General features: G+C 74.4%; 109 protein-coding genes (2 of these 109 only partly in view). 18 read left to right on the forward strand and 91 right to left on the reverse strand.

Going from position 1 to position 110,399, the window contains the following annotated elements; all coding sequences use genetic code 11:
* The 9 genes from BDZ31_RS21070 to BDZ31_RS21110 all read right to left on the reverse strand — a co-directional run.
* A protein-coding gene (locus BDZ31_RS21070; RefSeq protein ID WP_343075668.1) for a ribonuclease III family protein crosses the window boundary here: on the reverse strand, positions 1-123 show its 5' end (the start). It extends 555 nt beyond the left edge of the window; the window shows 123 of its 678 coding nt (coding positions 1-123); its start codon is at positions 121-123; its stop codon lies beyond the left edge, outside the window.
* On the reverse strand, positions 120-383 hold the full coding sequence (locus BDZ31_RS21075) for an acyl carrier protein (protein WP_183344835.1): 264 nt from the start codon (positions 381-383) through the stop codon (positions 120-122). The genes BDZ31_RS21070 and BDZ31_RS21075 overlap by 4 nt, the downstream gene beginning before the upstream one ends.
* Entirely contained in the window at positions 380-1,393 is a 1,014-nt protein-coding gene (plsX, locus tag BDZ31_RS21080; protein WP_343075657.1) for a phosphate acyltransferase PlsX, read from the reverse strand. Before plsX ends, BDZ31_RS21075 begins: the two co-directional genes overlap by 4 nt.
* A gap of 35 nt (positions 1,394-1,428) precedes the next feature.
* Positions 1,429-1,623, reverse strand: coding sequence for a 50S ribosomal protein L32 (rpmF, locus tag BDZ31_RS21085; protein WP_183344838.1), 195 nt, complete (start codon positions 1,621-1,623; stop codon positions 1,429-1,431).
* Positions 1,624-1,668: 45 nt separating this feature from the next.
* Positions 1,669-2,193 carry a YceD family protein gene (locus BDZ31_RS21090; RefSeq protein ID WP_183344840.1) on the reverse strand — a complete coding sequence of 175 codons (525 nt, stop codon included), beginning with the start codon at positions 2,191-2,193 and terminating at the stop codon, positions 1,669-1,671.
* Positions 2,194-2,368: 175 nt separating this feature from the next.
* On the reverse strand, positions 2,369-3,955 hold the full coding sequence (locus BDZ31_RS21095) for an acyl-CoA synthetase (RefSeq protein WP_343075658.1): 1,587 nt from the start codon (positions 3,953-3,955) through the stop codon (positions 2,369-2,371).
* A 108-nt stretch (positions 3,956-4,063) separates the two neighbouring features.
* Entirely contained in the window at positions 4,064-5,014 is a 951-nt protein-coding gene (locus BDZ31_RS21100; RefSeq protein ID WP_183344844.1) for a hypothetical protein, read from the reverse strand.
* Between the two features lie 151 nt (positions 5,015-5,165).
* Positions 5,166-6,521: a hypothetical protein gene (locus BDZ31_RS21105; protein ID WP_183344846.1), complete on the reverse strand. Its 1,356-nt coding sequence runs from the start codon at positions 6,519-6,521 to the stop codon at positions 5,166-5,168.
* Positions 6,514-7,770, reverse strand: coding sequence for a DNA recombination protein RmuC (locus BDZ31_RS21110; protein WP_183344848.1), 1,257 nt, complete (start codon positions 7,768-7,770; stop codon positions 6,514-6,516). The genes BDZ31_RS21105 and BDZ31_RS21110 overlap by 8 nt, the downstream gene beginning before the upstream one ends.
* A gap of 135 nt (positions 7,771-7,905) precedes the next feature.
* Between BDZ31_RS21110 and BDZ31_RS21115 the strand changes: the two genes are divergently transcribed.
* Positions 7,906-8,184 (forward strand): acylphosphatase, encoded by a 279-nt coding sequence (locus BDZ31_RS21115; protein WP_183344850.1) that lies wholly within the window; start codon positions 7,906-7,908, stop codon positions 8,182-8,184.
* Positions 8,185-8,232: 48 nt separating this feature from the next.
* On the opposite strand, the gene BDZ31_RS21120 is transcribed toward BDZ31_RS21115, so the two are convergent.
* Genes BDZ31_RS21120 through recG form a run of 4 tightly spaced genes read right to left on the reverse strand, consistent with a single transcriptional unit; the run spans position 8,233 to position 11,866 of the window.
* Positions 8,233-8,697, reverse strand: a complete 465-nt coding sequence (locus BDZ31_RS21120; protein WP_183344852.1) for an ATPase — start codon at positions 8,695-8,697, stop codon at positions 8,233-8,235.
* 16 nt (positions 8,698-8,713) lie between these two features.
* Positions 8,714-9,211, reverse strand: a complete 498-nt coding sequence (gene coaD, locus BDZ31_RS21125) for a pantetheine-phosphate adenylyltransferase (protein WP_183344854.1) — start codon at positions 9,209-9,211, stop codon at positions 8,714-8,716.
* Entirely contained in the window at positions 9,198-9,740 is a 543-nt protein-coding gene (gene rsmD / locus BDZ31_RS21130) for a 16S rRNA (guanine(966)-N(2))-methyltransferase RsmD (RefSeq protein WP_183344856.1), read from the reverse strand. The genes coaD and rsmD overlap by 14 nt, the downstream gene beginning before the upstream one ends.
* Before the next feature lie 2 nt (positions 9,741-9,742).
* Positions 9,743-11,866, reverse strand: coding sequence for an ATP-dependent DNA helicase RecG (gene recG, locus BDZ31_RS21135; protein WP_183344859.1), 2,124 nt, complete (start codon positions 11,864-11,866; stop codon positions 9,743-9,745).
* A 91-nt stretch (positions 11,867-11,957) separates the two neighbouring features.
* Here recG and BDZ31_RS21140 point away from each other — a divergent pair, with 91 nt between their 5' ends.
* Positions 11,958-12,329, forward strand: coding sequence for a hypothetical protein (locus tag BDZ31_RS21140; RefSeq protein ID WP_183344861.1), 372 nt, complete (start codon positions 11,958-11,960; stop codon positions 12,327-12,329).
* Between the two features lies 1 nt (position 12,330).
* On the opposite strand, the gene BDZ31_RS21145 is transcribed toward BDZ31_RS21140, so the two are convergent.
* The 7 genes from BDZ31_RS21145 to BDZ31_RS21175 all read right to left on the reverse strand — a co-directional run bounded on the left by BDZ31_RS21145 (position 12,331) and on the right by BDZ31_RS21175 (position 19,556).
* Positions 12,331-14,010 carry a DAK2 domain-containing protein gene (locus BDZ31_RS21145; RefSeq protein ID WP_183344863.1) on the reverse strand — a complete coding sequence of 560 codons (1,680 nt, stop codon included), beginning with the start codon at positions 14,008-14,010 and terminating at the stop codon, positions 12,331-12,333.
* A gap of 26 nt (positions 14,011-14,036) precedes the next feature.
* Positions 14,037-14,225 (reverse strand): 50S ribosomal protein L28, encoded by a 189-nt coding sequence (gene rpmB / locus BDZ31_RS21150; protein WP_183344865.1) that lies wholly within the window; start codon positions 14,223-14,225, stop codon positions 14,037-14,039.
* A gap of 85 nt (positions 14,226-14,310) precedes the next feature.
* Positions 14,311-14,784, reverse strand: a complete 474-nt coding sequence (gene ribH, locus BDZ31_RS21155) for a 6,7-dimethyl-8-ribityllumazine synthase (protein WP_183344867.1) — start codon at positions 14,782-14,784, stop codon at positions 14,311-14,313.
* On the reverse strand, positions 14,774-16,075 hold the full coding sequence (locus tag BDZ31_RS21160; protein WP_183344870.1) for a bifunctional 3,4-dihydroxy-2-butanone-4-phosphate synthase/GTP cyclohydrolase II: 1,302 nt from the start codon (positions 16,073-16,075) through the stop codon (positions 14,774-14,776). Before BDZ31_RS21160 ends, ribH begins: the two co-directional genes overlap by 11 nt.
* Positions 16,072-16,662, reverse strand: a complete 591-nt coding sequence (locus BDZ31_RS21165) for a riboflavin synthase (protein ID WP_183344872.1) — start codon at positions 16,660-16,662, stop codon at positions 16,072-16,074. Before BDZ31_RS21165 ends, BDZ31_RS21160 begins: the two co-directional genes overlap by 4 nt.
* Before the next feature lie 8 nt (positions 16,663-16,670).
* Positions 16,671-17,792 (reverse strand): bifunctional diaminohydroxyphosphoribosylaminopyrimidine deaminase/5-amino-6-(5-phosphoribosylamino)uracil reductase RibD, encoded by a 1,122-nt coding sequence (gene ribD / locus BDZ31_RS21170; protein WP_183344875.1) that lies wholly within the window; start codon positions 17,790-17,792, stop codon positions 16,671-16,673.
* Between the two features lie 21 nt (positions 17,793-17,813).
* Complete coding sequence (locus BDZ31_RS21175) at positions 17,814-19,556, reverse strand: glycosyltransferase family 39 protein (protein ID WP_183344878.1); 1,743 nt, start codon at positions 19,554-19,556, stop codon at positions 17,814-17,816.
* 136 nt (positions 19,557-19,692) lie between these two features.
* Between BDZ31_RS21175 and BDZ31_RS21180 the strand changes: the two genes are divergently transcribed.
* The 3 genes from BDZ31_RS21180 (at position 19,693) to BDZ31_RS21190 (ending at position 22,783) form a co-directional block, all read left to right on the forward strand.
* The gene (locus BDZ31_RS21180) at positions 19,693-20,730 is read left to right on the forward strand and encodes a glycosyltransferase family 2 protein (RefSeq protein ID WP_183344881.1); all 1,038 of its coding nucleotides are present in this window, start codon (positions 19,693-19,695) and stop codon (positions 20,728-20,730) included.
* Positions 20,727-21,356 carry a class I SAM-dependent methyltransferase gene (locus tag BDZ31_RS21185; protein WP_183344883.1) on the forward strand — a complete coding sequence of 210 codons (630 nt, stop codon included), beginning with the start codon at positions 20,727-20,729 and terminating at the stop codon, positions 21,354-21,356. The genes BDZ31_RS21180 and BDZ31_RS21185 overlap by 4 nt, the downstream gene beginning before the upstream one ends.
* A 98-nt stretch (positions 21,357-21,454) precedes the next feature.
* The gene (locus BDZ31_RS21190) at positions 21,455-22,783 is read left to right on the forward strand and encodes a lipopolysaccharide biosynthesis protein (protein ID WP_183344885.1); all 1,329 of its coding nucleotides are present in this window, start codon (positions 21,455-21,457) and stop codon (positions 22,781-22,783) included.
* Positions 22,784-22,789: 6 nt separating this feature from the next.
* Here the strand turns inward: BDZ31_RS21190 and BDZ31_RS21195 are convergent, their stop codons facing one another.
* From BDZ31_RS21195 to rsmB, 10 genes are all read right to left on the reverse strand, one after another.
* Positions 22,790-23,188 (reverse strand): PIN domain-containing protein, encoded by a 399-nt coding sequence (locus tag BDZ31_RS21195; RefSeq protein WP_183344888.1) that lies wholly within the window; start codon positions 23,186-23,188, stop codon positions 22,790-22,792.
* A complete protein-coding gene (locus BDZ31_RS21200) occupies positions 23,185-23,418 on the reverse strand; it encodes a FitA-like ribbon-helix-helix domain-containing protein (protein WP_183344889.1) in 234 nt (77 codons plus the stop codon). Before BDZ31_RS21200 ends, BDZ31_RS21195 begins: the two co-directional genes overlap by 4 nt.
* 64 nt (positions 23,419-23,482) lie before the next feature.
* Positions 23,483-26,053, reverse strand: a complete 2,571-nt coding sequence (locus tag BDZ31_RS21205) for an ABC transporter permease (protein WP_183344891.1) — start codon at positions 26,051-26,053, stop codon at positions 23,483-23,485.
* Positions 26,053-26,781 (reverse strand): ATP-binding cassette domain-containing protein, encoded by a 729-nt coding sequence (locus BDZ31_RS21210; protein ID WP_183344893.1) that lies wholly within the window; start codon positions 26,779-26,781, stop codon positions 26,053-26,055. The genes BDZ31_RS21205 and BDZ31_RS21210 overlap by 1 nt, the downstream gene beginning before the upstream one ends.
* A 187-nt stretch (positions 26,782-26,968) precedes the next feature.
* Positions 26,969-27,619: a response regulator transcription factor gene (locus BDZ31_RS21215; protein ID WP_183344895.1), complete on the reverse strand. Its 651-nt coding sequence runs from the start codon at positions 27,617-27,619 to the stop codon at positions 26,969-26,971.
* A gap of 35 nt (positions 27,620-27,654) precedes the next feature.
* Positions 27,655-29,436, reverse strand: a complete 1,782-nt coding sequence (locus tag BDZ31_RS21220) for a sensor histidine kinase (RefSeq protein ID WP_183344897.1) — start codon at positions 29,434-29,436, stop codon at positions 27,655-27,657.
* Positions 29,433-29,786 carry a response regulator gene (locus tag BDZ31_RS21225; protein ID WP_183344899.1) on the reverse strand — a complete coding sequence of 118 codons (354 nt, stop codon included), beginning with the start codon at positions 29,784-29,786 and terminating at the stop codon, positions 29,433-29,435. Before BDZ31_RS21225 ends, BDZ31_RS21220 begins: the two co-directional genes overlap by 4 nt.
* Positions 29,787-29,909: 123 nt before the next feature.
* Entirely contained in the window at positions 29,910-30,602 is a 693-nt protein-coding gene (gene rpe, locus BDZ31_RS21230) for a ribulose-phosphate 3-epimerase (protein WP_183344901.1), read from the reverse strand.
* 59 nt (positions 30,603-30,661) lie between these two features.
* Positions 30,662-30,889 (reverse strand): YfgJ family double zinc ribbon protein, encoded by a 228-nt coding sequence (locus BDZ31_RS21235; protein WP_183344903.1) that lies wholly within the window; start codon positions 30,887-30,889, stop codon positions 30,662-30,664.
* 79 nt (positions 30,890-30,968) lie between these two features.
* On the reverse strand, positions 30,969-32,417 hold the full coding sequence (rsmB, locus tag BDZ31_RS21240) for a 16S rRNA (cytosine(967)-C(5))-methyltransferase RsmB (protein WP_183344905.1): 1,449 nt from the start codon (positions 32,415-32,417) through the stop codon (positions 30,969-30,971).
* A gap of 126 nt (positions 32,418-32,543) precedes the next feature.
* Here rsmB and BDZ31_RS21245 point away from each other — a divergent pair, with 126 nt between their 5' ends.
* Together BDZ31_RS21245 and BDZ31_RS21250 are read left to right on the forward strand one after the other, a co-directional pair.
* A complete protein-coding gene (locus BDZ31_RS21245) occupies positions 32,544-33,992 on the forward strand; it encodes a cytochrome ubiquinol oxidase subunit I (RefSeq protein WP_343075660.1) in 1,449 nt (482 codons plus the stop codon).
* Between the two features lie 9 nt (positions 33,993-34,001).
* On the forward strand, positions 34,002-35,267 hold the full coding sequence (locus BDZ31_RS21250; RefSeq protein WP_183344907.1) for a cytochrome d ubiquinol oxidase subunit II: 1,266 nt from the start codon (positions 34,002-34,004) through the stop codon (positions 35,265-35,267).
* A gap of 15 nt (positions 35,268-35,282) precedes the next feature.
* Here the strand turns inward: BDZ31_RS21250 and BDZ31_RS26115 are convergent, their stop codons facing one another.
* From BDZ31_RS26115 to BDZ31_RS21270, 4 genes are read right to left on the reverse strand one after another with little or no spacing between them, the layout of a single operon-like run.
* Positions 35,283-36,218 carry a formyltransferase family protein gene (locus tag BDZ31_RS26115; protein ID WP_183344910.1) on the reverse strand — a complete coding sequence of 312 codons (936 nt, stop codon included), beginning with the start codon at positions 36,216-36,218 and terminating at the stop codon, positions 35,283-35,285.
* A gap of 40 nt (positions 36,219-36,258) precedes the next feature.
* Positions 36,259-36,852, reverse strand: a complete 594-nt coding sequence (def, locus tag BDZ31_RS21260) for a peptide deformylase (RefSeq protein ID WP_246345698.1) — start codon at positions 36,850-36,852, stop codon at positions 36,259-36,261.
* Positions 36,853-36,875: 23 nt separating this feature from the next.
* Positions 36,876-39,098 carry a replication restart helicase PriA gene (gene priA, locus BDZ31_RS21265; protein WP_183344912.1) on the reverse strand — a complete coding sequence of 741 codons (2,223 nt, stop codon included), beginning with the start codon at positions 39,096-39,098 and terminating at the stop codon, positions 36,876-36,878.
* The gene (locus BDZ31_RS21270; RefSeq protein WP_183344914.1) at positions 39,095-39,736 is read right to left on the reverse strand and encodes a GNAT family N-acetyltransferase; all 642 of its coding nucleotides are present in this window, start codon (positions 39,734-39,736) and stop codon (positions 39,095-39,097) included. Before BDZ31_RS21270 ends, priA begins: the two co-directional genes overlap by 4 nt.
* A 74-nt stretch (positions 39,737-39,810) precedes the next feature.
* Between BDZ31_RS21270 and BDZ31_RS21275 the strand changes: the two genes are divergently transcribed.
* Positions 39,811-40,350, forward strand: coding sequence for a PH domain-containing protein (locus tag BDZ31_RS21275; protein WP_183344916.1), 540 nt, complete (start codon positions 39,811-39,813; stop codon positions 40,348-40,350).
* 9 nt (positions 40,351-40,359) lie between these two features.
* On the opposite strand, the gene BDZ31_RS21280 is transcribed toward BDZ31_RS21275, so the two are convergent.
* The 16 genes from BDZ31_RS21280 to BDZ31_RS21355 all read right to left on the reverse strand — a co-directional run bounded on the left by BDZ31_RS21280 (position 40,360) and on the right by BDZ31_RS21355 (position 56,861).
* The gene (locus BDZ31_RS21280; RefSeq protein ID WP_183344918.1) at positions 40,360-41,535 is read right to left on the reverse strand and encodes a Fic family protein; all 1,176 of its coding nucleotides are present in this window, start codon (positions 41,533-41,535) and stop codon (positions 40,360-40,362) included.
* A gap of 125 nt (positions 41,536-41,660) precedes the next feature.
* Complete coding sequence (gene metK, locus BDZ31_RS21285; RefSeq protein ID WP_183344919.1) at positions 41,661-42,887, reverse strand: methionine adenosyltransferase; 1,227 nt, start codon at positions 42,885-42,887, stop codon at positions 41,661-41,663.
* The gene (locus BDZ31_RS21290; RefSeq protein WP_183344921.1) at positions 42,884-44,500 is read right to left on the reverse strand and encodes a DUF3352 domain-containing protein; all 1,617 of its coding nucleotides are present in this window, start codon (positions 44,498-44,500) and stop codon (positions 42,884-42,886) included. The genes metK and BDZ31_RS21290 overlap by 4 nt, the downstream gene beginning before the upstream one ends.
* Positions 44,501-44,516: 16 nt before the next feature.
* Positions 44,517-45,953 (reverse strand): ribosome biogenesis GTPase Der, encoded by a 1,437-nt coding sequence (gene der, locus BDZ31_RS21295; protein WP_183344923.1) that lies wholly within the window; start codon positions 45,951-45,953, stop codon positions 44,517-44,519.
* Complete coding sequence (locus BDZ31_RS21300; protein WP_183344925.1) at positions 45,950-46,339, reverse strand: PIN domain-containing protein; 390 nt, start codon at positions 46,337-46,339, stop codon at positions 45,950-45,952. Before BDZ31_RS21300 ends, der begins: the two co-directional genes overlap by 4 nt.
* Complete coding sequence (locus BDZ31_RS21305; RefSeq protein WP_183344927.1) at positions 46,336-46,608, reverse strand: AbrB/MazE/SpoVT family DNA-binding domain-containing protein; 273 nt, start codon at positions 46,606-46,608, stop codon at positions 46,336-46,338. The genes BDZ31_RS21300 and BDZ31_RS21305 overlap by 4 nt, the downstream gene beginning before the upstream one ends.
* A gap of 44 nt (positions 46,609-46,652) precedes the next feature.
* Positions 46,653-47,270: a (d)CMP kinase gene (cmk, locus tag BDZ31_RS21310; RefSeq protein WP_183344929.1), complete on the reverse strand. Its 618-nt coding sequence runs from the start codon at positions 47,268-47,270 to the stop codon at positions 46,653-46,655.
* Between the two features lie 10 nt (positions 47,271-47,280).
* On the reverse strand, positions 47,281-48,606 hold the full coding sequence (gene aroA / locus BDZ31_RS21315; protein WP_183344931.1) for a 3-phosphoshikimate 1-carboxyvinyltransferase: 1,326 nt from the start codon (positions 48,604-48,606) through the stop codon (positions 47,281-47,283).
* 82 nt (positions 48,607-48,688) lie between these two features.
* Positions 48,689-49,759 carry a prephenate dehydrogenase/arogenate dehydrogenase family protein gene (locus BDZ31_RS21320; RefSeq protein ID WP_183344934.1) on the reverse strand — a complete coding sequence of 357 codons (1,071 nt, stop codon included), beginning with the start codon at positions 49,757-49,759 and terminating at the stop codon, positions 48,689-48,691.
* Positions 49,760-49,787: 28 nt separating this feature from the next.
* The gene (gene aroF, locus BDZ31_RS21325) at positions 49,788-50,843 is read right to left on the reverse strand and encodes a 3-deoxy-7-phosphoheptulonate synthase (protein ID WP_183344935.1); all 1,056 of its coding nucleotides are present in this window, start codon (positions 50,841-50,843) and stop codon (positions 49,788-49,790) included.
* 244 nt (positions 50,844-51,087) lie between these two features.
* On the reverse strand, positions 51,088-51,402 hold the full coding sequence (locus BDZ31_RS21330) for a glutathione S-transferase N-terminal domain-containing protein (protein ID WP_183344936.1): 315 nt from the start codon (positions 51,400-51,402) through the stop codon (positions 51,088-51,090).
* A 107-nt stretch (positions 51,403-51,509) separates the two neighbouring features.
* Positions 51,510-52,586 (reverse strand): histidinol-phosphate transaminase, encoded by a 1,077-nt coding sequence (gene hisC, locus BDZ31_RS21335; protein WP_183344937.1) that lies wholly within the window; start codon positions 52,584-52,586, stop codon positions 51,510-51,512.
* Between the two features lie 122 nt (positions 52,587-52,708).
* Complete coding sequence (locus tag BDZ31_RS21340; protein ID WP_343075661.1) at positions 52,709-54,979, reverse strand: RecQ family ATP-dependent DNA helicase; 2,271 nt, start codon at positions 54,977-54,979, stop codon at positions 52,709-52,711.
* An 84-nt stretch (positions 54,980-55,063) separates the two neighbouring features.
* Positions 55,064-55,429, reverse strand: coding sequence for a chorismate mutase (gene aroH, locus BDZ31_RS21345; protein ID WP_183344938.1), 366 nt, complete (start codon positions 55,427-55,429; stop codon positions 55,064-55,066).
* Between the two features lie 14 nt (positions 55,430-55,443).
* On the reverse strand, positions 55,444-56,136 hold the full coding sequence (locus tag BDZ31_RS21350) for a haloacid dehalogenase-like hydrolase (RefSeq protein WP_183344939.1): 693 nt from the start codon (positions 56,134-56,136) through the stop codon (positions 55,444-55,446).
* A gap of 5 nt (positions 56,137-56,141) precedes the next feature.
* Entirely contained in the window at positions 56,142-56,861 is a 720-nt protein-coding gene (locus BDZ31_RS21355) for a pseudouridine synthase (protein WP_183344940.1), read from the reverse strand.
* A gap of 24 nt (positions 56,862-56,885) precedes the next feature.
* Between BDZ31_RS21355 and rlmN the strand changes: the two genes are divergently transcribed.
* Positions 56,886-57,875 carry a dual-specificity RNA methyltransferase RlmN gene (gene rlmN / locus BDZ31_RS21360; RefSeq protein WP_183344941.1) on the forward strand — a complete coding sequence of 330 codons (990 nt, stop codon included), beginning with the start codon at positions 56,886-56,888 and terminating at the stop codon, positions 57,873-57,875.
* Here the strand turns inward: rlmN and scpB are convergent.
* The 6 genes from scpB to BDZ31_RS21390 all read right to left on the reverse strand — a co-directional run bounded on the left by scpB (position 57,856) and on the right by BDZ31_RS21390 (position 62,845).
* The gene (gene scpB / locus BDZ31_RS21365) at positions 57,856-58,563 is read right to left on the reverse strand and encodes an SMC-Scp complex subunit ScpB (protein WP_246345699.1); all 708 of its coding nucleotides are present in this window, start codon (positions 58,561-58,563) and stop codon (positions 57,856-57,858) included. The two genes, rlmN and scpB, sit on opposite strands and share 20 nt — an antisense overlap.
* Positions 58,564-58,571: 8 nt before the next feature.
* The gene (locus tag BDZ31_RS21370) at positions 58,572-59,342 is read right to left on the reverse strand and encodes a segregation and condensation protein A (protein WP_343075662.1); all 771 of its coding nucleotides are present in this window, start codon (positions 59,340-59,342) and stop codon (positions 58,572-58,574) included.
* Positions 59,343-59,466: 124 nt separating this feature from the next.
* On the reverse strand, positions 59,467-60,405 hold the full coding sequence (locus tag BDZ31_RS21375; RefSeq protein WP_183344944.1) for a hypothetical protein: 939 nt from the start codon (positions 60,403-60,405) through the stop codon (positions 59,467-59,469).
* Positions 60,402-61,007, reverse strand: coding sequence for a sigma-70 family RNA polymerase sigma factor (locus tag BDZ31_RS21380; protein ID WP_183344946.1), 606 nt, complete (start codon positions 61,005-61,007; stop codon positions 60,402-60,404). The genes BDZ31_RS21375 and BDZ31_RS21380 overlap by 4 nt, the downstream gene beginning before the upstream one ends.
* A 111-nt stretch (positions 61,008-61,118) precedes the next feature.
* Positions 61,119-62,144 (reverse strand): tryptophan--tRNA ligase, encoded by a 1,026-nt coding sequence (gene trpS / locus BDZ31_RS21385; protein WP_183344948.1) that lies wholly within the window; start codon positions 62,142-62,144, stop codon positions 61,119-61,121.
* An 11-nt stretch (positions 62,145-62,155) separates the two neighbouring features.
* A complete protein-coding gene (locus BDZ31_RS21390; RefSeq protein WP_183344951.1) occupies positions 62,156-62,845 on the reverse strand; it encodes a TetR/AcrR family transcriptional regulator in 690 nt (229 codons plus the stop codon).
* Positions 62,846-62,907: 62 nt separating this feature from the next.
* Between BDZ31_RS21390 and BDZ31_RS21395 the strand changes: the two genes are divergently transcribed.
* The gene (locus tag BDZ31_RS21395) at positions 62,908-64,338 is read left to right on the forward strand and encodes a cytochrome P450 (RefSeq protein WP_183344953.1); all 1,431 of its coding nucleotides are present in this window, start codon (positions 62,908-62,910) and stop codon (positions 64,336-64,338) included.
* Positions 64,339-64,401: 63 nt separating this feature from the next.
* Here BDZ31_RS21395 and gcvH read toward each other — a convergent pair whose 3' ends face one another.
* The 7 genes from gcvH to BDZ31_RS21430 all read right to left on the reverse strand — a co-directional run bounded on the left by gcvH (position 64,402) and on the right by BDZ31_RS21430 (position 71,484).
* Positions 64,402-64,788, reverse strand: a complete 387-nt coding sequence (gene gcvH, locus BDZ31_RS21400) for a glycine cleavage system protein GcvH (RefSeq protein WP_183344955.1) — start codon at positions 64,786-64,788, stop codon at positions 64,402-64,404.
* A complete protein-coding gene (gene gcvT / locus BDZ31_RS21405; RefSeq protein ID WP_183344957.1) occupies positions 64,788-65,879 on the reverse strand; it encodes a glycine cleavage system aminomethyltransferase GcvT in 1,092 nt (363 codons plus the stop codon). The genes gcvH and gcvT overlap by 1 nt, the downstream gene beginning before the upstream one ends.
* Before the next feature lie 74 nt (positions 65,880-65,953).
* On the reverse strand, positions 65,954-67,045 hold the full coding sequence (gene ftsZ / locus BDZ31_RS21410; RefSeq protein WP_183344959.1) for a cell division protein FtsZ: 1,092 nt from the start codon (positions 67,043-67,045) through the stop codon (positions 65,954-65,956).
* A gap of 204 nt (positions 67,046-67,249) precedes the next feature.
* Entirely contained in the window at positions 67,250-68,227 is a 978-nt protein-coding gene (locus tag BDZ31_RS21415) for a cell division protein FtsQ/DivIB (protein ID WP_183344961.1), read from the reverse strand.
* 171 nt (positions 68,228-68,398) lie between these two features.
* A complete protein-coding gene (gene murC / locus BDZ31_RS21420) occupies positions 68,399-69,751 on the reverse strand; it encodes a UDP-N-acetylmuramate--L-alanine ligase (RefSeq protein ID WP_183344963.1) in 1,353 nt (450 codons plus the stop codon).
* A 30-nt stretch (positions 69,752-69,781) separates the two neighbouring features.
* Complete coding sequence (locus BDZ31_RS21425; RefSeq protein ID WP_183344965.1) at positions 69,782-70,444, reverse strand: response regulator transcription factor; 663 nt, start codon at positions 70,442-70,444, stop codon at positions 69,782-69,784.
* Positions 70,432-71,484, reverse strand: a complete 1,053-nt coding sequence (locus tag BDZ31_RS21430; RefSeq protein ID WP_246345701.1) for an ATP-binding protein — start codon at positions 71,482-71,484, stop codon at positions 70,432-70,434. The genes BDZ31_RS21425 and BDZ31_RS21430 overlap by 13 nt, the downstream gene beginning before the upstream one ends.
* A gap of 195 nt (positions 71,485-71,679) precedes the next feature.
* Between BDZ31_RS21430 and BDZ31_RS21435 the strand changes: the two genes are divergently transcribed.
* The 6 genes from BDZ31_RS21435 (at position 71,680) to BDZ31_RS21460 (ending at position 78,163) form a co-directional block, all read left to right on the forward strand.
* Complete coding sequence (locus tag BDZ31_RS21435) at positions 71,680-72,723, forward strand: fatty acid desaturase (RefSeq protein WP_183344969.1); 1,044 nt, start codon at positions 71,680-71,682, stop codon at positions 72,721-72,723.
* A 141-nt stretch (positions 72,724-72,864) separates the two neighbouring features.
* Positions 72,865-73,890, forward strand: a complete 1,026-nt coding sequence (locus tag BDZ31_RS21440; protein ID WP_183344972.1) for an ABC transporter ATP-binding protein — start codon at positions 72,865-72,867, stop codon at positions 73,888-73,890.
* Entirely contained in the window at positions 73,887-74,660 is a 774-nt protein-coding gene (locus BDZ31_RS21445; RefSeq protein ID WP_183344974.1) for an ABC transporter permease, read from the forward strand. The genes BDZ31_RS21440 and BDZ31_RS21445 overlap by 4 nt, the downstream gene beginning before the upstream one ends.
* A 3-nt stretch (positions 74,661-74,663) precedes the next feature.
* Positions 74,664-76,100, forward strand: a complete 1,437-nt coding sequence (locus tag BDZ31_RS21450) for a sensor histidine kinase (RefSeq protein ID WP_183344976.1) — start codon at positions 74,664-74,666, stop codon at positions 76,098-76,100.
* A complete protein-coding gene (locus BDZ31_RS21455) occupies positions 76,097-76,777 on the forward strand; it encodes a response regulator (protein WP_183344978.1) in 681 nt (226 codons plus the stop codon). The genes BDZ31_RS21450 and BDZ31_RS21455 overlap by 4 nt, the downstream gene beginning before the upstream one ends.
* Before the next feature lie 165 nt (positions 76,778-76,942).
* The gene (locus tag BDZ31_RS21460; RefSeq protein ID WP_183344980.1) at positions 76,943-78,163 is read left to right on the forward strand and encodes an SGNH/GDSL hydrolase family protein; all 1,221 of its coding nucleotides are present in this window, start codon (positions 76,943-76,945) and stop codon (positions 78,161-78,163) included.
* Positions 78,164-78,316: 153 nt separating this feature from the next.
* Here the strand turns inward: BDZ31_RS21460 and murG are convergent, their stop codons facing one another.
* The 14 genes from murG to BDZ31_RS21530 form a co-directional block, all read right to left on the reverse strand.
* Positions 78,317-79,399, reverse strand: a complete 1,083-nt coding sequence (murG, locus tag BDZ31_RS21465) for an undecaprenyldiphospho-muramoylpentapeptide beta-N-acetylglucosaminyltransferase (RefSeq protein ID WP_183344982.1) — start codon at positions 79,397-79,399, stop codon at positions 78,317-78,319.
* Positions 79,308-80,519: a putative lipid II flippase FtsW gene (gene ftsW, locus BDZ31_RS21470; protein ID WP_183344984.1), complete on the reverse strand. Its 1,212-nt coding sequence runs from the start codon at positions 80,517-80,519 to the stop codon at positions 79,308-79,310. The genes murG and ftsW overlap by 92 nt, the downstream gene beginning before the upstream one ends.
* Positions 80,520-80,600: 81 nt before the next feature.
* On the reverse strand, positions 80,601-81,926 hold the full coding sequence (murD, locus tag BDZ31_RS21475; protein WP_183344986.1) for a UDP-N-acetylmuramoyl-L-alanine--D-glutamate ligase: 1,326 nt from the start codon (positions 81,924-81,926) through the stop codon (positions 80,601-80,603).
* Positions 81,923-82,891 carry a phospho-N-acetylmuramoyl-pentapeptide-transferase gene (gene mraY / locus BDZ31_RS21480; protein WP_183344990.1) on the reverse strand — a complete coding sequence of 323 codons (969 nt, stop codon included), beginning with the start codon at positions 82,889-82,891 and terminating at the stop codon, positions 81,923-81,925. The genes murD and mraY overlap by 4 nt, the downstream gene beginning before the upstream one ends.
* Positions 82,892-82,895: 4 nt before the next feature.
* Positions 82,896-84,416 (reverse strand): UDP-N-acetylmuramoyl-L-alanyl-D-glutamate--2,6-diaminopimelate ligase, encoded by a 1,521-nt coding sequence (locus tag BDZ31_RS21485; protein ID WP_183344992.1) that lies wholly within the window; start codon positions 84,414-84,416, stop codon positions 82,896-82,898.
* Between the two features lie 50 nt (positions 84,417-84,466).
* Positions 84,467-86,131, reverse strand: a complete 1,665-nt coding sequence (locus BDZ31_RS21490; RefSeq protein ID WP_183344994.1) for a peptidoglycan D,D-transpeptidase FtsI family protein — start codon at positions 86,129-86,131, stop codon at positions 84,467-84,469.
* 8 nt (positions 86,132-86,139) lie between these two features.
* Positions 86,140-87,591, reverse strand: a complete 1,452-nt coding sequence (locus BDZ31_RS21495; RefSeq protein WP_183344996.1) for an FtsB/FtsL family cell division protein — start codon at positions 87,589-87,591, stop codon at positions 86,140-86,142.
* Positions 87,588-88,532, reverse strand: coding sequence for a 16S rRNA (cytosine(1402)-N(4))-methyltransferase RsmH (rsmH, locus tag BDZ31_RS21500; protein WP_183344998.1), 945 nt, complete (start codon positions 88,530-88,532; stop codon positions 87,588-87,590). The genes BDZ31_RS21495 and rsmH overlap by 4 nt, the downstream gene beginning before the upstream one ends.
* Before the next feature lie 43 nt (positions 88,533-88,575).
* Positions 88,576-89,013 (reverse strand): division/cell wall cluster transcriptional repressor MraZ, encoded by a 438-nt coding sequence (mraZ, locus tag BDZ31_RS21505; RefSeq protein WP_183345001.1) that lies wholly within the window; start codon positions 89,011-89,013, stop codon positions 88,576-88,578.
* A 331-nt stretch (positions 89,014-89,344) separates the two neighbouring features.
* Positions 89,345-90,406 (reverse strand): nitronate monooxygenase, encoded by a 1,062-nt coding sequence (locus tag BDZ31_RS21510; RefSeq protein WP_183345003.1) that lies wholly within the window; start codon positions 90,404-90,406, stop codon positions 89,345-89,347.
* A 76-nt stretch (positions 90,407-90,482) separates the two neighbouring features.
* The gene (locus BDZ31_RS26120) at positions 90,483-91,361 is read right to left on the reverse strand and encodes a type II secretion system F family protein (protein ID WP_183345004.1); all 879 of its coding nucleotides are present in this window, start codon (positions 91,359-91,361) and stop codon (positions 90,483-90,485) included.
* The gene (locus BDZ31_RS21520) at positions 91,358-92,203 is read right to left on the reverse strand and encodes a type II secretion system F family protein (RefSeq protein WP_183345006.1); all 846 of its coding nucleotides are present in this window, start codon (positions 92,201-92,203) and stop codon (positions 91,358-91,360) included. Before BDZ31_RS21520 ends, BDZ31_RS26120 begins: the two co-directional genes overlap by 4 nt.
* 169 nt (positions 92,204-92,372) lie before the next feature.
* Positions 92,373-93,599, reverse strand: a complete 1,227-nt coding sequence (locus tag BDZ31_RS21525; RefSeq protein WP_183345007.1) for an ATPase, T2SS/T4P/T4SS family — start codon at positions 93,597-93,599, stop codon at positions 92,373-92,375.
* A gap of 39 nt (positions 93,600-93,638) precedes the next feature.
* A complete protein-coding gene (locus tag BDZ31_RS21530) occupies positions 93,639-93,857 on the reverse strand; it encodes a cysteine-rich CWC family protein (RefSeq protein WP_183345008.1) in 219 nt (72 codons plus the stop codon).
* Positions 93,858-93,926: 69 nt separating this feature from the next.
* On the opposite strand from BDZ31_RS21530, the gene BDZ31_RS21535 reads away from it, so the two are divergent.
* On the forward strand, positions 93,927-95,234 hold the full coding sequence (locus tag BDZ31_RS21535; protein WP_183345009.1) for an EAL and HDOD domain-containing protein: 1,308 nt from the start codon (positions 93,927-93,929) through the stop codon (positions 95,232-95,234).
* On the opposite strand, the gene BDZ31_RS21540 is transcribed toward BDZ31_RS21535, so the two are convergent.
* The 7 genes from BDZ31_RS21540 to BDZ31_RS21570 form a co-directional block, all read right to left on the reverse strand.
* Positions 95,177-96,550 carry an HD-GYP domain-containing protein gene (locus tag BDZ31_RS21540; RefSeq protein ID WP_183345010.1) on the reverse strand — a complete coding sequence of 458 codons (1,374 nt, stop codon included), beginning with the start codon at positions 96,548-96,550 and terminating at the stop codon, positions 95,177-95,179. The two genes, BDZ31_RS21535 and BDZ31_RS21540, sit on opposite strands and share 58 nt — an antisense overlap.
* 176 nt (positions 96,551-96,726) lie before the next feature.
* Positions 96,727-97,425, reverse strand: a complete 699-nt coding sequence (locus tag BDZ31_RS21545) for a CpaB family protein (protein ID WP_183345011.1) — start codon at positions 97,423-97,425, stop codon at positions 96,727-96,729.
* Positions 97,422-98,141: an ATP-binding protein gene (locus BDZ31_RS21550; protein WP_183345012.1), complete on the reverse strand. Its 720-nt coding sequence runs from the start codon at positions 98,139-98,141 to the stop codon at positions 97,422-97,424. The genes BDZ31_RS21545 and BDZ31_RS21550 overlap by 4 nt, the downstream gene beginning before the upstream one ends.
* Positions 98,138-98,983, reverse strand: a complete 846-nt coding sequence (locus BDZ31_RS21555; protein ID WP_183345013.1) for a response regulator transcription factor — start codon at positions 98,981-98,983, stop codon at positions 98,138-98,140. Before BDZ31_RS21555 ends, BDZ31_RS21550 begins: the two co-directional genes overlap by 4 nt.
* Before the next feature lie 148 nt (positions 98,984-99,131).
* Entirely contained in the window at positions 99,132-99,986 is an 855-nt protein-coding gene (locus BDZ31_RS21560) for a hypothetical protein (RefSeq protein ID WP_183345015.1), read from the reverse strand.
* Positions 99,987-99,992: 6 nt separating this feature from the next.
* Positions 99,993-100,880 (reverse strand): hypothetical protein, encoded by an 888-nt coding sequence (locus BDZ31_RS21565; RefSeq protein WP_183345017.1) that lies wholly within the window; start codon positions 100,878-100,880, stop codon positions 99,993-99,995.
* Between the two features lie 185 nt (positions 100,881-101,065).
* Positions 101,066-101,713 (reverse strand): MOSC domain-containing protein, encoded by a 648-nt coding sequence (locus tag BDZ31_RS21570; RefSeq protein ID WP_221243242.1) that lies wholly within the window; start codon positions 101,711-101,713, stop codon positions 101,066-101,068.
* Between the two features lie 149 nt (positions 101,714-101,862).
* Between BDZ31_RS21570 and BDZ31_RS21575 the strand changes: the two genes are divergently transcribed.
* Positions 101,863-102,327 carry a hypothetical protein gene (locus tag BDZ31_RS21575; RefSeq protein ID WP_246345703.1) on the forward strand — a complete coding sequence of 155 codons (465 nt, stop codon included), beginning with the start codon at positions 101,863-101,865 and terminating at the stop codon, positions 102,325-102,327.
* A 55-nt stretch (positions 102,328-102,382) separates the two neighbouring features.
* Here the strand turns inward: BDZ31_RS21575 and BDZ31_RS21580 are convergent, their stop codons facing one another.
* The 7 genes from BDZ31_RS21580 to BDZ31_RS21610 all read right to left on the reverse strand — a co-directional run.
* Positions 102,383-103,612 carry a Rho termination factor N-terminal domain-containing protein gene (locus BDZ31_RS21580; protein WP_343075663.1) on the reverse strand — a complete coding sequence of 410 codons (1,230 nt, stop codon included), beginning with the start codon at positions 103,610-103,612 and terminating at the stop codon, positions 102,383-102,385.
* Between the two features lie 86 nt (positions 103,613-103,698).
* Positions 103,699-104,328: a transaldolase family protein gene (locus tag BDZ31_RS21585; protein ID WP_183345026.1), complete on the reverse strand. Its 630-nt coding sequence runs from the start codon at positions 104,326-104,328 to the stop codon at positions 103,699-103,701.
* A 55-nt stretch (positions 104,329-104,383) separates the two neighbouring features.
* Positions 104,384-105,295, reverse strand: a complete 912-nt coding sequence (gene folP, locus BDZ31_RS21590; protein ID WP_183345028.1) for a dihydropteroate synthase — start codon at positions 105,293-105,295, stop codon at positions 104,384-104,386.
* Positions 105,292-107,349 carry a hypothetical protein gene (locus BDZ31_RS21595; protein WP_183345030.1) on the reverse strand — a complete coding sequence of 686 codons (2,058 nt, stop codon included), beginning with the start codon at positions 107,347-107,349 and terminating at the stop codon, positions 105,292-105,294. Before BDZ31_RS21595 ends, folP begins: the two co-directional genes overlap by 4 nt.
* Before the next feature lie 429 nt (positions 107,350-107,778).
* Positions 107,779-109,212 carry an NAD(P)(+) transhydrogenase (Re/Si-specific) subunit beta gene (locus BDZ31_RS21600; RefSeq protein ID WP_183345032.1) on the reverse strand — a complete coding sequence of 478 codons (1,434 nt, stop codon included), beginning with the start codon at positions 109,210-109,212 and terminating at the stop codon, positions 107,779-107,781.
* Positions 109,209-109,517 (reverse strand): NAD(P) transhydrogenase subunit alpha part 2, encoded by a 309-nt coding sequence (locus BDZ31_RS21605; protein ID WP_183345034.1) that lies wholly within the window; start codon positions 109,515-109,517, stop codon positions 109,209-109,211. Before BDZ31_RS21605 ends, BDZ31_RS21600 begins: the two co-directional genes overlap by 4 nt.
* Positions 109,518-109,534: 17 nt before the next feature.
* Positions 109,535-110,399, reverse strand: partial view of a Re/Si-specific NAD(P)(+) transhydrogenase subunit alpha gene (locus tag BDZ31_RS21610; protein ID WP_183345036.1) — the 3' portion only. 272 nt of this gene lie beyond the right edge of the window; the window shows 865 of its 1,137 coding nt (coding positions 273-1,137); its start codon lies beyond the right edge, outside the window; the stop codon is at positions 109,535-109,537.

The following is a 110,399-nucleotide window of genomic DNA, read 5'->3' on the forward strand; positions in this document are numbered from 1 at the left end:
GAGGAACGCCAGCCGCTCGTAGGACTCCGAGCGGCGGTCGGTCCAGGAGGAATGCGTGAAGACCTGCTGGGCGAGATCGTCCGGCAGGGCGTCGAGCAGGTCGGCGAGCTTGCGCAGGGTCAGCTCCCGGAGTCGCGGCTCGCGACCCCAGAGGCCAGCACGAAGTCGACCGCCTGGCCGACCGTCAGGATTCTCGCGGCCTGCTCGTCGGACATCTTCACGCCGTAGGTGTCCTCGAGCTCCTGCACGAGCGTGTAGAGGTCCAGCGAATCGGCCTCCAGGTCCTCCCGGAAGCGGGTGCCCTCCTCGATCCGACCGGGCTCGATCGCGAGCTCGTCGGAGAGGTGGTTGCGGATGAGGGTGAGAATCTCCTCGCGGGTCATGTCGACTGGACGCTAGCCGGGGCATCGGACGATGGAGCCTGACGGAGCGCGCCGGCCGCGTCGAGCGCCGCCAGCGTGCGGCCGACGACGTCCTCTCTGACCGCCCGCTCTGCGACCTCGATCGCGCGCGCGAAGCCGGTGCGGGTGAAGCGGCCGTGCGCGACGACGCCGGTCCGCCTGAGGCCGAGCATGTACGCGCCGCCGGCCAGCTCCGGGTCGATCGTCTCGCGCAGCGACTTGAGCGGCCGCCGCAGCAGCAGCCCGCCGAGCCGGCCGCGCGGGCTCTTCACGGCGGTCTCTCTGATCGACCGCATCAGCTTGCTGGAGACGCCCTCGATCAGCTTCAGCGTGACGTTGCCGGTGAAGCCGTCCATCACGACGACGTCGGCGACCCCCTCGGTCACCTGGTTGCCCTCGACGTTGCCGATGAAGTTGATTCTGCCGCCGGTCTCGACGAGGCGGGCGTGGGCGCTGATCACGTCGGGCGTGCCCTTGCCCGGCTCGGCGCCGTTGGACATCAGGCCGACGCGGGGCGCGGCGACGCCGAGCACGGCCTGTGCGAAGGCGGCGCCCATGAAGGCGAACTGGACGAGGTGCTCGGGGCGGACCTCGGGGCTGGCGCCGACGTCGAGCAGCAGCACGGGCGCGCCGGGGACCGGCATCGGCAGCGCGAGCGCCGGCCGGTAGATGCCGCGGGCGCGGCGGATGTTGAAGAGGCCGGCGGCGAGCGCGGCGCCGGTCGAGCCGCCGGAGACGAGCGCGTCGGCGCGTCCCTCGGCGACCGCCTTGGTCGCGAGCACGATCGAGGCGTCCGGGGTCCCGCGTACGGCCAGCGCGGGATCGGGTGCCTTCGCGATCGAGAGCGGAGCGTCGACGACCTCGACGCCGTCGGGCGTCGAGCCGATCTGCTCAGCGGGGCCGAACAGCAGCACGCGCGTGCCGCGTTCGGCTGCGATGGCTGCACCGGCGGCGACCTCGGCAGGCCCGAGGTCGGCACCGTTCGCGTCCACGGCGACCGTGATCGGCGGCACGGTTGGCGAGCTGCTCAGGCGGCGTCGTCGCCGCTGGTGGCCGTGACCACCTCACGCCCGGCGTACGTGCCGCAGACCGGGCAGACGCGGTGCGGCCGCCGGGGGCTGTGGCACTGCGGGCACGCCTGCGTCGAGGGCGCCGAGATCTTGTGCTGGGAGCGGCGCTTGTTCGTGCGCGCGTGAGATTGCTTCTGCTTCGGGACGGCCATAGAGCGGTGGAATGTACCAGGGATCGGGGCGGTGGCGCGCCGTCGTCATTCCTGCGGGAGCTGCAGCTCCCGCAGCTTCGCCCAGCGCGGATCGGGCGCCGCCTCGTGGGCGTGATCGGGCGACTCGTTGAGGTTCGCGCCGCACTCGGCGCAGAGGCCGGCGCAGTCGGCTCTGCACAGCAGCTGCGGCGGCAGCGTCAGCGACAGGGCGTCGTTGACCCATCTGGCGACGTCGACGACCTCCTCCTCGACATAGGGGCTGTCCAGCTCCTCGTCGGCCGCCCCCGGCTGGTCGACCTCGCGCGCGTCGACGGCGAAGGTCGAGCGCGACGGCTCCAGGCAGCGCATGCACGGCCCGGCGAGCGTCGCCTCGAAGCGCAGTCGCAGCGCGTAGCCGTTCGCGGTCGTGCGCGAGACGTCGAGCCGCACCGGGACGACCGAGGGCTCGACCGGGTAGGTCTGGCCGCTGAGGTCGAACGGCTCGATCGCGACCTCGAGCTCGGCGGTGTGACCCTGGCCGGAGCTGAGCCGCAGCGGAGCGAGATCGATGGTGTCGGCGCGCGTGGACATACCGTCGAGAGTAGCGAGCGCAGGCGGTCGACCGCCTGCGCCGCGTGGAATCGATTCTGAGGTGCAGATCGTCGTGGCTGGCAAGGACGCAGCGAGCGCTGCGGGCGCCGGTCCGCGAGCGCGCGAGGAGGCCGTGGGCACCGCGGACGAGGTCCGCGGTGCGGCGAGATGCGCCTCAGCGCAGTTCGCGCTTGAGGACCTTGCCGGTGGCGTTGCGCGGCAGCTCGTCGACGAAGACGACCTCGCGCGGCACCTTGTAGCCGGCGAGGTTCGCGCGCACGAACGCCTTCAGCTCGTCCTCGCCGCACGCGGCGCCGGGGTTGAGCGCGACGACGGCCTTCAGCCGCTGGCCCCACTCCTCGTCGTCGACGCCGACGACGGCGACCTCGCGCACGTGCTCGTGGCCGGCGAGCAGGTCCTCGACCTCCGACGGGAAGACGTTCTCGCCGCCGCTTATGATCATGTCGTCGTCGCGGCCGTCGACGAACAGGCGTCCGGCGGCGTCGAAGTGGCCGACGTCGCCGGAGGACATCAGGCCGTCGATGATCTCCTTGCTGCCGCCGCCGGTGTAGCCCTCGAACGGCAGCTCGTTGCCGACGAAGATGCGACCCGGCTGGCCCTGCGGGACCTCGCGGCCGTCGTCGTCGAGCAGGCGCACGCGCGTGCCGACCGGCGGGCGGCCCGCGGTGCCGGGCGCGGCGCGCATGTCCTCGGGGGTCGCGATCGTCGCCCACGCCACCTCGGTCGAGCCGTAGGTGTTGTAGAGGACGTCGCCGAAGCGGTCCATCACCTGACCCGAGAGCGGCCCGGGCAGCGCCGAGCCGCTGGCGGCGATCACCCGCAGCGACGAGGTGTCGTGCTTGGCGAAGACCTCGTCGGGCAGCTCGAGGATCCGCTGCAGCATCACCGGCACGACGACCAGCGCCTTCGCTCTGTGACGGGCGACGGTCTCCAGCGTCCCCTCCGGGTCGAAGCGGCGGCGCAGCACGATCGTCGAGGCGAGCGGCACGCCGAGCGTGAAGTGGGCCAGGCCCCAGGTGTGGAACAGCGGCGCGGCGATCAGCGTCGTCCCGCGCGCCTTCAGCGGCATCTTCGACAGCAGCGCCGCGGCGGCGCCGAGCGTCGCCGCGCTGCGACGAGCGCCCTTCGGCGTGCCGGTCGTGCCGGAGGTCAGGATGATCACGCGGCCCGGCTCCTTCGGGACCGGGACGCCGGCCGGGTCGCCCGCGGCGATCATCTCCTCGATCCGACGGTCGCCGTCGGCGGCCTTCCCCTCGTGCCAGGCGACGAAGCTCTTGCGGCCGGCCCGCACCGGCTCGACGAGGTTCGCGAACTCCTCGTCGTAGATGATCGCGGCCGCTCTCTCGCGCTCGACGACGGCCTGCAGCTGCGGGCCGGCGAACGCGGTGTTGAGGTAGAGGACGTTCGCGCCCAGGCGCGAGATCGCGAGCGTCGCGTCGACGAAGCCGCGGTGGTTGCGGCACATCACCGCGACCGGGTCGCCCGGGCGGATCCCCTCGCCGGCGAGCGCGCTCGCGAGCGCGTTACCGCGGCGGTGCAGCTCGCCGTAGCTGATCGTTCCCAGCTCGTCGACGATCGCGGGCTGGTCGGGCCTTCTCGCGGCGGTGACGGCGATCGCTCCGGCCGAGGTGGTGCCCCACTTCTTGAGCGCGAGGCCGGCCTTCGCGAGGCGGTCGGGTCGGGTCGGGCCGAGCAGGCCTGAACCGAACAGGGTCTTGGCGACGAAGGCCTGATGTGACACTTGACTCAACACGTGGCGTATCCAACCACGATCGTTGGACGCGCGTGTCAGTTTGCCGGCGAGGGTGACAACGGACGCGGTCAGACCGGCCGCTCCGGGAACGGCGCGCTACGGCAGGTCGAGGCCGCGCGGGGCCTCGCCCCGCTCCACCAGCGCGTGGATGTCGGCCGCGCGTCTGGGGTTGAGGAAGACGTGGCGCTGGCCGACGCTCGGCTTCTCCAGCAGCAGGCCGGCGTCGAGCAGGCGCTCGCCGATCGCCAGCGCGAGCGCCCGGTCGTGACCGGCGAAGCCGCGCGCCAGGTGGCTGATCTCGGTGTGGTAGCCGCCCCACTTGCCCATCCCCATCAGCCGCTGCAGGATCCGCCGCGCGACCCGGCGGCCGCGGTCGGCGTCGTCGTGGGGCCGGGCGACGTCGGTCGTCGGGTCGAGCACCGCGATCACGTCCTCGTCGTGGGAGCGGACCGAGTCGGCGTCGGCCGGGTGGCCGCCGAACCGCGCGACGGCCTCGGCGATCCGCAGCGGGTGCAGCTCGCCGATCGGCGCGCGCAGGTCCTCGACGTCGGCGAGCACGTCACCGGGGACCCCGTAGGCGACCGCTCTCAGCCGGTCGACGTGCTCGAGCTGGTACGGGAACAGCTCGACCGCGTACTCGACGTGGTCGAACGGGTCGCCGGCCTCGAACGGGAACGACAGCGCCAGCCAGCTCCCCCACGTCCCGGCGACGAGCGCGAGATCCTCCGCGGCGGCGGCGGCCATCGCCTCGGCGCCGTCGACGAGCGTGCCGACGACCGCGGCGGTGAGGATCCACGCGCGCTCGACGACCGCGTCGGGGTCGGCGCGCAGGGCCGGCTCGACCGGGAGCGCCGCCACCAGGCTGCGCTCGTGCGCGGCGATCGCGACGGGGACCGGGTCGGCCGGCGGATAGCCGGAGCGGCTCTGCGCCAGCTCGTGGGCGCCGTCGGCGAGCGCGTCGAGCAGCTCGGAACGGAGCTGCGCCGCACGCTCGCGCGGCGCGCGGACACCCCCTGCATCCGCGATCACGCTGCCGAGTCTCGTCATCCGGCCGCGAACCCTAACGGTCGCGATCCGGCGGGCGGGGTGCGCCGCGGGCCGGGGAGGTGCCGGGCTCGCCAGGCAGGGCGCGCGGGCGGGAGCCGGGTCGGCCGGGCGGGCGCGCGCGGGGCAGGGCCGGCTTACCGGGCCGGAGGCCTCAGCCGGTGGCGGGCGGGGCCGACGGCTCGCCCGCGGGCGGGGCCGCCAGCGCCGCGCCGCAGACGCGCGCGTCGCCCGGCAGCTCCCTGATCCCGCGCGGCGTCAGCTCGAAGGCGCCGGGCGCCTTCGTCACGCGGACCGCTCTGCCGTTGGCGGTGATCCGCGCGGTCGCTACGCCGACGCGGATGGTCAGCTTGCGCTTGCGGGCCGTGTACGGGCCGGTGAGCATCCCCTCCCAGACCGTGGCGCCGGAGCCGTCCGCGATGCAGACGTACGACTCCTCGCTCGGCACGATCCGCAGCGTGACGGCTCTCGGCGACGGGCGGCTGGAAGGCGCGGTGGCCGGCGGCGCGGTCCCCCTGCCGCGCGTCGTGCTCGCGACGTGGGGCGTCGCGGTGGCGCGAGAAGGTCTGCGCGCGGGTGCGGCGGGGGTCGTCGCGGTCGGGCGCGCCTGTCTCCCGCCGGAGGCCGCGGGGCTCGTCGCGGTCGTGCGCGAAGGTCTGCGCGCGGGCGCGGCAGGGCTCGTCGCGGTCGTGCGAGCGGGTCTACGCGCGGGTGCGGCGGGGGTCGTCGCGGTCGTGCGCGATTGTCTCCCGTCGGAGGCCGCGGGGATCGTCGCGGTCGTGCGGGGCGGTCTCCCATCCGGGGACACGGTTGCGGTCGTGCGAGCCGGCGTCGTCGGGGCCGGCGCCGACGCGGTCGTGTCGGCGGCGGCGTGCGGCTCTGGCGGGAGCGCGCTCGCCGCGCGGTCGCCGTCGTCGGTCATGCCGCGCAGCGCGACCGCCAGCACGATCACGACCGCGAGCGCCGCGAGACCGGTCGCGCCCGCGGCCAGTCTGCGGTCTCTCGCGATCGGTGCGCTCGGCGCGAACCGCGCGGCGACGCGCTCGGCGGCCGGCCGCGGCCGATCGGGCGCCACGGGAGGCGACGTGGGCGCAGGCGAGTCGGCGCCGCGAGCGGCTGTCGACCTGTGCGAGCTGCCGCCGCCGGGATCAGCAGTGTCGGCGACGGCGGCCGGCCGCCCGCCGTCGTGCGCGGGCGGCGCGACGGCCTCGATGCGGCGGAGTTGGATGAACTGAGCCGGCTCGGCGTCGGTCAGCGGCGGGTCGGCGGCGATGCCGGCGGCGGCGAGCGCGACGGTCGCGCGGCGGCGCTCCTCAGCGCCGGTCCCGCCGAACGACGCGAGCAGCTCGGCGGCCGGCCGGCGGTAGCCGAACGGCGTCGCCGCCTCCCGCGCGAGCGCGGCGGCGGCCGCCGCGTCGGCGGGCGGGACGGCGGGAGCGGGTGGCGGTGGCGGCGCGCTCGGCGCTCCGCGGCCGAGGCGCGCGAGCAGGTCGCGCAGCAGGTCAGCCATCGCGCGCCTCCCGCAGCGGTCGTGGATCGGGGAAGGCCGCCGTGCCGGACGCGGCGGCGTCGTGCCGGTTCGCGCCGCCCGGGAGGGCCGCCGCTCCTTGCGCGGCGGCATCGTCGCGGCGGCCCGCGCCATCCAGGACGGCCGCTGTGCCGGACGCGGCGGCGTCGGGGGCGAACCGGCCCGGGCCGGGCTCCGCGGCGTCGCGGAGCGGCGCGCGCAGCTCGGGGGCGTGGAGCTCGCGGGCGGCGAGGTCGACCGGGGCGACGTCGGACAGCTCGCGCTCCGGGCCGACGACGCCGTGGCGGGCCAGCGAGCGGGCGCTCGGCAGGACGCGGCTGTCGAACGAGCCGACGGCGTCGTTGTAGGCGCCGACCGCCCCGCGCAACCGCGCGCCGACCCGGTCGAGATGGGCGCCGAAGGTGCTCAGGCGGTGGTGCAGCTCGCGCCCGAGCGCGGCGACCTGACGGGCGCTCTCGGCGACCCGCTCCTGCTGCCAGCCGTACGCGACGGCGCGCAGCAGCGCGATCAGCGTCGTCGGCGTCGCGATCAGGACGCCGTCGCGGACGCCGTCCTCCAGCAGCGACGGATCGGCCTCCAGCGCCGCCGAGTAGAAGTGCTCGCCCGGGAGGAAGAGGAAGACGAAGTCGGGTGCCGTCTCGAACTGGGCTGCGTAGCCCTTCGCCGACAGCCTGCGGACGTGCTCGCGCAGGAGGCGCGCATGCTGGGCCAGCTCGCGCGTGCGGGTCGTCTCGTCGCGCGCCTCGTAGGCGTTGAGGAAGGCGTGCAGCGGCGCCTTCGCGTCGACGACGACGTTGCGCCCGCCGGGCAGGTGGATCACCATGTCGGGCCGCAGCAGCCGCTCGTCGGCGGCGACGCTCGCCTGCTCGGCGAAGTCGACGTGGTCGAGCATCCCGGCCAGCTCGACGACCCGCCGCAGCTGCAGCTCGCCCCAGCGCCCGCGCGCCTGCGGCTGACGCAGCGCGGAGACGAGCGCGCCGGTCTCCCCGCGCAGCCGCTCCTGCGCCTCCACCAGCTGGCGGATCTGCTGCTCCAGCGCGCCGCGCTGGTGGGCGCGGTCGCGGTCGAGCGCGGCGAGCTGCTCGTCGACCCGTCTCAGCTGGGCGTGGATCGGCTCGACGAGCTGGTCGACCGACCGCGCCTTGCGCTCGGTCGCCGCGCGCGAGCGCAGCGCGAGCAGGACGGCGGCCGCGCCGAGCAGGAGGCCGATGAGGAGCCACAGTGCGGACATGGGTGCGTGAAGCGTCCCGCGCGATGCGGACGGAACCCGGCGGCGCGGAGGCGGCCCGACCGCGCCGCCGACCGGCGGCTCGGCGCGCGCCGCGACGAGCCGTCCTCCCGGTCATCGACCGGGAAGACTGCCGGCATGAGTCGAGAGGTCATCAGACGGCGCGTCCGCGTCCACGGACTGGTCCAGGGCGTCTTCTTCCGCGCCTCGACGCACGACGCGGCGCGGGAGGCCGGCGTCGCCGGCTGGGTCCGCAACCACCCCGACGGGTCGGTCGAGGCGGTCTTCGAAGGGGACGCCGAGCCGGTCGAGCGGATGGTCGCGTGGGTCGGCGAGGGTCCGCCCCACGCTGCCGTCGAGCGGGTCGAGGTGCTCGAGGAGGAGCCGGAGGGGCTGCGCGGCTTCGAGGTCCGCTGAGCGCGAGCGAGCGGGTGGCGCGGCGGCGAGCGGCGTCGCCGCCCGCGCCTAGCCGACCTCGGCCGGCTCGTCCTTGCCCTGCAGGCGCTCGCGCCCGCGCTGGACGGCCGCGATGAACTTCGAGAGGTTGACCTCGAGCGTGTTGAGGATCTCGTCGGCGTAGTCCTCGGCGCCGAGCCGGATCTCGCGCTCGCGGGCGCGGGCGTCCTCGATGATGTCCTCGGCGCCGCGCTCGGCCTGCTTGGTGACCTCCTCCTCGGAGATCAGGCGCTCCTGGCGCTCGCGCGCCTCTCTCAGGATCCGCTCCGCCTCCCGCTTGGCCTCGGCGAGCATCTCCTGACGCTCCTTGACGATCCAGCGGGCCTGCTTGATCTCCTCGGGGATCGTGGCGCGCATCTGATCGAGGAGGTCGTAGATCTCCTCCTTGTCCACGCGGACCTGATCGGTCAGCGGGACCGGCTTCGCGTTGTGGACGAGATCGTCCAGCTTGTCGATCAGGACCAGGACATCCATCAGAACCTCTGTTTCGTCAACGGCCGATTTCTTCCTTCAAGCGCGTTGCCACATAGTCGGGAACCAGATCTGTGATGTTCCCGCCGAACGTCGCGAGCTCCTTGACGCCGCTGGAACTCAAGAAACTGTACTGCGACGAGGCCATCAGATACACGGACTCGATGTCGGGCGCCTGGCGGCGGTTGAGCTGGTGCATCTCCAGCTCGTACTCGAAGTCCGAGATCGCGCGCAGACCCTTCACGATCGCCGTCGCGCCAAGCTCTCTGGCGAAGTCGACGAGCAGGTTGGAGAACGCCTCGGCGCGCACGTTCCCGAGATGCTCGGTCGCACGTGAGATGAAACTGATCCGCTCGTCGGTCGTGAAGAGCGTCTTGCCCTTGCGGATCGGCAGGTTGACGACGCCGACGACGACCTCGTCGAAGATCCTCGACGCGCGCGATATGACGTCGAGGTGCCCGTTCGTGACGGGGTCGTAGGAGCCCGGGCAGACGGCGATGCGGTTATTCGAGTTCATGGATGCGAATGAGTGTGTCGCCGTAACGGCGTTCGTCGGTCAAGGGCAGGTCGAGCACGAGCGGCGAACGACGGTCGCTCTCGCACACGATCCTGCCGTCCGCGGCGGTCAGCTCCGCGAGCGCCGGCGAGAGCTCGCGTCCCAGCCCGGGCGCGAGGCGGTATGGAGGGTCGAGAAGCACGAGATCGTATTCACGCCGGGCCGCCCGTGCCGCACGGGCGAATGCAAGCGCGTCCTGGCGCCGCAGCGCGTACGCCTCCCGCGGGACCCGCAGCGCCGCCAGGTTGGCCTCGATCGCCCGCGCCGCCGGCGCCGCCCGCTCGACGAAGGTGACGTGGCCGGCGCCGCGCGACAGCGCCTCCAGGCCCAGCGCGCCGGTGCCGGCGAAGAGGTCGAGCACGCGCTCGCCGTCGAGCGGGCCGAGGATCGAGAAGAGCGCCTCGCGCACGCGGTCGCTGGTGGGCCGCGTCGCCTCGCCGCTCGGCGCGACCAGGCGGCGACCGCCGTAGAGGCCCGCGACGATCCGCATCGTCAGGCCGCGATGGGGGCCATCGCGTCGGGGCCGAAGACGCGCGCGAGCGCGTCGCGCAGCAGCGCGTGCTCTGGCGCCTCCAGCTCGGGATCGGCCGCCAGCAGCGCCTCCGCGCGGGCGTGAGCCCGCTCCAACAGGTCGGCGTCGTCGGGGAGGATCGCGATCCGGTAGGCGGCCTCGCCGTGCTGGCGGACCCCGACGATCTCCCCCTCGCGCCGCAGCTCGAGGTCGATCCGCGCCAGCTCGAAGCCGTCGGAGTGGGCGGCGAGCGCCTTCAGCCGCGCCGAGTCGCTCGGCCCGAACAGCAGGCAGAGCGACTTGTGGGCGCCGCGGCCGATCCGCCCGCGCAGCTGGTGCAGCTGGGAGATCCCGTAGCGCTCGGCGTCCTCGACCAGCATCACGGTCGCGTTGGGGACGTCGATGCCGACCTCGATCACGGAGGTGGCGACCAGCACGTCGGCCTCTCCGGCGGCGAAGGAGGCCATCGCCTCCTGCTTCTCCCTCGGCTTCATCTGGCCGTGCATCAGCACGACGCGGAACTCCCTGAACTCGGTCGCCTTCAGCCGCTCGTACTCCTCGGTCGCGGCGCGCGCCTGCAGCGCCTCCGACTCGCCGACGAGCGGGCAGACGACGAACGCCTGGCGGCCGTCGCGCAGCTCCTCGCGGATCCGCTCGTAGGCCCGCTCGCGCGCCCGCTCGCCGCTGGCGACGAAGGTCTCGATCGGCTGCCGGCCGCGCGGCAGCTCGCGCAGCGCCGTGTGGTCGAGGTCGCCGTGCTCGACGAGCGCGAGCGTGCGCGGGATCGGCGTCGCGGTCATGTGCAGCACGTGCGGCTCGAGCCCGTCCGGGGCCTTCGCGTCGAGCGCCGCCCGCTGGCGGACGCCGAAGCGGTGCTGCTCGTCGACGACGACGGCCCCGAGGCGGGCGAAGACGACCGCGTCCTCGATCAGCGCATGGGTCCCGACGACGAGCGACAGCTCGCCGCTGGCCAGCTTGCCGAGCACGTCTCTGCGGCGGGCGGCCGGCGTCGAGCCGGTCAGCAGCGCGATCTGGAGCGTCTCGGAGGCGGTCAGCGCCTGGATCGTCGCGAAATGCTGCTCGGCGAGCGTCTCGGTCGGCGCCATCATCGCGCCCTGCCAGCCCTGCTCGACGGCGCGCAGCAGCGTGAACAGCGCGACGACCGTCTTGCCGGAGCCGACCTCGCCCATCAGCAGCCGCTGCATCGGGTGGTCGCGGCCGAGATCGGCGTCGATCGCCTCCATCGCGGCCGCCTGATCGCCGGTCGGCGCGAACGGCAGCCCCGCCTCCAGCCAGCGCGCGGTCAGCTCGCGCGGGCCGTCGAGCCGCGGGGCGCTGGAGGAGGCCTCGCGCCGCGCGCGGCGGCGCAGCAGGCCGAGCTGGAGCAGCAGCAGCTCGTCGTAGGCGAGCCGGCGGCGGCCGTCGACCGGATCGCGCGGCGCGGTCGGGAAGTGGACGCCGGTCAACGCCGAGCGCACGTCCGGCAGGCCGTCCTCGACGCGCACGCGCGCCGGCAGCGGCTCGGGCACGTCGTCGATCGCGTCGCGGTGCTCCTGCGCGAGCGCGAGCAGCTGCACCGAGCTGATCCCCTCGCTGGCCGGATACTGCGCGACCTGCTCGACGCCGGCGACCTGCTGCGTCGTCGGGGCGTGTGCGGAGACTCTGAAGTTGCGCTGGCCGAGGCGGCCGGTCAGCATCAGCCGCGTCCCCGGTCTGTAGCGCTCGACCAGCCACGGCTGGTTGAAGAAGACGACCTTCAGCGGGCCGGTCTGGTCGGCGACGACCGCCTCGACGATCGGCCGCATTCCGCGGCGGCGGACCGGCCGCGACGTGATCGAGCGGACCTCGACGAGGATCGTCGCGGTCTCCTCGTACTCGAGGCCGGCGACGGTGCGCGCCTCGCCGCGGGCGCGCGGCAGGTGGGCGAGCAGATCGCCGACGTCGTGGAGGCCGAGCGTCTCCAGCGCTCTCGCCGCTCTCGGACCGGGCGCGTCGAGCGGCTCGCGCAAGCGCGAGGGGCGTGGCAGGCGGACCGGCGCGGCGCGCAGCTGCGCGCCGTCGAGGGGCTCGGTGCTCCCGAACTGAGACGGCTGGAAGGACGACATGGCGGCTCGGACACTATGGCGTGCCGGCCGGTCGGCCGGCGGCCCGGGCGGCCCGCGGACGGCCCGCGGGCGGGGCCGCCATACTGCGGCGATGCTGCGTCTCGCCATCGCCGCCCTGCTCGCCGCCCTGGCGCCCGCCGCCGTCGCCGCGCCGTCGCAGGCGGCCCGCGCTCCGGTCCGCGTCGCGACCGAAACCGAGACGCACGAGCTGGCGATCGCGATCAAGCAGCCGCGCTGGAGCTGCTTCTCGGGCCGGATCGCCCGCGACGGGCGCTGGGCCTCGCTCCGGCGCCTCCCCCATGCCGGCTGTCCCGGCCTGCCCTACGCGATCGCGATCCGCGCCGACGCGAGGCTCGGCTGGAAGGAGGCGCGCCGCTTCGCCACGCGCCGCGGCGCGTGCGCGTCGAGACGACCGCGGATGAGCGCGCCGCTGAAGCGCGGGCTGTACGGCTGCCCGCGCTGAGCTACTCGGCCGACAGCAGCCACCAGTAGCTGGGCTGGCCGCCCGGGCTCAGCTCCAGCTCGACCCCGTCGCCGGCGAGCGCGGCGACCGCGGGGTCGTCGAGCGGCGCCTCGGCGCCGCGCAGGCAGGTGATCAGCTCGGCCTCCGGGGCGAGCGCGTCGAGCACCGCGCGCAGCGTCGCGGCCGGATCGCCCCACGCGACGATCTGCTCGGAGACGAACCCGACGGCCTCGCCGACCTTGAAGCGCCCGGCGGCGTCGTCGCGGGCGGCCGGCGCGACCGCGCCGGTGCGGACGTGCGCGAGCGCCCGCTCCATCGCCGCGGCGTTGGCGGCGGCGTCACGGGCGGGGTCGAGCGCGACGGCCGCGGCGAGCCCGCCCTGCTGGGTGCGCGAGCGGACGACGACGACCTGCTTCTCCGACAGCTCGGCCGCTCTCTCCGCCGCCATGAAGACGTTGGAGCTGTTCGGCAGCACGACGACCTGCTCGGCGGCGACGGCGTGGATGCCGGCCAGCAGGTCGTAGGTCGACGGGTTGAGCGTCGCGCCGCCGTCGAGCACGTGGACGCCAAGGCTCTCGTAGAGCTGCCTCAGCCCGTCGCCGGAGACCACCGCCAGCACCCCGCAGGTCGCGTTCGGCGCCGGCGCCGGCTGCTGGCCGTCGCCGTTGGCGGCGGCCGCGGCGGCGAGCCGCCCGGCCCGCTCCTCGACCTGCGCGTGCATGTCGGCGACGTCGAGGTGCGAGATCGCGCCGGCGTCGGCGAAGACGGCGGTGGCGGCGTCGGGGTCGTCGGTGTGGACGTGGACCTTGAGCGTCGCCGCGTCGCCGACGACGAGGACCGAGTCGCCGAGCTCCTCCAGCGCCCGCACGAAGCGGCGCGCGTCGAGCCCCGTGCCGGTGACGGCGAAGTTCGTGCAGTAGCGGTAGGTCGACGACTCGTGCTGCGGGCGCGTGACGCGGGCGGCGCGACGATGGGCCAGCTCCGGCGGCTCGCTGCCGCGCAGCGCCGCGACGACGCCGGCGAAGAGGACGGTGAGGCCGTAGCCGCCGGCGTCGACGACGCCGGCCTCGCGCAGCACCGGGAGCAGGTCGGGGCCCCGTTCGACCGACTGCTGGCCGGCCTCCAGCGCCCGCTCCAGCACGTCGGCGATCAGCGCGTCCTGGTGGTCGGCGGAGGCGTCGGGGTCGAGCCGCGTCTCCGGCATGTGCGCCAGCTCGGTCGCGATCCGGTGGGCCATCTCGCGCACGACGGTGAGGATCGTGCCCTCGGCCGGCTCGCGCACCGAGCCGTACGCCTGCTCGGCGGCGCGCGCCATCGCGGCGCCGATCAGGACCGGGTCGACCAGCTCGCCGGGGCGGCTGGCCAGCTCCTCGGCTGCGCCGCGGATCAGCTGGGAGAGGATGACGCCGCTGTTGCCGCGCGCGCCGAGCAGGGCGGCGCGTGCGACCGAAGCGACGATCTCGTCGCGTCCGATCTCATCTATCGTGCGGTTCTCGGCCGCCTCGGCGAGACGGTCGATCTCCTGCACCACGGCGCGCAGCGTGAGCGCCATGTTGTCGCCGGTGTCGCCGTCCGCTACGGGGAAGACGTTGAGGTCATTGACCTCGTCTCGCCGCGACTCGAGCTGGGCGAGCGCGGCCTCGACGACGGCGCGAAAGCGAAGGAGGCTTGGATCGGACACGACGTGGGGGTCGGCTCGGCCGACCCCTACGCCTTGACGACCTTGCCGGCCTTCAGGCAGCGCGTGCAGACGTAGACGCGCCGAGCGGTGCCGTCATCGTTGATGCGGATCCGCTGGAGATTCGGGTCGAAGCGCCGCTTGGTGGCCACTCTCGAGTGGCTTCGGCTGTTGCCGAAGGCGGGACCCTTGTTGCAGACATGACAGGTACGGGGCATGGGTTCGGGCAGTATAGGTGGTAGACGGACGGGATGAGGCGCCGGCCCGAGGGCGGGCCGGCGCGATCGTTCGGAGGCGGGTGCGTCAGGCCGGCGCGAAACCGGTGCTTCGGCGCTGCTGTCTGACCGACTCGCGGACCTGCAGCGAGGCGAGCACCGCCTCGGCGGCGTGGGCGCCGCTGTCGCGCTTGGCGCCGCCGCCGACGCGCGCCTGCGCCTGCTCCATCGTGTCGACGGTGAGGACGCCGAAGCCGACCGGGACGCCGGTCGCGAGCTGGACCTGCTGGATCCCGCGCGCGCACTCGCCGCAGACGTAGTCGTAGTGGTCGGTCTCGCCGCGGATGACGGCGCCGAGCGCGACGATCGCGTCGTAGCGGCCCGACTCGGCCGCGTACTTCGCCGCCAGCGGCAGCTCGAAGGCGCCCGGCACATCGTAGACGTCGACCGTCTCGGCGCCGTGCTCCTCCAGCGTAGCGCGCGCGCCGGCGACGAGCTTCTCGGCGAGCTCCTCGTAGAAGCGCCCGACGACGAGCGCGAACCTCTTCTTCTCAGCGCCCATCGGCGGACTCTCCCTTGTGGTGGTCGTGCTCGCGCTCCTCGAGGATCATCTCCTCGTCGAGCGGCATCCCCTGGTGGTGGAGGATGTGGCCCATGCGGTCGCGCTTGGCGCGCAGGTAGGCCTCGTTGTGCGGGTTGGGGGTCGGGATGATCGGCACCTGGTCGGTGACCGACAGCCCGTAGCCCTCCATCCCGATGATCTTCTTCGGGTTGTTGGTCAGGATCCGCATGCTCGTGAGGCCGAGGTCCTGGAGGATCTGCGCGCCGATGCCGTAGTCGCGCAGGTCGGCCGGGAGGCCGAGCTTGAGGTTGGCGTCGACGGTGTCGAAGCCCTCCTCCTGCAGCTTGTACGCCTTCAGCTTGTTGAGCAGGCCGATGCCGCGCCCCTCCTGCGCCAGGTAGAGCAGGACCCCCTGGCCGGCCTCCTCGATCATCGCGAGCGCCGACTCGAGCTGCTCGCCGCAGTCGCAGCGCAGCGAGTGGAAGACGTCGCCGGTGAGGCATTCGGAGTGGACGCGCACGAGCACGTCCTCCTTGCCCTGCACCTCGCCCTTGACCATCGCGACGTGGTGCTTGTCGTCGACGAGCGAGCGGTAGCCGATCACGTCGAAGTCGCCGAAGGCGGTCGGCAGTCTCGTGCCGACGACGCGCTCGACGAGCTTGTCGTGCTTGCGCCGATAGGCGACGAGGTCGGCGACGGTGACCATCTTCAGCCCGTGCTTGGCGCAGTACGGGATCAGGTCGCTGACGCGGGCCATCGTGCCGTCGTCGTTCATGATCTCGCAGATCACGCCGGAGGGGTTGAGGCCGGCGAGGCGGGCCAGGTCGACCGCCGCCTCGGTCTGGCCGATCCGCTCCAGGACGCCGCCCTCCTTCGCCTTCAGCGGGAAGACGTGGCCGGGCTGGACGAGGTCGCGCGGGCTCGCCTTCGGATCGATCGCGACCTGGATCGTGTGGGCGCGGTCGGCTGCCGAGATGCCGGTCGTGACGCCTTCGCGCGCCTCGATCGAGACGGTGAAGGCGGTCTCGAACGACGACTCGTTCTTCTGCGCCATCAAGTCGAGGCCCATCTCCTCGCAGCGCTCGCCGGTCATGGCGAGGCAGATCAGGCCGCGGCCCTCCTTCGCCATGAAGTTGATCGCCTCGGGCGTGACGAACTGGGCGGCCATCGTCAGGTCGCCCTCGTTCTCGCGGTCCTCGTCGTCGCAGACGACGACCATCTTGCCCTGGCGGATGTCCTCTATCGCCTCCTCGATGGTGGCGAAGGGGGCTCTCACGTCGGATTGGCTCATCGATGCGCTCCCACGAGCTTCTCGACGTACTTCGCGAGCACGTCGACTTCGAGGTTGACCGGCTTGCCGACCTCGGCGGCGCCGAGGATCGTCCGCTCCAGCGTCTCGGGGATCAGCGAGACGCTGAGCGAGTCGTCGTCGACCGCCGAGACGGTGAGGCTGACGCCGTCGATCGCGATCGAGCCCTTCTCGACGACGTAGCGCAGCAGCTCCGCCGGGGCGGCGATCGTGACGACGCGGGAGAAGCCGTCCTGCGCGATCTCCGAGATCGTCCCGACGCCGTCGACGTGTCCCTGCATGATGTGGCCGCCGAGGCGGTCGCCGGCGCGCATCGCCAGCTCGAGGTTGACCGCGCTGCCCGGACCGACGTCGGCGAGCGAGGAGCGCCGCAGCGTCTCGTTGATCGCGTCGGCCGAGAAGGCGCCGGCCGAAGGGTCGACCGCCGTCAGGCAGACGCCGTTGACCGCGATCGAGTCGCCCGGGGCGAGCTCCGCCGCGAGGTCGGTCTCGATCCGCAGCCGCGCCCCGTCGGCCGTCGGCTCGACCGCCGCGACCGTGCCGAGCCCCTGCACGAGTCCCGTGAACATCGCCCTTCTCACCACTCCTTCAGGCGTGCGGAGACGAGCAGGTCCTCCCCCACGCGATCGCAGTCCAAGGTCAGGGCACGCAGCGCCTCCGAGATCGTCTCGACCCCCTCGCCCTCGAGCGGGTCGCGCGCGGTGCGGCCGCCGAGCACGAGCGGGGCGAGGAACAGCCGCAGCTCGTCGATCTCGCCGGCGTCGAGGAAGGCGCCGGCCAGCCGCGGGCCGCCCTCCAGCAGGATCGCGCCGACGCCGGCGGCGCCGAGCTGGTCGAGCGCAGAGACGACGCGGGCCGGCTCGTTGGCGCCGGTCGCGACGAACACCTCGGCGCCGTGCGTCTCGAGCGCGTCGGTCGCGGTGCGCGGCGCGGCGCGCGAGACGATCACGGTCAGCGGGACCTCGGAGGCGGCCTGGACCAGCTGCGAGTCGAGCGGCAGGCGGGCGAGCGAGTCGAAGACGACGCGGCGCGGTTGGCGCGCGACGCCCGGAATGCGGGCGGTCAGCTGCGGGTCGTCGGCGAGCGCGGTGCCGATCCCGACCGCGACCGCGTCGCACTCGGCCCGCCAGTGGTGGGCGAGCTCGCGGCTGTCGGTCGAGGAGATCCACTTCGAGTCGCCGGCGCGGGTGGCGACCTTGCCGTCGAGCGTCATCGCCGACTTGAACAGCACCCACGGCCGGCCGGTCCGCGCCCGCTTGCGGAACGACTGGTTGAGCAGCCGCGCGCGGGCGGCCAGCTCGCCGTCGGCGACGACGACCTCGACGCCCTCGTCGCGCAGGATGCCCAGTCCCCTTCCCGCCGCCTTCTCGGTCGGGTCGTCGGAGGCGACCACGACGCGTCTGATGCCGGCCGCGAGGATCGCGTCGGTGCAGGGCGGCTGCTTGCCGGTGTGGCAGCAGGGCTCCAGCGAGACGTAGATCGTCGCGTCGGCGAGGTCCTGGTCGCCGGCCGCGCGGATCGCCTCGACCTCGGCGTGCGGCTCGCCGTAGGCGGTGTGCCAGCCCTCCGCGAGCACCTCGCCGTCGCGGGCGATCACCGCCCCCACCAGCGGGTTGGGACTGACCCTGCCGCGGCCCCGCTGCGCAAGCTCCAGCGTGCGCGCGAGATGCAGGCGGTCAGTGTCGGTCGTCGGCGGCATGGTTGGAGGATACGCAGCCGATCACGAACAGCCCCCGCCCGACAGCCGGTAGATCACGATCTCCGGGCCGGGGCGCTCGTACGCCAGCGGGTAGTAGTCGAACGCCCAGTCGAAGTTGAATCTCGGCGGCGTGGCGCCGGCCTTGTAGGGGCTGAAGCGCGCCACCTCCCGCCCCCGCCGCGCCAGCTCGTCGTAGTAGGCGATCGCCTGCGGGACCACCTTGGGCTCGACGAGCGCGCGGTCGCGCTGGTGGGAGCCGATCACGACCCAGCAGAAGCCCTGCTGCTCGTAGCGGTCGATCAGCTCCGGGCGCAGCGTGCGCTCGTACTTGTCGACCTTGACGTAGCGCGTTCTCCCGCCCGGCACCGGTCTGCCGAAGTCGTCGACGTCGGCGCGGGCGGTGTCCCACAGCTGCCAGCGCTTGCCGGTCGGCGTCGCCGGGTCGGCGCGATTCGGGTCCTCGGTCCAGCGGGCCGGGACGATCGGCTCCAGCATCACCTTCGTGCCCGGCGGGATCTGCTCGACCATCCAGTCGTGCGCCAGCCCGCGCGTGTCGTCGCGCGACAGCACGCGGTCGTTGTGGACGGCGTGGACGGCGCTCTGGGCCAGCAGCGCGACGACGAGCGCGACGGTCGCGGGCAGCGCCAGCCGCGCCCGGCGGCGGCCGACCTCGTCGGCCAGCCACAGCGCGCCGTAGGCGGCGAGCACGATCACGATCGGGAAGAGCGGCAGCGCCCAGCGGCCGAAGTAGCGGTCCTGCGTGCCCATGTAGAGCAGGTAGACGACGATCGTCGGCAGCAGCGTCAGCGCCACCGCCCGCTCCCTGACGAGCAGCCGTCCCGCGCCGACGAGCGCCAGCAGCGCCGGGATCCAGCCGATTCCCCACGTGAACGTCCAGAGGTAGTAGACGATCCCGTTGTCCTGCGTCAGGCCGAGCTTCGCCAGCTCGTCGCCGCCGGCCAGCTCGCGCTGCCTCAGGACCCCGGTGCGGAACTCCGAGAAGCTCAGCAACGCATGCGGGTTGGCGACGAGGAAGCCGACGCCCGCCGCGAGGCAGGCGAGCGCGGCGGCCGCGAGCAGGTGGGCGGCGCCGGCGCGCTCCTCGCGCGTGCGAAGCGCGATCGCCGTCAGCAGCGGCAGCAGCACGATCCCGGCGGTGTACTTCGTGCCGGCGGCGAGGCCGACCGCGACGCCGCCGAGCAGCAGCCACCAGATCCCGCCGCCGCGGCCGCTCCCGCGCACGATCGCCGCCGCGCAGACGAGCGCGAGCGTCGCCGGCGCCATCGACGGCACGTCGTTGAGCGCGAGGTGGGAGTAGAAGACCGGCAGGAAGGCGACGGCCGCCAGCGCGGCGGCGAGCAGGCCGGCGCGGCGGTCGAAGAGGCGGCTGCCGAGCAGGTAGGTCAGCCAGACCGAGATCGTCCCCAGCAGCGCGACCGTGACGCGCGCGATCAGGAAGACCTTGCTCGGATCGTCGACGTACGCCCGTGCGACCGCCTCGCGGCCGCCGAACCAGACGGCGTAGATGACGTGGAGCAGCTCGGTGTAGCCCGGCGGGTTGAGGAAGTAGCGCGGGTTGAGGCCATGGCCGAAGAACCCGATCGCCACGGGTACGAAATGGCCTTCCTCGTCGATGTTGTAGGAGAACGGCAGGCCGTGCCCGATGCCCCACAGCCGCAGCCCGAGCGCGCCCGCAAGGACGGCGGCGAGGGCGAGCGCCGTGCGATCGAGCCGCGGCCGGGCGCGGCGTGCGTGGCGTTCCATCCGGTCCTTTGGGATACTGCGGCGCGAGTCTACGGCACCGGCCGACGGTCTACGGTGGTGCGACGAACTCCCGCCGACGTCGCCCGCCGGGCGGCGCAGAGAGCGGCCCCGCGCCCCGTTCGACCAGTCATCCCCCATGAAGCTGATCATCCAGATCCCCTGTTTCAACGAGGAGCAACAGCTCCCGGCGACGCTCAGAGACCTGCCCAGAGAGGTGCCGGGCTTCGACACCGTCGAGTGGCTGATAATCGACGACGGCTCCTCGGACCGCACGATCGAGGTCGCGCGCGAAGGCGGCGTGAACCACATCGTCAAGCTGACCAACAACAAGGGGCTGGCCGCCGGCTTCCAGGCCGGGCTCGACGCCGCCCTCAAGCTCGGCGCCGACGTGATCGTCAACACCGACGCCGACAACCAGTACTTCGGCGGCGACATCCCGAAGCTGGTCGAGCCGATCGTCTCCGGCCGGGCCGACATGGTGATCGGCGACCGCCAGGTCGAGTCGATCGCCCACTTCTCGCCGCTGAAGGTCTCGCTCCAGAAGCTCGGCTCGTGGGTCGTGCGGCAGGCCTCCTCGACGACCGTGCCGGACACCACCTCCGGCTTCCGCGCCTACAACCGCGAGGCGGCGCTGCAGCTCGTCGTCGTGTCGAAGTTCACCTACACGCTCGAGACGATCATCCAGGCCGGCAAGCAGCTGGTCGCGATCGACGACGTGAAGATCCGCACCAACGAGAAGACGCGCGAGTCGCGGCTCTTCCCGTCGATGGGCGCCTACGTGCGCCGCAACTCGATCTCGATCTTCCGCATCTACTCGCAGTACGAGCCGCTGCGGGTCTTCTGGAGCGCCGGCGCGCTGGTCGGGCTCGTCGCCGCCGCCGTCTGGATCCGCTTCCTCGTCTTCTGGTTCCAGGGCGAGGGCGCCGGCCACGTCCAGTCGCTGATCCTTGGCGCGATGCTCTTCACCGGCGCGATGCTGCTGTTCGCGCTCGGCGTGATCGGCGACCTGCTCGCCGCGCAGCGGACGCTGTCGCAACGCACCTTCGAGCGCGTGCGGCGGATCGAGCTGTCGCTCGGCATCCCGCCCTCCCACTACGAGCCCGGCGCTCCGGGCGCCGACGACGACGGCGGCTCCGGCGCGCCCGACGACCGAAAGAAGGCAGTCGAGGTATGAGCAGCACCAGCGCGGCGCAGGCCGTCGAGGAGGTCCCGACCGGCAACACGTACGACAAGTACGGCTCGACCAACCCGGTCGTGCGCCGGCTGATGTCGAACTTCGAGCGCACGCTCGGCGAGCTGTTCACGCAGGCCGCTCCCAGCTCGGTGCTCGACGTCGGCTGCGGCGAGGGCGTCCTGACGCACAAGTGGGCGCTGGCGCTCGGCGACAAGCGGATCGTCGGCATCGACCTCGACGACCCGAAGCTGCTGTCCGAGCAGGCGACCCGCCAGGCGCCGAACCTCGAGTACCGCGTGATGAAGGCCGAGAACATGCCGTTCGAGACCGACGAGTTCGGCATGGCGAGCGCGATCGAGGTGCTCGAGCACGTGCCCGATCCCGAGCACACCGTCGCCGAGATGGCGCGCGTCGCGAAGGACCATCTGCTCGTCTCGGTCCCGCGCGAGCCGCTGTGGCGCGGCCTCAACATGGCGCGCGGCGCCTATCTGAAGGACCTCGGCAACACGCCCGGCCACGTCAACCACTGGTCGAAGCGGTCGTTCGTGAAGCTGCTGTCGCAGCACGGCGAGGTCGTCGAGGCGCGCTCGCCGTTTCCGTGGACGATGCTGCTCGTCCGCCTCTGACTTGTCCTCGCCGCCCCTGGCCATGTCCTCGATCGCTCGTGTGCTGGCGCACACGTCGCTCTCTGCGTCCTCGCCAGGAACGACGATGACGGCGTCAGATGCCCGGATCCGGTAGGAGCTCGCGCAACCGCGGCCGTCTGCTGCTGACGGTCGGCATCGCGTCGACCGGCCTCCTCTCGTTCGCATATCTGGCGCTCGCCAGCCGCGAGCTGAGCGCGGTCGACTACGGCCACGTCTCGCTGCTGTGGTCGATCACGTTCGTGATCCTGTCGGTCCTCTACCGGCCGGTCGAGCAGCTGCTGAGCCGCACGATCTCCGACCGCCGCGCGCGCGGGCTGAAGGGCCATCCGCTGCGCACGCCGGCGCTGATCCAGGCCGGCTTCGCGCTCGTCTTCCTGGCGATCGCGCTGCCGCTGCGGACGACGATCGAGGACGAGCTGTTCGGCGGCTCCGCCGCGCTCTACTGGATCCTCGTCGTCTCCGTGCTCGCCTACGCGGGCAGCTACTTCGCCCGCGGCTGGCTGGCCGGCCACGAGCGCTTCGCCGGCTACGGCGGGCTCGTGCTGCTGGAGTCGACCTCGCGCTTCCTGTTCGCGGTCGCCGCGGCCGTCGGGATCACCTCGGGGCAGACGGCGATCGCGATCGGGATCGCGGTCGCCCCGTTCGTCTCGATGGTCGTCGTGCCGTTCGCGCTCGCGCGGCTGGCGCGCGGCGGCAGCGACCCGCTGCCGGCGGCCGGCGAGGTCGCGGTGATGGACGCCGCCGGCGAGGGCCCGGCCCACGCCGAGATCGAGGAGGCCTCGCAGGACCTGTCGCTCGGGCGCGGCTCCAGCTTCGCGGTCGCCGTCTTCCTGATCATGCTCGCCGAGCAGACGCTGATGAACGCGGCGGTGCTGATCGTCGAGCGCGACTCCGGGCCGGCGCTCGCCGGCTTCGTCTTCAACGTCCTGCTGATCGTGCGCGCGCCGCTGCAGCTGTTCCAGGCGGTGCAGACCTCGATCCTCCCCCACCTCACCGGCCTGGAGGCGAGAGAGGACGCCGGCCAGTTCGCCCGCGCGATCCGCGTCACCGTGCTCGCGATCGCCGCCTTCGCCGGCGCCTGCGCGCTCGGCCTGCTGGCGATCGGCCCGTGGGTGATGGAGACCGTGCTCGGCGACAAGGGCTTCACCTACGAGCGCGGCGGCCTCGCGCTGGTCGCCGTCGGCATGGGCTTCCACCTCGTCGCCGGCACGCTCAACCAGGCGGCGCTGGCCCGCGGTCGCGCACAGCTCGCCGCGGTCGCCTGGATCGTCTCCGCGCTGCTGTTCGTCGCCTGGGTCGCCTCCGACGTCGTCAGCGACGAGGTGCTGCGCGTCGAGACCGGCTACTGCGGCGCCGCCTTCATCCTCAGCTGCCTGCTGTACGGCCTCTACCGGCGGCCGGCGTAGGCGACGTCAGGTCAGTTCGACGACTTCGACGCCGGTCCGCTGGCGGGCGCCGGAGGCGAGACGGCGGTCCTTGGTGACCAGCGGCTCGCCGAGCTGCTCGGCGAGTGCGGCGAAGAGGGCGTCGCCGATCGTCATGTTGTCGCGCAGCTGCCAGGCCCGGACGCGCAGGGCGAGCGCCGGGAACAGCTCGATCGACAGGTCGTCGAGATCGGCGACCGCGCTCGCGGCCCGCTCGGCGCTCAGTCCACCGCGCTGGACCTGGCGGCGCAGGACCGCGAGCACCTCGAAGACGAGCACGTCGGGCGCAGCGGCCGGCCCTGCGTCGTTCAGCACCTGTCGCACCTGCTCGGCGGCGCCCCTGCCGAGCAGATAGTCGACGACCGCCGAGGTGTCGAGGACCGTCACTCGCCCTCGTCGCGCAGCCGGCGAACCGCGATCTCGCTCGGTTCGTCGAGCTCGACCGCGCCGCGCGCCGCGATCCGCTCGGCCAGCTCGTCCGGCGTCGGCCGCGAGACGTCGCGCTCCATCATCGTGCGGACGTACTCGGAGAGGGAGACGCCCTTCGCCGCCGCGCGCGACTTGAGCTTCCGATGGACGTCCTCAGGGACGTCGCGGATCTGGACGAGGGTTCCCATGCGCCGAGCGTAGCATCGCCGGCGCATGGGATCCATACGTCACGTATGTATCTGTGATCCTGCCCTACTCGTACGCGAGCGCTCTCAGGACGTCGAGCTTGGCCGCTCGGCGTGCGGGGAGGATCGCGGCGATCACGCCGGCGATCACGGCGAGCACCAGCAGGACGATCAGCGTGACGACCGGGATCGAGGTCGTGAAGCCCTCGTCCTGCAGCGGGATCGTCACGAGCACCGCGAAGATCGCGCCGAGCACGACGCCGAGGACGGCGCCGATCAGGGCGGTGATCACCGACTCGTAGCGGACGATCCGGCGGACCTGGGCGCGCGAGGTGCCGATCGCGCGCAGCATCCCCAGCTCGCGGGTGCGCTCATGGATCGAGAGCACGAGCGTGTTGACGATGCCGAACAGCGAGACGATCACCGACAGCGACAGGAGCACGTAGACGAGGCCGAGCAGCTGGTCGATCTGGCCGGCCTGCTCGTCCTTGAAGCCCTGCTTGGTCAGCACCTCGACCGTCGGGTAGGCGGCCGAGATCGTCTCGTCGGCGACGCTCTGGACCGCGTCGGGGCTCTCGCCCGCCGCCGTCGTCGCGAGCACGACCGCGTCTCTGGTGGCGTCGAAGTCGCGGGCCAGCAGCTCGTTGGAGAGCGTCATGTTGCCGAGCAGGCCGGCGTTGTCGTCGTAGATGCCGACGACCTCGAGTCTCACCTCTCTGCCGGTCGGGGTGCCGACCGCGAAGGTGCTGCCGACGCTGAGGTCGTGCTCGTCGGCGTATCTGTCGGAGAGCGCGACCTGGCTGCCGCCGAACGTTCTCAGCAGCCCCTGGTCGCCCTCCACCCAGTCGACCTGGATCACGTCGGCGGCCGTCGCGGGATCGACGCCGGCGATGCTGAGCGTCCCCGACTGACCCGGCACCTTGCCGCTGGCGAAGCGCAGCGGCGAGACCGTCTCGACGCCGGGCACCTCCGCGAGCGCTCTGGCGGCGCTGCTCGGCACCGGCTGGAAGGTCTCGGTCTGCACGACGAGGTCGGCCGCGACGCCTCTGTCGACCGCGTCGTCGACCGACGCCTTCAGGCCGGCGGCGAAGATCGCGATGAAGGCGACCAGCGCGACGCCGATCATCAGCGCCGCCGAGGTCGAAGCGGTACGGCGCGGCTGGCGGGTCGCGTTCTCGCGCGCCAGCCGGCCGCTGACGCCGCGCAGCCGCTCCAGCGGCAGGCCGACGAGCAGCGCCAGCGGTCTGACGAGGTGGGAGGCGAGCAGGCCGACGCCGACGAAGACGATCGCGCCGCCGCCGCCGATCAGGCCGGCCGCCTGGCCGGCGCTGCCGCCGCCGAACAGCCCACCGCACATCATCGCGACGCCGATCAGCGCGATCACGACGGCGACCGGCGTGCGCCACCGCGCGGTCTTCCCGCGCGTCATGCTCGCGACGTCCTGCAGCGCGGCGATCGGCGGCACGCGCGTCGCGCGCAGCGCCGGGCCGACCGCGGCGACGACCGTCACGACCGTGCCGATCAGCAGCGAGACGACGATCGTGCGCGTCTCGACGATCAGCCCCTCGGAGGGCAGCTCGGCGTCGAACAGCGTGAACAGCCCGCGCAGCGCCGGCGCGATCACCATGCCGAACAGCAGGCCGACGACCGACGCGGCGAGGCCGACGACGAGCGCCTCGCCGAGCACGGCGCGCAGCACCTGCCGGCGCGAGGCGCCGATCATCCGCAGCAGCGCGAACTCGCGCATCCGCTGGGCGACGGTGATCGAGTAGGTGTTGACGATCAGGAAGGCGCCGACGAACAGCGCGACGCCGGCGAACGCGAGCAGGAAGGTTCTGAGGAAGCCGAGCTGGTCCTGCAGGTCGGCCGCCTGTCTGCGGGCCTCCTGCTCGCCGGTGCGGACGTTGTACAGCTGCGCCGGCAGCTCGGCGGCGACCCGTCTCGACAGCTGCTCGGGCGTGACCCCGCCCTCGGCGACCGCGTCGATCGACGTGTACTCGCCTCTCATGTCGAGCAGGCGCTGGACGACCTCGGTCTGCAGGACCGCAAGTGCCGAGCCGGCGAGCGTGTCCTCCTCGCCGAACTTCGCGATGCCGACGACTCTGAACGCCTCGGCGGGGCCGTCGCCGGAGATTCTGACCGTGTCGCCGATCGCGAAGCCGCCCTTGTCGGCGGTGCCCTTCGTCAGCGCCGCCTCGTCGGGCGCCCGCGGCGCGTGGCCCTCGACGTAGTCGAGCGGGCTGAGGCGCTCGGAGGGATCGTTGACGACCAGCATCGGCGCGCCGCCTCTGACGAGCGGCTCGCTGCCGTCCTTCGTGTAGATGACGGCGGAGTCGTCGCCGCCGCCGGAGGAGGAGATCGAGCCGACCGCCTCCTCGACGCCGGGGACGGCCTGGACTCTGCGCAGCACCTCGGACGACATCGCGACCGTGCCGGCGTTGTCGAACTGCTCCTTCGGCGTGACGGTGACGTCGATCTTCTCGGTCGCGGTCGCGAAGACGTTGTCGAACGCCTTGTTCATCGAGTCCGTCAGCATGTAGGTGCCGGCGACGAAGCCGACGCCGAGCACGATCGCGAGCGCCGTCAGCGCCGTTCGCAGCTTGCGCGAGACGAGCCCGCGCAGGGAGAGCGCGACCATCAGGCGACCGTCCGCATCAGGTCGAGCACGTCGTCGGCCGAGCCGGCGTCGCCGTCGTGGACGATCTGGCCGTCGGCGAGCACGAGGATGCGGTCGGCGACCGCCGCCGCGTGCGCGTCGTGGGTGACCATCACGACCGTCTGGCCGAGCTCGTCGACCGAACGGCGCAGCAGGCCGAGCACCTCGGCGGAGGACTGCGAGTCGAGGTTGCCGGTCGGCTCGTCGGCGAAGACGACCGCCGGCTTGGAGATCAGCGCGCGGGCGACCGCGACGCGCTGCTGCTGACCGCCGGACAGCTCGGACGGGTGGTGGGTGCGGCGGGCGCCGAGGCCGACCGTCTCTATCAGCGTCTCCAGCCACTCGCGGTCGACCTTCGCGCCGGCGATTCTCAGCGGCAGGACGATGTTCTCCTCCGCCGTCAGGACCGGCAGCAGGTTGAACGACTGGAAGATGAAGCCGATCTTGTCGCGGCGCAGCTGCGTCAGCTTCTTGTCGTCGAGGTTCGCCAGCTCGACCCCGTCGACGACGACCGAGCCGGAGGTCGGCTGGTCGAGGCCGGCGAGGATGTGCATCAGCGTCGACTTGCCCGAGCCCGACGGCCCCATCACGGCGGTGAAGGCGCCCTGCGGCAGCTCCAGCGAGACGCCGTCGAGCGCGTCGACGGCGGCCTCGCCCTCGCCGAAGCGGCGGCGGAGGTCGACGGCGGTGACGATCGGGATGGCGTTCACTGAGGGTCCTTTCGGAGGTTCGTGCGGGCGGCTGGTCGTTCGATGCCCCGCGGGACGCGCCGGGGGAGCGCAGCATGAAGGCTGCCGGGGCGGCGTCCGTGCCGGAATCCGGATGCCCGGCGTCCGCCCCTACGGGTAGCACCACCCCGCGACGGTGCCCGCTGTCAGGTCGCCGGGCTGACGGCTATCAGCCGCGCGCGCCGAGGTAGCGCAGCACCGCCAGCACGCGGCGGTGGTCCTGCGCGGCCGGCGGCAGGTCGAGCTTGCCGAAGATGCTCGTGACGTGCTTCTCGACGGCGCGCTCGGTGACGACCAGCTCCTCGGCGATCGCGCTGTTGGAGCGGCCCTCGGCCATCAGCCCGAGCACCTCGCGCTCGCGCGGCGTCAGGCCCTCCAGCGGGTCGTCGCGGCGACGCCGTCCGAGCAGCTGCGCGACGACCTCGGGGTCGAGCGCCGAGCCGCCCTCCCCCACGCGCGCGACCGAGTCGACGAACCGCTCGACGTCGGCGACGCGGTCCTTCAGCAGATAGCCGACGCCGGCCGCTCCGCCCCCGATCAGCTCGTGCGCGTAGCCCTCCTCGACGTACTGCGACAGCACCAGCACCGCGACGTCGGGCGCCCGCTCGCGCAGCTCCAGCGCCGCTCTCAGCCCGTCGTCGGTGTTGGTCGGCGGCATCCGCACGTCGACGATCGCGATGTCGGGCCTGTGCGCCAGCACCTTGCGGACGAGATCCTCGGCGTCGCCGGCCTGGCCGACGACCTCGTGGCCCGCGTCCTGCAGCAGGCGGGCGATGCCCTCGCGCAGGAGGACGGAGTCTTCGGCGATCACGACGCGCATTCGGGTGGTCCGTTTTCGGGCGGTGGTCCGCGCGCTCAGCTCGCGCACGGGATCTCGGCACGGATGGTCGTGCCTCGACCGGACGGGCTGAAGACTGCCAGACGGCCGTCGAGCGCGGAGAGCCGGTCCTCCAGGCCGCGCAGCCCGCTGCCCGACGCGGGATCGGCGCCGCCGACGCCGTCGTCGCGGACCTCGACGACCGCGTGGCCGTTGAGGCGCTGCACGATCACCTCGGCGTGGCTGGCCTCGGCGTACTTGGCGACGTTCGCGAGCGCCTCGGCAACGACGAAGTAGGCGGCGCCCTCGACCGGCGGCGGCAGCCGCTCCTCCGGCACGTCGGCGAGCGCGACCGGCAGCGGCGCCCGGCTGGCGAGCGCCTCCAGCGCCGGCCGCAGGCCGCGGTCGGTGAGGATCGCCGGGTGGATGCCGCGCGCCAGCTCGCGCAGCTCCTCCAGCGCCAGCCGCGCCTCGTCGCGCGCCTCGCGGATCAGCGCCTTCGCCTGCTCGGGGTCGGCGCCGACCTGCTGCTCGGCGATCCCGAGCGTCAGCGCCAGCGCGACGAGCCGCTGCTGCGCGCCGTCGTGGAGGTCGCGCTCGATCCGCCGGCGCTCGCGCGTGACGACGTCGAGCAGACGCGCTCGCGACGCGCGCACCTCGGCGATCTGGACCCGCAGCTCGGCGTCGAGCCGCTCGTTCTCGAGCGCCAGCGCGGCGGCGGCGCCGGCCGCCTGCACCAGCTCGGGCTCCTCGTCGAGCGAGCCGTCGTGGACGATCGCGGCGACCTTGCGCCCCTCCCGCTCGACCTCGGTGAAGGAGCGGCCGCTGCCGGGACGGGGCAGCGCGACCGGCTGGCCGGCGGCGTCGACGTAGCGGCCCTCGCCGCCGGTCCCCGCCGGCATCCAGTACGCGATCGACAGCGAGCGGTCGTGGAGCGCGATCGCGAGCGCGTCGCGCAGCGAGGCGGCGCCGCGGCCGGCCTGCGCGGCGCCGAGCCGCGAGACGAGCCGCCCGACCGAGTGGCCACGCGAGAGGTTCTGCCGCACGATCCCGGTGACGAACGCGAGCGGGATCGAGCCGAACAGGAACAGCCCGATGAAGTCGAAGACGTTGAGCAGCCTGCCGGGCAGGTCCAGCATCTGGCCGGCGAGCGACAGCGCGAGCGCTCCGGTCGTCGCGACGCCCGACCACAGCACCGGCGCGAGCAGCCGCCGCTCGGGGATCGTCGCCCGCTGCCAGCGCAGCACGAGCAGCGCCACCGCGCCGATCGCCGCGGCGAGCGAGCCGCCGCGCAGGATCGCGTCGATCACGTCGCCGAGCCGCGCGTTCTCCTCCACCAGCAGGACGTTGCGCGGCAGGTCGGGGGCGGGCGCGGTGACGAGCAGCAGCGCCAGCGGGCCGACCGTGCAGAGCGCGTAGACGGCGCCGACGTAGGCGCGCTCGCCGCGCGAGCGCAGGCGGCCGGTCGGGAAGCCCAGCAGCGCGTGGATCATCACCGCCGAGGAGAGCGAGCCGACCAGCACGCCGAGCGTGAACAGCAGGTCGTCGTCGGAGGCCGAGAGCGCGGTCAGGAAGGTCGTCAGGCCGACGAGGCTCAGTTGGAGGCCGAACCACGAGTCGGGTCGGCGCGCCCAGGCGTACATGCCGGTCGCGGTGAAGGAGCCGCCGATCGTCAGCATCAGCGCCAGCACCAGCCACTTCGGCGAGGTGTGCTCGCTGGTCAGCACCGCGACGATCGTCCAGGCGGCGCCGAGCACCCCGGCGAAGCCGATCGCGGTGATCGCGGCGCGCTTGGCGGGCGTCAGCCCCGCCGGGCTCATGGCAGCAGCGCGGCGACCGCGTCGCCGGAGAGGTCGGCCTTCGCGACGAACCCGCAGGCGCCGCAGCCGGAGACCAGCGGGCCGAAGTCGCTCGGGTCGCGGCTCGAGACGATCACGACGTCGGGCGGGTCGGCGAGCCGCTTGATGCGGTCGGCGACGACGAAGCCGTCGGCGTCGGGCAGGCCGACGTCGAGCAGCACGACGTCGGGGCGCAGGTCGCGCGCGGCGGTGTAGCCGCTCGCTCCGTCGGGCGCCTCGCCGACGACCGTGAAGCCGCCGGCCTCGAGCACCCGCCGCGCGCTGGAGCGGAAGCTCGGGTGGTCGTCCACGATCAGGATCGTCCTCGCCATCGTCGCTCGATTGTGGCCGAGTCGTCGCGGGCGCGGCGTACGGCTAGCCGTAGGGCGGCGGGACGGGCCGCGCGGTGGCGGCGCCGGCCGTCGTCGTGGTCGCGCGGCGCCCGCCCGGTCGACTCAGACGGCGCCCGCGGCCTGCGCGAGCGCGGCGTAGGCGGCGGCGGGATCCTTGGCGCCGAAGATCGCCGAGCCGGCCACGAGCACCCCGGCGCCGTGCTCGGCGCACGGGCCCGCGGTCTTGGCGTCGACGCCGCCGTCGACCTCGATCGCCGTCGACGGCAGCAGGCCGCGCAGGCGGGCGAGCTTGTCGAGCGAGGCGGCGATGAACGGCTGTCCGCCCCAGCCCGGGTTGACCGACATGCACAGCGCCATGTCGAGCAGCGCTCCGACCTCCGCGAGCGCGCCGACCGGCGTGCCCGGGTTGACGGCCGCGGCGGCGGAGACGCCGGCGTCGCGGATCGCCGCGAGCGCGTAGTTGAGGTGCGGCGTCGCCTCGGCGTGGACGGTGATCGAGTCGGCGCCGGCCTTCGCGAACTCGGCGACCTGGCGCTCGGGGCGCTCGATCATCAGGTGGACGTCGAGGATCGCCCCGGCGGCGTGGACGCGGTCGGCGAGCGCGGAGACGACGATCGGCCCCATCGTGATCGGCGGCACGAAATGGCCGTCCATCACGTCGACGTGGATCACGCGGGCGCCGGCGGCGATCACCTCGTCGACCTGCGCGCCCAGGCGGGCGAAGTCGGCGGAGAGGATCGACGGCGCGATGCGCGTGGCGCGCAGCAGCTCGGTGGCGGTCTCGTTGGCAGGCATGCGACGGCGAAGTCTGGCGGATCGGGTGGCGGGGCGCGGTCGTGCCGCCCGGCCGGCGCTCAGACCGGCGTCAGCATGCTGCCCTTGCAGTGGTTGCAGATGACGATCGCCGTGCTCGACATGCGCACGATCGTCGAGTGCTCGCCGCAGTTCGGGCAGACCGAGACGAGCTCGTAGCGGTTGAGGCAGTAGACGCAGCGGTAGCGGCCCGGCATCGTCGTCGGGCGCAGCCACGGCTCGCCGCAGCCAGGGCACTCCGGGCCCAGTCTGGGCGGCTCGTCGCTCATGTCGCGGCGTCGATCGGCATCCCACCGTGATAGCGCATCGCTCGGATGGCCGTCACCACGAAGACAGTGTTCCGCGGTCTCATGAAGAACGTCTGAGACGCGCCAGGAAGAAGCCGTCGGTCCCGTCGCGGTGGGGCAGCAGCTGCAGCGTCCGCGGGGCGCGGCGGCTGCGCAGACGGGGCAGCTCGGCGCCGAGGTCGTCGAGCGCGAAGGCCGGATCGGCGTCGAGGAACGCCTCGATCACGCCCTCGTTCTCGTCGGGCGAGATCGTGCAGGTGACGTACAGCAGCGTGCCGCCCGGCGCGAGCGCCGCCGCGCCCGCCGCGAGGATCCGGCCCTGCAGGCGCGCCAGCTCCGCGACCGACTCCGCGGTGGCGCGCCAGCGCAGGTCGGGCCGCCCCTGGAGCGTGCCGAGCCCCGAGCAGGGCGGGTCGACGAGGACGCGGTCGAACGGCCCGTCGCGGCGCGGCTCGCTCGCGTCGCCGGTCTCGACCGCGACGGTCCAGTCGGCTCTGAGGCGCGCGCAGGTCCGCCGCAGCGCCTCCGCGCGGCCGGGGTGGCGCTCGACCGCGACGACCGCCCCCGACCCGCCCATCAGCGCGGCGAGGTGGGTCGTCTTGCCGCCCGGCGCGGCGCACAGGTCGAGCACACGCTCGCCCGGCTGCGGGTCGAGCAGCCGCGCCGCCGCCATCGCCGCGCGCGACTGCGCCAGCAGCGCGCCGTCGGCGAACAGCGGGTCGCCGCGCAGGTCGAAGGCGCCGTCGGCGACGAGCCCCTCCGGCAGCGACAGCACCGCCGCGGCGGCGCCGCCGGGCGCGCCACCGTAGCCGGGGACGCCTTCGCCGTCGGGGACGCCTTCGCCGCCCGGCAGGCGGCCGTCGAGCTGCGCCGGCCGCACCGCGACCTCGCGGCCGGCGAGCGCCGCCGCGACGGCGACCGGCTCGGCCGCCAGCGTGTTGACGCGCAGCGCGCTCTCGGCCGGTTGGTTGACCCGCGCCAGCAGCGCGCGCGCCTCGTCGGGTCCGAGCGACTCCCACCACATCCGCGCGATCCAGTCGGGCACCGAGTGGCGCAGCGCCGCGCCCTCCGGGGTGCGGTCGTCGAGCTGCTCGACGATCCGCCGCCCCTCCCGGGAGGCGCGGCGCAGCACCGCGTTGACCAGTCTGTAGCCGGGCCCGCCGGCCGCCTTCGCCAGCTCGACGCTCTGGTCGACGGCGGCATGCGCGGCGACGCCGTCGAGGAAGATCAGCTGCAGCAGCCCGAGCCGCAGCGCGTCGCGCACCGGCGGATCGAGCTGGCCCGGCGGCCGGCGCGTGAGCCGCGCGATCACGTGGTCGAGCGTGCGGCGGCGCTGCACGGCGCCGTAGGCGAGCGCCGTCGCGAAGGCGTGCTCGCGCCCGTCGAGGCCGGCGCGGGCGGCCTCCCCCGCGAGCGCGCGATCGGCGTAGGCGCCCTCGTCCTCGACGCGGCGCAGCACGGCGGCGGCGACCCGGCGGGCGGGCGAGACGGGCGAGGCGACGGACGGCATCGACCCATCGTGGCAGCTCGGAGGGTGCGCCGGGCGCCCGGGCGGGCATCCTCGCCGCAGCCGCTCGCTCCTGCGCGACCCGTCCGGGGTCGCAGGAGCGATCCGACCCGAGACGAAGATCCCACCGTGTTCCTGACCGATCTGCTTCCGCCGCTCGCCCAGCTGACGCCCGTGGAGCAGGACCACCTCGACCAGGCCCGGCAGATGCAGGCGATGTCGTTCGCCGTGCACATCCCGCTCGTCTGCTTCGGCGTCGCCTTCCCGGCGCTGGTCGTCTTCGTCGAGTGGCTGCACCTGCGCACCGGCGACCCGCTCTACCGCAGACTGGCGCGACGGTGGACGCGGGTGATGGCCGCGCTGTTCGCCGTCGGCGTCATCACCGGCACGATCCTCAGCTTCGAGCTCGGCCTGCTGTGGCCCCAGTTCATGGCGAGCTTCGGCGACGTCTTCGGGCTCGGCTTCGCGATCGAGGGCTTCTCCTTCTTCCTCGAGGCGATCTTCATCGGCATCTACGTCTACGGCTGGGACCGGCTGCCGCCGAAGTGGCACTTCGCCAGCGGCTTCCCGATCATCTTCACCGGCTTCCTCGGCTCGATGATGGTGATCGCCGTCAACGCCTGGATGAACAACCCCGGCGGCTTCCGGCTCGAGGACGGCGAGGCGGTCGACGTGCGGCCGTGGCAGGCGCTGTTCGGCAACGACTACCTCTGGCACGAGCTGGTGCACATGTACGTCGCCGCGTACATCGTCGTCGGCTTCGTGGTCGCCGGAGCGTACGCCTGGGGCAAGCTGCGCCACGGCAGATGGGGCCGCTACGAGCGCACGGCGCTCGCGATCCCGCTGACGGTCGCCGCCTTCGCGGCGCCGGTGCAGCTGCTCGTCGGCGACTGGGCGGCGCGCGAGGTCGCGACGCACCAGCCGGTGAAGCTGGCGACGCTGGAGGGGCTGCAGAGAACGACGGAGGGCGCCCCCGAGCACATCCTTGGCTGGTACGACAAGGAGACCGGCGAGATCAGATGGGGCATCGAGATACCGAAGCTGCTGTCGCTGCTCGCCTTCCACGACCCGAACGCGACCGTGCAGGGGCTCGACTCGGTGCCGCCCGACGACCGGCCCGGCCCGGTCAACACCGTCCGCTTCGCCTTCCAGACGATGGTCGGGATCGGCACCGCGCTGGCGCTGCTGGCCGTCGTCACGCTGTGGGTCCGCTGGAGACGCCGCGGCCTGCCGAGATCGCGCTGGTTCTACCGGGCGCTCGTCGTCGCCGGGCCGGCGTCGGTCGTCGCGCTGATCTGCGGCTGGGTGACGACCGAGGTCGGCCGCCAGCCGTGGGTCGTCTACGAGGTGATGCGAGTCGACGCGGCGGTCACCGGCGCCGGCGGCGTGCCGGTCGGCTACGCGCTGCTCGCGCTCGTCTACCTCGGCGTCGGGCTCGGCGTCTGGTGGGTGCTGAGACGGCTCGCCGCCGCGCCGCTCGGGGGCGCCGGCGACCCGATGGAGGTGGCGGCGGCGCGCGGCCCGGGCGGCGCGGACGCCGACGGCGAGACCGCCGGCGGCACGGCGGGCGGGAGCTGAGGCGGCGCGATGCACCTGTACGAGGTCCCGCTGCTGTTCTCGCTGATCGGGCTGGCGCTCTACGTCGTCCTCGGCGGCGCCGACTTCGGTGCCGGCTTCTGGCAGCTGTTCGCCGGCCGCGGCGAGCGCGCCGCGCGCGTGCGCGAGCACGCCCACCACTCGATGGCGCCGGTGTGGGAGGCCAACCACGTCTGGCTCATCTTCGTGCTCGTCGTGATGTGGACCAGCTATCCGGAGGCGTTCGCGTCGATCGCCTCGACGCTGTCGATCCCGCTGTTCCTCGCCGCCGTGGGGATCATCTTCCGCGGCGCCGCCTACGCGCTGCGCTCCGGGACGGCGAGCGGGCGCGAGCTGCGGCTGGTCGACACCGCCTTCTCGCTCGCCTCGATCCTGACGCCGTTCGCGCTCGGGACGGTCGTCGGCGGGATCGCCTCCGGCCGCGTCCCGGTCGGCAACGCGCAGGGCGACCCGTGGACGAGCTGGCTCAACGCGACGTCGCTGACCGTCGGCGTGCTGGCGGTCGCGCTGTCGGCATACATGGCCGCCGTCTACCTCGCCGCCGACGCCGTCCGCACCGGCGACGAGGAGCTGGAGCGGTCGTTCCGGGCGCGCGCGCTCGGCTCCGGGATCGCCGCGGGCGCCGTCGCCGCCGCCGGGCTGGTCGTGCTGCGCGACGACGTCCGCGAGCTGTTCGACGGGCTCGTCTCCGGCGGCGGGCTGGCCGCGCTGATCGTCTCGGCGGTCGGCGGCCTGGCGACGCTTTGGCTCGTCTCCGCGCGCCGCTACGAGCCGGCCCGCTACTCGGCCGGGGTCGCCGTCGCGGCGGTGATCGCCGGCTGGGCGATCGCCCAGGCGCCCGCGCTGCTGCCGGGCGAGCTGACGGTCGAGCAGGCGGCCGCCTCGCACGACACGCTCGTGGCGACGACGGTCGCCGTGCTCGCCGGGGCGGTCGTGCTGCTGCCGTCGCTGGCGCTGCTGTTCACGCTGACGCTGCGCGGCCGGCTCGGGGAGGAGCACGGCGCGGGCGGCGAGCCCTCGGCCGCGACCGCCGCGCTGCGCGCGCTCGTCCCCACCCGCACCAGCATGCTCGTGCGCCTGTCGATCGCGTTCGGGATCCTTGGCTTCGGCTTCCTCACGCTCGCCGATTCCGGCTGGGCGCACGCGATCGGCGTCCCCTGCCTGGTCCTCTTCGCGCTCTTCGGCTTTCGCGCGGCCGTCCCGCTCGAGGAGCCGGAGGAGCAAGGGATCTCCGCACCCGCCGAGCAGGAGCGGTAAGCGGAAGCGGACGCCTCAGGCGCCGGGCAGGCCGCGGCCGCGCAGGTAGTCGGCGGCCGGCATCGCCTTGCCGCCGGGCGGCTGGACCCGCTCCAGCTCCAGCACGGTGCCGCCGGCCGCGCCGAGCAGGAGGCGGTCGCCGGCGGCGGCGAGGGCGCCCGGCGCCGGCGCGGCGACGGCCAGCGCGGCGACCTCCTCGCCGTCGAGCGGCAGCGCGGCGGCGACGCCGAGGAAGGCCGGCGGGTCGCTCGCCGGCAGCGGCAGGCGGGCGCCGACGTGCGGCGTGAGGCCGCGGACGACGCGGTCGAGCGTCGCGGCGTCGTCGCGGACCGGGTCGAGCGTGCGGTCCTCCGGCCCGATCTTCTCCGCGTAGGTGACGCCCTCCTCAGGCTGCTCGGCGAACGGCGGCCGCTCGTCGAGCGCGCGCACGAGCAGGTCGCCGCCGATCCGCTCCAGCCGCGGCGCCAGCGTCCCGTAGGTCTCGCGCGGCGCGACCGGCGTCGGCTCGACGAGGCAGACCGGGCCGCTGTCGAGGCCGGCGGTCAGCCGCATGATCGCGACGCCGGTCTCCTCGTCGCCGGCCATCAGCGCCCGCTCGAGCGGCGCCGCGCCGCGCCAGCGCGGCAGCAGCGACGGGTGGACGTTGAGGATCTCGTGCTCGGACAGCAGCGGCTCCTTGATCAGCGCGCCGAAGGCGCAGACGATCACGGCGTCGGGGCGGGCGGCGGCGATCCGCGCGCGGGCCTCCTCGCCGTTGACGTCGGCCGGCTGGTCGAGCTCGATCCCCAGCTCGCGCGCGGCGTCGGCGACCGGCGGCGACTGGAGCTTGCGGCCGCGCCCCTTCGGGCGGTCGGGCCGCGTCACGACGAGCTGCGGGCGATGGGGGCTGTCGGCGAGCCGCCGCAGGATCGCGGCGGCGAAGTCGGAGGTGCCGAGGTAGACGGTGCGCACGGGCCGGCGGGCGGTGTCGGGCGGTCGGGCCGGCGGCCGCTCAGGCGGCCTCGTCGGCGGCGGCCTGCTCGCGCAGCGCCCGGATCGCCTGCTTGCGCTCGCCGCGCGAGGTGCGGTCGAGGATCAGGACGCCGTCGAGGTGATCCATCTCGTGCTGGATCACGCGCGCCTCCAGCCCGCTCGCCTCGACCGTCACCGGCGCGCCGGTCTCGTCCTGCGCTCTCACGCGCACGTTGACCGGGCGCTCGACCTCGACGAGCACGCCCTGGAGGCTGAGGCAGCCCTCCTCGGCCGACTCCCGCTCCTCCCCCGACCACTCCAGCTCGGGATTGACGAGCGCGATCACCGGCGAGTCCTGCTCGACGCGGTAGACGAGCACGCGGTTGAGCTTGCCGAGCTGGGTCGCCGCGAGGCCGATCCCGAAGGCGTCGTCCATGATCGCGCCCATCCCCTCGACCTGCTGGCGCAGATCGTCGTCGAAGCGCGTCACCGGCATCGCTCTGCTCTTCAGGACCGGGTCGCCCCACTGGCGCACCATCCGCATCGCCGCGGCGCGGCGGGCCGCGCGCTCGGGGTCGAGGCGGGGCGCCTCCTGCTCGTCGGTCTCGGTCTCGTGCTCGTCGTGCTCAGCCATCGCAGCGGAAAGGATAGAGACCGCTACTGCGGGTCGACGTCGGCCGACAGCGACGCCCGGCGGCCCTCCGGCGCTCTCGCGACGGCGTCGACCGCGGCGGCGACCGCCCGCACCGCGGCGCGGCGCTCGGTCGCCTTCACGACCAGCTGGCTGCGCTCCCTCCCGCGCAGCCTGAACAGGGGCGCGGGCCCGAGCACCTGCGCTCCGGGCACCTCCCCCAGCCGGCTCGCGACGGCGGCCGCGGCGGCATGCGCGTCGGTTGCCTCCTCGGCCGAGCAGACGACCCTGATCAGCGACGCGAACGGCGGGTAGCGCAGCAGCTCGCGACGGGCCAGCTCGCCGGCGAGGAAGCCGTCGCTGTCGTGCGCGGCGGCGGCGACGATCGACGGCGCGTCGACCGCGAGCGTCTGCACGAGCACCCGCCCCTCCCCGTGCGGCCCGCGGCCGGCGCGGCCGGCGAGCTGCGCGACGAGCGCGAAGGTCCGCTCCTCTGCGCGGAAGTCGGGGAAGCGCAGCGTCTGGTCGGCGTCGAGCACGACGGCGAGCGTCACGTCGGGGAAGTCGTGGCCCTTGGCGACGATCTGGGTGCCGACGAGCACGCCGGCCGGCGCCGCGTCGAACCGCTCCAGCGCGCGCACGATCCCGCCCTTCGTCGCGGTCGTGTCGGCGTCGAGGCGGAAGACCGGGAAGCGCTCGTCGCCGATCGCCTCCAGCAGCTCCTGCTCGATCCGCTCGGTGCCGGCGCCGTGGCGCGCGAGCGAGACCGAGCCGCAGTCGGGGCAGCGCGACGGGACCCGCTCGGCATGGCCGCAGTGGTGGCAGGAGACGGCGTGGCGGCCGCGGTGGAGCACGAGCGCGACGTCGCATTGCGGGCATTCCCAGACGCGGCCGCAGGAGCGGCAGGAGAGGAAGTTCGACCAGCCGCGCCGGTTGACGAGCACGATCGCCTTCTGGCCGGCGCGGCGGACGTCGCCGAGCGCCTCCCGCGTGACGGGATGGAGCGGATGCCGCGCGTCGCGCATGTCGAGGATCTCGACCGCCGGCATCGCGCGCCCGTCGACCCGTCTGCCGATCCGCAACCGCCGCAGCGCCCGCACCGACTCCGGCCGCGGCGTCGCGCTGCCGCTCAGCAGCACCGCGCCGGCGTCGGTCGCGCGGCGGGCGGCGACCCGGCGGGCGTCGTAGCGCGGATCGCCCTCGTGCTTGTAGGCCGGCTCGTGCTCCTCGTCGACGATCACGAGCCCGACGTCGGCGAGCGGCGCGAAGACGGCCGAGCGCGGCCCGACGCAGATGCGCGCCTCGCCGCGCCGCAGCCGCATCCACTCGTCGTAGCGCTCGCCCTGGCCGAGCTGCGAGTGCAGGACGGCGACCGTGTCGCCGAAGCGGGCCTGGAAGCGCGCGACCGTCTGCGGCGCGAGCGCGATCTCGGGCACGAGCACGATCACGTCGCGGCCGGCCTCCAGCGCCGCGGCGGCGGCCTGCAGGTAGACCTCGGTCTTGCCCGAGCCGGTCACGCCGTGGAGCAGGAAGCGGCGGTCGGCGTCCGACGGGGCGCCCGGCTCGCCGGGCCGCGGCGCGCCCAGCGCCGCGACGATCCGCTCCAGCGCCGCCTCCTGCTCGGCCGTGAGCGGCGGCGGGACGCCGTCGTGCCGGGCGCCGATCGCCGAATGGACCGGCCGGCGCCGCAGCTCGCGGCGCTCGACGACGAGCAGCCCGCGCTCGGCGAGCCGTCTCAGCGACCCGTGGTCGGTGCCGCTGTCGGCGGCCGGCAGCGGGCCCGCGGCGAGATTGCGCAGGACGGCGCGCTGCTTGGCGGTCACCCTCGCCTCCGGGTCGGCGAGCGCGGCGCGGCCGGCGTCGGTCAGCTCCGCGACGAGCGCTCTGCGCGTCCGCACGCGCGGCCGGATCGCGCGTCCGGCGCCGGGGGGCAGCACGAGCCCGAGCGCGCGCGCCGGGGTCGAGCAGTACTCGTCGGCGATCCATCCGGCGAGCGCGACCAGCGACGCGGGCACCCCGGGGCCGTCGACCCGCTCGCGCGGCTCGGCGAGCTTCTCGGCCGGCACGTCGGTCGTCTCGGCCAGCCCGGTGACGACGCCGAGCACGTCGCGACCGGCGAACGGGACGGCGATCAGCGTCCCGACCTCGACGGCGCCGAAGCCCTCAGGGATGCGGTAGTCGAACGGCCCGCGCAGCGCGCGCGCCGTCGTCAGCGGCTCGATGCGGGCGATCGGCGGCGACGCGCTCACGGGCGGCGGGGAAAGCGGGCGGTCGACGGAGCGCTCACGGGCGCGGCGGGCGTCGGGCGATCGGCGGACGGGAGGATCACGGCCCGGAGAGGTAACGCCGCGTCGCGGGCGAACACGGTGACGGCGACCTCGCCCTGCTTCGTCGTCGCCGTGTCGACGCCGACGCGGCGGTAGCCGGCCCGCACGGCGACCCGCTCGGAGGCGACGTTGCCCGCGATCACCTGCAGCTCCAGCCGGCGCAGCCCAAGGGCCCCGAACGCCCATCTCGTCAGCAGCTCGAGGCCGCCGCTCGCGACGCCGCGGCCGCGCGCGGCCGGCACGACCCAGTAGCCGGCCTCCCCGGCGCGGCCCGTCTGCCAGTCGGGTCTGCCGAAGCCGACGGCGCCGAGCACCGTCGCGGGGTCGTCGACGGCGACGACGGCGAGCGACGCCAGCGTCCCGTCAGTCCAGCCGGCGTCGCCCCTGGCGAGGAAGTCGCGCGCGTCCCGCTCCTCGTAGCCGGCCGGGACCAGCGTCCAGCGCTGGATCTCCGGATCGACGCAGGCGGCGGCGATCTGCGGCACGTCGGCGGGGCGCCAGCGGCGCAGCGCCAGCACCCCGTCGGTCGGCGGCGGGTCGAGTGGCGGCAGCGGGCGCATCGCTCCAAGGTAGTCGGCCGCGTCGCGCGGCGGAACCCTCAATCGACAGCCGCCCGGAGCAGTACGCTGCGCCCATGGCACTGGACCTGCATCCGAGCGAGCACGTCATCTTCGCCGGCCACCCGTCGTGGCGCGGCACGCTCAGCTTCTACCTGCGCGGCACGCTGGCAGCGCTCGGCGTCGCGGCGATCGCCGCCCTGGCGACCGTCATCGGCGGCGGCTTCGACCTCACCTGGGTGATCGTCGGGTTCGTCGTCGCGGTCGCCGTCGTGATCGTCGTCGGGTTCGTGTACCGCCTCTCGACGACGTACACGATCACCAACCAGCGCCTGACGATCGAGCGCGGGATCCTCTCCAAGCACATGCAGCAGACGCGCGTCGAGCGGGTCCAGAACGTCAACACCGACCAGACGCTCGTCGACCGCCTCATGCGCGTCGGCCAGGTCGACTTCGACACCGCCGGCAGCGACGACTCCGACTTCACCTTCCGCGGCGTCGCCAACCCGCAGCAGGTCGTCCGCGCCGTCGACAAGGCCCACCGCGAGCGCGAGCAGCGCGGTCTCCAGCACGGCGCGGACGAGGGCTTCGAGCCGACCCCGCCCGGCGGGCTCTGAGCCCGGCGCTCAGGCTTCGAGCACCCGCATCACCTCAGGGGCGCGATACATCTGCGCGCGGTTGAGCGTGACGCCCTCCCACGGCTCGATCACCCCGATCTCGACCAGCGCCCTGATCGCGTTGTGCGCGCCCTGTTTGGAGAGCCGGTAGGTCGATCGCACGAGCGGCACGCTCGGATACGGGTTGCCGACCAGGTCGGCGGCGATCTGCTCCGCGACGCCGCGTTTGCCCGCACGCTGCACCCGCTCGCGCAACTCGGCCTGCAACGCGACCAGACGTTCCACCTTCACCCGCGACTCGACAGCCGACGCCGCGACGCCAGCTGCGAAGAAGCCGACCCACGCGTCCCAATCGCCGTCGCAGCTCAACGCGAGCAGCGCGTCCTGGTAGCGCTCGCGGCGCGCCTCGAACCATGGTGAGACGACGAGCAGCGGCTCCCGGATCACGGCCCCACGCAGCAGCTGAACGATCACGAGCAGACGTCCGAGCCGACCGTTGCCGTCCGAGTAGGGATGCAGAGTCTCGAACTGATAGTGGGCCATCGCCGCCTGCACGACAGTCGGGACGGTCGGCGGATCCTCGATCCATCCGAGGAGCGCTTCAACTCCGGCCTTGAGCTGATCGCCGGGCGGCGGGGGCACGAACCGCGCTTCGCCGAGGCGCGATCCGGGCGCCCCGATCAGCACGAGACGCTCGCGGATCCGACCGGCGTCGCGCAACTCGCCGCTCGTCCCCCGCACGAGTGTGCGCTGCAGCGCGCTCAGCATCGCGATCGTCAGCGGCCGATCCTCCGGCCACGAGAACGCGAGCTCGGCCGTGCGCTCGAAGTTGAGGATCTCGCGCATCGCGGCGCTGATCTCTTGGCGCTCCGCATCGGCGGCAAGCACCTCCGAGAACGGCGCGAACGTGCCCTCGAGCGCGCTCGTGCTCTGAGCCTCGCGGCGCAGCGCCGGTCGACGCAGCAGTCCGGGGTTCGGAATCAGCCGCGCGGCGCCGTCGAGCCGCGCCAGTGCGGCGGTCGCCTCGTTGACGGCCGTCCACGTTGCCGTCGAGAGGACCACCTCGCGCGGGAGCGGGTCCGGAAGAAATGCCTCGCCGCTCGTCGCCTCGCCGGTCGCGGGATCGGGCGCTCGAACCGGGGTGAGACGCCCGATCGGGCTGTTGGCAAGCGATGACGAGACCATCGCCAGTCAACTCTACTGCTTGAAACTTGACCGGGCGCGATCGAAGGTCAAGTTCTCTTGACCCGGAACGACGACGGGCGCCCCTTGCGGAGCGCCCGTCGGTGCGGCTCAGATGCGGCTGGCGGCTACGCCGCGGCGCCGGCGAGGCCGGCGGCGTCGCGGAGCGCCTCGGCCTTGTCGGTCTTCTCCCACGTGAAGTCGTGGTCCTCGCGGCCGAAATGGCCGTAGGCCGCCGTCTTCTGGTAGACGGGGCGGTGGAGGTCGAGGTACTCGCGGAAGGCGCCCGGGCGCAGGTCGAAGTGCTCGCGCACGAGCTGCTCGATCTTCGCGCGGCCGATCTTCTCGGTGCCGAACGTCTCGACCATCACCGAGACCGGGTGGGCGACGCCGATCGCGTAGGCGACCTGGACCTCGGCGCGGTCGGCGAGGCCGGCGGCGACGACGTTCTTGGCGACGTAGCGGGCGGCGTACGCGGCCGAGCGGTCGACCTTCGACGGGTCCTTGCCGGAGAAGGCGCCGCCGCCGTGGCGGGCCGCGCCGCCGTAGGTGTCGACGATGATCTTGCGACCGGTGAGGCCGGCGTCGCCGACCGGGCCGCCGATCACGAACCGCCCCGTCGGGTTGACGAGGAACTCCTTGCGCAGCTTGCCGGCGTCGTAGAGGTCGGCCGGCAGGATCGGGGTGACGACGTGCTCCCAGAGGTCGTCCGGGATCAGCGACTCGGCGCCCTCGGCGTGCTGGGTCGAGATCAGCAGCTTCTCGATCTCGACCGGCTTGCCGTCGCGGTAGCGGACGGAGACCTGCGTCTTGCCGTCGGGGCGCAGGTAGTTGAGCGTCTCCGCGTGGCGGACGTCGGCGAGGCGCTTGGCGAGCTTGTGCGCGAGCGCGATCGGCAGCGGCATCAGCTCCGGCGTCTCGCGCGTGGCGTAGCCGAACATCATGCCCTGGTCGCCGGCGCCGGCGAGATCGAGCTTGTCGTCGTCGCCCGGGTCGGTGCGCGACTCGTGCGAGGCGTCGACGCCCTGGGCGATGTCGGGCGATTGCTTGTCGATCGCGTTGAGGACGGCGACCGAGTCGGCGCTGAAGCCGAGATTCCCGTCGACGTAGCCGATCCTGCGGATCGTCTCGCGCGCGATCTCCTGGATGTCGACGTAGGTCGAGGTCGAGATCTCGCCCGAGACCACGACGAGGCCCGTGTTGACCAGCGTCTCGCAGGCGACGCGACCGTACGGGTCGTCGCGCAGGACGGCGTCGAGCACGCCGTCGGAGATCTGGTCGGCGATCTTGTCGGGGTGCCCCTCGGTCACGGACTCCGACGTGAACAGGAACTCGTTGTCGCTATAGGTGCTCATGGGATCTCGAACGTCAGCTCCGCGGTCGTTTGGGCCTCCCCGCTCAACGAGGTGAGGCCGACCGCGCGAACGCTCTGGAGGTCCGCGAAGAGGCCGGACGCTCCTGTCAGCCCCAGCGGCTCGAAGAGGCTGAGGAGCTGGCTGAAGTCGAAGAAGACTATCGAGGTCAACTCTGATTGGGAATCGGGGATGACCGCCTTGTAAGCCGGATTGTCGACGATCGACCCCTGCGGTCTGACGACGGCGGTCAGCGCAGCCTCGCTGGTCGAGACCGCCAACGTGCCGTCGCGCACGGCGTAGTGGAGCTCGGCGCCGGCGCCGGCCTGCAGCCTGCGCGTCGCGACGCCTCCGACCGATCCGTCGCCGAATGCCGGCGGCTCCCCGCCCCTGGGCGCGAACAGTCTCGCGATCGCCGGCTCGAGGTTGCGCAGCGCCGTGCGCGTGCGCCCCTCGTCGGGCGTGCGGGCGAGCAGCGCGACCGCCGGCGTCCCGTCGGCGTCGACGATCGCCACCGCGACCTCTCTGCCGAACAGCGGCAGCACGTCGCGCGCGAACGAGACGCCGCTGTCGGCGAGCAGTCTGCCGGCCTCTCTGATCATCCCGGCCGTGTCGCCGCCGACGCCGCCGACGCCGCCGACCCCGAGCAGCAGCGGCAGCGCCCGCTCGACGCTCGTGAAGCCGGCGTAGGCGAGCGCTCTCTCCGGCACCGATCTCGTCAGCGTCGGCGTGAAGCGGGGCGCGGCGGTGCGGCCGCTGGGATCGAGGATCTGACGGGCCGAGACGCGCGCGGTCGTCGAGCCGGCGGTGACGGCGATCGCCGCCGCTCGCAGGCCCGGCTGGTCGAGCATCGCGCCGGCCAGCCCGAGCAGCCCGCTCTGGGGCGCGAGCAGCCGCCGCACGCCGTCGACCGACGCATAGCCGTCGAGCACCCGCTCGTCGGGCTGGTCGGCGGTCGCGCGGCGGAAGAGGTCGGCGTCGGCGAGCGCGCTCGCGCCGCCGGCGTCGGTCGCGAGGTCGATCGCCGCGTGGACGGTCGCTCGCTGGCCGATCGCGAGGAAGCCGTCGACGAAGGCGGTGACGGCGCCGCTGCGGTACGTCGAGACGGCGGTGCCGCGATGGTCGGCGCTGCGGGCCCGACCGCCGTTGCGGCCGAGGAAGTCGCGCGCCTTGCCCTCGTCGGCGACGGCGAGCAGCAGCAGCGAGCCGGCCGTCGTCCCTCTCCCCCGCGTGATCGCGAGCGCCGCCTCGTCGCCGAGCCACGGGCGGACGTCGCGCGCGAAGTCGACCGGCCGGCCGTCGCGGGCGCTCAGCAGCCCGCTCAGCTGGCGGCCGGCCCCCTCCTCGGCGCCGAGGCGCCGCAGCAGCTCGAGGCCGCGCCCGACCGCGGCGCGATCGCCGTCGGTCGAGACGTGCAGGTAGGCGAGCGCGTCGGCCGGCACGAGCGCGGCGGCCGCGCTCGCGGGCGGAGCGTCGTCGCCGTCCCCGCCCAGCGCGACGAAGGCGACGACCGCGGCGACGACGAGCGCGAGCAGCCCGACCAGCGCGCGCCGGTCGCGCAGCACCGGCGGCGTTCTCCTCGCTCTCGCTCTCGCTCTCCGCGGCACCGTGGCCATGCGGCCGTGCAGTCTCTCAGGCGCGCAGGTCGTCCGCGCCGATGCCCTCCGCGAGCTCGTCGACGCCGGCGTCGCGTCCGTCGCCGTCGCGGCCGTCGCGCCGGCTCGTCCCGCGCGCCGGGCGGCCGAATCTCTCGCCGCGCCGCTCACGCCGCTCGACGAAGTCGATGATCAGCGGGATCCCCTGCATGTTGTAGCGGTCGCGCAGCCGGTTCTCGATGAAGTACGCGTAGTCGCGCGTGACGCGGCTGCGCGAGTTGACCTGGATCGAGAAGCGCGGCGGCCGCTCGCCGGTCTGCGTCATGTAGATCAGCTTGAGGCGGTGGTTCTGCTTCGCCGGCGGCTGGCGGATCTCCTGGATGTCGGAGAGGAAGCGGTTGAGCTGCGGCGTCGGGATGCGGCCGGAGGTGCGGTCGGCGAGCGCGAACGCCTCGACCAGCATGCGGTGGACGTGGCGGCCGGTGACGGCGCTGGCGGTCAGCACCTTCGGCCGCAGCCGCAGCTTCTGGTTGACGCGGGCGCGCTCGTGGTCGAGGTCGAACTCCGGCTGGTCCTCGCCGCCGGTCAGGTCCCACTTGTTCAGCACGAGCGCCGTCGCGCAGCCGCTCTGCATCGCCAGCTCGGCGATCCGCAGGTCCTGCGAGGTGACGCCCTCGGAGGCGTCGCAGACGACGAGCGCGACGTCGGCCCGCTCCGCGGCGCGGCGCGACCGCAGCGCCGTGTAGTACTCGACCGAGTCGCCGACCTTCGCCTGGCGGCGCATGCCGGCGGTGTCGACGAGGATCAGCCTGCGTCCTTCGAAGCTGAACGGCAGGTCGATCGCGTCGCGGGTCGTGCCGGCGACGTCGGAGACGATCACGCGATCGTGGCCGAGCATCCTGTTGACGAGGCTCGACTTGCCGACGTTCGGCCGGCCGATCAGCGCGAGGCGGACGAGGTCCTCGTCCTCGTCGACCTCGCCCTCATCGGGCAGCGCGGCGACGACGCGGTCGAGCAGGTCGCCGGTGCCGAGCCCCTGCACGGCCGAGACGGCGACCGGCTCGCCGAAGCCGAGCGCGTAGAACTCGGCCGCGAGCGTCACGTCCTTGACCGAGTCGATCTTGTTGGCGGCGAGGATCACGGGGATTCTCGTGCGCCGCAGCAGATCGGCCATCTCCTCGTCGCCGGGGCGGATGCCGCCCTGCGCGTCGACGACGAACAGCGCCAGCTGCGCGTCGGCGAGCGCGGCGCGCGCCTGCTCCTGGATCGACCGCTGCATCTCGTCGCGGTCCTCCAGGTCGACGCCGCCGGTGTCGATCAGCGTGAACCTGCGCCCGTTCCACTCCGTCGGGAGCTCCTTGCGGTCGCGCGTCACGCCGGGCCGCTCGTGCACGACCGCCTCGCGCGACTGCGTGAGGCGGTTGACGAGCGACGACTTGCCGACGTTGGGGTAGCCGACGACGGCGACCTTCATGCGGTGCTCCTCAGATCGATCACTTCGATGTCGGCGCCGAGCCGGATGATCTCGGGGTCGCCGGTGTACAGCGGTGCTCCGTGGCGCATCGCGGTCGCCACGCAGAACGCGTCAGGATAGGAGAGTCCGCCGCCGGCCTTGATCTCGGAGGCCGCGCGGACCAGCTCCCAGTCGGGGTCCTCGACCGTGACCAGCTGACGGATGCCATGCACGAGTTCGCGGGCGACCGACTGCCCGTGCCGGCGGATCATCCCGTAGTAGACCTCGCCGAGATTGACCGAGGACATGCCGATGTCGGGGTCTCTCAGAAGCGCTGCGACTCGGCCGGCGGCCGGCTCGTCGTTGAGCAGCGCGGACACCGGCCATGCGTCGAGCACGTATCTCACGAATCGAGCCCGAGCTTGCGATCTTCGCGTTCGCGATCGCGGCGGCGTTCGGCCAGCAGCTCGTCGGACATCGAGGGACGATCGTCGCCCGGAGTCGCGAGCGCGCCGCGCAGCCGCGCGATCAGCTCCTCCCGCGACTCGACCTTGCGGACGCGCGCCTCGCCGTCGCGCTCCTCGATCGTCACGTCGTCACCCGGCGCGATGCCGAGCGCCTCGCGCACGGCCTTGGGCAGGACGACCTGTCCCTTCGGCCCGACCTTGTAAGTCATACCGCCGAGTATAACCAGCGCTCAGCTGCGGCCGGTGCGGGCGGTCACGCCGCTCTCGCCGCGGCGACCAGCGCGACGACGCGCTCGACGACCTGCTCCAGCGAGAGGCCGGTCGTGTCGAGCTCGACGGCGTCGGCGGCGGCGGCGAGCGGGTCGTGCTCGCGGTTGGCGTCACGTTCGTCGCGGATCGCCTGCTCGGCCAGGACGGTCGCGACGTCGGCGCCGATCTGGGCGGCGCGACGGCGGGCGCGCTCCTCGGGGCTGGCGGTCAGGAAGACCTTGACGGCGGCGTCGGGGGCGACGACGGTGCCGATGTCGCGCCCCTCGGCGACCCAGTCGCCGTCGGCGACGATCCGCCGCTGCTGCGCGACGAGCGCCTTGCGCACGGCCGGGTCGGCGGCGGCGCGCGAGGCGGCCTCGGAGGCCTCCGGCGTGCGGATCGCCTCCGTCACGTCCTCGCCGTCGAGCAGCACCCGCTCGCCAAGCTCGATCCGCGCCCGCTCGGCCGCGACGCCCGGCGCGACGCCGTCGCGCTCAGCGGCGAGGCCGACGGAGCGGTACATCGCGCCGGTGTCGAGGTAGGTGAAGCCGAGCGCCTGCGCGACCGCGCGCGCGACGCTCGACTTGCCGGCCCCGGCGGGACCGTCGATCGCGACCACCATGGCCGGCAGGCTACCGCGCCAGCAGGCGCGCGAGGTCCGCGGCAAAGCCCGGGTAGGAGACGGCCGCCGCCTCCATCCCCTCGACCTCGACCCCCTCGCGCGAGGCGAGGCCGGCGATCGCGCCGAGCATCGCCAGCCGGTGGTCGCCGTGGGAGGAGATGCGCCCGCCGCGCAGCCCGCCGCCGCCGCGCACGACGAAGCCGTCGTCGGTCGCCTCGATGTCGGCGCCGAGTCCGCGCAGGCCGTCGACGACGGTGGCGATGCGGTCGGACTCCTTCACCTTCAGCTCCTGGGCGCCGCGCACGACCGTCTCGCCGTCGGCGAAGCAGCCGAGCAGCGCGACCAGCGGCAGCTCGTCGATCGCCAGCGGGACCTCCTCGGGCTCGACGGTCGTGCCGATCAGCGGGCCGTCGGCGATCTCCAGCGTGCTGACCGGCTCGCCGGGGGTGAAGGCGCCGTGGGCCTCCAGCTCGCCGTCGACGATCGCGCCCATCCGCTCGGCGATCCGCAGGAAGCCGGTCCGCGTCCAGTTGACGTTGACGTTCTCCAGCACGACCCGCGAGCCGGGCACGATCACCGCGGCGGCGACCCAGAAGGCGGCGCTGGAGAGGTCGCCCGGGACGTCGATCGCCTCCAGCTCCAGCTCGTCGACCCGGCCGACGGTGACCGTCGTCGCGGCGCGCTCGATCGGGACGCCGGCGGCCGCGAGCATCCGCTCGGTGTGGTCGCGGCTCGGCGCCGGCTCGATCACGGTCGTCGGTGCGGCGGTGCTCATGCCGGCGATCAGCACGCACGACTTCACCTGCGCGGAGGCGACCGGCATCGCGTACTCGATCGCGCGCAGCTCGGCGCCGTGGAGCGTGAACGGCGGGAAGCGCTCGTCGCTCGCCTCGATCGCGGCGCCCATCTGCCGCAGCGGCCCCGCGATCCGGTCGACCGGCCGTCTGCGGATCGAGGAGTCGCCGTCGAAGGTCCACCGTCTCCCGGGCTGCGCGGCGAGCCAGCCGGGCAGCAGCCGCATCAGCGTGCCGGCGTTGCCGACGTCGAGCACGCCGTCGATCTCCCGCGGCCCGCGCAGGCCGACGCCGGTGACGGTCAGCTCGCCGCCGCCGTGGCGCTCGACGCGCGCGCCGATCCGCTCGACCGCGGCGAGCGTCGAGTTGGTGTCGGCGGCGTCGAGGTAGTTGCGGACGCGGACCGGCTCCTGCGCCATCGCCGCGAAGATCGCCGAGCGATGCGAGATCGACTTGTCCGGTGGGACGCGCAGCGTGCCGCGCAGGCCGCCGTCGGCCGGGTCGAAGCGGACGGTCTCGCCGCCCTCGCCGGGCATGCTCATCTCACACCTCCGCAGCTGGAAGAAGGAGCCTCCGGCGTGTTCTTTCGACCGAACGCAAGGCCTCCGGCCGCAGCGTTCGGCGTCATGCGCGCGCCACCGGGAAGCCGAGCTCCTCGACGAGCTGCTCGGCGCGCCGCGCCGGCTCGTCCCCTGCGATCCACAGTGCCACGACGCCCTCCGCTCTGCTCGGCGCCGGGTACAGCGCCATGTCGTTGATGTTGACGCCTGCGCGTCCCAGCTCCAGCGCCAGCCGCGCGATCACGCCCGGCTCGTCCGGCACCGAGATGCGCAGCTCGTGCACGGTCCCGCCGGCCAGCTGCGCCTCCAGCAGCCGCCTGCGGTCCTCGCGCGCCGCCTCGTTCCAGGCCGTGACGCCGTCGGCGTCGGCGGCGACGAGCAGCGCGCGGAACTCCTCCAGCCGCCGCACCGTGTCGTCGATCCGCTCGATCAGCGCGTCGCGGTTGGCGAGGTAGATGTCGGTCCAGATGCCGCTGTTGGCGCCCGCGACGCGGGTCGCGTCGCGGAAGCTCGGCCCGGTCGCCGGCAGCTGCTCGGACTCCTCCTCCAGCGCGCGCGCCGCCTGCGCGACGAGCACGTTGGCGGTCACGTGCGGCAGATGAGAGACGGCCGCGAGCATCGTGTCGTGGGTCGCGGCGTCGATCACCGTCGGCTTCGCGCCCAGCGTCCGCAGCAGTCTGTGCAGCCGCTCCAGCAGCGTGCCGGTCGCGCTGCCGGTCGGCGTCAGGTACCAGGTCGCGTCCTGGAAGAGGTCGGCGCGGGCATGCTCGACGCCGGCCGTCTCCGCGCCCGCGAGCGGATGGCCGCCGACGAAGCGGGGATCGCTCGTGGCGGCGACGACGCTGCGCTTGGTCGAGCCGACGTCGGTCACGACGCAGTCGTCGCAGATCGCCGCCAGCACGCGCGCGATCGTCGCCGGCAGCGCGCCGACCGGCGCGGCGACGAAGACCGCCTCGGCGCCGTCGACGGCCTCCTCCAGCGACGCGGCGCCGCGGTCGAGCGCGCCGAGGCCGCAGGCGGCGTCGAGCACGCCGGGCGAGGGATCCCACCCGGTCACGTCGGCGCCGAGCCGCTCGCGCGCCGCGAGCCCGACCGATCCGCCGATCAGGCCCACGCCGATGATCGAGATGCGCAAGCGGCTCGTGCCTCCTTCGGACGCGGCGCTACGCCGCCGCGGTCGCGGCGGGCTCCGCCGCCGGGGTCGAGATCGTCTTGCCGGCGACCGCCGCCGCCTGCGCGACCTTCTCCGCGTAGGCGGCGAACTCGTCGGCGACCAGCTGCTGCGGACCGTCGCAGATCGCCTCGTCGGGGTTCGGGTGGACCTCGACGATGATGCCGTCGGCGCCGACCGCGGCCGCCGCCAGCGACAGCGGCTGGACGAGGTCGCGCCGGCCGGCGGCGTGCGACGGGTCGACGATCACCGGCAGGTGGGTCAGCTGCTTCAGCACCGGGACGGCGGTCAGGTCGAGCGTGAAGCGGTAGGCGGTCTCGAACGTGCGGATCCCGCGCTCGCACAGCAGCACCTGCTCGTTGCCCTCCTTGAGGATGTACTCGGAGGCGTTGAGCAGCTCCTCCAGCGTGGCGGAGAGGCCGCGCTTGAGCAGCACCGGACGGCCGGCGCGGCCGAGCTCGGTCAGCAGCGTGTAGTTCTGCATGTTGCGGGCGCCGATCTGGATCACGTCGGCGACCTCGAGGACGGCGTCGAGGTCGCGCGCGTCCATCAGCTCGGTGACGATCGGCATGCCGGTCTCCGCCTTCGCCTCGGCGAGCAGCCGCAGCCCCTCCTGCCCAAGGCCGTGGAAGGCGTACGGCGAGGTGCGCGGCTTGTACGCGCCGCCGCGGAAGAGCGTCGCGCCGGCGGCGGCGACGGTGTGGGCGGTGCCGAGCGTCTGCTCGCGCGACTCGACCGTGCACGGCCCGGCGATCAGCGCGAAGTGCGTGCCGCCGACCTTGCGGCCGCCGATCTCGAAGACGCTCGGCTCCCCGTGTCGGATCTGGGCGGAGGCGAGCTTGTAGGGCTTGAGGATCGGGACCAGCTTGTCGACGCCCGGTGCACCCTCCAGCTCCAACCGCATCACGTGCTCACGGTCGCCGAGCACGCCGAGCACGGTCAGCTCGTCGCCGTTGATGCGGTGGGTGCGGGCGCCGGCGCCCTCGACGCGCTCGACCACGGCCTGGATCTCGTCCTCGGTCGCGTCCTGCTTCATCACGATCATCATTGCTTCACGGGTCCTCTCGCGCTGGAATCTACGGAACGGGCGGGCACGAAGCCGTGCCGAGGGGTCCTGCGGCGCCCGACCTCACGAAGCTCCCACCACGGGCGGCGAGTCGTGCGGGTCTGGCCGGACGCCTAGATAAATCGCCAGGCGAAAGCGCGCCAGGAGCGGCCGTACGACGCATAGCCGGCATAGGTGCCGGCGGCGGTGAAGGCGTCAGTCGTACGGTGGCTCTGGCTCATGCGACTCAGGCCATTGTGCCAGAGCCGCGCCCGTCCTGCCGATCGATCCACGCGAGGATCGCCTTCGAGTGCGTCAGGACGGTGCCGTCGGCCAGCTTCAGCGCGGGCAGCTTCGTGTCCCCGGTCGCGGCGCGCAGCTCCTCGCGCGACCCTCTGCGCAGGAACGGGAGCGGGTTGCCGTGGGCGGCGACGATCTTCTCGTAGGCGATCCCCTTCTCCCGCAGCGCCTTCTGCACGCGGCCGCAGGGGTGGTATCGGGGCCCGCCCGTGTCGCCGTGGCAGACGTACAGCGTCGGGGTCCCGGCGGTCGACTCGCTCATCGCGCGCTCCTCTCGGTCGGAGTACCTGCGCTTGAGACGAGTCGAGCCGCAAGGAGTCATCGCCGCGGCAAGCGGCCGGGCGCCTCCGCGCTCGCCCGGCCGGACGATCAGCCGAGCAGCTCGCCGAGCGCGTCGAGGAAGCGGCGGTTGTCGGTCGCGGTGCCGATCGTCGTGCGCGCCCAGCCCTCGCGGCCGAGCGCTCTGCCGGAGCGGATCAGCACCCTGCGCTCTCTCAGGCCCTCGAGGATCTCCTGCTCGTCGCCGTCGCCGAGCGAGTGCCAGATGAAGTTCGCGTGCGACTCGGCGACCTCGAGGCCGAGCTCGCGCAGCCCCTCCTCCAGCTCGAGGCGGTTGGCGATCGTCTCCTCGATCCGGCGGGTCAGCTCGTCCTGGCGCAGCAGCGCCGCCTCGGCGGCCGCCTGGCCGACGGCGTTGCAGAAGAACGGCTGGCGGACCTGCTCGACCGCGACGCGGAAGCGCTGGTCGCCGCAGAGCGCGTAGCCGACGCGCAGGCCGGCGAGGCCGTAGACCTTCGAGAAGGTGCGCAGCAGCACGACGTTCGGGAAGCGGCGCGCCAGGTCGATCGACGCGTCCGGGTCCTCGAGCGTCGAGAACTCGCAGTAGGCCTCGTCGACGATCACGCAGACGTGCTTCGGCACGCGCGTGACGAACTCGGTGATCCGCTCCAGCGGCAGCGCGGTGCCGGTCGGGTTGTTCGGGTTGCAGACGAGCACGAGCCGGGTCGCGGCGGTGATCTCGGCCAGCATCGCGTCGAGATCGTGGCGCTGCTCGTCGTCGAGCGGCACGACGATCGCGCGGGCGCCAGCGGCCGCCGCCATCTGCGGGTAGACCGAGAACGACGGCCACGAGTAGACGACCTCCGCGCCGGGCTCCAGCAGCGCCTCGGCGGCGCTCAGCAGGATGTCGCAGGAGCCGGCGCCTATCGCGATCCGCGACGGGTCGAAGTCGTAGCGCGCCGCGAGCGCTCTGCGCAGTCTCAGGTTCGACGGGTCGGGATAGCGGTTGGCATGGACGACCGCCTCGGTCGCCGCCTCGACGACGCCGGGCATCGGGCCGAAGGGGGCCTCGTTGCTCGCGAGCATCGCGAAGCCGTCGAGCGCGTAGCCGCCGGCCGTCGGGTAGACGGGCAGGCGGCGGATCTTGTCCGAGAATTCGATCGCCATGGAGAAGGTCGGTCCGTTGGTCGGGGTGGTGGGAGGTCCATTGTGCCGACTCGCGGCGCGGCGGCGCTTCCGAACCGCCGGGCGCCGCCGCGAGCGGCCGCGCGGCGCGGCAGCGGCGCCGCTCAGGAGGAGGCGAGCAGCTCCAGCAGCGAATCGGCGTGCTTCTCGACGAACGACGGGCCGATCCCTCTGATCTCCAGCAGGGCGGCGGCGCTCGTCGGCCTGCGCCGGACGATCTCGCGCAGCGTCGCGTCGTTGGCGACGGTGTAGGCCGGCTTGCCGGCGGCCCGCTCGCGCCGCCACGCCTTCAGCGGCTCCAGCTCGGTGTCGGAGACCGGCGGGCCGTCGTCGACCGGCGCCGCGGAGCGCGAGCGCTTCGGCGCGACGGTGATCGGCGGCAGCCAGTCGGGCGGGTCGTCGACGTCGCAGCAGCGGCCGATCGGGGCGCCCGGCGCCGGGTCGCCGAAGTGGTCGAGCAGCTGTCGGCGGCGGCAGCGATCGTGGCCCGAGGCGTACGCCTCGATCGAGCGGTACGACTGCCAGCGGCGGTCGGTCGCGGCGCGACAGAGCTGGGCGACGGCGCGCGGGTCGGGCTCGCCCGCCAGCTCGACGCGGATGCGGCCGCCGGCGCCCGGCTCGAGCCGCAGCGCGCCGGCCCGCTCGGCGACGGCGAGCGCGATCCGGTCGCCCTCCGCCCCGGCCTCCAGCTCGGCGACCCCCTCCTGCGCCTGCACGCGCAGCCGTCCGACCAGCGCGCCGACCTGCGCCGGCGTCACCTCCGCCTGCTGGATGAAGCGCACCAACCGGCCGAGGTCGCTGCGGGAGGCGAGCAGGACGGCGCGGGCCGGCAGCCCGTCGCGTCCGGCGCGGCCTGCCTCCTGGTAGTACGCCTCGAGGCTGGAGGGCAGCGCCCAGTGCCAGACCGAGCGCACGTCGGCCTTGTCGACGCCCATCCCGAAGGCGTTGGTCGCGACGACGACGTCGACGTCGCCGCGCATAAAGGCGTCCTGGCGCAGCGAGCGCTGCTGGGCGTTCATGCCGGCGTGGTAGCCGACGGTCGTGAGGCCCGCGCCGTCGAGCAGCTCGGCGATCTCCTCGGTCGATCTGCGCGTGCCGCAGTAGACGACCGCCGGGCGGTTCTCCGGCATCTGCAGGCCTGCCAGCAGCGTCGCCCGCTTGCGCGCGACCGAGCCCTGGCCGTCGAACGGCAGCACGTCGAAGGAGATGTTGGGGCGGTCGAAGCCGGAGCGGACGCGCTCGGGGTCGCGCAGGCCGAGGCGGGCGACGATCTCCTCCGCGACCTTCGGCGTCGCGGTCGCGGTGCAGGCCATCGTCGGCGGATGGCCGAGGTCGGCGACGACCTGCGCGAGGCGCAGGTAGTCGGGCCGGAAGTCGTGGCCCCACTCGCTGACGCAGTGGGCCTCGTCGACGACGAACAGCGCGATGCTGCGCTGCGCGATCGCGTTGCGGAAGGCGACGCTGGCGAACCGCTCGGGGGCGGCGAAGACGACCGTCGCCGAGCCGTCGCGGATCTGGTCGAGCGCGCTGCGGTTGGTCTCGGCGTCGTTGCCGGAGGCGAGCATCACCGCCGGATGGCCGAGGTCGGTCAGCCGCTGGCACTGGTCCCGCATCAGCGCGATCAGCGGCGAGACGACGACGGTCAGGTCGTCGGAGGCGAGCGCCGGCAGCTGGTAGCAGAGGCTCTTGCCGCCGCCGGTCGGCATCACGACGAGCGCGTCGCGCCCGTCGAGCGCCGCCTGCACCGCCTCCCGCTGCCCCGGCCGGAAGGCGCTCAGGCCGAGCAGGTGCAGGAGCGACTCCGGGTCGGCGTCGCGGCCCGGTCGCGGCTGGCGCGGCGCGGCGGGCGGAGCGGGCGCGGTGGGCGCGGCGGGCGCGGCGGGCGCGGGCGGCGCAGTGGGCGCGGCGGGCGCGGGTGGCGCGGTGGGCGCGGGCGGCGCGGCGGGCGCGGGCGGCGCGGTGTCGAAGAGCGTGCCGGCGGCGGGCGGCTGCGCGGCCGCGGGCGGCGCGGCCGCGGGCGGCTGCGCCGGCGCGGCGGCGGGTTGCGCGCGCCCAGGCGCCGGCGGCGCGGCGGGCGCCGGCGGCGCGACGGCGACGACGCCGTCGAAGCGGTCCGGGTCGTCGTCCTCCTTGGAGGCGGCGGTCGCGGCCATCTCGTCGAGGTAGGAGAGGTAGCCGTCGTCGTCGGTCGCGGCCGGCGCGGCGGCGGCCCCTTTGACGCGCGCCGCGGCGAGCCTGGCCAGCGGCGTCAGCGCCTCGCGCTCCTCCGGCGCCAGCTCGTGCCAGCGGGCGCGCAGCCGCGCCAGCTCCTCCCCCGCCCCGGGCGCGCCGGGGTCGGCGAGGACGGTCGAGAGGGAGGCGAGCGCGCGCTGCACGAGTCGGACGGTAGCCGAACCCCGCGACGGCAGCGGTGCCGCGCGGCCGGCGCGCGGCGGAGACCGCACCGAGGCGCGGCGGCGCTACTGCGCGCCCTGCAGATCGGTGCGCAGGACGCGCGCCTCGCGCAGGTAGACGTGGCTCGGCCGGTGGTCCTCGGCGGCGTAGTAGTGGACCATCACGCGGATCACGCGCGGCAGCGAGCCGGGCACCGGCACCTCCTGCGCGCACATCAGCGGGACGCTGCTGAGGCCCATCCTGCGCGCCGCGACCGCCGGGAACTGGGCGTCGAGGTCTCTCGTCAGCGTGAACAGGCACGAGACCATCGCGTCGGCGTCGAGCCCGTTGCGGGCCATCAGCTCGCGCATCAGCTCGTCGGTCGCCGAGAGGATCGCCTCGGCCTCGTTCTCGTCGACGGTGGTGGCGCCCCGAAGCGCAAAGAGCCGCATGACCGGCGATTCTCTCATCCGGCCGGCCAACGCGCCGTGCGGACGCCGCCGGGTGCGCGCCCGGCCAGCTCCCGCCGCGCCGTCTCCTCCAGCCTGGCGCTCGGGTTGACGAGCACGGCGACCCGCGCCCCGCCGAGCAGCGGCAGGTCGACGGCGTGGTCGCTGTAGGCGGCCGCCCACGGCGCGACGATCCCGTGCGCAGCCAGCTGGCGCGGCTTCTCCTCGCCGAGGTTGTGGAGCGCGACCCGCCACAGGCGGCCGCGGCGCTCCAGCCGCGAGGCGACCAGCTCGACCTCGGGCAGCCCGACGGCGTCGAGCAGCTCGCGCGCGACCGTCGCCTCGCAGGCGGTCACGAAGACGACCCGCGCGCCGGCGTCGAGGTGGCGGCGGGCCTCCTCGACGCATCCGTGCTGGATCGCGCGCGGCGTCGCCGCCAGCGCGTCGGCGTACGACGCCGCCTCGGCGCGGTATCCCTCCGTCGTGAGCCGCATGAGCGCCAGCTTCACCGCCAGCGTCACCGCGGGCCTGCGCGTCGGCGGCAGCAGCATGAACGGGACCAGCGGCAGCGCCAGCGCCAGCCGCAGCGGCCGGCGCCGCAGTCGCCCGACCACGAAGCCGGCGAAGGTGTCCTTGCGCGTGAGGACGCCGTCGAGGTCGAACAGCGCCGTCTCGCCAGGCCCGAGGCGCGGAAGTCCGGCGAGCTCCATGGCGCTCAAGCGCTCGCTCCCGCGGGGTCGTTCGCGGCGGCGGCGAGGTCGGCGACCTCTCTCGCGGTCAGGCGGCGCGACTGGCCGGGCCGCAGCTCGCCGAGGCGCAGCGGCCCGAACTGGACCCGCACCAGAGCTCTGACCGGGTGGCCGACCTCCTCCAGCATTCGCCGGACCTGGCGCTTGCGGCCCTCGTGGATCGTGATCTCGACGACGTGCGAGGAGAGGCGGATCGCGCGCGCCGGCGCGGTCATGCCGTCCTCCAGCCGCACGCCGTCGCGCAGCCGCCGCAGCGCGCGGTCGGTGATCGCGGGGCCGCGGGTCGTCGCTCTGTAGGTCTTCGGCACCTCGTAGCGGGGGTGCGTGAGGCGGTTGGCCAGCTCGCCGTCGTTGGTCAGCAGGATCAGGCCGGTCGTGTCGGCGTCGAGGCGGCCGACCGGGTAGAGGCGGCGTCCCTGCGGCACCAGCTCGGTGACGGTGCGGCGGCCGTGGGTGTCCCTCGCGGTCGAGACGACGCCTGCCGGCTTGTGCAGCGCGTAGACGGCGCGCGGCTCCTCGCCGCGGATCGGGTCGCCGTCGACGCGGACCCCGCTGGAGCCGTCGACGTCGCGGGCCGGATCGGTCACGACCTCGCCGCCGACGGTGACGCGCCCGTCGCGGATCAGCTGCTCGGAGGCGCGCCGGGAGGCGACGCCGGCGTGGGCGAGGAACTTGGCGAGGCGCACGGGCTGCCACCATAGAGGGCGACGATGGATCTCGACCTGCTCGACAGAACACTCAGAGAGCTGGGCCAGCCGGCCTTCCGCGCCAAGCAGGTGTGGGAGTGGACGGCGCGCGGCGCCGCCTCCTACGAGGAGATGACCAACCTGCCGGCCACCCTGCGGGCGCAGCTCGCCGAGCGGGTCCCCTTCTCCTCCCTGACGCTCCAGCACGAGGCCCACGCCTCCGACGGCACGGTCAAGGCGCTGTTCACGACCCACGACGGCCGCGCCGTCGAGGCCGTGATGATGCGCTACAAGGACGGCCGCCGCTCGCTCTGCCTCTCCTCGCAGTCGGGCTGCCCGCTGACCTGCACCTTCTGCGCGACCGGGACGATGAAGTTCGGCCGCAACCTGACCGCGTCGGAGATCCTCGACCAGGCGCTCCACTTCCGCCGCATCGAGCCGGTCGACCATTGCGTCTTCATGGGCATGGGCGAGCCGATGATGAACCTCGACCACGTGCTCGCCGCCTCCAGACGGCTGCCGGACGTCGGCATCACCCACCGCCGCACCGCGATCTCGACGGTCGGCTGGATCCCCGGGATCGAGCGCCTGACCGAGCAGGAGATGCCGATCCGGCTGGCGCTGTCGCTGCACGCGCCCGACGACGCGCTGCGCTCGCAGATCATGCCGGTCAACGACCGCTACAGATTGGACGACGTGCTCGACGCCTGCCGGCGCTTCTACGAGAAGCGGCGGCGGATGGTCTTCATCGAGTACGTGATGCTCGCCGGCGTCAACGACGGCTACGCGCAGGCGCTCCAGCTCGCGAGACTGCTCGAGCCGTGGATGTTCAAGGTCAACCTGATCCCGTACAACCCGACCGACTCGATCTACGACGGCTCCAGCCGCGACGCGATCGAGGCATTCCGGGCGGTGCTGGAGGAGCACGGGATCTCCGCGACCGTCCGCCTCACCCGCGGCCGCGACATCGACGCCGCCTGCGGCCAGCTGGCCGTCAAGGCTGCTGCGGGTTGAGCGGGATCACGTCGCCGCCGAGCGCGCCGAGCGCGTCGCCGGCTGGCGCCTCCTCCCCCGGGCGCGCCGAGCGGCCCTCGGCCGGCTGAGCGGCGGCCGGGACGCCGAGGCGGGCCTCGCCGGCGCGCAGCAGCCGGTCGCGGATGTTGGCGGCGACCTCGGGCGACGGGTCCCAGGCGGCGACGTCGGGCAGGTCGTCGATCGATCTGAGCCCGAACAGCCGCAGGAACAGCTCGGTCGTGCGGTAGAGGACGGCGCCGAACTGCGAGCGGCCGGCCTCCTCGATCACCCCGCGCTCGATCAGCGTCGCGGCGGCCGACTCGGCGTTGACGCCGCGGATGCGGGCGATCTCGGGCCGCGAGACCGGCTGCAGGTAGGCGACGACGGCGAGCGTCTCGGCTTGGGCCGGCGTCAGCGGCGGCGTGCGCGGCTTGCCGAACAGCTTCCGCGCCGCATCCTCGGCGTGCGGGCTGGAGGCGAGCACCCAGCCGCCGGCCAGCTCGCGCAGGACGATCCCGCGCCGCTCCTGCTCGTAGTGCCGCCCGAGCGCCTCCAGCGCCGCCTCGACCTCGTCGGCGTCGCGCTCGGTCGCGTCGGCGAGCGCCGGGACGGCGACCGGGTCGCTGGAGAGGAACAGCAGCGCCTCGAGCAGCCGCTCCAGCTCGGCGGTGTCGCTGTCGAGCCGCATCCGCGCGCTCACACCGCTTCGGCGCTCGTGACGACGCCCGGCCAGGGGTTCTCGTCGCGCGCCTCGACCGTGATCTCGGCGAACGGCTCGTCCTGCTCCCAGGTCGCCTCGCCGCGCTTGTACAGCTCCAGCAGCGCCCAGATCGTGACCGCGACGGTGACGCGGTCGGCTCTCGCGACCGCCTCGTCGAAGGAGAAGCGACCGCGACCGAGCAGCGAGCGCAGGTGTCTCAGCCGCTCGATCACCGTGACTCTCTGGATCGTCACGTGGCTGAGCGAGATCTCGGCCGGCATCCGCAGCATCCCGCCGATCGCCCTGCCGAGCGTCGCGGGGTCGTAGACCGGCGTCGAGTCCTCCAGCGTGCCGCGGCGCAGCTCGGCCGGCAGCGGCGCCTGGCGGAAGCGGTAGCCGGCCTGCTCGTCGAGCCGGCGGGTGAGGAACTCGGCGGCACCGCGGTAGCGGTGGGCTTCCAGCAGGCGCGCGAGCAGCTCCTCGGCCGCCTCGCCCGGCTGCATGTCGACCAGCTCCTCCTCCTCGCCCGGCAGCATCAGGCGCGACTTCAGCTCCAGCAGCGCCGCGATCAGCACGAGGAACTCGGTCGCCAGCTCGAGGTCGAGCTCCCCGCGCGACTCGAGGAAGTCGATGTACGTGAGCACGACGTCGGCGAGGTCGACCTCCAGCAGGTCGACCTCCTCGCGCAGCACGAGCGTCAGCAGCAGGTCGAAGGGACCGGCGAAGACGTCGAGGTCGAGATCGAGGTCGGCGGCGCGCACTGGCACGACAACGTAGCGGCCGCTCCCGACGCTCCCGCGCGAGGCGGTCCCGATTTCCAGAGAGATGCTGCACACGCGCCGCTTCCCTGTCAGGCTGGTGACCGACGGACCGCGTCGCCGCGGCCGCCGCTCAGCGCGTCGGCCCGCGGAAGCGCAGCAGGCGCAGGTTCTCCGGCGTCGGGGCCAGGGTCTCGTAGACCTCGTAGATCGTGCGATGCGTCAGGCCGCCGAAGGTCCTGCGACCGGGCACCGGGGTCGCCTCCGAGACGATCTCGACCGGCCGGTAGGTCTCGGGATCGAGCAGGTAGGTCACGTGCACGCCGGACATCGAGCCGCGTCTGCCGAGGTCGCGGCCCTCGCTCTGGTGCACGTACCGCAGCAGGCGCCGCCCGTCCCGGACCGTCTCGCCGTCGGGGCGGGCGTAGCCGCGGGCGACCATCTCCCGCACCGCCCCGCGGGGGTCGAGCGTGCCGTCGCGCAGCGTGTTGGCGGCGGTGTGTCTGCGCCGCGGGTGGGCGCCCGGCTCGAGGCGCCGTCTCAGGTCTCTGCGGTTGCCGGCGTAGCGGGTGCGCATGAAGCCGTCGGCGTACGCCTGCTCCATCGACCCGCCGGGGAGGCGCTGCTGGCGATCGGGCAGGAACCGCTCATATCTGCGCCAGCGGCGAGGCCGCTCGGTCGACCACTGCTCGACCGGCCCGTCCATCGTCCCGACGCCCTGCATGACGGCGCCGAGCGCTCTCCCGTTCGGCTGCGACATCACCGTCCGGTAGCGGACGTGGACGATCGCGCGCGGGCCGCCGTCGGCCGGGACAAGCGCCTGCTCGTCGCGGCCGCCGCCCGCCAGCAGCAGCACGAGCACGGCGACCGCCGCGGCCGCCAGGCCGAGCGCGAACAGGCCGCGGGCGGCGCGTGCCGGGCCGGTGCGGCGCGGCGGTCCGGCCGGCGCGCCGCTGGCGCCGCGCCGCGCCGGCTCCTGCTCGATCCGCGCCAGCAGCGGGGCGACCGGCGGCGCCTCGGTTCCGTCGCGCTCCGGGTCGTGGGCGCGCAGCAGCTCGATCAGGTCGCTCATCGGCGGGTCTCCTGCGAAGCGGTCTCGGGACGGCGCCGGTCGGCGGGCCGGGCGCTCGCGACGCCGGGCGCGGACTCGCGCGGGGCGGTGCTCGACGCGCCGCCGGACGGGGACTCGTGGGCAAGGGCCTTGGCGAGCCGCTTGCGCGCGCGGTGGAGGCGGACGTTGAAGGTGGCGCGGGTGCAGCCGAGCGCGGCGGCGGCGCGGGCAGGCTCCAAGCCCTCCCACGCGGTCAGCAGCAGCGCCTCGCGGTCGGTCGCGCTGAGCGCCGCAAGGGCGTGGAGCAGCCGCGCGCCCTCCTCGCTGACGCCGCTCGCCGGCCGCGGCGGCGCCGGCTCGGCGTGGAGCCGCGCCGACAGCGCCGCGCGGCGAGCGTCGCCGCGGCGCTGGTTGGCGAGCACGTGGCGGGCGGTCGCGAACAGCCACGGCAGCGGGTCGCCGGCAGGCACGCGGTCGAGCCGGCGCCAGGCGACGAGGAAGGTCTCGGCGACGGCGTCCTCGGCCGCCGCCGCGTCGGTGCGGCGGCGGGCGTAGGCGTGAACGGCCGCGGCGTGCTGCGCGTAGAGCGCTTCGAGACGAGCGCGGTCGGCGGGAGCGGTCACACCCCCATATGTCCAGACCGCGCCGGCCGATTACAACCGCGAGCCGGCGGCCGCCTCAGGCCGCGGCCCCGCGACCGGCTGGCTCGCTGCCGTGCGCGCCGTGCGTTCGGCTCAGCCGGCGCGGCCGACCGGCCCGACGCCCATCAGCTCGCGCGCGAGCGCGACGGTCGGCGCGGCGAGCGCGCGCGCCTTCGCGGCGCCGGCGGCGAGGATCTCCTCCAGCGCAGCCTCGTCGGGCCGCAGCTCGGCGAAGCGCTCCTGGACGGGGGCCAGCCGCTCGACCACCGCCTCGGCGACGGCGCCCTTGAAGTCGCCGTAGCGGGCGTCGGCGAACTCGCGCTCGACCGCGTCGAACGCGACCCCCTTGACGGCCGCGTAGATCTCGATCAGGTTCGAGACGCCGGGCTTCTCGTCGCGGTCGTGGCGGATCTCGCTGCCGGAGTCGGTCACCGCGCGCTTGAACTTCTTCTCGATCGTCTTCGGCTCGTCGAGCACGAGCACGGTCCCCTGCTCGGTCCCGCCGGTCGTCGACATCTTCCGCGTCGGCTCCTGCAGGTCCATGATCCGCGCGCCGACCTCGCGGTAGACGCCCTCGGGCACGACCAGCGGGGCGTCGTCGCCCGACCCGGATCCGCCCACCCCGAAGCGGGCGTTGAAGCGCTCGGCGATGTCGCGCATCAGCTCGATGTGCTGGCGCTGGTCGTCGCCGACCGGCACCCGGTGCGCTCGGTAGACGAGCACGTCGGCCGCCATCAGCACCGGGTAGGTGAACAGCGACGAGGAGACGAGGTCGCGCTGGGCGCCGGCCTTGTCCTTGAACTGGTGCATGCGGTTGAGGTCGCCGAAGGCGGTGACGCTCGACAGCAGCCAGGTCATCTCGGTGTGCTCGGGCACGTCGCCCTGGCGGAAGAAGATGCAGCGGTCGGGGTCGAGCCCGGCCGCGAGCAGGATCGCCGCGGTGTCGTAGACCCGCTCGCGCAGCGTCGCGGGATCGTACGGGACGGTGGTTGCGTGCAGGTCGACGACGCAGTAGATCGCCTCGCCCTGCTCCTGATGGTGGACGTAGGGCTCGATCGCCCCGATGAAGTTGCCGAGGTGCTTGCGACCGGTCGGCTGGATGCCGGAGAAGATGCGCACGGCGGAGAAACCTATCGGGTGCCGGGTGGCGAGGAGCGCTCGCCCTGCGCCGCCTCGACCGCCTCGATGATCGGGCCGCCGACGGCGGCCGCGATCGGCGCCGGGACCTCGATCGTCGGGTCGAGGCGGGCGGCCGCCAGCATCGAGGCGATCAGCGCGTCGGCGAGCACGGCGGCGAGGTGCTCGCGCGGGACCTCTCTGCGCTCCAGCCAGTCGCGGCCGGCCTGCCCGACGGCGCCGATCCAGGCGCGCGCGGTCGCCTGCGCCAGCGGCGATCCGCCGGGGGCGCCCGGCATGCCGGCGAGGACGCGGTCGGCGAAGGCGCGGCGGTCCTGCTCGATCAGCGCCTCCAGCTCGGCGTCGCCGGCCGGCACGCCGCTGAGCACCGCGTGGGCGTCGGCCTCGGTCTCGATCGTCGCGAAGAAGCGCTCGAGGCCGACCCGCAGCTGCTCGGTCGGGGGCAGCGACAGCTCCGGCTCGATCTGGTGCATGCGCGCGACCGCGTGCTCGACGGTCGCGACGTAGAACTCGCGCTTGCCCTTGAAGTAGTGGTAGAGCAGGCCGCGCGAGACCCCGCAGGCGCGGGCGATCTCGTCGATCGAGACGTCCTCCCAGGCGCGTCTGGCGTAGAGCGCCAGCCCGGCGTCGAGCAGCTGCTCGCGCCGCACGTCGAGCGCCATGCGGGTGCGGGGTGCGGCCATCACGCCGAGTGTAGGGCGGGCAGCGGCTCGACAGCGCTATTGGACTCTGGTTCAATAGCCGCATGCTCGCCTCTCCACCGCCGCTCGCCGACGACGCGCTGATCGGCGAGGCGGCTCCCTCTCCCGCCGGGCCGCTCGCCGCCGACGACCGCGGCGCCTACGCGCTGCCGCCGGTCGTGCCGCTGCCGCGGACGCTCCAGACGCTGCGCTTCAGCGTCCGCCAGATCGAGTTCGTCTTCCGCTGGCGCCGCCAGCTGGGCGAGACGTTCCGCTTCCGCGGCGTGATCGACGACGAGGCGACCGTCGTCACCAGCCATCCCGACCACGTCAAGTCGCTCTTCACCGCCAGACCGGAGGACGCGCCGTCGCTGACCGGCGAGTCGCCGCTGCGGCCGATCGTCGGGCCCAACTCGGTGCTGACGGCGCTCGGCCCCCGCCACATGCGCCAGCGCAAGCTGCTGCTGCCGCCGTTCCACGGCGAGGCCGTCCAGCGCTACGCCGAGATGATCGCGGCGGTGACGGACAGAGAGATCGACTCGTGGCCGGTCGGCGAGCCGATCCGCCTCGCGCCGGCGATGCAGGCGATCACGCTCGACGTGATCATGGCCGGGATCTTCGGGATCGAGGGGCTGCCCGAGAAGGGCACGCCGGCCCGCTCGATCCGCGACACGATCCGCTGGGCGGTCGGGCTGTCGGTCCGGCCCGAGGCGCAGCTGTTCGAGCTGCTCGACCTCGGACGCGAGGAGCCGAGCGGGCCGCTGAAGCGGCTGCTCGACAAGCTCGACCGCCACATCTACGCCGTGATCGCCGAGCGCCGCGCCGACCCGTCGGCGGCCGAGCGGACCGACATCCTCTCGCTGCTGCTGCGGGCGACCGACGAGGAGGGCGTGCCGCTGACCGACAGAGAGCTGCGCGACGAGCTGCTGACGCTCGTGCTCGCCGGCCACGAGACGACCGCCAACTCGCTCGCGTGGGCCTTCGAGCGGCTCGTCCGCACGCCGGCCGCGTACGACCGGCTGCGCGACGTCGCCCGCTGCGGCGGCGCCGACTACGCCGACGAGGACGGCTGGATCGAGGCGACGATCCACGAGACGATGCGCTCGCGCCCGGTGATCCCGATGATCGGCCGGCGCGTCACGCGGCCGTGGCAGCTGGGCGACTACCGCGTCCCCGCCGGCACGGCGATCGCGATGAGCATCCTGCTCGTCCACCACCGCGAGGACGTCTACCCCGATCCGTACGCCTTCCGGCCGGAGCGCTTCCTCGGCGTCAAGCCCGGGACCTACACCTGGATCCCGTTCGGCGGCGGCATCCGCCGCTGCCTCGGCGCCTCGCTGGCGATGGCCGAGCAGCGGGTCGTGATGCGGGCCGTCGCGCGGCGGACCGACCTCGCCGCCGTCGACCCGGCGCCCGAGCGGGCCCGCCACCGCAACGTGACGATGATCCCCGCGCACGGCGCGCGGGTCGTCGTGCAGAGCAAGCGCGCGGGGTAGCGGCGAGCTGGGCCGAGCGGCTCCGCGGCGCCGGCGCGGCCGCCGGCGCCGGCGCCGGTCCGATCAGTCGAGCGTCGCCGTGTAGGCGGCGGCGTCGAGCAGGTCGCTCGTCTGCGACGGGTCGCTGAGCTTGACCTTGACCATCCAGCCGGCGCCGTACGGGTCGTCGTTGATCTGCTCGGGCGTGTCGCCGAGCGCCTCGTTGACCTCGACGATCTCGCCCGACAGCGGCGCGATCACGTCGGAGACCGCCTTGACCGACTCGACCTCGGCGTAGCCCTCGCCGGCGGTCACCTCGGTGCCGACGGCGGGCGGGTCGAAGAAGACGATGTCGCCGAGCGAGTCCTGCGCGTACCAGGTGACGCCGAAGGTGGCGACGTCGCCGTCGATCTTCACCCAGTCGTGCTCAGCGTGGTACAGCAGGTCCTCGGGGTAGCTCGCCTCGGCCATCACGTGCCCTTTCTGAAGAGAGGCTTTTCCTTGACGACGGCCGGCCGCAGCTTGCCGCGCACGTCCACTTCGATCTCCGTGCCGGGCACGGCCTGCTCCACCGGCAGGTACGCCATGCCGATGCCGGTCTCCAGCGACGGCGACAGCGTGCCGCTGGTGACCTCGCCGCCGCCGACGACGGCGTTGCCCTGGCGGGGGATCCCCGGCCCGGTGAAGACGAACGGAGCGAGCAGCTCCGACGGCCCGGCGTCGCGCGCGGCGCGGACGGCCTCGGAGCCGATGAAGCCGGTCTCCTCCTTGCAGCACCACCCGAGGCCGGCGGCGATCGGGCCGCGCGACTCCATCAGGTCGTTGCCGTAGAGGTGGAAGCAGACCTCCAGCCGCAGCGTGTCGCGCGCGGCGAGGCCGGTCGGCGCGGCGCCGGCGTCGACCAGCGCGTCCCAGACGGCGGGGGCGTCGTCGGGCGCGAGCAGCAGCTCGACGCCGTCCTCGCCGGTGTAGCCGGTGCCGCAGACGAGCGCGGGCGCGCCCGCGACCGTCGCCTCCGCGACGCGGAACCGCCTCGGCAGCGCCTCGGCGCCGCCGGCGGCCAGCCCGGCGACGAGCGCCCGCGCCTGCGGGCCCTGGACGGCGAGCATCGCGTAGTCGGCGGCGCGGTCGACCACCTCGACGCCGTCGAAGCCCTCCGCCTGGCGCTGGAACCAGGCGAGGTCCTTGTCGTGGTTGGCGGCGTTGGTGACCGTCAGGTAGCGCTCGTCGGCGAGCCGGTAGGTGAAGAGGTCGTCGAGCACGCCGCCGTCCTCCTTGCACAGCACGCTGTACTGCGCGGCGCCGACCGCGATTCTCGCGACGTCGTTGGAGAGGATCCGCTGGAGGAAGTCGAGCGCGCGCGGGCCGCGCGTCTCGATCTCGCCCATGTGCGAGACGTCGAAGACCCCGACCGCCTCGCGCACCGTCAGGTGCTCGGCTCTGATGCCGGCCGGATACTGGACCGGCATCTCCCAGCCGGCGAACGGGACCAGCTTGGCGCCGGCCGCCTCGTGGCGGGCGTACAGCGGGGTGCGGCGGAGGGACGTCTCTGAAGCGCTCACAAGGGGCCGGAGGCTAGCAACGAGCGCGGCCCTCGCGCCCGCCCGTGCGCGTGTGCGCGCGGGCGGCGGAGCGATCAGCGGAGGAACGAGGGGATGTCGATGTCGTCGTCGCTGATCTCCAGCGACGAGCGCTGCCGGTCGTCCATCGTCACGTCGCGCCGGCGGCGGGTCGTTCTGCTCGCCTCGCGCGCCTCGTCGGTCGCGCGCTGGACCGGCCCGCCGCCGTGCTCGAAGCCGGTCGCGATGACGGTGACGCGGACGTCGTCGCCCATCGAGTCGTCGATGACGGCGCCGAAGATGATGTTCGAGTTGGCGTCGGCCGCGGCGGAGACGATCTCGGCCGCCTCGTTGACCTCGAACAGGCCGAGGTCGTGGCCGCCGGTGATGTTGAGCAGGATGCCGGTCGCGCCCTCGACGGATGCCTCCAGCAGCGGCGAGGCGACGGCCGACTTGGCGGCGTCGACGGCGCGGGTCTCGCCCGAGCCGGTGCCGATCCCCATCAGCGCCGTGCCGGCGTTGTGCATGATCGTGCGCACGTCGGCGAAGTCGAGGTTGATCAGGCCGGGGATCGTGATGAGGTCGGTAATGCCCTGGACGCCCTGGCGCAGGACGTTGTCGGCCTCGCGGAATGCCTCGATGATCGTCGTGCGGCGCTCGACGACGCCGAGCAGCTTCTCGTTCGGGATGACGATCAGCGTGTCGACCTGCTCGCGCAGGCGCTGGATGCCCTCCTCCGCCTGGCGGTTGCGGTTGGCGCCCTCGAAGCTGAACGGCCGCGTCACGACGCCGACCGTCAGCGCGCCGATCTCGTTCTTGGCGATCTCGGCGATCACGGGTGCGGCGCCGGTGCCGGTGCCGCCGCCCTCGCCGGCCGTGACGAAGACCATGTCGGCGCCCTTCAGCGCCTCCTTGATGGCGTCGCGCGACTCGGCGGCGGCGCCGTGGCCGACCTCCGGGTTGGCGCCCGCGCCGAGTCCTCTCGTCAGCTCATGGCCGATGTTGAGCTTGATGTCGGCGTCGCACATCTGCAGCGCCTGGGCGTCCGTGTTCGCAGCGATGAACTCGACGCCGCGAAGACCGGCGTCGACCATGCGGTTGACCGCGTTGGTTCCACCGCCGCCGACACCGACGACCTTGATGACTGCGAGATAGCTGCCGCTTTCCATGAGGGTTACCGTCCGAGGCTGGAGTTAGCGTTGAGAGTTTGCCCCACGCCAGTGACTGGATTGTCGCACGTTACGGGCTTTTTCGGGTGAGTGTCAACGAGGCCTTCGCACCGCAAGATGCGTTGCAGATCGCCCAACTCTCTAGCACGCCTGGAGCGTTCGCCGCGTCCCGGAGTAAGGCTCGACCTCAGGTAGACGGTTAGGTCAGGGAACCGTCTCCGCCGTCGTTCCGGGCGATTGCGCCGCGCTCGCGGCGGGGTCGGTCTCGGCCTCCGGGTTGATCGCGGCGCCGGTCGCGGGGTCGACGTAGATCCCCTCCGGGACCTCCGGGAGGTCCGACTCGCTCTCCTCCGGGGCGCCCTCGGGCAGCCCGCCGACGGCCGGGCGGCTCGGCGCGGAGACGTCGACGTAGCTCGCGCCGGCCGCTTCGGGGTCGGCGAGCACCGCCGCCGCGGCCCCCCACTTGGCGGCCAGCCGCGCGCCGTCGCCGAACCACAGCGCGGGGCCGTTGGCGAGCTGGAGCTCGAGTCCGTGGGCTCTCGTGACCGCGACCCGCTCGATCCGCGAGCGCAGCGCCGGCGGAGCCGTCGCGAGGGCGGCGAGCGCGCGCAGCGCCTCCCCCTCCTTCACGCGCGAGCCGGTCGGCGTCCCGTGCAGCGGGACGCGCGGCAGCGACGCCGACGCGCTGACGTCGCGCAGCAGCGTCCCGTCGGCGGTGACGGGCGTCGCTCTGCCGCCGAGCTCGACGGCGCCGACGGCGACGTTGGAGACGACGTGGATCCGCATGCCGCGCGGGAAGTCGGTCGAGACCTCGATGTCCTTGACGATCGAGAACGGCTCGACCGCGGAGCGCAGCGCCTCCTCGCGCACGTGCAGCGTCGTCATGCTGCGCGCCGCCTCGTCGAGCGCGTCGGTGACCTGCGCCGACTGGGCGCCGACGATGCCAGTGACCGTTACGTCGCGGACGGCGACCAGGGAGGAGTCGCGCAGCCAGAACCAGCCGACGCCGAGCAGCGTCGCGAGCAGCGCGACCAGCACGACCGTCCGCGCCCGCGGCCGGCGCGGCCGCAGCCGTCCCGCGCGCGCCGCCGAGGCGCCGGCGCCGGCGCGGGCACGGCGCCGCAGCAGGCGACCGAGGCGCAGCGGCGGGCGGCCGGCGGTGGGCGTGCTCGATTCGTTCATGCCATCGACGTGGTTCGACTCCCGCCCCGCACCACCTCCCCGATCCGCCACGTTCAGCGTGCCCACCCCCGTATGAGGTGCGATTTCTGGTCGCTCAGCGACCAGAAATCGCACGTCATCGGTGCGGGCGGCGCGGGCGGCGCGGGCGGCGTGCGGCGGGGCCGGGCGCGGTCAGGCGACGAGGCGGCGGCCGAGCGCGTCGACGTCGCCGGCGCCCATCGCGAGGCAGAGGTCGCCGGGGCGCAGCTGGGCGCGCAGGAACCGCTCGGCGTCGTCGAAGCCGGGCAGCCACGCCACGCCGGCCCGCGGCGGGTGGGGAGCGTCGGCGGCGGCGGCCGCGACGAGCCGGCCGCTGACGCCCGGGAACGCCTCGGCGCGTTCGCGCGCCGGGTAGATCCCGAGCACGACGACGAGGTCGGCCGCGGCGAGCGCGGCGCCGAATTCGCGCGCGAGCGCGCGCGTGCGCGAGAAGAGGTGCGGCTGGAAGCAGACGACGACGCGCGCCGGGTCGAGCGTGCGCGCCGCGGCGATCGTCGCCGCGACCTCGGTCGGGTGGTGGGCGTAGTCGTCGTAGACGACCGCGCCGGAGGCGGTCGTGCCGAGCAGCTCGAAGCGGCGCGCGGCGCCTCTGAAGTCGGCGAGCGCGGCCGCGGCGCGTGCGGGGTCGGCGCCCGCGAGGCGCGCGGCCTCCAGCGCGGCGGCGGCGTTGAGCGCGTTGTGCGCGCCGGGGACGGTCAGGTGGACGTCGTGCCCGCGCCAGCCGAAGCGGATCCCGCTCGGGTCGAGCAGCGGCTCCGGCACGTCGTATGGCACGACCGCCCCCGCGCCACCCGGCGCGAGCGCGACGAGCTCGGGGCGGTTCCAGACGACGATCCCCTCGGCCGCTCTGGCGAGGAAGGCGCGGAAGGTCTCGTCGACGTCGAGCCGGGAGCCGTAGGTGCTGTGGTGGTCGAGCTCCGCGTTGGTCAGCACGGCGACGTCGGGATGGAGTCTCAGCAGCGAGCGGTCCGACTCGTCGGCCTCGACGACGACCCACTCGCCGCTCCCCCACCCGGCGTTCGAGCCGGTCGAGCGGACGGCGCCGCCGACGAGGTAGCCGGGATCGAGCCCGCAGCCGCGCAGCACGTGGACGACCATCGACGAGGTCGTCGTCTTGCCGTGCGTGCCGGTGACCGCGATGCAGCGTCTGCCCGGCAGCGCGGTGATCTCGCCGAGCAGGTCGGCGCGGTGCAGCTCGGCCAGGCCGCGCTCGCGGCCGGCCGCCCGCTCCGGGTTCTCCGGCGGCACCGCCGTCGAGTAGACGATCTCGACCCCGTCGCCGGCCGGCACGTTGGCGGCGTCGTGGCCGACGGCGACGGTCGCCCCGCCCTCGCGCAGCGTCGCCACCGTCGCCGAGTCGGCGCGGTCGGATCCGGTGACCTCGGCGCCGAGCGCCCCGGCGACCAGCGCCAGCCCGCTCATCCCGGCGCCGCCGATCCCGATGAAGTGGAGCCGGCGGCCGGCCCAGGGTCGTTCGTCCGTCACGGCGGGAGACCCTAGCGGGCCGCCCCGCCGCTACGCCTCCCCGGCGCCGAGGAAGGCGAGCACCGCGAGCACGCGGCGGTGGTCGTCGTCGGTCGCCGGCAGGTCGAGCTTGGCGAAGATGTTGGAGACGTGCTTCTCGACGGCGCCGGGCGTGACGACCATCGCGCGCGCGATCGCGGCGTTGGTCTTGCCCTCCGCCATCAGCTCCAGCGCCTCGCGCTCGCGCGGGGTGAGGCCGCCGAGCTTGCCGCCGCGCTCGCCGGCGTGGCGGCTGCGGACCAGCTCCGCGACGACCTCGCGGTCGAGCGCCGTGCCGCCGGAGGCGACCCGCTCGAGCGCGTCGACGAAGGTCCTCACCTCGCCGACCCGCTCCTTCAGCAGATAGCCGATGCCGCCGTCGCCGGAGGCGAGCAGCTCGGAGGTGTAGACCGGCTCGACGTACTGGGAGAGGATCAGGATCGCCAGCTCGGGGTGGCGTCTGCGCGCCTCGATCGCGGCGCGCACGCCCTCGTCGGTGAAGCTCGGCGGGAGCCGCACGTCGACGATCGCCAGGTCGGGCTTGTGGCCCTCGACGATCCGCAGCAGCCCGTCGCCGTCCTCGGACTGGGCGACGACCTCGATCTCGCGCTCTCTCAGGAGCGCGACCAGGCCCTCGCGCAGGAGAGCGTTGTCCTCGGCGATCACAACCCGCATGGCAGCTCCGCACGAATAGCAGTTCCGACGCCGTCGGGGCTCGTCACCCGCAGCTGGCCGTCGAGCGCCTCGACGCGGCGGCGCAGCCCGGCGAGGCCGGTCGCGCTCGTGCCCGTCGAGCGATCGCGCTCCTCGGCGCCGCCCGGCCCGTCGTCGGCGATCTCGACGATCAGCGTCTCCTCACGCTCGGCGAGCGTCACGCGCGCCGACGCCGACGGCGCGTGCTTGGCGACGTTCGTCAGCGCCTCGGCGACGACGAAGTAGGCGGCCGTCTCGACGACCGGCGACAGCCGCCGCTCCACCCGCGCGTCGACGTCGACCGGGATCGCCGAGCGCTGGCCGAGCGCCTCGACCGCCGCGACCAGCCCGCGGTCGGCGAGCACCGGCGGGGCGATCCCGCGCGCGAGGTCGCGCAGCTCCTTGATCGCGGCCCCCGCCTCGCCGCGCGCCTGGCGCACCAGCTCGGCGATCTCGGGCCGGTCCTCGAGCCGCTCCTCGGCGCGGCCGAGCTGCATCGAGAGGGCGACGAGGCGGGCCTGCGCGCCGTCGTGCAGGTCGCGCTCGATCCGCCGCAGCTCCGCGGCCTGCACGTCCAGCGCGCCGCGACGTGTGCGCGTCAGCACGTCGACGCGCTCGGACAGCTCGCGCTCGCGCAGCGACGGCAGCAGCCGCCGGTTGACGATCAGCGCGTGGATGCCGAGCGCGGCGCCGAGGGCGGTGATCGGCCAGATCGGCCAGAAGTAGCCGCCGCCGGTCATCGCCCAGAGGATCAGCTCGACGGCGACGATGAACACGGTCGCCTCGACGTGGAAGCCGAGCGGCCGCATGCGCCGCTCGAGCACGTCGACGCCGTGGCGGCCGAGCGCGTGGACGGCGACCGTCACGAGCAGGCCGAACCAGACCCACATCGGCCAGAAGTAGCCGGTGCCGGTCGCGAGCCACACGATCGTCACGAGCACGCCGACCATCGCGGCGATCGCGCCGTGGAGCGCCAGCGTGACCTCGTACTCGTCGTCGACGGCCGCTCTCGATCTGGTCATCGCAGGGAAGATCATGGCGGACAGGCTGGCAGCGGTGCGGGCCGCTTTCATTGGGGCGAGGGCCAGTTCCACGGCAGCGCGCACCCGGGCGCGGTCGGGGGTTAACCGCAGTGCCGTTCGCTTGACGGCATCATTCCGGCGACGGCGGCGTGCCTGCACGATCGACGTGTGTTCAACGAGACGAGGGATCGATCGATGCAGAGACCCGACGCGCGGAGGCCCGGCGCGCCGACAGCCCGCAACCCGTGGCGCGACGAGATCGCGCCGTACGCCGTTCCCGACCGGCGGCGGAGCATGCTCGATCTCGCCACCTCCGTGCTCCCCTACCTGCTGCTGTGGCCGGCGATGGTCTGGTCGCTGGAGCGCTCCTACTGGCTGACGCTGGCGCTCGCGGTGCCCGCCGCCGGCTTCCTGCTGCGCAGCTTCATCGTCTTCCACGACTGCTGCCACGGCTCGTTCTTCGCCTCCAGGGGAGCGAACACGTGGGTCGGCCGCTTCACCGGCCTGCTCGTCTTCACGCCGTTCGCCTCGTGGCGCCACAGCCACGCCGTCCACCACGCGACCGCCGGCGACCTCGACCGCCGCGGCGAGGGCGACGTGCCGACGATGACGGTCGCCGAGTACCGCGCGGCGGGGCCGGGCAAGCGGCTCGGCTACCGCCTCTTCCGCAATCCGCTCGTGCTGTTCGGGCTCGGCCCGATCTGGTCGTTCGTCCTCTATCCGCGGTTCGTGAAGCGCTCGATGCGCCCGCGGATCCGCAACAGCGTCCTGCTGACCAACGCCGTGCTGGCGGCGGCGCTGGGCGGGCTGGTCTGGCTGATCGGCTGGCAGGCCCTCCTGCTCGTGCAGACGCCGCTCGTGCTGCTCGCCGGCGGCGCCGGCGTCTGGCTGTTCTTCGTCCAGCACCAGTTCGAGGACACCTACTGGGAGTCGAGCGAGCAGTGGAGCTACGCCGACGCGGCGCTGCGCGGCTCCTCCTACCTGAAGCTGCCCCAGCCGCTGCAGTGGTTCTCGGGCAACATCGGCCTCCACCACGTCCACCACCTCAGCGCCCGCGTCCCCAACTACCGCCTCCAGGCCGCCCACGACGAGCTGCCGGTCTTCCGCAGCGTGCCGGTGCTGGGGATCGGCGACGCGCTGCGGGCGCCGCGGCTGAAGCTGTGGGACGAGGAGCGCGGCCGGATCGTCACCTTCCGCGAGGCGCGCGTCGGGCGGCCGGTGCCGGCGGCGGCCGCCTGAGCACCGGGCGCGGCGAGCGCGGCGGGCGCGGCGGCTGCGCCGCGCGGCCGACGGCGTCATACCCGCGGCGTACGCGGGCGGTCGCGAATATCGCCCGCGCGGCCGTTTCGCAGCGGCGGCGGCCGACCTATCGTCGCCGCCATGATCACCGTCGAGCAGCTCACCAAGCGCTACGGCGAGAAGACCGCCGTCGACTCGCTCACCTTCACCGTCCGGCCCGGCGCCGTGACCGGCTTCCTCGGCCCCAACGGCGCCGGCAAGTCGACGACGATGCGGATGATCGCCGGCCTCGACGCCCCGACCGCCGGCTCGGCGCGCGTGAACGGCCACGCCTACGCCGACCATCCGGCGCCGCTGACCGAGGTCGGCCTGCTGCTGGAGGCGCGCGCCGTCCACACCGGCCGCAGCGCCCGCAACCACCTGCTGGCGCTCGCCGCGACCCACGGGATCGGCCGCCGCCGCGTCGAGGAGGTGATCGAGCTGACGGGGCTCGGCGCCGTCGCCGGCAGACGGGCCGGCGGCTTCTCGCTGGGGATGGGCCAGCGGCTCGGGATCGCCTCGGCGCTGCTCGGCGACCCGGCGGCGCTGATCCTCGACGAGCCGGTCAACGGCCTCGACCCGGAGGGCGTGCGGTGGGTCCGCGAGCTGCTGCGCGGGCTCGCCGCCGAGGGCCGCACCGTCTTCCTCTCCAGCCACCTGATGAGCGAGATGGCGCTGACCGCGGACCACCTGATCGTCGTCGGGAGGGGCAGGCTGATCGCCGACCTGCCCGTGGCGGAGCTGACCGAGCGGACCGCGCGCGACCTCGTGCGCGTGCGCACGCCCGACGCGGAGGAGCTGACGGCGCGGCTGCTCGGGCCCGGGGTCGCGGTGACCGCGGCCGCGCCGGGGCTGCTGGAGGTTCGGGGCGCGACGAGCGCCGAGATCGGCGCCGCGGCGGCGCGCCACGGCCTCGTCCTGCACGAGCTGACGCCGCAGCGGGCGTCGCTGGAGGAGGCGTTCATGGAGCTGACGCGCGACGCGGTCGAGTACCGCGCAGGGGGCGACGGAGCGGGCGGAGCGGCGGGGCTCGCGCGCGACGGGGCGGGCGCGGCGCGCGCGGAGGACGCGGCGGGCGCGCACGACGCGGCGGGCGCGGCGGCCGGCGCCGAGGCGGTGGCGGCATGAGCGCGATCGCGGTCACTCACGCGCGCGTCGCGCGCTCGGAGTGGATCAAGCTGCGGACGGTCCGCTCGACGGTGCTCACGTACCTGTTCGCGATCGCGGCGCTCGGCGGCAGCGGCCTGCTCGTCGCCATCTCGGCGCTGGAGCGCTGGGAGTCGATGTCGCCGAGCGAGCGGGCCGGCGTGAGGATCCACGAGTACGTGCTCGCCGGCGACGACCTCGCGTTCCTCGCGCTCGGCGTCGTCGGCGTGATCGCGGTCACCGGCGAGTACACGACCGGCATGGTCCGCGCGACGCTCGCCGCCGTCCCGGCGCGGCTGCCGGTGCTGTGGGCGAAGCTCGCCGTCCTCTGCGCGACGACCTTCGCGCTGATGCTGCCGACCTCGCTCGTCACCTACCTGGTCGGCGACGCGATCATGTCGCAGCGCTGGGAGGAGCGGCTCACCGACCCCGGCGTGCTGCGCGTCGTGGTCGGGACGGCCGTCGTCGCGACGCTCGTCTGCGCGCTCGGCGTCGTGCTCGGCTTCCTGCTGCGGTCGACCGCCGGAGCGATCGCGACGCTGTTCGCGATACTGATCGTGCTCCCGATGACGCTCGGGCAGTTCGTCCCCGAGATCGCCCCCTACCTCCCCAGCAGCGCGATGCTGTCGTTCATCACCGTCAGCCCCGAAGAGGACATGCTCGCCGCGTGGCCCGGCCTGGCGCTGTTCGCCGGCTACGTCGCGGTCGCGATCGGCGGCGCGGCAGCGCGACTGAAGCGGCGGGACGCCTGAGCGATGGCGCCGGCGGCGGAGAGCGTGCACACGCGCGCGGCGGCCCGGGCCGGTCGGGCGGCCGCGCCGACGGCCGCCGCGCGGGCGGCGTTGCGGCGCGCCCGCGCTTGGAGCGCGCGCAACCCGCTCGCCGCCGACGGCGGGATCGCGATCGGGCTGTGGCTGCTGACGGCGCTGCCGCTGCTCGACCACGGCGCGGGAGCGCGCGAGTGGCTCTTCGCCTTCGCGCTGCCGGCGGCGCTGCCGTGGCGGCGGCGGGCGCCCGTGCCGGTCTTCGCCGCCGTCGCGCTGCTGGCGTTCGTGCAGTGGGCCGCCGGCGGCGACCTGCTGCTCGCCGACGGGGCCGTCCTGATCGCCCTGTACACGGTCGTCGCGCACGGCTCGCCGCCGTGGGCGCCGCCGGCGGCCTTCGCCGTCGGGGAGCTGGGAGCGCTGCTGGCGGCGCTCACGTACACCGAGCGGCAGGCCGGCTATGCCTTCCTCAGCCTCTCCGCGCTGGTCGTCGCGGCGACGGCGTTGGGCGTCTGGGCCCGCGTGCGCCGCGAGCGGATCGCCGAGCTGGAGGAGCGCGCCGCCCAGCTCGAGCGCGAGCGCGACCAGCAGGGCCGGCTCGCCGCCGCCGCCGAGCGCGCCCGCATCGCGCGGGAGCTGCACGACGTCGTCGCGCACAGCCTGACGGTGATGGTCGCGCTCGCCGACGGCGCGCGACTGACGGCGCCCTCCGACCCGGCACAGGCCGATGTCGCGATGCGCGAGCTGTCGGCGACCGGCCGCGAGGCGCTCGGCGAGATGCGGCGGCTGCTCGGCGTGCTGCGCGAGGAGCCGGCCGGCGGCGCGCAGCCCGGCGCCGCCGCCGCTTCCGCCGCCGGCGCGCCCGCGCGCGGCGCGGCACCCGCGCGCGGCGCGGCGCCGGCGCTCGGCGTCGCCGGGCCGAGCGACGGCCCCGACTCGCCTCCGCTCCAACCGCAACCGGGGATCGCCCAGCTCGACGCGCTGCTGGAGCAGGTCCGCCGCACCGGGCTCGACGCGACGCTGACGCGCACCGGCGAGCCGGTCGCGCTCAGCCCCGGCGCCGAGCTGACCGTCTACCGCGTCGTGCAGGAGGCGCTGACGAACACGCTCAAGCACGCGTCGCAGGCGACTGGCGCGGCCGTCCGGCTCGACTACGCGCCCGACGGCCTGGCGCTGGAGGTGACCGACGACGGCGGCACGGCGGCGCCCGCTCCGCCCGACGGCGACGGCCGCGGGCTCGCGGGGATGCGCGAGCGGCTCGCCGCCTTCGGCGCCGCCGTCGAGGCCGGGCCGCTGCCGGGCGGCGGCTGGCGGGTGCGCACGCGGCTGCCGCTCGACGGAGCGAGCCCAGCGCGCGGCGGTTCGCCGGCCGGCGGTTCGGCGGCCGGCAGCGCCGCGGCCGCCGGCGCGGAGGCGCGCGCCCGATGACCGTCCGCGTCCTGCTCGCCGACGACCAGCCGCTGCTGCGCGCCGGCTTCCGCATGGTGCTCGACGCGCAGCCCGGGATCGCGGTCGTCGGCGAGGCCGGCGACGGCGCCGCGGCGGCGCGGATGGCCGGCGAGCTGGCGCCCGACGTCGTGCTGATGGACGTGCGCATGCCCGGCGTCGACGGGATCGAGGCGACGCGCCGGATCGTCGCCTCCGGCTCGCCGGCGCGGGTGCTGATCCTGACGACCTTCGACCTCGACGAGTACGCCTTCGCCGGGTTGCGCGCCGGCGCCAGCGGCTTCCTGCTGAAGGACGTCCCGCCGGAGCAGCTGACGGGCGCGATCCGCGCCGTCGCCGCCGGCGACGCGGTCGTCGCTCCGCGGGTCACGCGCCAGCTGCTCGACCGCTTCGCCGGGCAGCTGCCCGAGGGCGGGAGCGCAGCGCCCGCGACCGCGCCGGAGGCGATCGAGCCGCGGCTCGCCGAGCTGACCGCCCGCGAGCGCGAGGTGCTGCTCGAGCTGGCCGCCGGCCGCACCAACGCCGAGATCGCCGAGCGGCTCGTGCTGTCGGAGGCGACCGTGAAGACCCACGTCGGCCGGGTCCTCGGCAAGCTGGGGCTCCGCGACCGGGTGCAGGCGGTGATCCTCGCCTACCGGCTCGGGCTCGTGCGACCCTGATTTCCCGCAAACTGCACGTTCTTCCAGCTTTCGTGTTTTTCGATCGCCGGGAAGTGGTATCCCCCATCACCGCCCCGGCGCCTGCCGGGGTCGAAATCAGGGGAGAGCGGGCCGGCGCGGCGGGGTCGCGCACGGCCGGGGTCCCCACGGGGAGAAGGAGAGCTGATGAGGGGAGTCATCGGCCCGCGCCGCGTGCGCGGGATCGGCTGTGCGCTGGCCGCGGCGACGGCGGTCGCGGCGGCCGCGCCGGCGATCGCGTTCGCCGACGGTCCGGGCGTCGGCGCGCCGCACGTCGTCACGCTCGGCGATTCGGCGATCTCGGGCGAGGCCGGCCGCTGGGCCGGCAACACGAACGACTCGTACACGAAGGTCGACGCGCTCGGCGCCGGCGCCTACGACGACGCCGGCAGCGGCGAGACGATAAGAAACTGCCACCGCTCCAGAAGCGCCCAGGCGTTCATCGGCGGCGGCGTCACCGGCGTCAACTTCGCCTGCTCGGGCGCGAAGACGACGACCGGCGGCACCGGCTCGGGCCAGGACTTCAAGCCCGGCATCGACTTCTACAGCGACGCGCAGGGCCGCAGAGGCCAGGCGCTGCTGCTGCAGGAGTTCGCCGCCACCCACAACGTCACCGCCGTCGTCGTGATGATCGGCGCCAACGACTACGGCTTCGCCGACGTCGTCACGCAGTGCGTCACCAACTGGCTGACGTCGCCGTCGTGGTGGAAGAACTACTGCTCGGACGACAGCGACATCGCGGGCCGCTTCACGGCCGCCGAGCAGACCGCCAAGACCAACGCGGTGCGGTCGGCCCTCCAGCGCGTCGCGCAGGCGATGACGAACGCCGGCTACAGCTCGTCGCAGTACACGATCGTCGGCCAGACCTACTGGAACCCGATCCCGCGCAGCGACAGAGCCCGCTACCCGGAGACGGGCTGGACGCGCCAGTCGGTCGGCGGCTGCGGCGCCTGGGACAGAGACGTCAACTGGGCCAACGACGTCGTCGTCCCGGCGATGAACAACTCGATGCGCAACGGGCTGGCGACGAGCGGCCTGCCGAACACCGTCCTGCTCGACCTGCAGTGGGCCTTCGACGGCCGCCGCCTGTGCGAGAACACGGTCGGCCTGCTCGAGGAGAGAGGGATCGCGAGCTGGAGAAGCGCCGGCGCGGTCGACAACACCGAGTGGGTCAACCAGATCCGCACGGTCACGACGATCGTCGGCCCGTACCAGCTGCAGGAGAGCATCCACGCCAACTACTGGGGCCAGCTGGCGATGCGCAACTGCCTGCGCCAGGCGTACAACGGCGGCGCCGTCAGAGGCGGCGTCTGCAACCACGGCACCGGCCTCAACGCCCAGAGCGAGCCGAACATGACGCTCAGATAGCTCCTCACAGCCCGGGTCGGCGCGTCGTGCAGCGGCCTCGCCCTGCTTCCCCCCTCTCGCGGGACGGGGCCGGCGCCGACCCGCCGATGGCCCGCGGGTCGCGCTGCTCGGCGGCGCGGCCCGCGGCCGCCGGCGGAGCGGTGCGAGCGGCGCTCAGGCGCCGGGCGCCGGCGCGCGCCCGGCAGCCGCCAGCAGCTCGGCGGCGATCGCCTCGGCGGCGTCGGGGCGGGCGAGCGCGGCGGAGGCGGCGGCCATCGTCGCCAGCCGATCGCGGTCGGCGAGCAGCGCGCCGACCTCGGCGCCGAGCCGCTCGGCGGTCAGCTCGCCGTCGGGCACGATCACGGCGGCGCCGTGGCGCTCCATCCAGCGGGCGTTGGCGGTCTGGTGGTCGGCCGCGGCGTGCGGATAGGGGATCAGGATCGCCGGCTTGCCGTGGGCGGCGACCTCGAAGATCGAGCCGCCCGAGCGGGCGACGACGAGGTCGGAGACGAGCAGCGCCTCGCCGAAGCGGTCGATGTAGGGGCGCAGGTCGTAGTGGTCGCCGGGCGCCGAGAGTCTGTCGTAGTCGCGCTTGCCGGCGGCGTGGAGGATCCGCGCGCCGGCCGCCGGCGGCGTCGCGAACGCCTCCAGCGCGGCGGTGTTGATCGAGCGGGCGCCGAGCGAGCCGCCGAAGACGAGCACGACCGTCTCGCCCTCCGCGATCCCGAACCGCTCGCGCGCGGCGGCGAGGTCGCTCGCCGGCGGCGGGACCGGGCGGCCGGTGACGAGGTACTTCCCGCCGTCGCGGCCGTCTAGCGGGAAGGCGAGGCAGAGGCGCCGGGCGAAGCGGGCGAGCAGCTTGTTGGAGATGCCGAGATGGCTGTCGGCCTCGGTCAGCACGAGCGGGATCCGCAGCGCCGCGGCGGCCGCCCCGACCGTGCCGGCGACGTAGCCGCCCCCGCCCATCACGGCGTCGGGCTTCAGCTGCTTCAGGATCCTGCGCGCCGCGACGGCGCCGCCGACCGCCTTGCCGACCGCCCGCGCCGCCTTCAGCGGGTTGGTGCGGCTGATCCCCTCGACGGCGATCGTGCGCAGCTCGTAGCCGGCCGCCGGGACCAGCTCGCGCTCGGCCCGCTCGCCGCCGACGAAGACGACCTCGCAGCCGTCAGCCCGCAGCGCGTCGGCGACTGCCAGCGCCGGCACCACGTGGCCCGCCGTCCCGCCGGCGGCGATCACGATCCGCGCTGGCGCGGTCACGCTGCGCGGAGGTGGTCGGACGGCGTTCCGGATCGACCAGCCGCACGTATGCGCGGTTGCGGTCGGCGAGGTTCAGCAGCAGCCCGACCGCGGTCAGGATCACGATCAGGTTGGTCGGCCCGTACGAGACGAACGGCAGCGGCACGCCGGTCAGCGGCGCCATTCCGAGCACGACGAAGATGTTGAGGATCGCCTGGCATGAGATGAGGGCCGTGAGGCCGGTCGCCAGCAGCTTTGCATATCGGTCGCTCGCGCTCCGCGCGATCCGCAGCCCTGACCAGACGATCAGGCCGAACAGCGCGATCACGACGGTCACGCCGAGCAGGCCGAGCTCCTCGCCGATGACGGCGAGGATGAAGTCGGTGTGGGCCTCCGGCAGATAGAAGACCTTCTGCACCGACTGGCCGATCCCGACCCCGAAGAAGCCGCCCGAGCCGAGCGCGATCTGGCCCTGCACCGACTGGAAGCCGCTGCCGCCCTTGTCGGCCCACGGGTCGAGGAACGAGGTCATGCGCTCCTGCTGGTAGGGCTGCAGCAGGATCAGGAAGATCAGCAGCACGAGTCCGATCCCGGCGCAATAGCCAAGGTACTTCATCGGCACGCCGGCGACGATCAGCACCGAGGCGACGATCGCGACGATCACGAGCGTCGTGCCGGTGTCGGGCTGGACGATCACGAGCAGGCAGGCGCCGCCGGCGACCAGCCCGACCGGGCTCATCATCCCTCTGAACGTCTCCAGCTGGCGGGGCCGGCTGGCGAGCACCTGCGCCATGTAGAGGATCAGCGCCAACTTCATGAACTCGGAGGGCTGCGGCGAGAAGAGGCCCGGCCCCAGCCACGAGCGGGCGCCGTTGACCTCGGTGCCGACGCCCGGGATCAGCACGAGCACGAGCGCGGCGAACGAGCCGATCAGCAGCAGCGGCGTGAACCGTCTCAGCAGCTCGACGCCGTGGCGCGACATCACGTGCATCGCCGCCAGCGCGATCAGCCCCAGCCCGACGTAGCGGACGAGGTAGGTCGTGCCGTCGCCGGCGCCGGCGAGCAGGTTGCGCGCCGAGGAGGCGCTGTAGACCATCACCGCGCCGATCGCTATCAGGCAGAGCGTCGCGGTGATGAGCACGCGGTGCTCGATCGGGCGCGGCTGCGTCGGGACGCGGTCCCGGCGCCTCGCACGCGGGCCGCGGGCGATGCCGAGCACCGCTCAGGCCTCCTGGGCCAGTCGCCGGAAGTGGTCGCCGCGCGCCTCGAAGTTCGCGTACTGGTCGAAGCTGGCGCAGGCCGGCGACAGCAGCACGACCTGGCCCGGCCGCGCGGCGGCGCCGGCCGCCGCGACCGCGTGCTCCATGTCGCCGTCGTCGTGCAGCGGCACGCCGGCCGGCTCGAGCGCGGCGGCGATCTCGGCGGCGCCCTCTCCGATCAGGTGGACCGACGCGCAGCGCTCGGCGACCAGCGCGACCAGCGGCGAGAACTCCTGCGCCTTCGTCACCCCGCCGGCGATCAGGCGGACGCTCCCCGGCGGGTACGAGCGCAGCGCGACGGCCGTGGCGTCGACGTTGGTCGCCTTCGAGTCGTTGACGTAGGCGACGCCGTCGCGCTCGCGGATCGGCTCCAGCCGGTGGGCGACGCCGCCGAAGCTGCGCAGGCCGGCGCGGACCGCGTCGCGGTCGATCCCGCGCGCCAGCGCGACGGCGGCGGCGGCCATCGCGTTCTCGCGGTTGTGCGGGCCGGGGATCCCGATCTCGGCGGCGGCGATCAGCGGCTCCCCCTCCCACGTGATCGTCCCGTCGTCGTGGAGCGCGACGGTCGCGCCGTCCGCGGCGAGGCCGAAGGTGACGCGCCGCCCCGCGCCGGGCAGCAGCGGCGCGAGGTCGGTCGGGGCGACGGCGACGTCGCCCGGGCGCTGGCGCCGGAAGGCCTCCAGCTTCGCCTCGCGGTAGGCCTCGAAGGTGCCGTGGCGGTCGAGGTGGTCGGGCGTGACGTTGAGCAGCACCGCGGCCGCCGGCGCGAACGCGATCGTGTCCTCCAGCTGGTAGCTCGACGACTCGCAGACGACCGTCGTCGCGGGAGCGAGCGCGCCGACCAGCGAGGCGACCGGCGTGCCGACGTTGCCGGCGACCGCGACGGGCAGGCCGGCCTCGCGGTGGATGTGGCCGAGCAGCTCGGTCGTCGTCGTCTTGCCGTTGGTCCCGGTCACCGCGATGAAGTCGTTGGGCAGCAGGCGCCAGGCCAGCTCGACCTCGCCGAGCACCGGCAGGCCCCGCTCGCGCGCGAGCGCGACGGCCGGCGCGGTCCCTGGCACGCCGGGGCTCTTGACGAGCGCGCCGACGCGGTCGAGGAGGTCGGTTCCCGAGTCATCCACATGCACTTCGACGCCGGCCGCGCGAAGCCTTTCCACCTCCGGCGAGCCGGCGTCGACGCCGATCACGGCGGCGCCGCGGCCGTGCAGCAGCAGCGCCGCGGCGATCCCGGAGCGTGCGAGGCCGACGACCAGGAAGGGACCGTCCGGCAGTGCCGGCCGGGCGCTCACCGGATGCTCTGCTGGTAGATCGTGAAGCCGATCGCCGAGCAGACCGCCGCGATGATCCAGAAGCGCAGGATGATCTTCGTCTCCGACCAGCCGCGCAGCTCGAAGTGGTGGTGGATCGGCGCCATCAGGAAGACCCGTCTCCTGAAGGTCTGGAAGGCGAACACCTGGATCGCGACCGAGAGCGTCTCGATCACGAAGATCCCGCCAAGGATCACGAGCAGGATCTCGGTCTTCGTCATCACCGCGAGGCCGGCGATCGCGCCGCCGAGGCCGAGCGAGCCGGTGTCGCCCATGAAGATGTTCGCCGGGAAGGAGTTGAACCAGAGGAAGCCGACGCATGCCCCGACGAGGCAGGCGGCGAGCAGGCTCAGCTCCTGCTGCCCGGTCGTGATGTAGGTGATGCCGATGAAGGCGAGCAGGACGATCGCGGCGCAGCCGGCGGCGAGGCCGTCGAGCCCGTCGGTCAGGTTGACGCCCGAGGTCGTGCCGGCGACGACGAGGTAGATGAAGACGGGATAGAAGATCCCGAGGTCGATCTGGGCGTCGACGACCCGCAGCCGCAGCGTCGGCTGCAGTCCGGCGCCTCTCGTCGCGATCAGCCACAGCCCGATCGAGATCACGATCGTCAGGATCAGCTTCGTGCGTCCTCTGACGCCGAGCGAGCGCTTGTGGATCACCTTCGTGTAGTCGTCGACGAAGCCGATCAGCGCGCAGGCGATCGCCGTCCCGAAGACGCCGATCGCGAGCCAGTCGTAGTTCGTCAGGATCAGGAACGGGATCGAGACGGCGGCGAAGATGATGATCCCGCCCATCGTCGGCGTGCCGGCCTTCGAATGGTGGCCCTCCGGCCCCTCCTCGCGGATGTGCTGGCCGAACTCGCGCTCGCGGATGAAGGCGATGAAGCGCGGGCTGAGGAAGATGCAGAGCAGCAGCGAGGCGGTCCCCGCGATCAGGATCCGTCCCATCTCGCTACGCCGCCTTGCCCGCGCCGGTGCTCGACGGGGTGCCGCTGCCGCCGGCGCCGCGGGCGCGCAGCGCCTCGCGGGCGACGGTCACGTCGTCGAACGGGAGCTTCTCGCCGTTGGCGAACTCCTGGCCCTGCTCGTGGCCCTTGCCGGCGATCACGACGACGTCGCCGGGACGGGCCGCGGCGACGGCGTCGAAGATCGACCGGCGGCGGTCGACCTCGACGTGGACGTGGGGGCCGGTGCCGGTCCCCTCCACGACGTCGCGCAGGATCTGCTCGGGCGGCTCGGAGCGGGGGTTGTCTGAAGTCACGTACGCCTCGTCGGCGAGACGGGCCGCGATCCCCCCCATCAGCGGGCGCTTGCCGCGATCGCGGTCGCCGCCGCAGCCGAAGACGCACAGCACGCGCCCCTCGGTCAGGCCGCGGGCCGCTCTCAGCACGTTGTCGAGCGAGTCGGGCGTGTGGGCGTAGTCGACCAGCACGGCGAACGGCTGCCCCTCGTCGACCGGCTCGAAGCGACCGGGGACGCGGCCGGCGGTCGGCAGCGCAGCGGCGATCTCGGCGAGCGGGACGCCGAGCGCGCGGACGGCGGCGACGGCGCCGAGCACGTTCTCGACGTTGAAGCGGCCGGGCAGCGGCGTGCGCAGCTCCAGCGGGCCCTCGGGCGTCCGCGCGGTGAAGGTCGAGCCGGTCAGCCCGGTCGCCACGTCGCTCGCGCGGTAGTCGGCGTCGGCGTCGATCGCGATCGTCACCAGCGGCGCGTCGGCGGCGCGGATCTCGTCGGCCAGCCTGGCGCCCCAGGGATCGTCGACGTTGACGACCGCGACGCCCGGGCGCTCCCCGTGGGCTGGCAGGAACAGCTGCCGCTTGGCGGCGTAGTAGTCGTCCATCGTCGGGTGGAAGTCCAGGTGGTCCTGCGTCAGGTTGGTGAAGATCGCGGCGGCATGGCGGACCGCGTCGGCGCGGTGGAGTCTCAGCGCGTGCGAGGAGACCTCGATCGCGGCGGCGACGTCGCCGCCGTCGACCATCGCGCGGAAGTCGCGCTGCAGCTCGATCGCCTCGGCGGTCGTGCGCGTCACGTCGTGCTCCTCGCCGCCGACGATCGAGGTGACGGTGCCGAGCAGGCCGGTCTGGCGGCCGGCGGCCTCGAGCAGGCCGCGGACGAGGAAGGCGGTCGTCGTCTTGCCGTTGGTGCCGGTGACGCCGACGACGTCCAGCGCCTCGCTGGGGCGGCCGTAGAAGGCGGCCGCGGCCGGCGCCATCGCGGCGCGGACCGACGCGACCCGCACCTCCGGAACGCCGAGCCCGAGCGGCCGCTCGACGACGAGCGCCGACGCGCCGCGTGCGACGGCGTCGGGCGCGAAGTCGTGCCCGTCGCGCGTGAAGCCGGGCACGCAGAAGAAGAGCGTTCCCGGCTGGACCGTCCGATTGTCGTAGGCGAGCGCGGTGACCTCGGTCTCACCGGCGGCGGTGGCGAGCGCGGAGGCATCTGCGGCGCTGGCCATCACGTCCAGCAGCTTCATCGGGCGACGAGTGTACCCAGCCGACCCGACCGCTCCCCTGCCGGCCCCGGTCAATTCGGTCTGACGCCGAAGTACGGCAGCGCCCACGCCGCGATCTTCTGGAAGGCCGGCGCGGCGACCTGCCCGCCGTAGATCGAGCCCTGCGGCTCGTCGACGACGACCGCGATCAGCAGCTTCGGGTCGCTGGCCGGCGCGAAGCCCATGAACGAGGCGATGTAGCGCGATCTCGAGTACTCGCCCGTTCTGGCGTCGACCTTGTTGGCGGTGCCGGTCTTGCCGGCGAGGTCGTAGCCGGGGATCTCGGCCTCCGCGGCCGTGCCGCCGGCCGCCAGCACGCCCCTCAGCATCTCGCGCACCTCGGCCGCCGTCTGGCGCGAGATCACTCGTCTGCCGGGGTCGAGCGGCCGTCTGACCCCGCCGACCTCGTCGATCAGGCGCGGCGTGCGGAGGATGCCGCCGTTGGCGACCGCCGCGTACGCCTGCATCATCTGCATCGGCGTGACGGCCGCGCCCTGGCCGATCGGCAGGTTGGCGATCGAGGAGCCGGAGTAGTCGTCGTAGGTCGGCACGATCCCCTGCTCCTCGCCGGGAAGCGCGACGCCGGTCGGTCTGCCGAAGCCGAATCTGTCGACCCACTGGCTGAACCGTCTCGCGCCCATGTCGAGCGCGACCTTGACCGTGCCGATATTGCTCGACTCGGCGATGATCTGCGCGACGCTCGCCGTCTCCTCCCCGCGCGGGTGGTCGTCGTGGAGTATGCGGTCGGCGACCGGCAGCTCGACCGGCAGGTGGTAGGTCTTGTCGGGTGTCGCCGTGCCGTCCTCGAGCGCGCCGGCGACCGTGAACGCCTTGAAGGTCGAGCCGGGCTCGTAGGTGATGCCGACCGCGCGGTTGGCGTTCGCCCAGGCCGGCGCGCCGCCGGGGTTGTTGGCGTCGACGCGCGGCCAGTTCGCGAGCGCGAGGATCTCGCTCGTCTGCGGGTTCATCACGATCGCGGTCGCGCCTCTGACCGGACGCCACAGCTGGCCGACGCCCTCCAACACCGACTCGACCTTGTCCTGCAGCGCCGCGTCGAGCGTCAGTCTGATGTCCCTGCCCGGGACGGTCGGCGACACGTCCTTGATCGAGATCGGCTGGCCGAGCGCGTCGTTGACGATCCGCTGCACGCCGTCCTGGCCGCGCAGGATCCTGTCCTGGCCGTACTCGAGGCCGGTGCCGCCGCCGGGCTCCTCGCTCGCCGAGCCGAGCACCTGCGAGGCCGACCAGCCGCGCGGATAGGTCCGCAGCGAGCTGGCGGTGAGCGCGATCCCCTCGATCCCGAGCTTCTTGACCTTGTTGGCCTGCTCGGCGGGGAGGCGCCGCGCGAGGTAGACGAAGCCCGACCTGGTGTCGAGCTTTCTGAGGATCTCCTCCGGCTGCACGCCGAGCAGCGGCGCGAGCGCGTTGGCCGTTCTGAGCGGCTCTCTGATCAGGTACGGCGTCGCCGAGATGTCGCTCGCCGCCTCCGAGACGGCGAGGTAGCTGCCGCGGCGGTCGGTGATCGCGCCGCGCGGCGCGGGCAGCTCGAGCGTCTGCACCTGCTGGGTGGCGGCCGCCTGCTTCAGCGCCGGCGCCTTGACCGCGCCGAGCCAGCCGGCGCGGACGAACGCCGCGCCGAGCGCGAGCACGAAGATCAGGAAGAGGAAGCCGATGCGCCGGTCGGTCAGGCTCGGCATGGACGGCCTCACGCGGTCGGCGCGCTCGCGCCGCCGCCGGTGGTAGCCGGATCGGTCGACGCGCTGTCGGAGGTCGTGCCGGTCGTCCCGGTGGCGCCGGTGGCGGTGCCGCCGGTGCCGGTCGCGGTCGTGTCGGACATGCCGGTCGAGCCGCTGCCGGTCGTGGCGGCGCCCGTGTCGGGCGTCGCGCCGGTGGCGCCGGTGGCGCCGGTGGCGGCTCCGGTCGTGCCGGTCGCCGTGCCGGTGGTGCCGGCGCCGCTGGTCGCGCCGTCGCTCGTGCCCGTCGCGACTGTCCCGGTCGAGTCGGTCGCGTCGGCGCTCGCGCCGCTCGTCGTCGTGCCGCCGTCGGTCGAGGTCGCGGCGCCGCCGTCGCCGGTGGCGCCGGTCGCGGCGCCGCCGGCGAGCGCGCTGGCGGTCACCGTCTCGGGCGCGTCGGGGACGCGCATCGTGTGCAGCGCGGTCCGTGCGTCGTCGCGGCGCGCCTGGATGAAGCGCGGCGAGCCCTGCGGCGGCATCACGAGGCCCATCTGCGCCGCGGCGGCGGTGATCCGCTCGGTGCTGGAGAGCCGCGAGATGTCCGACCGCATCGCCTGGTTCTGCTCCTGCAGCCTGGCGCTCTGCTCGACCGCGGCGCCGATCCCGGCGTTCAGTCTCAGCAGCGACAGCTGCAGCGTGACGAGGCCGACGAGCAGTGTGCCGACGAGCACGATCCACAGGCGGCCGCCGATCAGGCGCTCGAGCAGACGGTGGTCGGGCAGCGCCCGCACCCACGCGACGAAGCGGGCGCCGAGCGGCAGGTCGGGACGGCTGGCCTGCCTCGGTGCGGGCGCGGGCGCGGGGCGGCGAACGGGGCGCACGGGCGCCGGCGCGCTCTCGCGCAGCGGCAGCGCGGCGGCCGCCGACGCGGCCGCGGCGACGCGCCCGGCGAGCGGGCCGGAGATGCGGCGGGCCGACGCGGCGGCGCGCCCGGCCCCCGCGCTCGCCGCGCGAGCGGACGCGGCGGCGCGACCGGCGCCGATGCCGGCGGCGCGGGCGGATGCGGCACGGGCCGAAGCGGCGGCGCGACCGGTGCCGGCGCTCGCGGCGCGGGAGCTCGCGGCGCGTGCGGACGCGGCAGCGCGCTTCGGCACGGCGGGACGGCTCGGCGCGGAGGCGCGCGGCGCGGGCGCTCCCCCGCTCTCGCGGCCCGGGGCCGTGCGCGGCGCGGGCGGCAGCTCGACGCGCTTGGCGCGGCGCTGCTTCGGGGCGGCCTGCGCGGCCTGGGCGGCGGCGACCCGCTCGTGCAGGCCGGTCGCGCGGCTCGACGCCGCCGGCTGGAAGCCGGTCGCGCGCTCCTGCTGCGCCGGGGCGGCCGGTCCGGAGACGCGGCGGGCCGGCGCGCCGGGCGCCCGGCGTCTGCCGCCGTGGCCGGCGCCGCCGGCGCGGCGGCGGGCGGCCGCGGTCGCGGGGGCGGGCGTCACGCGCGCCCCTCCAGCTTCTGCGCGCCGCGCAGGTGGGCCGACTTGGCGCGCGGGTTGTGAGCGACCTCGCCGGGGGTCGGCGCGATCGCGCGGCGGGTCAGCAGCTCGCCCTCGGGGGTGCGGCCGCAGACGCAGATCGGCAGGTCGGGAGGGCAGACGCAGCCGCGCGCGCGGTCGGCGAGGAAGCGCTTCACGCGCCGGTCCTCGAGCGAGTGGAAGGTGATCGCGGCGAGCTTGCCGCCGACGCGCAGCACGTCCCACGCGACCGGGAGGGCGCGGTCGACCTGGTCGAGCTCCTCGTTGACGGCGATGCGGATCGCCTGGAAGGTCCGCTTGGCGGGATGGCCGCCGGCGAACTGTGCCGGGATCGGGATCGCCGACTTGACGACCTCGACGAGCGCCTGCGTCGTCTCGATCGGCGCCTGCGCGCGGGCGCGCGCGATCGCGCGGGCGATTCTGCTCGCGTAGCGCTCCTCGCCGTACTCCTTCAGCAGGCGGGCGAGCTGGCGCTCGTCCCACTCGTTGACGACGACGTGGGCGGTCAGCACCTGGTCGGGATCCATCCGCATGTCGAGCGGCGCCTCGTAGGCGTAGGAGAAGCCGCGCTCCCAGGTGTCGACCTGCATCGACGACATGCCCAGGTCCATGTAGACGTGGTCGGCCGCGACTCCCTCGTCGCGCAGCTGCTCCAGTCCCTGCGCGAAGTCGGCGCGGATGAAGCGGGTGGCGCACGGGACCTCGGCGGCCAGCTCCGCGAAGCGCTCCTCCGCGAGCGGGTCGCGGTCGATGCCGATCAGCGTGCCGGCCGGGCCGATGCGGTCGGCGACGAGCCGCGCGTGACCGCCGCCGCCGAGCGTGCAGTCGACCGCGACGTCGCCGGGCTGCAGGTCGAGCAGCTCGATCAGCTCCCCGGCGAGGACGGGGATGTGGATGCCGGTCATGTCAAGGAGTGTGGCCACTTGGTTATGGAAAGCGCGGTTTAGCTCAGCCCGCGGACGACTGCAGGCCCGCGGCGATGTCGGACACGTTCTCCAGCACCTCGCCGTTGTACGCCGCCCAGCCGGCGCGGTCCCAGATCTCGAGGCACTCGCCCGCCCCCACGACGCTCACGTCCTTCGTGAGCTTCCCGGAGTCGAGCAGGAATCTCGGCACCATCACACGCCCCGCGCCGTCCAGCTCGGTCGGATGCGAGTTCGCCGTGAAGTGGCGCTTGAGCTTGCGGAACTCCGGCGAGAGCGGGCTGTGCCCCTCCAGCGCGGAGGCGGTCCACGCGTCGTAGTCCTCGGGCCGCCAGATCGCGACGCAGTCCTCGAGCCCGGCCGCCAGCACGATCCCCTCGGCGAAGGCGGCGCGGTACCGCGTCGGCACCGTCAGCCGATTCTTCGCGTCGAGCGTGAGGTCGAAGGTGCCGCGAAACGTCAAGGGTCATCGCCTGAAGAAGGTCCGAACCGGGGTGGCTGGGTGGGAGGAGCCCTGCCACCCCGGTCCGTGTGCGCAGCAAGCTAACCCACTCTCTCCCACTTTGCAACCCAACCCCCACCCTTTCCCCCACCTCTCATGGTCCTGAGTTCGCCGTCGGCGAAGAAAGCCCTTCTGAGCAGGACTTTTCGCGGTGGGGCGAAGTGGGAGGGCTGCTGGACGGATGACGCATCGCCCGTTGCATCCGGCGATCCTGGGCGCGTTCTTGCAGCGGTGGGGCGCCGTGGGGCGGAATCCGTCCGGACGGTGTGCCGAAGTGGGACGGCGTCGGCGGCTACGCGCCGACCTGCGCGGCCGCCGCGCGCAGGGCGGCGCGGGCCTCGTCGGCGAGGCGGCGGACCAGCTCGGCGGCGGGCTCGGAACGCGCCAGCTCGTGCGCCTGCCCGGCCCACAGGTTCAGCACCTCGGCGTCGCCCCGCGCGCGGGCCGCGGCGCGCAGCGGCGCGGTGAGATGGTGGACCTCGGGGTAGGCGCGCGGGGCGTCGGCCGAGTGCTCGCGCAGGAAGCGGTTGACGATCCCGCGCGCGGCACGCCCGCTGAAGGCACGCGTCAACGCGGTGTCGCCGGGCGCGGCGAGCGCGGCCCGGTGGGGCGCGGAGGTGCCGGCCTCTGGCGTCAGCATGAAGGCGCTGCCGAGCTGGACGGCGCCGGCGCCGGCCGCGAGCGCCGCGGCGACGCCGGCGCCCGTCATCACGCCGCCGGCCGCGACGAGCGGCAGCTCGACCGCCGCCGCCACGAGCTGCAGCAGCGCGAGCAGGCCGATGTCGCCGGGCGCGCCGTCGTCGAACCCGCCGCGATGTCCGCCCGCCTCGACGCCCTGGACGGCGAGCGCGTCGACGCCGAGCGCCGCGGCCGCGCGCGCCTCCTTCGGCGTCGTGACCGTCACCCACACGGCGCAGCCCGCCCGCTGCAGCGCGCCGACGGTCGCGGCGTCGGGGAGTCCGAAGGTGAACGAGACGACCGCCGGCCGCCGCTCCAGCAGCAGCGCGAGCTTCTCCGACCAGCGGTCGTCGTCGTGGCGCGGCGTCCCGGCGTCCGCGCCGTGCCGCTCGGCCTCGGCCTGGACGATCGCCGCGTAGCGCGCGACGACCGTCGGCGTCGCCGCCTCCGCCGGCGGCGCGAAGAGGTTGACGCCGAACGGCTCCGCCGTCGCCGCGCGGACCGCCGCGATCTCCTCGGCGACCGCCGCCGGATCCTTGTAGCCCGCGGCGAGGAAGCCGAGCCCGCCGGCCTTCGAGACGGCCGCCGCCAGCGCCGCGGTCGACGGCCCGCCGGCGAGCGGCGCCTGGACGATCGGATGGCGGAGGTCCTCAGGCGAGAAGCGTGCGGCGATCATCGCCAGGACCGTACCGCGCCCCTCCGACGGCGCTGCCTCGCGGACCCGTGCCACGCGGTCACGCTGCGGCCGCCGGCTACCCGGTGAACGCGGCGAGCATCGCGGCGCCGACGAGCAGGAGGACCGACGGGACCAGCAGCAGCGCGACGACGAGCTGGATCTTCGGCGCGGCGCGGGCGGCGCGCTCGTCGAGGCGGCGGGCGTCGGCGGCGCGGGCCTCGCGCGCCTGCGCCGACAGCGTCTCGCCAAGCGGCGCGCCGTGGCGGGCCGCCCGCTCGAGGCTGCGGACGAGCACCGCGACCCGGACGCTCGGACAGCGGCGGCCGAGCAGCTCCAGCGCCCGCTCGCGCGGCAGCCCCAGCTCGACCTGCGCGGCGAAGGTCCGCCACTCGCGCGCGAGCAGCCCGCCGGTGCGCCGGCCGATGTCGCCGAGCGCGCGCTCCAGCGGCAGCCCCGCGCCGACCGCGACCCGCAGCAGGTCGAGCAGGTCGGGAAGCTCACGCTCCATCTCCTGCCCGCGCCGGCGCGCGCGGCGCATCAGCCAGAGGTCGAGCGCGAGAAACGCCCCGGCCGGCAGCGCGAGCGCGACGAGCAGCCCGAGCCGGCCGGGCAGCAGCGGACCGAGCGGCACCGCCGCCGAGACACCTGCGAGCGCGGCGCCGCCCTTGACCGCCATCGCGTCGCCGGCGGTCATGCCGAACGGCTCGCCCGCGGCGACCAGCCGTTCGGCGAGGTCGCGCGGCGCCGCCGGCGCCCCGGCCTGCCGCCCGAGCCGGGCGAGCAGCGCGAGCAGTCGCTCCCGCAGCCGCCCGGCGCCGCTCCCCGCGGCCTCGTCCGCGTGCCGACCTGCCGCCTGCCTCGCCCCGGCGCGCTCGCCCCGCGCCGCCGCCAGCTCGACCAGCGCCACCGCCGTCAGCAGCCCCGCGAGCGCCGCCACCACCGCCGCCCCGCTCACGCGCGCACTCGCGACAGGCGGCGGATCGCGACGAGGGCGATCGCCTGCAGGAACAGCGCGAAGCCGGCGAGCCAGGCGGCGAGCGGCAGCGCCGCGACCGCCGCCAGCGCACCCGGGCTCGCCAACTCCGCGAGCGCGGCGGCGCCGGCCGGGAGGACCGTCACGACGCCGCCGGTGAAGCGGGCTTGAGCGGTCGCGGCGCGGGCGTCGTCGAGCAGCCGCTGCGCCTCCTCCTGCGCGCCGGCGAGCTCCCGCAGGAGCGTCGCGAGGTCGCCGCCCGCCTCGCGCTGCAGCAGGATCGCCCCGACGAGCGTGTCCCACGCCTGCCCGCCGGCCCGCGCGCGCAGCCGCTCCAGCACCGCGTCGACCGGCTCGCCGACGGCGATCGCCGCGGCGGCGCCGTCGAGCTCCGTGCGCGCCGCACCCTCCAGCCCGCGCGCCGTCTCGACGAGCGCGCCGCTGACGGCGTGCCCGGCGCCGAGCGCGTCGGCGAGCGACCGCGCGACCGCCGGCGCGGCCCGCTCCAGCTCCGCGCGATAGCGCTGCCGGCGCCGGCGCAGCAGCAGCCCGGCGCCGATCGGCCCGCCGGCGCCTGCGACGAGCGCCGCGAGCGGTCCGCCGACGAGCCATCCGCCTGCGCACAGCGTCGCGGTCCCGACGAGCGCGAGCCGGCGGCGCTCCGGCGGCGTCGGCTCACGCCCGTCGCGCCCGGCGCGGGCGAGCGGCCGCAGCAGCCGCGCCAGCCCGTCAGCCGGCACGCGCCCCTCGATCGCCGCCAGCGCCTCCCACAGCGCCAGCACCGCGACCGCCGCCGCCAGTCCCGCCAACGGCGCCGCGCTCACCGCCGCTCCCCAATCCCGCTCGCAGCAGCGCCGCGCCGAGCGAGCCCCGCGCGCCGCCCGGCACCCCGCCCCCGCGCCCGCACCCCGCGCCGCCCTGCAGCCCGCCCTGGCGACGGCACCCCGCGCCGCCCGGCACCCCGCCCCCGCGGGCACGCCCCGCGCCGGCCGCTCACCGCGCCCGCCCGAGCGCGCCGCCGCGCGCGCCGACGCCCTCCCCGGCCGCCGCGAGGCGCGCGGCCAGCGTCGCGGGCAGCGGCGCGCGCCACAGCGGGCGTCCGTCGCGCCGGGCGTACAGCTCGCGCGTGCCGACCCCGCCGGCCGCGCGCACGACCTCGCAGACGCTGACGACGCGGCGGGCGCCGTCGGGCTCGCGCCGCTGGTGGACGACGAGGTCGATCGCGCCCGCGACCTGCTCGCGCACGGCGCTGTGCGGCAACGCGACGTCGGCCATCAGCGCGAGCGTCTCGACGCGGCGCAGCGCCTCCTCCGCCGAGCCCGCGTGGACGGTCGAGAGCGATCCGTCGTGGCCGGAGGACATCGCCCCGAGCATGTCGAGCGCCTCCCCGCCGCGGACCTCGCCGACGACGATCCGGTCGGGGCGCATCCGCAGCGCGTTGCGGACCAGCCGGCGGATCGTCACCTCGCCGCGCCCCTCCAGCGACGCCGGCCGCGCCTCCAGCCGCACGACATGCGGCTGGCGCAGGCGCAGCTCGGCCGCGTCCTCGATCGTGACGATCCGCTCGCCGTCGGGGATGAAGCTCGACAGCGCCCCGAGCGTCGTCGTCTTGCCCGAGCCCGTCCCGCCGCTCACCAGGATCGTCAGCCGCGCCCGCACGCACGCGCGCAGGAGGTCGTGGAGCGGCCGGTCGATCGTGCCGGCGGCGACGAGGTCGTCGGGGCCGAAGCCGCGGCGCCGGAAGCGTCGGATCGTCAGCACCGGCCCGTCGAGCGCCAGCGGCGGGATCACGACGTTGACGCGCGACCCGTCCGGCAGGCGCGCGTCGCACAGCGGCGAGGCCTCGTCGACCCGCCGGCCGAGCGGCGCGAGGATCCGCTCGATCGCGTGGCGCAGCTCCTCGACCGAGCCGAACGCGACGTCGCTGGGCTCGATCCGCCCGCCGCGCTCGACCCACACCCGCCCCGGCCCGTTGACCATCACCTCGTCGACGGCCGGGTCGGCCAGCAGCGGCTCCAGCGGCCCGAGCCCGAAGGCCCGCTCGGAGACGCGCCGGCGCAGCTCGGCCCGCTCCTCCTCGCTGAGCAGCGCCGCCTCGCGCTCGACCAGCTCGTCGATCCGCGCGGCGGCCGGCCGCAGCGCCTCGTCGGCGGCCGCGCGCACGAGCCGGTCGCGCAGCGTCCCTGCGATCTCGTCGATGCGCTCCGCGCGACCAGCCACGCCGGGCCTGAGGGCGCGGCGTCCGGAAGTTCGCCCCCCCTACAGCGCCCGCATGCCGCGCCCCGGCACCCGCGTCAGCGGCAGCAGCCCCGCCGCGGCGCGCAGGCAGCCGGGGCAGAGGCAGCGGTCATAGCTCGCGCGCAGGCGCGCGAGCGCGGCGGCGTCGAGGTCGACCTGGTCGCACCAGCAGCGGCCGACGTCGGCGCCGCAGCCGAACTCCACCCCGCACGCCTCGCACCGCTGCCGTCTCGGCTCCATCGGCACATCTTCGCGCGCGCAGCCGCGTTCGCGCGCAAGTCTGCGGCCGCCGCGCCGATGACACGGACGATGAGCGTCTCGCTCGCCGATCCCCCGTTCCCGCTCGCGGACGACGTCGCGATCGCGCGCCAGCCGATCCACGACCGGCACATGCGCGTCGTCGGCTACGAGCTGCTCTTCCGCGGCACCGGCGGCGGCGACCGAAGCGACGAGGAGCGCGCGGCGAGCGTGATCGTCGAGACCCTGACCGGGATCGGGCTCGACGCGGTCGTCGGCAGGCGGCCGGCGCACGTCCTCGCCTCACGCCGCTTCCTGCTCGACGAGCATGCCTTCGCGCTGCCGCCCGCCCGCGTCGTGCTCGAGGTCGCCGCCCCGGCGCCGCGCGACGCGGCGATGCGCGAGGCGCTGGAGCGCCTCGCCGAGCGCGGGTACCGCGTCTCGCTCGTCTGCGACCCGAACGGGACGCTGCCAGAGCCGGCGATCACGCGCCTCGCGCACAGCGTCAAGCTCGACGTCGGCCAGCTCTCCCCCAACGAGCTGACAGCCGCCGCCGACCGCTTCGGCGCCGCCGCCCCGCTGCTGGTCGCCGCCGGCGTCGACGCCCCGGCGCTGCTCGACCGCTGCCTCGCGCTCGGCTTCCACTGCTTCCAGGGGTTCTTCTTCTGCAGCCCCGACGTCGTCCGCCCGCACGCGCCGCCGACGACGCGGCTGGCCGAGCTGCGCTCGCTCGCCGGCCTCTACCAGCGCTCGCTCACCTTCGAGGAGTTCGAGCGGATCATCGTGCGCGACGTCGGCCTCAGCTACCGGCTCCTCTGCTACCTCAACTCGGCCTTCTTCAACCTGCCGCGCCACGTCGCCTCGGTGCGCGAGGCGCTGATGATGCTCGGGATGAAGGCGGTGCGGCGGTGGGCGACGCTGGTCGCCCTGTCGGGCGCCGAGGACAAGCCGAACGAGCTGACCGTCACGGCGCTGCTGCGCGGCCGCCTGTGCGAGCTGATCGGCCGCCGCCGCCCGTCGCCGACTGCCGGCGCGGACGCGTTCTTCACCGTCGGGCTCTTCTCCGTGATGGACGCGATGATGGACGCGCCGCTGGAGCAGGTGCTCGACGCGCTGCCGCTGACCGCGGAGACGCGCGCGGCGCTGCTGCGCCGCGAGGGTCCGATGGGCGACGCGCTCGCCGCCGCGATCGCCTACGAACGCGGCGGCCTCGCCGAGGTCGAGCGGCGCCTCCCCAGCGTGCCCGTGCCCGAGCTGTACCTCGCCGCCGTCCGCTGGGCCGACGCCGCCTGCGGCGCACTCGACGGCGCGGAGGCTGCCGCTCAGGAGAGCGACGGCGTCGACGAGGGCGACGAGGCGCCCGCGTCGAGACCGGACTGAGCGAGCTCGCTCGCCGGCAGCATCCCGGCGCCGGCGCGGCCGGGGACGGCCAGCTCGCGGGCGACGACGCGCTCGATCGCCTCGACCACCTTGGGTGCGAACTGGCGGCCGGCGTGGGCGCGCAGCTCGTCGAGGGCCGACTCGGGCGAGCGGGCTTCGCGGTAGGAGCGGTCGGTCGTCATCGCGTTGAAGGCGTCGCAGGCGGCGACGACGGTCGCCTCGCGCGGGATCCTCTCCTCGGCCAGGCCGTCGGGATAGCCGCCGCCGTCCCAGCGCTCGTGCGACGCCCGCACGATCCTTCCGATGTCGGCGAGCGGGCCGCCGACGCGGTCGAGCATCCGCTGCCCCTCGATCGTGTGCGTCTTCATCAGCTCCCACTCCCTCTCGTCGAGCGGGCCCGGTCTGTTGATGATCTCGGTCGGGATGACGATCTTGCCGATGTCGTGGAGCAGCGCGGCGAGCTCGACGTTGTGCCGCTCGCGCGTGTCGAGGCCGAGCTCGTCGGCGACCTCCAGCGACAGCGCGACGACGCCGCGCGTGTGGTCGCCGCCGGTGTACTCGTCGGCGTCCTCGAGCAGGTCGCCGAGCAGCATCGCGATGCCGCGGTAGGCGCCGCCCAGCTCCAGCGCCTGCTCCAGCCGCTCGTTGCGCTCGCGCGCGAAGACGGTCAACAGCAGCGCCAGGGGGAGCACGAGCAGGAAGGCGTAGGGGCGGTCGACCGACGCCATCGCCGCCAGCACGCCGGCCGGGGTCAGCAGCGCGTCGACCAGCCATACCCACTCCAGCGCGCGCAGCTGGTCGCGCAGCGGGATGTCGAGCGCCAGCCGCGAGCGGATCGCCGAGACGACCAGCTCGATCCCGAACTGCGCGGCCAGCGCCGGGACGAGCCAGATCCAGTCGCCGCCGGTCGGGTCGACCGCGCCGGCCGCCAGCAGCACGAGCGCCGGGCCGACGGCATGCCAGGCGTCGCCGGGCAGCATCAGCGCGCGCGCCGGGTGGAGCTTGCCGCGCGCGTAGTCGGGGAGATTGCCGGCGAACATGCCGAGCAGCACCAGCAGCGGCACGTACTCGGTCGGCAGCGTGTACAGCATCGTCACGAAGACGAGCTGCGTCGGGACCGTGTGGCCGGCTCCGGCGTAGAAGCGGACGTGGGAGAGCGCCCCGTAGGCGACGACGAGCACGATCGCCGGGCCGAGCTGGAGCTCGCGCCCGGAGTCGAGCAGCAGCGCGATCGCCGCGGCGGCGAGCAGGAACGGCAGGCCGAGCGTCAGCTCGGCGCGGATCTCGTGCTTGGACGGCGGCGCCGCGCGTCTCATGCGCCGCACCTCTCCCGCCGCCGCACGGCAGCCCGCAGCACCGCGCGCTGGCGCGCGCGCTCGGTCGTGACGCCGATCGAGAGCGGTCTCCGTGACATGTGCTCAGCCACAGGGATCGGCGAGAGCGGCGCACTCCTTGAGCGGTGGGCGGCGAACGGCGCGGCGACGCCGGTTCGTCACCGCAGGCGCTCGTCGACGGCGAGGCCGGTCCGGCCGCGGCCGCGATCGCCCGGGGCGCGCGGCAGCAGCCGCAGTTCGCGCGCGAAGCTCTGCGCCGCGGCGAGGTAGACCGCCTGCCGGACCGAGACGCGCAGCGCGACGGCGACACGGCGGCCGTCGGCGCCCTCGGCGCCGGCGGACGCCTCCTCGACCGCGGCGGGAGCGGCCGACAGCACCTCGACGTCCTCCAGCGCGAGCACCGTCGCGCCGACGCGCGTGCCATCGCCGTCGCGCGTGACGAGCACGTCGACGCGTGCGCCGGCGACGACCGCGTCCGGGTCGCCGTGCGCGACGAGGTCGGCGACCCGCTCGCCGGGACCGACCGGCAGGCCGGCGGCGGCGCCCGGTGCGCGCAGCGCCGCGCGCGTCACGTACGTGCCCGCCGGCAGCGCCACGGCGGCGCGCGCCTCCCGCAGCGCGGCCGCCGAGACGAGCGCGTCGGGCGGCGCCCACCGCGTCGGCAGCGTGCGCAGCACCGGGCGGGCGTCGGCGAGCGGGTCGCCGGCCGCGACCGGCGCGCTCGTCACGAGCACCGTTCGCAGCGGACCGAGCGCCTCCTCCAGCGCCGCCTCGCGACGGCTCACGCTCGACGCCGCGAGGCCGCCGAGCAGGAGCGCCAGCGCGAGCAGCAGCAGCGCGCGACGGCGGCGGCTCATCCGGCCGTCGGCAGCTCGAGCACGAGCCGGGCGCCGCGCTCGCTCGGCGCGGCGGCGAGCCGACCGCGATGGCGGGCCGCGACGTCTGCGGCGATCGCGAGCCCGCGGCCGCGCGCGCCGCGGCCCGCGCGGGGGCGGCGGACCAGCTCGGCGACCGGCGCCGGCAGGCCCGGGCCGTCGTCGAGCACCTCGATCCGGACGGTGTGGAGCCCGGCGCGGGCGCGCAGCACGACCTCCCCGCCCTCGCGACCGTGCTCGATCGCGTTCGCGACGAGGTTGCCGCACGCCTGCGCGAGCCGGATCCGGTCGCCGAGGACCCGCGCCGAGCCGACCGGCGGCTCGACGCGCAGGCGGACGCCGTGCTCGCGGGCCGCCGGCCGCCACGCCTCGGCGACGTCGACCAGCAGGACGCCGGCGTCGAAGGCGCAGACGCGATCCTGCGCACGGCCGCCGCTGCGCGCCGCCTGCAGGTCGTCGAGCGCGAGACGAGCGCGGCCGAGCTCCAGGTCGACCGCCTCCAGCGGGCCGCGCGCCGCCGCCGGGTCGTCGGCGTGAGCGGCGAAGCGCGCGGCCAGGCGAGCCGCCGTGAGCGGTCCGCGCAGCTCGTGGCAGGCGCGCGCGACCAGCTCCATCCGCCGCGCGAGCGCGACCCGCCAGCCGGCCGCCAGCGCCAGCGCGACCACCCAGCCGCCCGCCGCGATCGCCGCGGCGCTCACGCCGCCTCCTCTCGCGTCGTCGTCGCCGCCGCGTCGTCCTCCGCGCCGCGATCGCCGCCTTCCTCCTCGCCTGCGGCGTCGTCGGCACGCTCGGACGACACGGGCGGCGCCGGATCCTCGACCGACTGCTCGACGACGCCGTCGAGCAGGCGATAGCCGACACCCCAGACGTTCACGACCCAGCGCTCCGACGGCGTCGACAGCTTCTGGCGCAGGCGGCAGGCGTGCGAGTCGAGCGTCCGCGTCGAGCCGAGGTGGCGATAGCCCCAGATGTTGCGCAGCAGCTCGTCCTTCGTGTAGACCCGCGTCGGGTCGCTGGCGAGCGTGCGCAGCAGCGCGAACTCCTTCTGCGACAGCGGCACGCGTCTGCCGTGCAGGTGCGCCGTGCGCCCGGCGGGGTCGACCTCCAGCGGCCCGACGCGCATCAGACCGCGCCGCGTCCGCTGCTCCGAGCGCCGCAGCAGCGCGCCGATGCGGGCACGCAATTCTGGGTAGGAGAACGGCTTCCCCAACATGTCATCGGCACCTCGTTCGATGGTGCGGATGCGGTTCAGCTCGCTGGCGCGGCCGCTGATCACGAGCAGCGGCAGGGCCGGGTCGATGCGGCTGGCGAGGCCGTCGGAGCTGCGCACCTCGTGCAGCAGCTCGAGGCCGTCGCGGTCGGGCAGCGAGAGGTCGAGCAGCACGAGGTCCGGGAAGCTCGTGCCGATCTCCGTCAGCGCCTCCTCGACGGTCGTCGCGCAGATCAGCTCGTAGCCGTCTGCAGCGAGGTTGTCGACGAGGAAGGAGCGCGTGTTGCGGTCGTCTTCGACGACCAGGATGGTTGAGCGAGCGTCGTTCATGGCGCCCCTGAGCGCGCGAGCGGACATCCCTCGCCCCTCCCTGCGCGAAATCGCGTGCGACCGCGGCAGGCCCGCGCCCCGCTCTGTCCCGAGGCGGCGCCCGGCTCGTTCCACGGCTCGCCGCCGCCCTGCTCGTCCGCCGCCCCGCTCAGCCGCCGGCCGCGATCTCCAGCCGCGGGCGGGCGCGGCGCTCGAAGGCGATCGTCTGCGGGCAGGCCGGGCCGGAGGCGCTGACGGTGCAGGCGAGCGGCGCGACGGCGCCGCCCGGGGCGCGCACCACCGTCCCGGGCCGCGTCCAGACCGCCGCCGCCAGCGACTCGCCGCGGCGCAGCGGCTCGGTCGTCACCAGCATCCGCCCTCCGCCGGCACGGACCTCCCAGCGCGCGCGGCGGTAGTTCTTCCCGCGCAGCTTCCACCAGCCGCGGAGCCGCGCGTGCCTCCCGTCGCCGGCGACGCGCCGGAGCAGCAGCCGCGCCCGACCCCTCGGCGTGCGCAGCAGCCAGCCGGAGCCGATCGCGTCGCGCTGCGGACGCGTCGCGAGCAGCTCGCGCCAGCGGCCGCCGTCGTGGACCTTCACGCCCACGATCCCCTGCTGGTAGCGGCCGTCGGCCTGCGAGCGGCGGCCCGACAGCGCCCACCACGTCCGCGACGCGCGGCCCTGCACGAGGCCCGAGCCGCGCGGCCGCAGGTCGGCGGTCAACCCGCCAACCAGGTCGGACGGGAGCCGGGCGCGGCGGCTCCCGCGCGGCCAGTGGTCGATCGCGTCCTGGAGCAGGAACAGCGTCAGGCCGTTGTACTGCGTCATCGACGCGTAGCCGTCCATCACCGACGGGCTCCACGCGCTCAGCAACCCCGGCACGACCGGGATCGTGCCGTCCGGCAGCAGTGGGTGCTCGCGCACGAGCCGGTCGAGCGCGCGCTCGGCGAAGGCGCGCCAGCGGCCGGCGGCGCGGCCGCCCGCCGACGCCCGCAGCGCGCCGAGGTCGGCGGCGGCCGCGAGCACCCACGACTACTCGGCGCTGCGGCCGATGTGGGTCAGCTGGCCGTCGGGCGCCATCAGCGCCAGCGCGTAGCGGCCGGCGTCGGCGCGCACCTTCCGCGCCGCCGGCCCGAAGGCGCCCGGCCAGGCGCGGTGGACCCGCTCGAGCAGCATCGTGCTGAAGAGGTGGTAGGCATGCGGCTGCCACGGCGGGTCCGACAGCGCGCGAGCGCGCAGGTTCAGCACGGCGCCCCTCCTCGCCCCCATCGCCCGCAGCCGCGGACCGGCGTGGCGCGGCATCAGCGACGAGACGATCCAGCGGACCTCCCGGCGCAGTGCCCTCAGATCGCTCGCGACGCTGCCCGGGACCCCCTCGATCACCGCCTCCGACAGCTCGGCGCCGGCTGCCGCGTAGACGAGCCGCCAGTTGTCGTACGCGGTCCGGGAGGTGAAGGCGTGGCCCTCGAACGGCGTGATCTCGGCGACCCACCGGCTCAGCGGCTGCTCGATCCGCGCCCACGCGCCGGCGGGCAGCCGGCCGGCCTGGCCGTCGCGCAGCAGCGCGGTCGCCGCCAGCAGATGGAACGGGTCGTTCTGGGCCGGCTTCGCCGTCGTCCCAAGGATCTGGGCGACCGCCGCGCTCGTCAGCTCCGCGTGGTCGGCGCCGCGCTGCGCCGTTCCCCGCAGCTGCGCGTGAGCGAGCATCAGCGTCCCGTAGTTGAAGTCGCCGTAGTCGGGCTCGAGCACGTCGCGCACGCGGCCGGCGTCGTCGGTCAGCCGCGACCACGCCTCCTCGACGCCGAGCGCGTAGGCCGAGATCCGCTCCGCGCTCCATCTGCTCGACGGCGCCGCCGTCGCGCCGGCGCACGGCAGCAGCACGGCCGCGAGGCAGATCAGGGCAGCGAAGGTTCTCCTCATGCAAGCGGCTCCGGGCGGGTGGGATCGCCCCGTCCCGGCGACCGCTCGGCGGGGCGTTCCCTCGGTTTCTCGTCCGGAGCCGCGGGGCTCCGTCCTCGAACTGCTTCAACGTTCCCCGCGGCCCGGGGAAGCGGAAACGCGCCACAGGATGTCAGCTGGGCCCGCTCGCGGCGGGCCGACGGGCGCTACAGCAGCTCGACGCGGTCGCCGACGGCGACCGTGCCCGCGCGGGCGACCCAGCAGTTGAGTGCGAAGCGGCCGTCGAACTCGTCGTTGATCCGCCGCAGCACCTGCGGCGAGACGCCGAAGGTGTCGGGGTCGATCGTCGTCATCACGCAGCGCGTGCAGACCTTCTCGACGTCGATCACCGCCTCCCCGACCCGCAGGCTGCGCCCGGGCCACCCCCGCTCCGCGAGCCCCTCGACGCCGCCGATCACGATGTTCGGCCGCAGCCGGCGGCCGTCGACGCCGAGCGCCGCGACCGCGCCGTCGGTCGAGACCAGCAGCGTCGTGTCGTCGAAGCGGGCCGGGCCGTCGACCTCGACGAGGCGTGCGGCGTCGTCGGCGACGACCTCGCGCACCGCCGTCAACGACGCCGGCGCGCTCCACGGCCGGCCGTCGACGAGCGCTTCGCCGCCCTCCCCGAGCGTCGCGCGGAGGCCGAGCAGGCGATGCCGTGTGCGGGCGGTGACGAGCCGGTCGTCGCCGTCGCGGACCTGGACGCGCCGGTCGCCGGGGATCCCGTCGACGGTCAGCTCGGCGCGCTCGAGCCGCTGACCGGCGAGCGACTTGACCGGGTAGACCCACAGCTCGGCGACGTGCATCGCGCCCATCCTCGCAGCTCCGGCGCGCCGACGGACCGGGACGAGGAGCCAGCTGCAAGTTCGCATGCAGACGTGCCAGGTCGGAAGGAGTCCTGCATATGATGCCGACGCCGCACGGGCCGCGGTCATGCCGCCCCGCACCGACCCGGCGATCACGGATGACCCAACGAGGAAACTACAGCTCCGGCGACGACTTCGTACTCGAGTACGGGGAGCTTCGCTTCACCTTCAACGAACGCGACTTCGGCGAGCGCTGCGAGCAGGCCGCCCGCAAGCTCGGGTTCGTCTCCGGCCCACTCGAGTTCGGCGAGGCCGAGGATCTCGTCAACCTCGTCGTCAACGGCGAGGTCACCGACCCGGCCTCGGCGCTGGGCGAGCACGTCAACGACTGCTGGCCCGAGCTGGTCGGCCCCTCGGAGCGCTCGCTCGTCCACTGGCTGCGCCGCCTGATCTTCCGCAGCGCCTGGCTCGACCAGCGCGTGAAGGAGGGGGAGCTCGACGTCGCCTTCGACGACGAGAGCCACACCTTCTCCTACGTCCAGCCCGATCGCGGCAACGAGCCGATCGAGCTGGCGCCCGAGCCCTCCTGGGGCCGGGTCGCGTACATGCCGCGCTCGCTGTAGACGGCGATGCCGGGCCGGCGCCCGCGATGAGCGCCGGCCGGCTTGTCGGCTGCGGCTAGCGGACCTCGGCGCGGACGGCGGCGATCGCCTTCGCGCCGGACTCGCCGATCAGCAGCTCCGGGCGGAGCGTGCCGCTGGCGAGCAGGTCGAGCGCCGGGAAGCGGCCGGAGGCGGCCAGCTCGGCGTCGAGCGTGACGACGGTCGTCTCGCCGCCGAGCTGCTCCTCGGCCGTCGCGATGACGGTCAGCGAGCCTCTCTCGGCGAGGTTGCGGGCGGCGGCGAGCGCCTTGCGCGCCGCGGCCGGGTGGACGCCGTCGAGCGAGTCGACGAGCACGACGGCGTCGCCGCCGCGCGCGGCGATCCGCTTCGCGTTGTCGATCGCGCGATCGAGCGCCTGCGACTGGGCGTCGGCCGAGGCGGCGAGCGACAGCGCCGCGGCGACCTCGACCGGACCGCTCTTCCACTCGCCGATCTCCTCGGGACGGGCGCCCGTGAGCACGACCGTGGTCTCGACCCCGTCGATCTGCGCGAGGTGGCCGGCGATGCGGCGCAGCGCCTCGGTCTTGCCGGCGCGCGGGCCGCCGACGATCGACACGCGCGAGCCGCGGCCGAACGGGGTCAGCCACTCGATCGCCTTGACGGTCGCGTCGTCCTCCGCGCCGAGCGCGAACCGCTCGTTCGGGAAGACGGCGTCGAGGTCGTCGAACTTCGCGCCGTCGGAGCCGGCCTCGTCGGCGGGCTTGCCGTTGATCGTGTCGACGCGGACGAGCGACGGGTAGCGCTCCGAGCGCCGCGGGGCGCGGACCGGGCCGCTGACCTTGTCCCCGTCGACCAGCTCGCAGCGGCGGACCTGCGCGGCCGAGACGTAGACGTCGCCGTCGGAGGCGTCCGGCCCGTTCAGGCGCACGAAGCCCGAGCCGTTGCCGAGCAGCTCGACGACGCCGGTGACGACCTCGCCCTCCTTCGGCCCCTTGTCCTTGCCGTTCTCCTCCCTGCCGCCGCGCGGCTCGCGCTCGCGACGCTCAGGGCGCTCCTCACCCTGCGACTCGTCGCGGTCGCGGTCGCGGTCGCGGTTGCGGTTGCGTCCGCCGCGGCGCCGCTTCGGACGCTCGCCGTCGCCGCCGTTGCCGCCCGCGGCGGCGTCGGAGCCGCCGCCCTGACGTTCGACGATCGCGTCGATCAGGTCCTCCTTGCGCAGACGGCGGAAGCCGTCGATGCCGAGCTCGCCGGCGATCGCGTGGAGATCGGCAAGCGGGCTGTCCGCGAGCGCGGAGCGTTCGAGCACTGACAAGGGATGGTCCTCCTGGGGATGGATGATCGGTTGGCTCCGGCCGCGTTGGGACAGCGGCCGGCGATGCTGAACGCGGAAGGCTAGCGCGTTCGCGCGCGCTCCATCGCGGCGCCCGTGAGGGGATGCGCGAGCATGCGGCGCAGCACCGCGGCGGGGACCGCCGCGTTCTCGGCGCCGAGACGCGCCGCGAGCACGACCTGCTGGGGGCTGGAGATCCCGCCGGCGAGCACCTGCGCGGTCGTCTCGCCGGTGTGGAGCGACTCGATCATCGCCTGCAGCGTCTCGCCGGCGTCGATCGCCGCCGCCTCCAGCGGCGACAGCTCGGTCGAGACGAGCGCGGCGCCGGCCTCCGCCGCCAGCAGCGCCTGGGCGGCGCTGAAGACGTGCGCCACCTCGACCGCCAGCTCCTGCGCCTCCAGCTCGCTCGCCGCCTCCAGCCCGGCCGGCGTGCACGGCAGCGCGGCGACCGCGTGCTCGTGCAGCTGCTCCAGCTCGAGGCCCTGCTCGATCAGCCGCTCGGGATCGTCGCCGTCGAGCAGCACGGTGACGGTCGCGTCGAGCAGGTCGGCGAGCTGGACGATCTCGGCGTCGGGGTCGGCGGCGCCGGCGGCGCGCAGCGACGCGCGGCTCGTGCGCGCGCCCGACAGCACGCCCCACGGCGCGATCTGCTCCACCTCGGCGACGGAGCTGGTGTCGACGAACAGCCTCATGCGGCCGGATCCTACGGGGTGGGCGGTGCGGCGGCGTGGTGCCGCGCTTCTGCCCCTACCCCTGGCGCTCCCAGCGCAGCCTGTCGGAGAGGCGCGCGTCGCTCGGCAGCTCGCGGCGGCCGGCGAGCACGTCGCGGACGGCGAGGAACTCGGCCGCCTCCCGCACGTCGTGGACGCGGAAGACGTGGCCGCCGGCGTCGGCGCCCCAGCCGAGCGCGGCGAGCGTCCCGGCGAGCCGCTCGCGCGGCGGGCGGCCGGTGATCGCGCCGATGAAGTCCTTGCGCGACAGCGCGAGCAGCACCGGCCGGCCGAAGTCGAGCACGTCGCCGAGCCGGCGCAGCACCTCGACCGTCTGCGCCGGCGTCTTGCCGAAGTCCGGTCCTGGGTCGAGCATCAGCTGCCGCTCGTCGACGCCGCGCTCGCGCGCGAGCGCGATCCGCTCGCGCAGGAAGGCGACGACGTCGTCGGCGACGGTGCCGTCGAGGCTCGGGTCGAGCAGCTTCTGCTTCGGCGCGGCGCGCGTGTGCATCAGCACCAGCCCGGCACCGGTGCGAGCGCAGACGTCGGCGAGCGCGGGGTCGCGCAGGCCGCTTATGTCGTTGACGATCGACGCCCCGGCCGCGATCGCCGCCTCGGCGACGGCCGGCTTGTAGGTGTCGACGGAGACGAGGGCGCCGAGCTCGCCGGCGATCCGCTCGATCAGCGGCACGACCCGCTCGATCTCCTCCTCGGCGGCGACGGCCGGCCTGTTCGTCACGCCCGACTCGCCGCCGACGTCGATCACGTCGGCGCCGGCCTCGACCAGCTCGGCGGCGAGCGCGACGCGCGCCTCCAGCGTCGGGTACCGGCCGGCGTCGGAGAAGGAGTCGGGGGTCGCGTTGACGATCCCCATCACCCACGGCCGCTCGCCGAGCCGCAGCGTGCGGTCGCGCGCGCGCAGTTCGACCGCCGGCCGCGCCGGGCTCATCGGACCGCAGCGGCGCCCGCGGCGCTCACGGCCGCCCGCGCCCCGACCGTGCGCGCGAGGCGCGCGGCGGCGGCGTCGGCCGCTCTCGCTCTGGCGTCGCCTCTGCCGCCTCTTCTCGGCGCGGCGATCTTGACGACCTGCCGCACGACCGCCTTGTTGCCTGCCTTGTCGGCGACCGTGATGCGGATCGTGTACCTGCCCGCTCTCGCGTAGGCATGCCGGGCCCCGCGCTTGACCCGCTCGCGTCTGCTTCTGTCGCCCCAGTCGACGATCACCGACGCGACGCCGGAGGTCTTCGCCGGCGCGGCGCCGGCGGCCACGGGCGGCGGCGGGTCGCTCGGCCGCAGCGTCAGCCGCAGCGACGAGCCGGGGCGCTTGGCGCCGGTCAGCCGCGCTCTCGCGGTCGGCGCGACCGTGTCGACGCGGAAGGTGCCGGCGGGGGCTGTGAGCGTCTGCCCGCGTCGGTCGACGGCGGTCACCGACCAGCTGTGGAGGCCGTCCGCGACGGGCGTGCGCAGTCTGAAGGAGCTGCGCGGCGTCGTCACGACCTCGACGCCGTCGACGACGACCTTGTACGAGACCCCCCACGACTCGCGCGCCGGCGTCCAGGCGAGCGTCGGCGTCGCGGTGCGCTCCCACGCGACTCTCTGCGCTCTCGCGCGCAGTCTCGTCGGCGGCTGGTCGATCACGGCGGAGACGATCGCCGGCCCCTGTCCGGGCACGTCCTGGATCCACGCGACCGCGATGTCGCCGTCGTCGTCGCCGGCGGCCGAGATTCCGCGACCGGCCGCGGTCGGGCCGAGCTCGGGCCGCGACAGCACCTGCTCGGCCTCGAACTCTCTGCCGTTGTAGAAGCGCCCGCGCACGTCGGTCGCGCCGTCGGGGCCGGTGTACTGCCACGCGACCATCATCTTCAGCGGCGTCGCGGTGCCGGTGACCGGGAAGGTCGGCGCCGTGCTCGCCGCGAGCGAGTCGACCTGGACTGGCGCGGTCGGCGCGAGGTCGGCCTTCATCGGGATCGCGGTCGTGAGGTTGGTGACGTCGTCGGTCGCGATCACGAGCCCCTGGCCGACGCCGGTGTTCGACATCCGCGCGCCGGAGCTGCTGCGGCCGCTGCCGAACGGCGCCGCGTCGGGCACGGCGCGCCACTCGAATCTCGACCCGCGGAAGCGGTGGTAGACGGCGCGCGTCGTGCGCGAGCCGTTGACGTCGAAGTGGGCGCGGGTGGTCACGCCCGCGAAGGCGTCGTCGTCCTGGACCGCGACCTCGGGCTGGTCGAACCCGACCGGCGGGAGGCCCTCGAGCGTGAAGCCGTCGGCCGCGTTGGCGTGGGCGACGCTCGGGCGCAGGCCGACGACGCGGCGGGCCACGACCGTCCCGCTCTCCCCCCACGCGACGATCGCCGCGCCGGAGGCGGCCGAGCCGACGCGCGGGCGGCCGTCGCCGGCGCCGGCGTCGGCGGCGGGGTTGGCGTCGAGCGGCGCGCCGAGCAGCTCGAACGGCGCCGAGTTCTTCGAGTACGCGATGCGGACGTCGTGCCCGCCGGCGCCGGGCGCCGCGAAGACGAGGTAGGCCTTGCCGTTGACGCCGAGGTCGACCCACGGCTCGGAGGCCCCGCCGGAGCCCCAGACGGCCTGCACCGTCCAGCCGCCGGCGCCGGGGGCGCGCGAGGCGGCGTAGATGTTGCCGCCGTTGGCGTAGGAGACGACGACGCGCCCGCCCGGCGAGGTCGAGACATGTGGATTCGACGATCCGCCCGGCAGGCCCGCGTCGACCCGCTCGGGGCCGCTCCACGCGCCGTCGACGAGGCGGCTGACGTAGACCTGCGGCCCGCCGCCCTCGTCGACCGTGTAGACGATCGCGCCGGTGCCGTCGGAGGTGATGTCGAGGTTGCCGATCGTCCGCAGCCCGCCGTGCGGGCCGAAGATCAGCTCGCCGGTGTAGAGGCCGGCGCGGGCCGGCGCGGCCGCCAGCAGCGTCGCGATCAGTGCGACGGCGGCGACGGCGGCGAGCAGGGCGCGGCGGCTGACGGTGCGGTCTGGGACGGCGTGCATGCGGAGGTCTCTCGGCCGGTCGGTCTGGTCGTGCGTTCCAACCGGCGCGAGGAGCGAAAGTTACGGCACCGAGCGGCGGCCCGTCGTGGCGGGTCGCCGCGCGGTCGCGCGCGGCCGCCTCGCGCGCGCGAAGACGGTGGTGACGCGAGGCCGGCCTCCTCGGCCCCGCTCCACCGTTCCCCCTCGATTCCGGCGCTGCGCGCGACGCATCCGCTCGCCGGCGCCGGCCCGCCACCCCGCCGGCCGGCGTCGGCTCGATGCGCAGGCGACGGTCGCATACGCGCGGCCGCCGCCGCGCGGGATTGGTAAGAACGCTGACGTTCCGTCGAGCAAGCGGGCGTCGTGACACGCCGTCGAAGCCAGCCCGGAGACACGACAGCCCGCCGGTCCACGGGACCGGCGGGCTGCGAAGCGGCGCGTGCGAGGCGGCTAGAGCGCCTGGACCTCGGCGGTGATGTCGCTGACCGACGCCTTCGCGTCGCCGAACAGCATCGCCGTCTTGGGGTCGTAGAACAGCGGGTTGTCGATGCCGGCGAAGCCCGACGACATCGAGCGCTTGAGCACGATCACCGACTGCGACTTGTCGACCTCGAGGATCGGCATGCCGTAGATCGGCGAGCCCGGGTCGTCGTTCGCGGCCGGGTTGGTGACGTCGTTGGCGCCGATGATCAGCGAGACGTCGGTGCGGCCGAACTCCGGGTTGATGTCGTCCATCTCCTTGAGCTGGTCGTACGGCACGTCGGCCTCGGCCAGCAGGACGTTCATGTGACCCGGCATGCGGCCGGCGACCGGGTGGATCGCGAACTTGACGTCGACGCCCTTCTTCTCCAGCGCCAGCGTCATCTCCCGCACGGCGTGCTGCGCCTGCGCGACCGCCATGCCGTAGCCGGGCACGATCACGACCTGGCGGGCGTAGGAGAGCTGGATCGCGACGTCCTGCGCGGAGGTCGAGCGGACCGGGCCGCGCTCGACCCCGTCGCCGCCGCCGGCCGCGGCCGCGTCGCCGCCGCCGAAGCCGCCGGCGATGATCGACGGCACCGAGCGGTTCATCGCGACCGCCATCAGGTTCGTCAGGATCGTGCCGGAGGCGCCGACGATGATGCCGGCGACGATCAGCGCGTTGTTGTCGAGCGCGATGCCGGCCGCCGCCGCCGAGAGGCCGGTGAAGGCGTTCAGCAGCGAGATCACGACCGGCATGTCCGCGCCGCCGATCGGCAGCACGACCATGTTGCCAAGGATGCCGGCCGCGACGAGGATGCCGAGCACGAACAGCAGCTCGGAGTCGACGGAGGCGATCGCGGCGGCCGAGCCGACCGCGACGAGCAGCAGCAGGACGTTGATCAGCTGCTGGCCCGGGAGCTTGATCGGCTTGCCGGAGAGGATCTCCTGCAGCTTCGCGAAGGCGATGTTCGAGCCCCAGAAGGAGATCGATCCGATGATCGCCGCGAACAGCGTCGGGATCAGGACCTTCTCCTCGAGGTCGACGCCGAGGTGGAGCGCGTGGCGGTACTCGGCCCACGCGATCAGCGCGACCGCGCCGCCGCCGACGCCGTTGAACAGCGCCACCATCTGCGGCATCGCGGTCATCTTGACCTGCAGCGCCGAGGGGATGCCGACGGCGGTGCCGACGATCACACCGACGGCGATCAGGAGGGCCGTCTCGCCGTCGGGGATCACGCCCTCGCCGATCAGCGTCGCGACGACCGCGATCAGCATGCCGACGGCGGCGATCTTGTTGCCCTGGACCGCGGTGTGCGGCCCGGTCAGGCCGCGCAGGCCGACGATGAAGAGGATGATCGCGACCAGGTAGAGCGCGTTGATGAAGTCGCGCTCCTGGTAGAAGGCGGTTGCGAGCGTGGTCATGATCCGCCCTCCGCCTTCTCCGCCACCGCGGGCTTTCTCTTGAACATGCCGAGCATGCGGTCGGTGACGAGGAAGCCGCCGACGACGTTGATCGTGCCGAAGATGATCGCGATCACGAGGATCGTCTTGCTGAGCACGCCTTCGGCATGCCCGATCACGAGCAGGCCGCCGAGCACGACGATCCCGTGGATCGCGTTCGTGCCCGACATCAGCGGCGTGTGCAGCGTGTTGGGGATCTTCGAGATGACCTCGATGCCGACGAAGGCGGCCAGCACGAGGATCGTGAGCTGGATTACCAGGTCCATGTGTCAGTCCTTCGTGGTCAGGCGCTCGCGGCCGCGACGGCCTTCGAAGCGCCTTCGTGCACGATCTCACCGCCGCGCGTGATGCACGCGCCCGCGATGATCTCGTCGTCGAAGTCGAGGGTGAGCGCGCCGTCTCTGACCATCAGGTCCAGCAGCGCCTGGATGTTGCGCGCGTACAGCTGCGAGCTGTGCTCCGCCATCGTGCTGGCGAGGTTCAGCGGCGAGACGATCTTGACGTCGTGGCGGACGACGGTCTCGCCGGGCTCGGTCAGCTCGCAGTTGCCGCCGGCCTCGCCGGCCAGGTCGACGACGACCGAGCCCGGCTTCATCTTCCTGACCGCCTCCTCGGTGACGAGGATCGGCGCGCGGCGGCCGGGCACGAGCGCCGTCGTGATGACGACGTCGACTCTGCCGATCGCCTCGGCCATCAGCTCCTGCTGCTTGGCCTGCTGCTCGGGCGTCAGCTCCTTCGCGTAGCCGCCCTCGCCCTCGAGATCGCCGCCGAGGTCGAACTCGAGGAAGGTCGCGCCGAGCGACTCGACCTGCTCCTTGACGACCGAGCGGACGTCGAAGCCCTGGACGACGGCCCCGAGGCGGCGCGCGGTCGCGATCGCCTGCAGGCCGGCGACGCCGGCGCCGAGCACGAGCACGGTCGCCGGGCGGATCGTGCCCGCGGCGGTCATCAGCATCGGGTAGAAGCGGCCCATCTCCTGCGCGCCGATCAGCGCGGCGCGGTAGCCGGCGACGTTGCTCTGCGAGGAGAGCGCGTCCATCGACTGCGCGCGCGAGATGCGCGGGACGGCCTCCATCGCGAACGCGGTCGCGCCGGCGGAGGCGAGCGCCCGCACGCCGTCGGCGTTCGTCAGCGGCGCCAGGAAGCCG

The sequence above is a fragment of the Conexibacter arvalis genome (assembly GCF_014199525.1).
Lineage (GTDB): Bacteria > Actinomycetota > Thermoleophilia > Solirubrobacterales > Solirubrobacteraceae > Conexibacter > Conexibacter arvalis.

Bases quoted from the DNA above. Each gene is read 5' to 3' on its own strand.
- BDZ31_RS21075 (WP_183344835.1), bottom strand. From the start codon at position 383: ATGACCCGCGAGGAGATTCTCACCCTCATCCGCAACCACCTCTCCGAC.
- rpmF (WP_183344838.1), bottom strand. From the start codon at position 1,623: ATGGCCGTCCCGAAGCAGAAGCAATCTCACGCGCGCACGAACAAGCGC.
- BDZ31_RS21090 (WP_183344840.1), bottom strand. From the start codon at position 2,193: ATGTCCACGCGCGCCGACACCATCGATCTCGCTCCGCTGCGGCTCAGC.
- BDZ31_RS21100 (WP_183344844.1), bottom strand. From the start codon at position 5,014: ATGACGAGACTCGGCAGCGTGATCGCGGATGCAGGGGGTGTCCGCGCG.
- BDZ31_RS21105 (WP_183344846.1), bottom strand. From the start codon at position 6,521: ATGGCTGACCTGCTGCGCGACCTGCTCGCGCGCCTCGGCCGCGGAGCG.
- BDZ31_RS21110 (WP_183344848.1), bottom strand. From the start codon at position 7,770: ATGTCCGCACTGTGGCTCCTCATCGGCCTCCTGCTCGGCGCGGCCGCC.
- BDZ31_RS21115 (WP_183344850.1), top strand. From the start codon at position 7,906: ATGAGTCGAGAGGTCATCAGACGGCGCGTCCGCGTCCACGGACTGGTC.
- BDZ31_RS21120 (WP_183344852.1), bottom strand. From the start codon at position 8,697: ATGGATGTCCTGGTCCTGATCGACAAGCTGGACGATCTCGTCCACAAC.
- coaD (WP_183344854.1), bottom strand. From the start codon at position 9,211: ATGAACTCGAATAACCGCATCGCCGTCTGCCCGGGCTCCTACGACCCC.
- rsmD (WP_183344856.1), bottom strand. From the start codon at position 9,740: ATGCGGATCGTCGCGGGCCTCTACGGCGGTCGCCGCCTGGTCGCGCCG.
- recG (WP_183344859.1), bottom strand. From the start codon at position 11,866: ATGTCGTCCTTCCAGCCGTCTCAGTTCGGGAGCACCGAGCCCCTCGAC.
- BDZ31_RS21140 (WP_183344861.1), top strand. From the start codon at position 11,958: ATGCTGCGTCTCGCCATCGCCGCCCTGCTCGCCGCCCTGGCGCCCGCC.
- rpmB (WP_183344865.1), bottom strand. From the start codon at position 14,225: ATGCCCCGTACCTGTCATGTCTGCAACAAGGGTCCCGCCTTCGGCAAC.
- ribH (WP_183344867.1), bottom strand. From the start codon at position 14,784: ATGGGCGCTGAGAAGAAGAGGTTCGCGCTCGTCGTCGGGCGCTTCTAC.
- BDZ31_RS21160 (WP_183344870.1), bottom strand. From the start codon at position 16,075: ATGAGCCAATCCGACGTGAGAGCCCCCTTCGCCACCATCGAGGAGGCG.
- BDZ31_RS21165 (WP_183344872.1), bottom strand. From the start codon at position 16,662: ATGTTCACGGGACTCGTGCAGGGGCTCGGCACGGTCGCGGCGGTCGAG.
- ribD (WP_183344875.1), bottom strand. From the start codon at position 17,792: ATGCCGCCGACGACCGACACTGACCGCCTGCATCTCGCGCGCACGCTG.
- BDZ31_RS21175 (WP_183344878.1), bottom strand. From the start codon at position 19,556: ATGGAACGCCACGCACGCCGCGCCCGGCCGCGGCTCGATCGCACGGCG.
- BDZ31_RS21180 (WP_183344881.1), top strand. From the start codon at position 19,693: ATGAAGCTGATCATCCAGATCCCCTGTTTCAACGAGGAGCAACAGCTC.
- BDZ31_RS21185 (WP_183344883.1), top strand. From the start codon at position 20,727: ATGAGCAGCACCAGCGCGGCGCAGGCCGTCGAGGAGGTCCCGACCGGC.
- BDZ31_RS21190 (WP_183344885.1), top strand. From the start codon at position 21,455: ATGCCCGGATCCGGTAGGAGCTCGCGCAACCGCGGCCGTCTGCTGCTG.
- BDZ31_RS21200 (WP_183344889.1), bottom strand. From the start codon at position 23,418: ATGGGAACCCTCGTCCAGATCCGCGACGTCCCTGAGGACGTCCATCGG.
- BDZ31_RS21205 (WP_183344891.1), bottom strand. From the start codon at position 26,053: ATGGTCGCGCTCTCCCTGCGCGGGCTCGTCTCGCGCAAGCTGCGAACG.
- BDZ31_RS21215 (WP_183344895.1), bottom strand. From the start codon at position 27,619: ATGCGCGTCGTGATCGCCGAAGACTCCGTCCTCCTGCGCGAGGGCATC.
- BDZ31_RS21220 (WP_183344897.1), bottom strand. From the start codon at position 29,436: ATGAGCCCGGCGGGGCTGACGCCCGCCAAGCGCGCCGCGATCACCGCG.
- BDZ31_RS21225 (WP_183344899.1), bottom strand. From the start codon at position 29,786: ATGGCGAGGACGATCCTGATCGTGGACGACCACCCGAGCTTCCGCTCC.
- rpe (WP_183344901.1), bottom strand. From the start codon at position 30,602: ATGCCTGCCAACGAGACCGCCACCGAGCTGCTGCGCGCCACGCGCATC.
- BDZ31_RS21235 (WP_183344903.1), bottom strand. From the start codon at position 30,889: ATGAGCGACGAGCCGCCCAGACTGGGCCCGGAGTGCCCTGGCTGCGGC.
- rsmB (WP_183344905.1), bottom strand. From the start codon at position 32,417: ATGCCGTCCGTCGCCTCGCCCGTCTCGCCCGCCCGCCGGGTCGCCGCC.
- BDZ31_RS21250 (WP_183344907.1), top strand. From the start codon at position 34,002: ATGCACCTGTACGAGGTCCCGCTGCTGTTCTCGCTGATCGGGCTGGCG.
- def (WP_246345698.1), bottom strand. From the start codon at position 36,852: ATGGCTGAGCACGACGAGCACGAGACCGAGACCGACGAGCAGGAGGCG.
- BDZ31_RS21270 (WP_183344914.1), bottom strand. From the start codon at position 39,736: ATGCGCCCGCTGCCGCCACTCGACCCGCCGCCGACCGACGGGGTGCTG.
- BDZ31_RS21275 (WP_183344916.1), top strand. From the start codon at position 39,811: ATGGCACTGGACCTGCATCCGAGCGAGCACGTCATCTTCGCCGGCCAC.
- BDZ31_RS21280 (WP_183344918.1), bottom strand. From the start codon at position 41,535: ATGGTCTCGTCATCGCTTGCCAACAGCCCGATCGGGCGTCTCACCCCG.
- metK (WP_183344919.1), bottom strand. From the start codon at position 42,887: ATGAGCACCTATAGCGACAACGAGTTCCTGTTCACGTCGGAGTCCGTG.
- BDZ31_RS21290 (WP_183344921.1), bottom strand. From the start codon at position 44,500: ATGGCCACGGTGCCGCGGAGAGCGAGAGCGAGAGCGAGGAGAACGCCG.
- der (WP_183344923.1), bottom strand. From the start codon at position 45,953: ATGAAGGTCGCCGTCGTCGGCTACCCCAACGTCGGCAAGTCGTCGCTC.
- BDZ31_RS21305 (WP_183344927.1), bottom strand. From the start codon at position 46,608: ATGACTTACAAGGTCGGGCCGAAGGGACAGGTCGTCCTGCCCAAGGCC.
- cmk (WP_183344929.1), bottom strand. From the start codon at position 47,270: ATGGTGGTCGCGATCGACGGTCCCGCCGGGGCCGGCAAGTCGAGCGTC.
- aroA (WP_183344931.1), bottom strand. From the start codon at position 48,606: ATGAGCATGCCCGGCGAGGGCGGCGAGACCGTCCGCTTCGACCCGGCC.
- aroF (WP_183344935.1), bottom strand. From the start codon at position 50,843: ATGATGATCGTGATGAAGCAGGACGCGACCGAGGACGAGATCCAGGCC.
- BDZ31_RS21330 (WP_183344936.1), bottom strand. From the start codon at position 51,402: ATGAGCGAGTCGACCGCCGGGACCCCGACGCTGTACGTCTGCCACGGC.
- hisC (WP_183344937.1), bottom strand. From the start codon at position 52,586: ATGGCGATCGAATTCTCGGACAAGATCCGCCGCCTGCCCGTCTACCCG.
- aroH (WP_183344938.1), bottom strand. From the start codon at position 55,429: ATGCGGCTCTTTGCGCTTCGGGGCGCCACCACCGTCGACGAGAACGAG.
- BDZ31_RS21350 (WP_183344939.1), bottom strand. From the start codon at position 56,136: ATGGAGCTCGCCGGACTTCCGCGCCTCGGGCCTGGCGAGACGGCGCTG.
- rlmN (WP_183344941.1), top strand. From the start codon at position 56,886: ATGGATCTCGACCTGCTCGACAGAACACTCAGAGAGCTGGGCCAGCCG.
- scpB (WP_246345699.1), bottom strand. From the start codon at position 58,563: ATGCGGCTCGACAGCGACACCGCCGAGCTGGAGCGGCTGCTCGAGGCG.
- BDZ31_RS21375 (WP_183344944.1), bottom strand. From the start codon at position 60,405: ATGAGCGACCTGATCGAGCTGCTGCGCGCCCACGACCCGGAGCGCGAC.
- BDZ31_RS21390 (WP_183344951.1), bottom strand. From the start codon at position 62,845: ATGGCCGCACCCCGCACCCGCATGGCGCTCGACGTGCGGCGCGAGCAG.
- BDZ31_RS21395 (WP_183344953.1), top strand. From the start codon at position 62,908: ATGCTCGCCTCTCCACCGCCGCTCGCCGACGACGCGCTGATCGGCGAG.
- gcvH (WP_183344955.1), bottom strand. From the start codon at position 64,788: ATGGCCGAGGCGAGCTACCCCGAGGACCTGCTGTACCACGCTGAGCAC.
- ftsZ (WP_183344959.1), bottom strand. From the start codon at position 67,045: ATGGAAAGCGGCAGCTATCTCGCAGTCATCAAGGTCGTCGGTGTCGGC.
- BDZ31_RS21415 (WP_183344961.1), bottom strand. From the start codon at position 68,227: ATGAACGAATCGAGCACGCCCACCGCCGGCCGCCCGCCGCTGCGCCTC.
- BDZ31_RS21425 (WP_183344965.1), bottom strand. From the start codon at position 70,444: ATGCGGGTTGTGATCGCCGAGGACAACGCTCTCCTGCGCGAGGGCCTG.
- BDZ31_RS21430 (WP_246345701.1), bottom strand. From the start codon at position 71,484: ATGACCAGATCGAGAGCGGCCGTCGACGACGAGTACGAGGTCACGCTG.
- BDZ31_RS21435 (WP_183344969.1), top strand. From the start codon at position 71,680: ATGCAGAGACCCGACGCGCGGAGGCCCGGCGCGCCGACAGCCCGCAAC.
- BDZ31_RS21440 (WP_183344972.1), top strand. From the start codon at position 72,865: ATGATCACCGTCGAGCAGCTCACCAAGCGCTACGGCGAGAAGACCGCC.
- BDZ31_RS21445 (WP_183344974.1), top strand. From the start codon at position 73,887: ATGAGCGCGATCGCGGTCACTCACGCGCGCGTCGCGCGCTCGGAGTGG.
- BDZ31_RS21450 (WP_183344976.1), top strand. From the start codon at position 74,664: ATGGCGCCGGCGGCGGAGAGCGTGCACACGCGCGCGGCGGCCCGGGCC.
- BDZ31_RS21455 (WP_183344978.1), top strand. From the start codon at position 76,097: ATGACCGTCCGCGTCCTGCTCGCCGACGACCAGCCGCTGCTGCGCGCC.
- BDZ31_RS21460 (WP_183344980.1), top strand. From the start codon at position 76,943: ATGAGGGGAGTCATCGGCCCGCGCCGCGTGCGCGGGATCGGCTGTGCG.
- mraY (WP_183344990.1), bottom strand. From the start codon at position 82,891: ATGGGACGGATCCTGATCGCGGGGACCGCCTCGCTGCTGCTCTGCATC.
- BDZ31_RS21485 (WP_183344992.1), bottom strand. From the start codon at position 84,416: ATGAAGCTGCTGGACGTGATGGCCAGCGCCGCAGATGCCTCCGCGCTC.
- BDZ31_RS21490 (WP_183344994.1), bottom strand. From the start codon at position 86,131: ATGCCGAGCCTGACCGACCGGCGCATCGGCTTCCTCTTCCTGATCTTC.
- rsmH (WP_183344998.1), bottom strand. From the start codon at position 88,532: ATGACCGGCATCCACATCCCCGTCCTCGCCGGGGAGCTGATCGAGCTG.
- BDZ31_RS21510 (WP_183345003.1), bottom strand. From the start codon at position 90,406: ATGATCGCCGCACGCTTCTCGCCTGAGGACCTCCGCCATCCGATCGTC.
- BDZ31_RS21530 (WP_183345008.1), bottom strand. From the start codon at position 93,857: ATGGAGCCGAGACGGCAGCGGTGCGAGGCGTGCGGGGTGGAGTTCGGC.
- BDZ31_RS21535 (WP_183345009.1), top strand. From the start codon at position 93,927: ATGAGCGTCTCGCTCGCCGATCCCCCGTTCCCGCTCGCGGACGACGTC.
- BDZ31_RS21540 (WP_183345010.1), bottom strand. From the start codon at position 96,550: ATGAGACGCGCGGCGCCGCCGTCCAAGCACGAGATCCGCGCCGAGCTG.
- BDZ31_RS21545 (WP_183345011.1), bottom strand. From the start codon at position 97,425: ATGAGCCGCCGCCGTCGCGCGCTGCTGCTGCTCGCGCTGGCGCTCCTG.
- BDZ31_RS21555 (WP_183345013.1), bottom strand. From the start codon at position 98,983: ATGAACGACGCTCGCTCAACCATCCTGGTCGTCGAAGACGACCGCAAC.
- BDZ31_RS21565 (WP_183345017.1), bottom strand. From the start codon at position 100,880: ATGAGGAGAACCTTCGCTGCCCTGATCTGCCTCGCGGCCGTGCTGCTG.
- BDZ31_RS21570 (WP_221243242.1), bottom strand. From the start codon at position 101,713: ATGGGCGCGATGCACGTCGCCGAGCTGTGGGTCTACCCGGTCAAGTCG.
- BDZ31_RS21575 (WP_246345703.1), top strand. From the start codon at position 101,863: ATGACCCAACGAGGAAACTACAGCTCCGGCGACGACTTCGTACTCGAG.
- BDZ31_RS21585 (WP_183345026.1), bottom strand. From the start codon at position 104,328: ATGAGGCTGTTCGTCGACACCAGCTCCGTCGCCGAGGTGGAGCAGATC.
- folP (WP_183345028.1), bottom strand. From the start codon at position 105,295: ATGAGCCCGGCGCGGCCGGCGGTCGAACTGCGCGCGCGCGACCGCACG.
- BDZ31_RS21595 (WP_183345030.1), bottom strand. From the start codon at position 107,349: ATGCACGCCGTCCCAGACCGCACCGTCAGCCGCCGCGCCCTGCTCGCC.
- BDZ31_RS21600 (WP_183345032.1), bottom strand. From the start codon at position 109,212: ATGACCACGCTCGCAACCGCCTTCTACCAGGAGCGCGACTTCATCAAC.
- BDZ31_RS21605 (WP_183345034.1), bottom strand. From the start codon at position 109,517: ATGGACCTGGTAATCCAGCTCACGATCCTCGTGCTGGCCGCCTTCGTC.